At 65.3% G+C, this 112,300-nt stretch carries 112 protein-coding genes and 2 tRNA genes (1 of these 114 cut by a window edge); 47 read left to right on the top strand and 67 right to left on the bottom strand.

From position 1 onward, the window contains the following. On the top strand, positions 1 to 562 hold a 562-nt coding region (locus AC1DGP_RS21735), incomplete at its 5' end, for an integrase core domain-containing protein (protein ID WP_476832519.1). Here the strand turns inward: AC1DGP_RS21735 and AC1DGP_RS21740 are convergent. Together AC1DGP_RS21740 and AC1DGP_RS21745 are read right to left on the bottom strand one after the other, a co-directional pair. Continuing rightward, a complete protein-coding gene (locus tag AC1DGP_RS21740; RefSeq protein ID WP_441505604.1) occupies positions 559 to 1,626 on the bottom strand; it encodes an isocitrate/isopropylmalate dehydrogenase family protein in 1,068 nt (355 codons plus the stop codon). The genes AC1DGP_RS21735 and AC1DGP_RS21740 overlap by 4 nt on opposite strands. A 2-nt stretch (positions 1,627 to 1,628) precedes the next feature. Continuing rightward, the gene (locus tag AC1DGP_RS21745) at positions 1,629 to 3,047 is read right to left on the bottom strand and encodes an MmgE/PrpD family protein (RefSeq protein ID WP_441505605.1); all 1,419 of its coding nucleotides are present in this window, start codon (positions 3,045 to 3,047) and stop codon (positions 1,629 to 1,631) included. Positions 3,048 to 3,168: 121 nt separating this feature from the next. Here AC1DGP_RS21745 and AC1DGP_RS21750 point away from each other — a divergent pair, with 121 nt between their 5' ends. Beyond that, the gene (locus tag AC1DGP_RS21750) at positions 3,169 to 3,855 is read left to right on the top strand and encodes an FCD domain-containing protein (protein WP_441505606.1); all 687 of its coding nucleotides are present in this window, start codon (positions 3,169 to 3,171) and stop codon (positions 3,853 to 3,855) included. On the opposite strand, the gene AC1DGP_RS21755 is transcribed toward AC1DGP_RS21750, so the two are convergent. The 3 genes from AC1DGP_RS21755 to AC1DGP_RS21765 all read right to left on the bottom strand — a co-directional run bounded on the left by AC1DGP_RS21755 (position 3,856) and on the right by AC1DGP_RS21765 (position 7,908). Beyond that, positions 3,856 to 5,586, bottom strand: a complete 1,731-nt coding sequence (locus AC1DGP_RS21755; protein ID WP_476775277.1) for an ABC transporter permease — start codon at positions 5,584 to 5,586, stop codon at positions 3,856 to 3,858. Between the two features lie 111 nt (positions 5,587 to 5,697). Continuing rightward, on the bottom strand, positions 5,698 to 6,759 hold the full coding sequence (locus AC1DGP_RS21760; protein ID WP_441492157.1) for an ABC transporter substrate-binding protein: 1,062 nt from the start codon (positions 6,757 to 6,759) through the stop codon (positions 5,698 to 5,700). 54 nt (positions 6,760 to 6,813) lie between these two features. Then, entirely contained in the window at positions 6,814 to 7,908 is a 1,095-nt protein-coding gene (locus tag AC1DGP_RS21765; protein WP_441492158.1) for an ABC transporter ATP-binding protein, read from the bottom strand. A 351-nt stretch (positions 7,909 to 8,259) separates the two neighbouring features. Here AC1DGP_RS21765 and AC1DGP_RS21770 point away from each other — a divergent pair, with 351 nt between their 5' ends. The 9 genes from AC1DGP_RS21770 (at position 8,260) to AC1DGP_RS21810 (ending at position 17,335) form a co-directional block, all read left to right on the top strand. Next, positions 8,260 to 8,961 carry an FCD domain-containing protein gene (locus AC1DGP_RS21770; protein WP_441505608.1) on the top strand — a complete coding sequence of 234 codons (702 nt, stop codon included), beginning with the start codon at positions 8,260 to 8,262 and terminating at the stop codon, positions 8,959 to 8,961. Between the two features lie 32 nt (positions 8,962 to 8,993). Beyond that, entirely contained in the window at positions 8,994 to 10,436 is a 1,443-nt protein-coding gene (locus AC1DGP_RS21775) for an MmgE/PrpD family protein (RefSeq protein WP_441505609.1), read from the top strand. Positions 10,437 to 10,531: 95 nt separating this feature from the next. After that, positions 10,532 to 11,494 (top strand): tripartite tricarboxylate transporter substrate binding protein, encoded by a 963-nt coding sequence (locus AC1DGP_RS21780; protein WP_441505610.1) that lies wholly within the window; start codon positions 10,532 to 10,534, stop codon positions 11,492 to 11,494. A gap of 49 nt (positions 11,495 to 11,543) precedes the next feature. Then, positions 11,544 to 12,041: a tripartite tricarboxylate transporter TctB family protein gene (locus tag AC1DGP_RS21785; protein WP_441492161.1), complete on the top strand. Its 498-nt coding sequence runs from the start codon at positions 11,544 to 11,546 to the stop codon at positions 12,039 to 12,041. 10 nt (positions 12,042 to 12,051) lie between these two features. Further along, positions 12,052 to 13,548: a tripartite tricarboxylate transporter permease gene (locus AC1DGP_RS21790; protein WP_441492162.1), complete on the top strand. Its 1,497-nt coding sequence runs from the start codon at positions 12,052 to 12,054 to the stop codon at positions 13,546 to 13,548. After that, complete coding sequence (locus AC1DGP_RS21795; RefSeq protein WP_441505611.1) at positions 13,545 to 14,918, top strand: MmgE/PrpD family protein; 1,374 nt, start codon at positions 13,545 to 13,547, stop codon at positions 14,916 to 14,918. Before AC1DGP_RS21790 ends, AC1DGP_RS21795 begins: the two co-directional genes overlap by 4 nt. A 3-nt stretch (positions 14,919 to 14,921) precedes the next feature. Then, positions 14,922 to 15,671, top strand: a complete 750-nt coding sequence (locus AC1DGP_RS21800; RefSeq protein WP_441505612.1) for an SDR family NAD(P)-dependent oxidoreductase — start codon at positions 14,922 to 14,924, stop codon at positions 15,669 to 15,671. Beyond that, positions 15,668 to 16,441 (top strand): sulfite exporter TauE/SafE family protein, encoded by a 774-nt coding sequence (locus tag AC1DGP_RS21805; RefSeq protein ID WP_441505613.1) that lies wholly within the window; start codon positions 15,668 to 15,670, stop codon positions 16,439 to 16,441. Before AC1DGP_RS21800 ends, AC1DGP_RS21805 begins: the two co-directional genes overlap by 4 nt. Before the next feature lie 117 nt (positions 16,442 to 16,558). Then, a complete protein-coding gene (locus AC1DGP_RS21810) occupies positions 16,559 to 17,335 on the top strand; it encodes an enoyl-CoA hydratase/isomerase family protein (RefSeq protein ID WP_441505614.1) in 777 nt (258 codons plus the stop codon). 37 nt (positions 17,336 to 17,372) lie between these two features. On the opposite strand, the gene AC1DGP_RS21815 is transcribed toward AC1DGP_RS21810, so the two are convergent. Genes AC1DGP_RS21815 through cyoA form a run of 5 tightly spaced genes read right to left on the bottom strand, consistent with a single transcriptional unit; the run spans position 17,373 to position 22,333 of the window. Further along, positions 17,373 to 18,122 carry an SURF1 family protein gene (locus AC1DGP_RS21815; RefSeq protein WP_441505615.1) on the bottom strand — a complete coding sequence of 250 codons (750 nt, stop codon included), beginning with the start codon at positions 18,120 to 18,122 and terminating at the stop codon, positions 17,373 to 17,375. A 10-nt stretch (positions 18,123 to 18,132) separates the two neighbouring features. Next, on the bottom strand, positions 18,133 to 18,510 hold the full coding sequence (gene cyoD, locus AC1DGP_RS21820; protein ID WP_441477516.1) for a cytochrome o ubiquinol oxidase subunit IV: 378 nt from the start codon (positions 18,508 to 18,510) through the stop codon (positions 18,133 to 18,135). Further along, complete coding sequence (gene cyoC, locus AC1DGP_RS21825) at positions 18,507 to 19,142, bottom strand: cytochrome o ubiquinol oxidase subunit III (RefSeq protein WP_441505616.1); 636 nt, start codon at positions 19,140 to 19,142, stop codon at positions 18,507 to 18,509. The genes cyoD and cyoC overlap by 4 nt, the downstream gene beginning before the upstream one ends. Before the next feature lie 9 nt (positions 19,143 to 19,151). Next, positions 19,152 to 21,152, bottom strand: coding sequence for a cytochrome o ubiquinol oxidase subunit I (cyoB, locus tag AC1DGP_RS21830; protein WP_441505617.1), 2,001 nt, complete (start codon positions 21,150 to 21,152; stop codon positions 19,152 to 19,154). Between the two features lie 41 nt (positions 21,153 to 21,193). Next, the gene (gene cyoA / locus AC1DGP_RS21835) at positions 21,194 to 22,333 is read right to left on the bottom strand and encodes a ubiquinol oxidase subunit II (protein WP_476832520.1); all 1,140 of its coding nucleotides are present in this window, start codon (positions 22,331 to 22,333) and stop codon (positions 21,194 to 21,196) included. Between the two features lie 126 nt (positions 22,334 to 22,459). Between cyoA and AC1DGP_RS21840 the strand changes: the two genes are divergently transcribed. Then, entirely contained in the window at positions 22,460 to 23,785 is a 1,326-nt protein-coding gene (locus AC1DGP_RS21840; protein WP_476832521.1) for an MFS transporter, read from the top strand. Positions 23,786 to 23,886: 101 nt separating this feature from the next. On the opposite strand, the gene AC1DGP_RS21845 is transcribed toward AC1DGP_RS21840, so the two are convergent. From AC1DGP_RS21845 to proB, 12 genes are all read right to left on the bottom strand, one after another. Beyond that, on the bottom strand, positions 23,887 to 24,093 hold the full coding sequence (locus AC1DGP_RS21845; protein ID WP_441492172.1) for a hypothetical protein: 207 nt from the start codon (positions 24,091 to 24,093) through the stop codon (positions 23,887 to 23,889). 571 nt (positions 24,094 to 24,664) lie between these two features. After that, positions 24,665 to 24,741: transfer RNA gene (locus AC1DGP_RS21850), tRNA-Arg, on the bottom strand. A gap of 142 nt (positions 24,742 to 24,883) precedes the next feature. Next, a complete protein-coding gene (gene hisE, locus AC1DGP_RS21855; RefSeq protein ID WP_476770380.1) occupies positions 24,884 to 25,270 on the bottom strand; it encodes a phosphoribosyl-ATP diphosphatase in 387 nt (128 codons plus the stop codon). Between the two features lie 142 nt (positions 25,271 to 25,412). Then, positions 25,413 to 25,919, bottom strand: a complete 507-nt coding sequence (locus AC1DGP_RS21860; RefSeq protein WP_441492174.1) for an RNA pyrophosphohydrolase — start codon at positions 25,917 to 25,919, stop codon at positions 25,413 to 25,415. Continuing rightward, a complete protein-coding gene (locus AC1DGP_RS21865; protein WP_441505621.1) occupies positions 25,916 to 27,124 on the bottom strand; it encodes a divergent polysaccharide deacetylase family protein in 1,209 nt (402 codons plus the stop codon). Before AC1DGP_RS21865 ends, AC1DGP_RS21860 begins: the two co-directional genes overlap by 4 nt. A 125-nt stretch (positions 27,125 to 27,249) precedes the next feature. Further along, a complete protein-coding gene (locus AC1DGP_RS21870; protein ID WP_441492176.1) occupies positions 27,250 to 28,584 on the bottom strand; it encodes a S41 family peptidase in 1,335 nt (444 codons plus the stop codon). Then, on the bottom strand, positions 28,584 to 29,954 hold the full coding sequence (locus AC1DGP_RS21875) for a murein hydrolase activator EnvC family protein (RefSeq protein WP_476832522.1): 1,371 nt from the start codon (positions 29,952 to 29,954) through the stop codon (positions 28,584 to 28,586). Before AC1DGP_RS21875 ends, AC1DGP_RS21870 begins: the two co-directional genes overlap by 1 nt. After that, on the bottom strand, positions 29,951 to 30,430 hold the full coding sequence (rlmH, locus tag AC1DGP_RS21880) for a 23S rRNA (pseudouridine(1915)-N(3))-methyltransferase RlmH (protein WP_441505623.1): 480 nt from the start codon (positions 30,428 to 30,430) through the stop codon (positions 29,951 to 29,953). Before rlmH ends, AC1DGP_RS21875 begins: the two co-directional genes overlap by 4 nt. Before the next feature lie 12 nt (positions 30,431 to 30,442). After that, positions 30,443 to 30,772: a ribosome silencing factor gene (gene rsfS, locus AC1DGP_RS21885; RefSeq protein WP_441477524.1), complete on the bottom strand. Its 330-nt coding sequence runs from the start codon at positions 30,770 to 30,772 to the stop codon at positions 30,443 to 30,445. A gap of 150 nt (positions 30,773 to 30,922) precedes the next feature. Next, the gene (locus AC1DGP_RS21890; protein ID WP_441492179.1) at positions 30,923 to 31,534 is read right to left on the bottom strand and encodes a nicotinate-nucleotide adenylyltransferase; all 612 of its coding nucleotides are present in this window, start codon (positions 31,532 to 31,534) and stop codon (positions 30,923 to 30,925) included. Then, positions 31,531 to 32,772, bottom strand: a complete 1,242-nt coding sequence (locus tag AC1DGP_RS21895) for a glutamate-5-semialdehyde dehydrogenase (protein ID WP_441505809.1) — start codon at positions 32,770 to 32,772, stop codon at positions 31,531 to 31,533. The genes AC1DGP_RS21890 and AC1DGP_RS21895 overlap by 4 nt, the downstream gene beginning before the upstream one ends. Positions 32,773 to 32,872: 100 nt before the next feature. Then, on the bottom strand, positions 32,873 to 33,997 hold the full coding sequence (gene proB, locus AC1DGP_RS21900) for a glutamate 5-kinase (protein WP_441505624.1): 1,125 nt from the start codon (positions 33,995 to 33,997) through the stop codon (positions 32,873 to 32,875). A 353-nt stretch (positions 33,998 to 34,350) separates the two neighbouring features. Here proB and rpsU point away from each other — a divergent pair, with 353 nt between their 5' ends. From rpsU to AC1DGP_RS21930, 6 genes are all read left to right on the top strand, one after another. Beyond that, on the top strand, positions 34,351 to 34,614 hold the full coding sequence (rpsU, locus tag AC1DGP_RS21905) for a 30S ribosomal protein S21 (RefSeq protein WP_069882405.1): 264 nt from the start codon (positions 34,351 to 34,353) through the stop codon (positions 34,612 to 34,614). 83 nt (positions 34,615 to 34,697) lie between these two features. After that, on the top strand, positions 34,698 to 35,075 hold the full coding sequence (locus AC1DGP_RS21910) for a DUF6481 family protein (RefSeq protein WP_441477526.1): 378 nt from the start codon (positions 34,698 to 34,700) through the stop codon (positions 35,073 to 35,075). A gap of 483 nt (positions 35,076 to 35,558) precedes the next feature. Then, positions 35,559 to 36,674, top strand: a complete 1,116-nt coding sequence (locus AC1DGP_RS21915) for a TRAP transporter substrate-binding protein (RefSeq protein ID WP_441492180.1) — start codon at positions 35,559 to 35,561, stop codon at positions 36,672 to 36,674. A 90-nt stretch (positions 36,675 to 36,764) separates the two neighbouring features. Continuing rightward, complete coding sequence (locus tag AC1DGP_RS21920) at positions 36,765 to 37,340, top strand: TRAP transporter small permease subunit (protein ID WP_441492181.1); 576 nt, start codon at positions 36,765 to 36,767, stop codon at positions 37,338 to 37,340. Then, complete coding sequence (locus AC1DGP_RS21925; RefSeq protein ID WP_441492182.1) at positions 37,340 to 38,668, top strand: TRAP transporter large permease; 1,329 nt, start codon at positions 37,340 to 37,342, stop codon at positions 38,666 to 38,668. The genes AC1DGP_RS21920 and AC1DGP_RS21925 overlap by 1 nt, the downstream gene beginning before the upstream one ends. 147 nt (positions 38,669 to 38,815) lie before the next feature. Further along, positions 38,816 to 39,565, top strand: coding sequence for a GntR family transcriptional regulator (locus tag AC1DGP_RS21930; RefSeq protein WP_441492183.1), 750 nt, complete (start codon positions 38,816 to 38,818; stop codon positions 39,563 to 39,565). A 9-nt stretch (positions 39,566 to 39,574) separates the two neighbouring features. On the opposite strand, the gene AC1DGP_RS21935 is transcribed toward AC1DGP_RS21930, so the two are convergent. The 4 genes from AC1DGP_RS21935 to AC1DGP_RS21950 form a co-directional block, all read right to left on the bottom strand. Beyond that, positions 39,575 to 40,354: an enoyl-CoA hydratase/isomerase family protein gene (locus AC1DGP_RS21935; RefSeq protein WP_476832523.1), complete on the bottom strand. Its 780-nt coding sequence runs from the start codon at positions 40,352 to 40,354 to the stop codon at positions 39,575 to 39,577. Positions 40,355 to 40,369: 15 nt separating this feature from the next. After that, positions 40,370 to 41,563: a CaiB/BaiF CoA transferase family protein gene (locus tag AC1DGP_RS21940; protein WP_441505626.1), complete on the bottom strand. Its 1,194-nt coding sequence runs from the start codon at positions 41,561 to 41,563 to the stop codon at positions 40,370 to 40,372. 184 nt (positions 41,564 to 41,747) lie between these two features. Next, positions 41,748 to 41,939: a hypothetical protein gene (locus tag AC1DGP_RS21945; protein ID WP_441492216.1), complete on the bottom strand. Its 192-nt coding sequence runs from the start codon at positions 41,937 to 41,939 to the stop codon at positions 41,748 to 41,750. A gap of 93 nt (positions 41,940 to 42,032) precedes the next feature. After that, complete coding sequence (locus AC1DGP_RS21950; RefSeq protein WP_476832524.1) at positions 42,033 to 42,632, bottom strand: TetR/AcrR family transcriptional regulator; 600 nt, start codon at positions 42,630 to 42,632, stop codon at positions 42,033 to 42,035. A gap of 206 nt (positions 42,633 to 42,838) precedes the next feature. Here AC1DGP_RS21950 and AC1DGP_RS21955 point away from each other — a divergent pair, with 206 nt between their 5' ends. Next, positions 42,839 to 43,849 (top strand): LLM class flavin-dependent oxidoreductase, encoded by a 1,011-nt coding sequence (locus tag AC1DGP_RS21955; protein ID WP_441505628.1) that lies wholly within the window; start codon positions 42,839 to 42,841, stop codon positions 43,847 to 43,849. A 3-nt stretch (positions 43,850 to 43,852) separates the two neighbouring features. On the opposite strand, the gene AC1DGP_RS21960 is transcribed toward AC1DGP_RS21955, so the two are convergent. From AC1DGP_RS21960 to AC1DGP_RS21975, 4 genes are read right to left on the bottom strand one after another with little or no spacing between them, the layout of a single operon-like run. Beyond that, entirely contained in the window at positions 43,853 to 44,716 is an 864-nt protein-coding gene (locus AC1DGP_RS21960) for a metal ABC transporter permease (RefSeq protein WP_441505629.1), read from the bottom strand. After that, positions 44,713 to 45,573, bottom strand: a complete 861-nt coding sequence (locus AC1DGP_RS21965) for a metal ABC transporter permease (protein WP_441505630.1) — start codon at positions 45,571 to 45,573, stop codon at positions 44,713 to 44,715. The genes AC1DGP_RS21960 and AC1DGP_RS21965 overlap by 4 nt, the downstream gene beginning before the upstream one ends. After that, on the bottom strand, positions 45,570 to 46,478 hold the full coding sequence (locus tag AC1DGP_RS21970; protein ID WP_441505631.1) for a manganese/iron ABC transporter ATP-binding protein: 909 nt from the start codon (positions 46,476 to 46,478) through the stop codon (positions 45,570 to 45,572). Before AC1DGP_RS21970 ends, AC1DGP_RS21965 begins: the two co-directional genes overlap by 4 nt. Beyond that, positions 46,475 to 47,395: a metal ABC transporter substrate-binding protein gene (locus AC1DGP_RS21975; protein WP_476832525.1), complete on the bottom strand. Its 921-nt coding sequence runs from the start codon at positions 47,393 to 47,395 to the stop codon at positions 46,475 to 46,477. Before AC1DGP_RS21975 ends, AC1DGP_RS21970 begins: the two co-directional genes overlap by 4 nt. 129 nt (positions 47,396 to 47,524) lie before the next feature. On the opposite strand from AC1DGP_RS21975, the gene AC1DGP_RS21980 reads away from it, so the two are divergent. Then, positions 47,525 to 47,986 carry a Fur family transcriptional regulator gene (locus AC1DGP_RS21980; RefSeq protein WP_176733307.1) on the top strand — a complete coding sequence of 154 codons (462 nt, stop codon included), beginning with the start codon at positions 47,525 to 47,527 and terminating at the stop codon, positions 47,984 to 47,986. A 177-nt stretch (positions 47,987 to 48,163) separates the two neighbouring features. On the opposite strand, the gene acs is transcribed toward AC1DGP_RS21980, so the two are convergent. The 8 genes from acs to tsaD all read right to left on the bottom strand — a co-directional run bounded on the left by acs (position 48,164) and on the right by tsaD (position 55,487). Then, complete coding sequence (gene acs, locus AC1DGP_RS21985) at positions 48,164 to 50,110, bottom strand: acetate--CoA ligase (RefSeq protein WP_113516085.1); 1,947 nt, start codon at positions 50,108 to 50,110, stop codon at positions 48,164 to 48,166. A gap of 234 nt (positions 50,111 to 50,344) precedes the next feature. Beyond that, the gene (locus AC1DGP_RS21990; protein ID WP_441505633.1) at positions 50,345 to 51,508 is read right to left on the bottom strand and encodes a DUF418 domain-containing protein; all 1,164 of its coding nucleotides are present in this window, start codon (positions 51,506 to 51,508) and stop codon (positions 50,345 to 50,347) included. Then, entirely contained in the window at positions 51,505 to 52,032 is a 528-nt protein-coding gene (locus tag AC1DGP_RS21995; RefSeq protein ID WP_476832526.1) for a TetR/AcrR family transcriptional regulator, read from the bottom strand. Before AC1DGP_RS21995 ends, AC1DGP_RS21990 begins: the two co-directional genes overlap by 4 nt. Before the next feature lie 87 nt (positions 52,033 to 52,119). After that, positions 52,120 to 52,527, bottom strand: coding sequence for an EVE domain-containing protein (locus tag AC1DGP_RS22000; protein WP_069878907.1), 408 nt, complete (start codon positions 52,525 to 52,527; stop codon positions 52,120 to 52,122). Next, positions 52,527 to 52,856 (bottom strand): hypothetical protein, encoded by a 330-nt coding sequence (locus AC1DGP_RS22005; RefSeq protein ID WP_069878906.1) that lies wholly within the window; start codon positions 52,854 to 52,856, stop codon positions 52,527 to 52,529. The genes AC1DGP_RS22000 and AC1DGP_RS22005 overlap by 1 nt, the downstream gene beginning before the upstream one ends. Positions 52,857 to 52,880: 24 nt before the next feature. After that, complete coding sequence (locus tag AC1DGP_RS22010) at positions 52,881 to 53,423, bottom strand: L,D-transpeptidase family protein (RefSeq protein WP_476768846.1); 543 nt, start codon at positions 53,421 to 53,423, stop codon at positions 52,881 to 52,883. Position 53,424: 1 nt separating this feature from the next. Next, on the bottom strand, positions 53,425 to 54,417 hold the full coding sequence (locus tag AC1DGP_RS22015) for an NAD(P)H-dependent glycerol-3-phosphate dehydrogenase (protein ID WP_476832527.1): 993 nt from the start codon (positions 54,415 to 54,417) through the stop codon (positions 53,425 to 53,427). Positions 54,418 to 54,443: 26 nt separating this feature from the next. After that, on the bottom strand, positions 54,444 to 55,487 hold the full coding sequence (tsaD, locus tag AC1DGP_RS22020) for a tRNA (adenosine(37)-N6)-threonylcarbamoyltransferase complex transferase subunit TsaD (protein WP_441505637.1): 1,044 nt from the start codon (positions 55,485 to 55,487) through the stop codon (positions 54,444 to 54,446). Between the two features lie 174 nt (positions 55,488 to 55,661). Between tsaD and hemC the strand changes: the two genes are divergently transcribed. From hemC to rpoH, 5 genes are all read left to right on the top strand, one after another. Beyond that, positions 55,662 to 56,612 (top strand): hydroxymethylbilane synthase, encoded by a 951-nt coding sequence (gene hemC, locus AC1DGP_RS22025; protein ID WP_476768845.1) that lies wholly within the window; start codon positions 55,662 to 55,664, stop codon positions 56,610 to 56,612. A gap of 43 nt (positions 56,613 to 56,655) precedes the next feature. Continuing rightward, complete coding sequence (locus tag AC1DGP_RS22030; RefSeq protein WP_441505639.1) at positions 56,656 to 58,608, top strand: uroporphyrinogen-III synthase; 1,953 nt, start codon at positions 56,656 to 56,658, stop codon at positions 58,606 to 58,608. Positions 58,609 to 58,624: 16 nt separating this feature from the next. Beyond that, positions 58,625 to 60,310 (top strand): heme biosynthesis protein HemY, encoded by a 1,686-nt coding sequence (locus AC1DGP_RS22035; RefSeq protein ID WP_441505640.1) that lies wholly within the window; start codon positions 58,625 to 58,627, stop codon positions 60,308 to 60,310. A gap of 96 nt (positions 60,311 to 60,406) precedes the next feature. Next, a complete protein-coding gene (locus tag AC1DGP_RS22040; RefSeq protein WP_441505641.1) occupies positions 60,407 to 61,459 on the top strand; it encodes an RluA family pseudouridine synthase in 1,053 nt (350 codons plus the stop codon). Positions 61,460 to 61,673: 214 nt separating this feature from the next. Further along, on the top strand, positions 61,674 to 62,570 hold the full coding sequence (gene rpoH, locus AC1DGP_RS22045; RefSeq protein WP_043233872.1) for an RNA polymerase sigma factor RpoH: 897 nt from the start codon (positions 61,674 to 61,676) through the stop codon (positions 62,568 to 62,570). 58 nt (positions 62,571 to 62,628) lie between these two features. Here the strand turns inward: rpoH and AC1DGP_RS22050 are convergent, their stop codons facing one another. Beyond that, positions 62,629 to 63,669, bottom strand: coding sequence for a DUF2125 domain-containing protein (locus AC1DGP_RS22050; RefSeq protein WP_441505642.1), 1,041 nt, complete (start codon positions 63,667 to 63,669; stop codon positions 62,629 to 62,631). Between the two features lie 137 nt (positions 63,670 to 63,806). On the opposite strand from AC1DGP_RS22050, the gene AC1DGP_RS22055 reads away from it, so the two are divergent. After that, entirely contained in the window at positions 63,807 to 64,370 is a 564-nt protein-coding gene (locus AC1DGP_RS22055; protein WP_441505643.1) for a gamma-glutamylcyclotransferase, read from the top strand. Positions 64,371 to 64,373: 3 nt separating this feature from the next. Here the strand turns inward: AC1DGP_RS22055 and AC1DGP_RS22060 are convergent, their stop codons facing one another. From AC1DGP_RS22060 to ftsE, 5 genes are all read right to left on the bottom strand, one after another. Then, positions 64,374 to 64,760 carry a hypothetical protein gene (locus AC1DGP_RS22060; protein WP_441492202.1) on the bottom strand — a complete coding sequence of 129 codons (387 nt, stop codon included), beginning with the start codon at positions 64,758 to 64,760 and terminating at the stop codon, positions 64,374 to 64,376. Between the two features lie 94 nt (positions 64,761 to 64,854). Further along, positions 64,855 to 65,610 (bottom strand): lysophospholipid acyltransferase family protein, encoded by a 756-nt coding sequence (locus tag AC1DGP_RS22065; RefSeq protein WP_441505810.1) that lies wholly within the window; start codon positions 65,608 to 65,610, stop codon positions 64,855 to 64,857. A 31-nt stretch (positions 65,611 to 65,641) separates the two neighbouring features. Then, complete coding sequence (locus AC1DGP_RS22070) at positions 65,642 to 66,388, bottom strand: YdcF family protein (RefSeq protein ID WP_476832528.1); 747 nt, start codon at positions 66,386 to 66,388, stop codon at positions 65,642 to 65,644. A 135-nt stretch (positions 66,389 to 66,523) separates the two neighbouring features. Beyond that, positions 66,524 to 67,483 (bottom strand): cell division protein FtsX, encoded by a 960-nt coding sequence (locus AC1DGP_RS22075; RefSeq protein ID WP_441492204.1) that lies wholly within the window; start codon positions 67,481 to 67,483, stop codon positions 66,524 to 66,526. After that, positions 67,470 to 68,129: a cell division ATP-binding protein FtsE gene (ftsE, locus tag AC1DGP_RS22080; RefSeq protein ID WP_274533614.1), complete on the bottom strand. Its 660-nt coding sequence runs from the start codon at positions 68,127 to 68,129 to the stop codon at positions 67,470 to 67,472. Before ftsE ends, AC1DGP_RS22075 begins: the two co-directional genes overlap by 14 nt. 279 nt (positions 68,130 to 68,408) lie before the next feature. On the opposite strand from ftsE, the gene AC1DGP_RS22085 reads away from it, so the two are divergent. From AC1DGP_RS22085 to AC1DGP_RS22100, 4 genes are all read left to right on the top strand, one after another. Beyond that, positions 68,409 to 69,206 (top strand): zinc-ribbon domain-containing protein, encoded by a 798-nt coding sequence (locus tag AC1DGP_RS22085; protein WP_441492205.1) that lies wholly within the window; start codon positions 68,409 to 68,411, stop codon positions 69,204 to 69,206. A 153-nt stretch (positions 69,207 to 69,359) separates the two neighbouring features. Further along, positions 69,360 to 69,920 carry a hypoxanthine phosphoribosyltransferase gene (hpt, locus tag AC1DGP_RS22090; protein ID WP_069882402.1) on the top strand — a complete coding sequence of 187 codons (561 nt, stop codon included), beginning with the start codon at positions 69,360 to 69,362 and terminating at the stop codon, positions 69,918 to 69,920. A gap of 3 nt (positions 69,921 to 69,923) precedes the next feature. Beyond that, positions 69,924 to 70,298: a response regulator gene (locus tag AC1DGP_RS22095; RefSeq protein ID WP_476832529.1), complete on the top strand. Its 375-nt coding sequence runs from the start codon at positions 69,924 to 69,926 to the stop codon at positions 70,296 to 70,298. Positions 70,299 to 70,481: 183 nt separating this feature from the next. Further along, positions 70,482 to 71,849 carry an Nramp family divalent metal transporter gene (locus AC1DGP_RS22100; protein WP_441492207.1) on the top strand — a complete coding sequence of 456 codons (1,368 nt, stop codon included), beginning with the start codon at positions 70,482 to 70,484 and terminating at the stop codon, positions 71,847 to 71,849. A gap of 13 nt (positions 71,850 to 71,862) precedes the next feature. On the opposite strand, the gene AC1DGP_RS22105 is transcribed toward AC1DGP_RS22100, so the two are convergent. Continuing rightward, positions 71,863 to 72,372 carry a TspO/MBR family protein gene (locus AC1DGP_RS22105; RefSeq protein ID WP_441492208.1) on the bottom strand — a complete coding sequence of 170 codons (510 nt, stop codon included), beginning with the start codon at positions 72,370 to 72,372 and terminating at the stop codon, positions 71,863 to 71,865. A 115-nt stretch (positions 72,373 to 72,487) separates the two neighbouring features. Between AC1DGP_RS22105 and AC1DGP_RS22110 the strand changes: the two genes are divergently transcribed. Both AC1DGP_RS22110 and AC1DGP_RS22115 read left to right on the top strand, forming a co-directional pair. Beyond that, positions 72,488 to 73,642 carry a trans-sulfuration enzyme family protein gene (locus tag AC1DGP_RS22110; protein WP_441492209.1) on the top strand — a complete coding sequence of 385 codons (1,155 nt, stop codon included), beginning with the start codon at positions 72,488 to 72,490 and terminating at the stop codon, positions 73,640 to 73,642. Between the two features lie 407 nt (positions 73,643 to 74,049). After that, on the top strand, positions 74,050 to 75,354 hold the full coding sequence (locus AC1DGP_RS22115; protein WP_441505645.1) for an aminotransferase class V-fold PLP-dependent enzyme: 1,305 nt from the start codon (positions 74,050 to 74,052) through the stop codon (positions 75,352 to 75,354). A gap of 125 nt (positions 75,355 to 75,479) precedes the next feature. On the opposite strand, the gene AC1DGP_RS22120 is transcribed toward AC1DGP_RS22115, so the two are convergent. Then, positions 75,480 to 77,102 carry a peptide chain release factor 3 gene (locus AC1DGP_RS22120; RefSeq protein WP_441505646.1) on the bottom strand — a complete coding sequence of 541 codons (1,623 nt, stop codon included), beginning with the start codon at positions 77,100 to 77,102 and terminating at the stop codon, positions 75,480 to 75,482. 174 nt (positions 77,103 to 77,276) lie between these two features. On the opposite strand from AC1DGP_RS22120, the gene AC1DGP_RS22125 reads away from it, so the two are divergent. Next, the gene (locus tag AC1DGP_RS22125) at positions 77,277 to 78,278 is read left to right on the top strand and encodes a HAMP domain-containing protein (RefSeq protein ID WP_476832530.1); all 1,002 of its coding nucleotides are present in this window, start codon (positions 77,277 to 77,279) and stop codon (positions 78,276 to 78,278) included. Then, positions 78,226 to 78,957 (top strand): methyl-accepting chemotaxis protein, encoded by a 732-nt coding sequence (locus AC1DGP_RS22130; protein ID WP_476832531.1) that lies wholly within the window; start codon positions 78,226 to 78,228, stop codon positions 78,955 to 78,957. Before AC1DGP_RS22125 ends, AC1DGP_RS22130 begins: the two co-directional genes overlap by 53 nt. A 7-nt stretch (positions 78,958 to 78,964) precedes the next feature. Here AC1DGP_RS22130 and AC1DGP_RS22135 read toward each other — a convergent pair whose 3' ends face one another. The 3 genes from AC1DGP_RS22135 to AC1DGP_RS22145 all read right to left on the bottom strand — a co-directional run bounded on the left by AC1DGP_RS22135 (position 78,965) and on the right by AC1DGP_RS22145 (position 81,611). Further along, positions 78,965 to 79,726: an ABC transporter permease gene (locus tag AC1DGP_RS22135; protein ID WP_441493236.1), complete on the bottom strand. Its 762-nt coding sequence runs from the start codon at positions 79,724 to 79,726 to the stop codon at positions 78,965 to 78,967. 8 nt (positions 79,727 to 79,734) lie between these two features. Further along, complete coding sequence (locus tag AC1DGP_RS22140; RefSeq protein WP_441505811.1) at positions 79,735 to 80,658, bottom strand: ABC transporter ATP-binding protein; 924 nt, start codon at positions 80,656 to 80,658, stop codon at positions 79,735 to 79,737. A gap of 326 nt (positions 80,659 to 80,984) precedes the next feature. Beyond that, on the bottom strand, positions 80,985 to 81,611 hold the full coding sequence (locus AC1DGP_RS22145) for a hypothetical protein (RefSeq protein WP_441505648.1): 627 nt from the start codon (positions 81,609 to 81,611) through the stop codon (positions 80,985 to 80,987). A 166-nt stretch (positions 81,612 to 81,777) separates the two neighbouring features. Here AC1DGP_RS22145 and AC1DGP_RS22150 point away from each other — a divergent pair, with 166 nt between their 5' ends. From AC1DGP_RS22150 to AC1DGP_RS22180, 7 genes are all read left to right on the top strand, one after another. Next, entirely contained in the window at positions 81,778 to 83,067 is a 1,290-nt protein-coding gene (locus AC1DGP_RS22150; RefSeq protein WP_441505649.1) for a DUF3422 family protein, read from the top strand. 112 nt (positions 83,068 to 83,179) lie between these two features. Next, positions 83,180 to 83,797, top strand: a complete 618-nt coding sequence (locus AC1DGP_RS22155; RefSeq protein ID WP_441493225.1) for a glutathione S-transferase family protein — start codon at positions 83,180 to 83,182, stop codon at positions 83,795 to 83,797. Positions 83,798 to 84,014: 217 nt separating this feature from the next. Next, positions 84,015 to 84,383 carry a DMT family transporter gene (locus tag AC1DGP_RS22160; protein ID WP_441505650.1) on the top strand — a complete coding sequence of 123 codons (369 nt, stop codon included), beginning with the start codon at positions 84,015 to 84,017 and terminating at the stop codon, positions 84,381 to 84,383. 3 nt (positions 84,384 to 84,386) lie between these two features. After that, positions 84,387 to 84,527: a hypothetical protein gene (locus AC1DGP_RS22165; protein WP_441505651.1), complete on the top strand. Its 141-nt coding sequence runs from the start codon at positions 84,387 to 84,389 to the stop codon at positions 84,525 to 84,527. Between the two features lie 34 nt (positions 84,528 to 84,561). Beyond that, the gene (locus AC1DGP_RS22170) at positions 84,562 to 85,554 is read left to right on the top strand and encodes an NAD-dependent epimerase/dehydratase family protein (RefSeq protein ID WP_441505652.1); all 993 of its coding nucleotides are present in this window, start codon (positions 84,562 to 84,564) and stop codon (positions 85,552 to 85,554) included. Further along, a complete protein-coding gene (locus AC1DGP_RS22175; protein ID WP_441505653.1) occupies positions 85,551 to 86,990 on the top strand; it encodes an aspartate aminotransferase family protein in 1,440 nt (479 codons plus the stop codon). The genes AC1DGP_RS22170 and AC1DGP_RS22175 overlap by 4 nt, the downstream gene beginning before the upstream one ends. Positions 86,991 to 87,117: 127 nt before the next feature. Further along, positions 87,118 to 87,498: a VOC family protein gene (locus AC1DGP_RS22180; protein ID WP_441505654.1), complete on the top strand. Its 381-nt coding sequence runs from the start codon at positions 87,118 to 87,120 to the stop codon at positions 87,496 to 87,498. Between the two features lie 6 nt (positions 87,499 to 87,504). Here the strand turns inward: AC1DGP_RS22180 and AC1DGP_RS22185 are convergent, their stop codons facing one another. From AC1DGP_RS22185 to AC1DGP_RS22205, 5 genes are all read right to left on the bottom strand, one after another. Next, entirely contained in the window at positions 87,505 to 88,818 is a 1,314-nt protein-coding gene (locus AC1DGP_RS22185) for an FAD-binding oxidoreductase (RefSeq protein ID WP_441505655.1), read from the bottom strand. Beyond that, on the bottom strand, positions 88,815 to 89,705 hold the full coding sequence (locus AC1DGP_RS22190) for a UbiA family prenyltransferase (protein ID WP_441505656.1): 891 nt from the start codon (positions 89,703 to 89,705) through the stop codon (positions 88,815 to 88,817). Before AC1DGP_RS22190 ends, AC1DGP_RS22185 begins: the two co-directional genes overlap by 4 nt. Before the next feature lie 224 nt (positions 89,706 to 89,929). Further along, positions 89,930 to 90,289 carry a RidA family protein gene (locus AC1DGP_RS22195; protein WP_441505657.1) on the bottom strand — a complete coding sequence of 120 codons (360 nt, stop codon included), beginning with the start codon at positions 90,287 to 90,289 and terminating at the stop codon, positions 89,930 to 89,932. Between the two features lie 373 nt (positions 90,290 to 90,662). After that, entirely contained in the window at positions 90,663 to 91,052 is a 390-nt protein-coding gene (locus AC1DGP_RS22200; protein ID WP_441505658.1) for a RidA family protein, read from the bottom strand. A gap of 162 nt (positions 91,053 to 91,214) precedes the next feature. Beyond that, positions 91,215 to 91,291 (bottom strand) — tRNA-Arg (locus AC1DGP_RS22205). 28 nt (positions 91,292 to 91,319) lie between these two features. Between AC1DGP_RS22205 and AC1DGP_RS22210 the strand changes: the two genes are divergently transcribed. Beyond that, positions 91,320 to 92,102, top strand: coding sequence for a hypothetical protein (locus tag AC1DGP_RS22210; RefSeq protein WP_441505674.1), 783 nt, complete (start codon positions 91,320 to 91,322; stop codon positions 92,100 to 92,102). Positions 92,103 to 92,142: 40 nt separating this feature from the next. Further along, the gene (locus AC1DGP_RS22215; RefSeq protein WP_476832532.1) at positions 92,143 to 93,585 is read left to right on the top strand and encodes a M48 family metalloprotease; all 1,443 of its coding nucleotides are present in this window, start codon (positions 92,143 to 92,145) and stop codon (positions 93,583 to 93,585) included. Between the two features lie 402 nt (positions 93,586 to 93,987). On the opposite strand, the gene AC1DGP_RS22220 is transcribed toward AC1DGP_RS22215, so the two are convergent. From AC1DGP_RS22220 to AC1DGP_RS22235, 4 genes are all read right to left on the bottom strand, one after another. Beyond that, positions 93,988 to 94,590, bottom strand: a complete 603-nt coding sequence (locus AC1DGP_RS22220) for a CarD family transcriptional regulator (RefSeq protein WP_069878873.1) — start codon at positions 94,588 to 94,590, stop codon at positions 93,988 to 93,990. 389 nt (positions 94,591 to 94,979) lie between these two features. Then, the gene (fdxA, locus tag AC1DGP_RS22225) at positions 94,980 to 95,318 is read right to left on the bottom strand and encodes a ferredoxin FdxA (RefSeq protein ID WP_069878872.1); all 339 of its coding nucleotides are present in this window, start codon (positions 95,316 to 95,318) and stop codon (positions 94,980 to 94,982) included. Positions 95,319 to 95,495: 177 nt separating this feature from the next. Continuing rightward, the gene (locus AC1DGP_RS22230) at positions 95,496 to 95,807 is read right to left on the bottom strand and encodes an RNA-binding S4 domain-containing protein (protein ID WP_476832533.1); all 312 of its coding nucleotides are present in this window, start codon (positions 95,805 to 95,807) and stop codon (positions 95,496 to 95,498) included. A 42-nt stretch (positions 95,808 to 95,849) separates the two neighbouring features. Beyond that, a complete protein-coding gene (locus AC1DGP_RS22235; RefSeq protein ID WP_441505813.1) occupies positions 95,850 to 99,179 on the bottom strand; it encodes a helicase-related protein in 3,330 nt (1,109 codons plus the stop codon). A 466-nt stretch (positions 99,180 to 99,645) separates the two neighbouring features. On the opposite strand from AC1DGP_RS22235, the gene AC1DGP_RS22240 reads away from it, so the two are divergent. After that, positions 99,646 to 100,242 carry a TetR/AcrR family transcriptional regulator gene (locus AC1DGP_RS22240; RefSeq protein WP_441505676.1) on the top strand — a complete coding sequence of 199 codons (597 nt, stop codon included), beginning with the start codon at positions 99,646 to 99,648 and terminating at the stop codon, positions 100,240 to 100,242. Next, positions 100,239 to 101,162, top strand: coding sequence for a haloalkane dehalogenase (locus AC1DGP_RS22245; protein ID WP_441505677.1), 924 nt, complete (start codon positions 100,239 to 100,241; stop codon positions 101,160 to 101,162). Before AC1DGP_RS22240 ends, AC1DGP_RS22245 begins: the two co-directional genes overlap by 4 nt. On the opposite strand, the gene AC1DGP_RS22250 is transcribed toward AC1DGP_RS22245, so the two are convergent. After that, positions 101,159 to 101,992, bottom strand: coding sequence for a DUF3108 domain-containing protein (locus tag AC1DGP_RS22250; RefSeq protein WP_441505678.1), 834 nt, complete (start codon positions 101,990 to 101,992; stop codon positions 101,159 to 101,161). The two genes, AC1DGP_RS22245 and AC1DGP_RS22250, sit on opposite strands and share 4 nt — an antisense overlap. 264 nt (positions 101,993 to 102,256) lie before the next feature. Between AC1DGP_RS22250 and rpmB the strand changes: the two genes are divergently transcribed. Then, positions 102,257 to 102,544, top strand: a complete 288-nt coding sequence (gene rpmB, locus AC1DGP_RS22255) for a 50S ribosomal protein L28 (RefSeq protein WP_113516050.1) — start codon at positions 102,257 to 102,259, stop codon at positions 102,542 to 102,544. Positions 102,545 to 102,710: 166 nt separating this feature from the next. Here rpmB and AC1DGP_RS22260 read toward each other — a convergent pair whose 3' ends face one another. The 7 genes from AC1DGP_RS22260 to AC1DGP_RS22290 form a co-directional block, all read right to left on the bottom strand. Then, positions 102,711 to 103,718 carry an esterase-like activity of phytase family protein gene (locus AC1DGP_RS22260; RefSeq protein ID WP_476832534.1) on the bottom strand — a complete coding sequence of 336 codons (1,008 nt, stop codon included), beginning with the start codon at positions 103,716 to 103,718 and terminating at the stop codon, positions 102,711 to 102,713. Further along, entirely contained in the window at positions 103,715 to 105,610 is a 1,896-nt protein-coding gene (gene cobT, locus AC1DGP_RS22265) for a cobaltochelatase subunit CobT (protein ID WP_441493210.1), read from the bottom strand. Before cobT ends, AC1DGP_RS22260 begins: the two co-directional genes overlap by 4 nt. Before the next feature lie 25 nt (positions 105,611 to 105,635). After that, positions 105,636 to 105,992, bottom strand: a complete 357-nt coding sequence (locus AC1DGP_RS22270) for a GFA family protein (RefSeq protein ID WP_441505680.1) — start codon at positions 105,990 to 105,992, stop codon at positions 105,636 to 105,638. A gap of 13 nt (positions 105,993 to 106,005) precedes the next feature. Continuing rightward, complete coding sequence (cobS, locus tag AC1DGP_RS22275) at positions 106,006 to 106,989, bottom strand: cobaltochelatase subunit CobS (RefSeq protein ID WP_069878864.1); 984 nt, start codon at positions 106,987 to 106,989, stop codon at positions 106,006 to 106,008. 171 nt (positions 106,990 to 107,160) lie between these two features. After that, a complete protein-coding gene (locus AC1DGP_RS22280; protein WP_441505681.1) occupies positions 107,161 to 108,309 on the bottom strand; it encodes a glycosyltransferase family protein in 1,149 nt (382 codons plus the stop codon). Beyond that, positions 108,306 to 109,562 (bottom strand): glycosyltransferase, encoded by a 1,257-nt coding sequence (locus AC1DGP_RS22285; protein WP_441505682.1) that lies wholly within the window; start codon positions 109,560 to 109,562, stop codon positions 108,306 to 108,308. The genes AC1DGP_RS22280 and AC1DGP_RS22285 overlap by 4 nt, the downstream gene beginning before the upstream one ends. After that, complete coding sequence (locus tag AC1DGP_RS22290; protein ID WP_441493206.1) at positions 109,559 to 110,221, bottom strand: class I SAM-dependent methyltransferase; 663 nt, start codon at positions 110,219 to 110,221, stop codon at positions 109,559 to 109,561. The genes AC1DGP_RS22285 and AC1DGP_RS22290 overlap by 4 nt, the downstream gene beginning before the upstream one ends. Positions 110,222 to 110,305: 84 nt before the next feature. Here AC1DGP_RS22290 and AC1DGP_RS22295 point away from each other — a divergent pair, with 84 nt between their 5' ends. Beyond that, on the top strand, positions 110,306 to 110,851 hold the full coding sequence (locus AC1DGP_RS22295; RefSeq protein WP_441505683.1) for a hypothetical protein: 546 nt from the start codon (positions 110,306 to 110,308) through the stop codon (positions 110,849 to 110,851). Positions 110,852 to 110,854: 3 nt separating this feature from the next. Here AC1DGP_RS22295 and AC1DGP_RS22300 read toward each other — a convergent pair whose 3' ends face one another. Then, positions 110,855 to 112,300 carry the 3' portion of an adenylate/guanylate cyclase domain-containing protein gene (locus AC1DGP_RS22300; RefSeq protein ID WP_441505684.1) on the bottom strand. Its footprint extends 408 nt past the window's final position, so only the last 1,446 of its 1,854 coding nucleotides appear in the window; its start codon lies off the right edge, out of view — the gene reads right to left on this strand; its stop codon occupies positions 110,855 to 110,857.

Genomic DNA, 112,300 nt, shown 5'->3' on the forward strand with positions numbered 1-112,300 from the left:
CCCCGGCGAACTGATCCATCTCGACATCAAGAAGCTCAACCGGTTCAGGGAGCCGGGGCATCGCGTCACCGGGGATCGCAGCGCCGGCCGCAGCGTCGGGGCGGGCTGGGAGTTCGCCCATGTCTGCATCGACGATGCCTCCCGGCTCGCCTTCGTCGAGATCAAGCCGGACGAGACGGCGCTCAGCGCGGTCGCCTTCCTCAGGGCCGCCGTCGCCTATTACAAAGGCCTCGGCGTCTCCGTCGCGCGCGTCATGACCGACAACGGCCCCTGCTACAAAGCCCATGCCTTCCGCCACGCCTGCCGCGAGCTCGGCCTGCGCCAGATCAGGACMAGGCCCTACACSCCCAGGACCAACGGCAAGGCCGAACGCTTCATCCAGACGGCGCTMCGCGAATGGGCCTATGCCAGACCCTATCCCCACTCAGAKCGCAGAGCCGAAGAGCTGCCGCGCTGGCTCCATCATTACAAYTGGCATCGCCCCCACGGCGGRATCCAGGCCAAKACMCCCATCAGCAGACTCGCTCGCGACGAGGACAACCTGTTGACGCTCCACATCTAACCGATCGCCCTGGTGATCGCCTCGGTCATGCCACGGGTGCCGGTGGTGCCGCGGATGTCGCGCGTGCGCGTCTCGGGCCCCGAGAGCGCGGAGCGGATCGCCGCTTCCATCGTGCGTGCGGCCTCCACCGCCTGCGGCAGGGATCGGACCCGGCCGAGATGCTCGATCAGCATCCGAGTCGACTCGATCATTGCATAGGGATTGGCTACGCCCTTGCCGGCAATGTCGGGCGCCGAACCATGCGTCGCCTGCGCCATGGCGAGGCCGCCCTCGCCGATGCACAGGCCGGGCGCCATGCCGAGCCCGCCGACCAGCCCCGCGGCTTCATCGGTCAGGATGTCGCCGAACATGTTCGTCGTCACCACAGTGTCGAAGCTCTGCGGATCGCGCACCAGGCGCATTGCGAAGGTATCGACGATCACCTCGTCGATCGTGACATCGGGATAATCCTTCGCCGCCTCGTAGCAGCTCTCCACGAACATGCCGCAGCCGAGCTTGAACACCGTGTTCTTGTGCACGAGCGTCAGGCGCTTGCGCCGCGACCGGGCGATGTCGAGCGCGGCACGGGCGACCTTGCGGCTGCCCCTGCGCGAGATGACGCGCACCGAGATTGTCAGGTCGTCATTGGGCCGGAACTCGCCCGAGCCCATCACGACATTGCGGTCCGGCTGGAAGCCCTCGTTGTTCTCGCGCACGATGACGAGGTCGACATCGTCATAGATGCAGCCGATGTCGGGGTAGGATCGCGTCGGGCGGACATTGGCGAACAGGTCGAAATGTTTGCGCAGGATCGGATGCGGATTGATCGCGCCCGGCCCCTTCGGATAGGCCTGATGACCGATCGGCCCGAGGATGAAGCCGTCGAAGGTGGCGAGCGTCTCCAGCGTGCCATCCGGCAGCGTCGTGCCGTGGCTATCGAGCGCGGCGCGGCCGATAGGCATGGGCCGCCAGTCGATGGCGAGTCCGTGCCGGGCGGCCGCTGCGCGCGTCACCTCGACCGCAGCCGGGACGATCTCGTGGCCGATATCGTCCCCGTTGAGGACGCCGATGGTGAGCTTCGCCATGGTCAGAGCCGCAAAGACGCCATCAGGCGCTCGATCGAGGGCAGAGCGTCCAGGTCGCGCACCATGGCGATCACGTCCTCGATCCGTTCCCGGCCGAGACTGGCGAAGCCCGCGGTCTCGCGGAACTTGTCCGAGACCTCCTCGTAGCTCATCGGGTTGGCCGGACTTCCCTTGCCGAAATCGGCTCGGCCCGAGATGGTCCGGCCATCTTTCAGCGTAATGGCGATGAGGGTCGTCATCTTGTCGTAACCGGCGGCCTCAGCCTCATCGTCCACCACGAAATCGACCCGCTCGATCATCGCCTTGACGTCGGCGCGGTTCACCACCGCGTCGGTGAATTCCGCAAGGCCGGCCTTACCCTCGATCAGGAGGATCGCCATGCAGAACTCCATCGAGAACTTGGCCTGGAGCTCGTTGGTCGGCCGATGGTGGATCAGCGCGTTGGGCATGTTGTGGTTGGTGCCGACGCGGACCCGCTCCACCGCGTCCGCGGTGATCCGGTTCTCGCGGATGAGACGCAGCATCTCGGTCATACCCGGATGGGTCAGCGAGCCTGAAGGATGCGGCTTGATCGAGATGCCGGGCGCCGCAAAGGTCCAGGGCGCCCCGAGCTGGTTCAGGATGGCGCCCTCGTCATAGCCGCCGCCGGCAGCCCGGAAGAAGCCGCGCGGCGCCTCCAGGATCTTGTCCGTGGCGCTCCAGCCATATTCGGCGAACTGAGCCGCCGCGACGCCGCTCTCCGACGAGCGCCCGGCATGGAAGGGCTTGGTCATCGTGCCGAAATTCTCGCGCAGTCCGGCCGACTGACTGCCGGCGATCGACAGCGCGCGCAGGGTCTGGTCGAGGTCGAGCCCCATCAGCCTGGCGCTGGCCGCCGCAGCCGCGAAGGTGCCGCAGGTGGCCGTGGCGTGGAAACCGGTCTGGTAATGTCGCGGGTTGATCGCCTCGGCGATCTTGCACTCCACCTCGACGCCAAGATGGTAGGCGAGCATCACATCGCGCCCGCTGGCACCCTTCGCCTCGCCCATGGCAAGCGCCGCCGGCAGCGCAGGTGCGGTCGGATGGGTGAGGAGCCCGTAGACCCGGTCCTTGGCCACGGCAAGCTGGGTATCGTCATAGTCGTCGGCGTGAATGCCGACGCCGTTGGCGAAGGCCGCGAAGCGCGGCGCGACCTTCAGCCGCGAGCCGATGACCGTGGCCGGTCCGCTCGCCAGGTTCAGATCGGCGAGATGGCGGCGCACATAGTTGCCGCTATGGGCGACCGAGCCCGACAACGCCAGCCCGAGCCCGTCGAGGATCGATTTCTTGCCGAGTGCGACGACATCGCCGGGCAGATCCGCCGGCGACGCATCGCAGATGAAGGACGCCACATAGCGCGTCAGACCGTTATCCGCGGGCGAAAGGTTATCGGGCGTCTTCATGGCGTCCTCCAGGCTAGCCATCAGCCTCTAATTGTCTTTTGCCGATTGTCAACAGTTTAAGATCCAATGGCGTTGCCCGGCTCCGACTGATAGATTGGGCCAATCACACGGAACCCAGTGCATGAGCCTCGATATCGATTCCGCCCTGCAGCTTCGCCGCAACCAGTCCCTGACCTCGATCATCCGCCACGAGTTGGAGCAGATGATCGAACGGGGCGAACTGAGTGCCGGCGAGCGCCTCAACGAGAACGCGCTCGCCGCCAGGCTGGGTGTCAGCCGGGGGCCGATCCGCGAGGCATGCCGGGGACTCGAGCAGAGCGGGCTGGTGAACGTCGTGGTCAACCGTGGCGTGTTCATCCGCGCGCTCGACGGGCGCGAGGCGGCCGAGCTCTACGAAATACGGGCGGCGCTCTACGGTTTGGCAGGCAGGTTGCTGGCGCCCATCGTCACGGACGAGCAGGTGGCCATCCTCTCCGGCTATGTCGCGGAGATGGACGCCGCGATGGCAGCCGGCGACCTCAACAGCTTCTATCCCGGCAATCTGCGCTTCCACGAAGCCATCGTCGAATTCGGCGGCAATGGCCGCCTCGCAGCCGAATGCGCCGCCATCCACCGCGAGATGCACCTCCTGCGCCGCCGCACCCTCGATATGCCCGGCCGGATGACGACCTCGAATGACGAGCACCGCGCGATCCTCGAACGGATCGCGGCACGCGACCCCGCCGGTGCCGAGGCTGCACTGGAGGAGCATGTCCTGATCAGTCGCACCGCCTTGTTCGGCCCGCTCGGCCATTACCCGGACGCCTGATCAGCCGCGGACCGGCGCGACCTTCGCGCCGCCCAGGAGCGGCAGGCGGTTGGCGAGGAACACGACCGCGAACGAGACGATCAGCAGCATGATCCCGAGCACCGAGATCGCGCCGAGATCGCCGGATTCGTTGAGGTCGTAGATGATGACCGATACGAGCTTGGTGTCGGCGGTGGTCAGCAGGATCGTCGCCGAAAGCTCGCGGATCGTGCCGATGAACACGAAGCACCATGCCGCCACGACGTTTGAGCGCAACAACGGCGCGGTGATGGTGCGCAGGGTCGTCATCCGCGTCGCGCCGAGGATGCGCCCCGCCTCCTCGAGCTCGACATGCACGCTCTTGAAGGCGGACGAGAGTTGCTGGTAGCCCGCAGGCATCTCGATGGTCAGGAAAGCGATCAGCAGGATCCAGAGCGTGCCGTAGAGCGGCAATATCGGGCTGGAATAGCTGAGGAAGAGGCCGACGCCGAGGACGATGCCGGGGATCGCGACCGGCGCGGTAGCGAGATAGCCGAGCAGCGGAGCCCCGCGCGAACTGCCGCGCGTGACGAGATAGGCCACGACGAGCGCGATCGCCGTGCCGATGGTCGCGGTGAGGAAGCCGAGCAGGAACGTGTTGCGCAGCGCAAGTTGTGTCGCCGAGAACTCGAAGAACACGAACCAGATATGGTGGAGCGTGAAGCTCTCGAAGGTCAGCGGCTCCGCCACCGTGCGGGTGAGCGCGGTCTTCACCAGCGCGGCATAGGGCATCAGCACCGTCAGCGACAGGATAAGGAAGGTGAAGCCGAGCGCCAGCCATTTCCAGCGCCCGAGCACCGTGATGCGCGCGCTGCCGCTCTTGCCGCCGACCGTGGTGTATCCGCGCCGGCCAAGGATGCGCCGCTGCGTCCAGAGCAGCAGGATGGTGACGAGGAGCAGCGGCAACGCCGCCGCCGCAGCGAGCCCGGGCTTGGGCGGGTACTGGAACAGGCTCCAGATCTTGGTGGTGATGACGTGGAAATTCGCCGGTAGGGCGAGGATGGCAGGCGAGCCGAACATGGTCAGCGCCTGCAGCACCGCGATCAGCGAGCCTGCGAGCATGGCCGGCAGGACGAGGGGCACCGTCACCTTGCGCAAGGTCGTCCACAGGCCACCGCCGAGGATGGCGGATGCCTCCTCGAGTTCGGTCGGAACGCGTTCGAGCGCGTTCGTCACCAAGGTGAAGACATAGGGAAACGTGTAGCACGCGATCGCGAAGACGAGGCCGGACAGGGTGTAGATGTCGACGAGGTACTCGTATGGATCGAGGTCGAACAGCCAGCGATAGACGGCATTGATGATGCCGCTATTGGGCGCGGCCAGGATCTCCCAGGCGATGGCGCCGAGGAAGGGCGGGGTCACGAAGGAGGCCATGACGAGCCCGCGCACGAGCGTGCGTCCCGGCATGTCGGTGCGGGCCACGATCCAGGCGAGTGGCGTCGCGATGGCGCAGGACAGCACACCGACGCTGAGCGCCATGGTGATCGCCACGATGAACGGCCGGCGCAGCGTCGCATCGCTGACCAGAGCCCTGAAATTCGCCAGGCTGAGGCTGCCGGACTGATCGGTCACGGCGTAGTAGCCGAGCCATGCGAGCGGCAGCACGACCAGCACCGAAAGGATAACCGTGAGCAGCACGAAGATCGGCCGCGACCAGTCGATGGTGACGTGGCGTATGGGAACTCCGGACACGATCCCGGTTATCGCTGTCATGAGGATCTCCGTGCGCCGCCAGCGCGCGACGCGCCGGCGCCGGGTGCAGCTCTCGTCAAAGGGCGATGCACGGCGCGGAAGATCCGCGCCGTGGGGTCCGCGCGGAACGGATCAGGTGCCGAAATACTCTTCGTATTTCTTCTTGATCATCTCGATATTCGGCTCGAGCTTCAGCGGGTCGGAATAGAGCAGCTTGATCTTGGAAAGCGGCGTACGCGTCTCCTTCTCCTTGACGCGCGGGTGGAACGAGCGAAGCCCGCCGGAATCGCTGTTGAGCTGTTGTGTCTCCTGGTCGAAGAGGAAGGAGTAGAACAGCTTCGCGGCATTGGGGTGCGGCGCGTTCTTCAGTATCCCGCCATGACCGATGGCGATCGGCGTGCCCTCGGTCGCATAGACGATCTCGACGGGAACGCCGGACTCCTTGAGCATGAACATGTTGTATTCGTTGCCGTCGGCTTCGATCGAACGTTCGCCCTGGGCGAGTTTCTTCGGCGGCTCTGTCGATGACTGGACCTGCATGATGCGCTGCTTGCCGAGCTTCTCGAAGAACTCCCAGCCGAGCGCCTGACTGAGGACGTCCGTGCCGGTCATCACCGTGCCGGAATAGCCGGGATGGGCCTTGACGATGCGGCCGCGCCATTTCGGATCGAGCAGGTCGGCATGGCTCTTGGGCGCATCCTCCGCCTTCACCTGCTTGCTGTTGTAACCGATGACCGAGAGATGCGCGCGATAGGCCGCATAATAGCCGTCGGCATCCTTGGCCTCCTTCGGCCAGTCCTTCGCGACCTCGGCCGGCACGGCCTGGGCCAGCCAGCCATTGCGCTTGAACAGGACGAAATGCACCGCGTCGGAGGTTTCGACGACGTCGGCATTATGGATGGAGCTGCCATATTCCTGGCTGAGGCGCTGGAACACCCGCTCGGAACCGGAACGCTCGACCTTCACCTTGATGCCGGGATATTTCGCCTCAAACGCATTGCCGACCTTTTCCGAGACCGCCACGTCGGTCGCGGTGTAGAAGGTGACCGTGCCTTCTTTCTTCGCCGCCTCGATAAGCTCCGGCGTGACCTGATAGGGGGCCGGAGCCTGCGCCAAAGCGGGCATGCTTCCGAGAGCGGTCGAGAGCAGAAGGCCGGCCACCACGGATCGTCTGTCGAACATTGGGCGTGTCATTCTCGTTCCTCCTCATTGTTATGATGTTGGCGAGATTGCTTTCGCGCCCCCGGTTCAGCGGGCGAGAGCGCGGCAGTGCTCCTGTGGAAAGTGCAGCCAGACGGGTTGGCCGCGGTCGATGGCGAGGTGCGGTTCGGCAACCGTGCGGATCTGCGCGCCGCCGGGAAGTTCGATCAGGTAGTCGCGATGCGAGCCGAGATAGACCTGGCGCAGGACCGTGCCCTGCGCCCGGTTCGGCCCGTCGCCCTGCGGCTTGGCGTCCAGCACGATGTCATGATGGCGCACCGAGACGACGCCATCGCCGCCGGCCGAGAAATCGCCGGTGCCGCAGCGAAGCTTCAGCGGGCCGCACTCGACCGTATCGGCATCGAGCCACCGGCCCTTCAGGATGTTGGTGCCGCCGAGGAAGCGCGCCACGAATTCCGATTGCGGCCGCTCATAGATCTCTTCCGGGCTGCCCGCCTGCTCGATCCGGCCCTGGTTCATCACCACGATGAGATCGGCCGTGGTCATCGCCTCGGCCTGGTCGTGCGTCACATAGACGGTGGTGTAGCGATAGGCGTCGTGGAGCCGGCGGATCTCGAAGCGCATCTCCTCGCGCAGGTTGGCGTCGAGATTGGAGAGCGGCTCGTCGAGCAGCAGGATCTCGGGCTCGACGACGAGCGCGCGTGCCAGCGAAACGCGTTGCTGCTGCCCTCCGGACAGCTCTCCCGGATAGCGCTCGGCCAGCGGCTTCAACCGCGTGACGTCGAGGATCTTGTCGACGAGCCGCGCGATCTCGGCCGCCTGCATCTTCCGGAGGGACAGCCCATAGCCGATATTCTCGCGAACGGTCATGTGCGGCCAGAGCGCGTAGCTCTGGAAGATCATCGACATGCCCCGCCGCTCCGGCGGTTCGCTCCAGCCGGCCGACGAGATCGTGCGCCCGCCGACATGGATCTCGCCACCCTTGGGCGTGATGAAGCCGGCGATGAGGCGCAAGGTGGTCGTCTTGCCGCAACCCGACGGCCCGAGCAGGCAGACGAGATTGCCCTTCTCGACATTCAGATCGACGCGATCGACGACCGTCATCGCGCCGTACCGCATCGTCAGATCGGCAAGTTCCAGAAACGCCAATGCATCCTCCCAGACGCGATATCGCCTGGACATCCGGGGTCCGGGCTTCGTTTTTCTGGATCGGCGGCGAGCGGGTACGCCTGCTCCGCTATCCCAATTTTGATACGAGCTAAGGGCCAATCCTCAGGATTGTCAACAATAAGCATTCTACGATCAACCCTGAGCTGCACTTGAACGGTTGTGCAGTGGGCCGACCGGATCTCCGCGCCTAGGCGGCAGGCGGCAGATCCAAGCCTTAAGCCCAAGTCCCGATATCGGTCTCGGGAGGCGTGGATCTGCGCCGATCTGTTCCCTCCCCGGGACGCGCGACCACCTCATGAGAGCATGGTAACTCGAGAATTGCAAACTGTTGACAGTTTTCTGTAGACGCTGATATCAGAACCTATGACCATTCCAGACGATGCCCTGACCATTCTGAGGACCCGCTCGCTTTCGGGCGTGCTCGAACGCGAAATCGAGAGGGCGATCCTTGCCGGCGAGATTCCGCCGGGGAAGCGGGTCAACGAAAACCATCTGGCTATCCGCTTCGGCACCAGCCGCGGCCCGGTGCGTGAGGCGCTGCGGGCCCTTGAAGGGCTCGGCCTGGTCGAGCTGATCCCCAATCGCGGCGTCTTCATCCGCCAGCCGGCGGTCGAGGAGGCCATCGAGATCTACGACGTGCGCACGGTGCTGTTCGGTCTTGCCGGCAAGCTCCTGGCCGAGCGGGTCAGCGAGGCGGAGGTGGCGCGGTTGAGGGATTATCTCGAGCAGATGGAAGCAGCCGCGCGCCACCGCGACTTCGACCGCTACTACCCGCTCAACCTCGCCTTCCACGAATTCATCATCGATGCCTGCGGCAATGGCACGCTCGCCGCACAATATCGCGGGCTGGTCAAGAAGCTGCACCTGTTTCGTGCCCGCAGCCTGGTGCAGGGCGGCGGCCTGGAGGTTTCCAACTCGGAGCATCGCGAGATGGTCGAGGCGATCGCCGCCCGCGATCCCGAGCGTGCCCAGCGCGCCCATTCCGACCATGTCGCCCGCGCCAAGGCGCGCCTGCTCGCCGCCTACCGGAAGACCGAGGCGCAGCCCACGCGTCTGACCAGCTGACGATCTTCGTTCAAGAGAAAGCCGGATACGCCATGACCGAGCTCAACCACGTTACTGCCTCCGCTGTCGCGTTCATCGAGAGGGCGAGCTACGACGGCCTGCCAGCTGAGGCGCTGCGGATCGGCCGGCGCTGCATCATCGATACGCTTGGCCTCTACCTGGCCGGTGGACTTGAGGACTCGGTGCGCATGCTGGCGGCCGATGCGGCGGAAACCGGCGGCAAGGCCGAGGCGCTGCTGATCGGCCATGGCCATACCCGCGTTCCCGCGGCGCTGGCGGCGCGCGTGCTCGGCACTGCCGGCCATGCTCACGACTGGGACGACACCCAGGTTTCGAACGACCCGCGCCATGTCTACGGCCTGCTGACCCACCCCTCGGTGCCGCCGCTGACCGCCGCGCTTGTGCTGGCGCAACGCCTTGGCGGCGTTGACGGCAAGCGCCTCATGCTCGCCTTCCAGACGGGGTTCGAGGTCGAATGCAAGATCTCGGAATGGATGACGCCGCGCCATTATCGTCGTGGCCATCACAGCAGCGGCACGGTCGGCACCTTCGGCGCCGCCGCCGCCGCCGCGAAGCTGCTCGGTCTCAAGGGCGCTGAGGTGGCGCATGCCCTCGGCATCGCAGCGAGTTTCGCTGCCGGCATCCGCTGCAATTTCGGCACGATGACCAAGCCGCTTCATGTCGGTCGCGCTTCGGAAAACGGCGTCACCGCGGCCCTTCTCGCGGCACGCGGCTTCACCGCCGACCCGGCGGCCCTCGACGGCACCTGGGGCTTCTTCCAGGTGATGGGCGAGGGACTTTCGGAAGAGAAGCTGCCGCAGGGCTTCGGCGAGACGCTGACGATCGCTGAGCCCGGCATCAGCATCAAGCCCTACCCGTCCGGCATCCTGACCCACCAATCGATGGACGCGATGCTGGCGTTGGTGCTCGCGCATGACCTCAAACCCGAGCAGGTCGAGCGCATCCGCTTCTTTGCCGGCAGGAACATCCTCGAGCCGATCCGCTATCCGCTGGCGCAGAACCACCTCCAGGCCAAGTTCTCGATGCCCGCGCTGCTCTCGATGATCGCGCTCTGTCGCCGCGCCAGCCATCACGAGTTCAACGACGCGTTCGTGGCCTCGCCGGCGATGCAGGACATGCAGAAGCGCACCGAAATCCTCAACGACCCCGAAATCGATGCGCGCGGCTATGACAAGATCCGCTCGCGCATCGAGGTCGAGACCAAGGACGGCCGGACCCTCGTGCAATGGGCCGACGAGCGCTATCGCGGCGGCCCGGACAACCCGATCAGCGACGCCGATCTCGAAGCCAAGTTCCGGATGTGTGCCGAGGGCGCGATCACCGACGCCGCCCAGGACAGGCTGCTCGATCTGGCCTGGGGCGTCGACGCCCTGCCGCGGATCGAGATGCTCGTCGAGCAGCTCGTCTTCGACACCACGCCGGCAGTCCGGCCGCTGCGCAACGCCGCGCAGTAAGACGGCCTGGCGCGGAGAAGCCGCGCCGCCGCGCCAATCGAACGAGGCCTCTCCGAAGCAGGGAGGCCCATTCATCGATCTCAGGGAGAGAAACCATGCGACATCTGGCCATCGCCACAGCCGTCGCCACCAGCCTCTCGGCCTGGTCGGCAGGCGGCGCCGCCGCGCAAGCGCCGGTCGATTACCCGCATAAGGTGGTCACGCTCGTCACCCATTCGAGTCCGGGGGGCGGCAGCGACGTCTTCTTGCGCGAGATGGCCAAGCACCTGCCGAAATACATCAAGGCGACCTTCATCATCGAGAACGTGCAGGGTGGCAGCGGAGCCCGCGCCGTCTCGCGGCTGGCGACGGCGCCCGCCGATGGCAGCGTCTTCTACGCGACGACGCCGACCTACATCTACACCTCGCTGCTCTCGAAGACACAGCACGGCTACAAGGACGTCGAGCCGCTGGCGAACTTCTTCACCGACTCGGAGGTGATCTACACCCGCGCCGACGGCCCCTACAAAACCCTCAAGGACGTGATCGACAAGGCGCAGAGCTCGCGTGGGCGTTGGGGCGCGGCCAATCCGGCCTCGCTGGAGCGCCAGGCGGCCGAGCAGCTCAAGAAGGCGGCAGGCGTGTCCCCCGCCGTGGTCTCGCATGAGGGTGGCGGCGACCTGATGATCAACGTGCTCAACGGCACGCTCGATATCGGCATCGGCGAGATCCCGGAGATTCGTCCGCAACTCGAGGCCGGCAAGATCCGGCTGCTCGCGACCTTCGATGCCAGGCGTATGGAAGCCTTCCCCAACGTCCCGACGGTGAAGGAATCCGGCTACGCGATCGCGCTCGACAAATTCCGTGGCCTTGCCGGCCCCAAAGGGCTGCCGCCGGCGATCACCAAGATCTGGGACGAGGCCGTGCCGAAGATCCTGGCCGATCCCGAGTATCAGAAGGTCTACAGAACCGAGAGCCTGGTCGCGAACTTCATACCCCACGACCAGTACCAGGGCTTCGTCCAGAACTTCGGCACCGTCACCGAAGCCTTCCTGAGGGAGAACGGCGTCCTGAAGTGACGCCGCGCTCCAGCGACCATGTGCGCAACCCGTCGGGAAAGACCGTAGCATGAGCGGGCGAACAGCTCAGAAGGATCTGGCAGGCGGGCTCATCGTGCTCGCCATCGCGATCCTGTACTACCTCGGCATCAGCGACATCGCGGAGAGTTCGCTCGCCGACGATGTCGGCGCGGGCGGATTGCCGCGTATCCTCGCCTTCGCCCTGGCCGGGTTCGGCGCGGTCCTGGTGGCCCGCGCCATCATCGAGGGCGCGCTGGCGCGGGCGCCGAAGCCAGCCGCGATCGTCACTCAACCCGGTGATGACGACCCGATCGCGCCGCTGCCGCGCGCGCTCGGTTTCCTCGGCTTCGGTGCGGCCTATGTCGTGCTCGTGCCGATCATCGGCTACCTGCCCGCCATTGCCCTCCTGATCGGCGCGATCGCTCTCTTCGAGGGCGCGGCGGCGAACTGGAAAACCGCGCTGATCGCGATGGGCGGGGCCGTCGGCTACTGGGCGATCTTCGTCAAGCTGCTCGGCGTGCATCAGCCCTCCGGCTGGTTCTTCTAAGGGGACGATGATGCATTCGCTCGGAATCGCATTCGACCTCCTGTTCGGCTCGCCGATCATCCTGTTCTCGATCGTCGGCCTCATCTGGGGCATCATCGGCGGATCGCTGCCCGGTATCTCGGCCTCGATCACCATGGCCCTGCTGCTGCCCTTCACCTACGGCATGGCGCCGGTGCAGGCGATCGTGATGCTGGCCTGCACCTATATCGGCGCCGAATATGGCGGCTCGATCCCGGCCATCCTGATCCGCACACCCGGCACCAACTCGGCCGCCGCGACCGTGATCGACGGCTACGAGATGAAGAAGCAGGGCCGGGCCGGCGAGGCGCTGGGCATCTCGCTCTGGTCGGGCGTCATCGGCAGCCTGTTCGGCCTGGTCATGCTGATCATGCTGACCGAGCCGCTCTCCTGGGTCGCACTCGCCTTCAGGCCAACCTCCTATTTCGCGCTCGGCATTCTCGGCCTCAGCGTCATCGCCTCCATGACCAACGGCTCGCTGCTCAAGGGTCTCGCCGCGGCAGTCGTCGGGCTGATGATCTCGACCATCGGCACCGACCCGATCTCGGGCGTGACGCGCTTCACCTTCGGTAGCCCGGAGCTGCTCGGAGGCGTCGAACCCGTCCTGATCATGATCGGCATCTTCGCGGTCAGCGAGTTGATGATGCAGTCCGGCTCGCGCGACATTGGCGGCCTGCGTGAACAGGTCAAGGTCCGCCTGCCCAGCTTGAGCATGATGAACAGGCTCAAGCGCTCGCAGTTCATCGGCTGCCTGCTCGGCACATTCGAGGGGCTGACCCCGGGTGGCGGCGGTTCGATTGCGGCCTTCCTGTCCTATAACGAGGCCAGGCGCTGGTCGAAGGAGCCGGAGAAATTCGGCAAGGGATCGGAGGAGGGCGTCGCTGCGCCCGAGACCGCCAACAACACGGTGGCCAGCACCGCGTTGATCCCGCTTCTCTCTTTCGGCATTCCGAGCTCGAACTCGACTGCGGTGCTGCTCGGCGGCCTGCTGATCCACGGGCTGCTGCCCGGGCCACGCCTGTTCGAGCAGAATGCCGATGTCGTGGTCGGGCTCTATCTCGGTTCGTTCATCGCGACCCTGGCACAGATCGTCGTCGGCATCCTGCTGCTGCCCGTCTGCGTCTGGCTGGTGAACCGGCCCCGCGCCTATCTCGCCGGCTTCATCCTCGCCTTGATCCTGTCGGGCATCTACACGCTCAACACCTCGCTTGCCGATCTCGGCATCGCGCTCGGCATGGGCCTCGTCGGCTACCTGATGCGCCGCGCCGGGTATCCGTTCCTGCCGCTGATCCTCGGCGTCGTGCTCGGTCACATGGTCGAGTCGAGCTATCGCCGCTCGCTGCTGCTCTCCGGCGGTGACCATTCGATCTTCCTCGAAGACCCGATCGCGGTCGGCCTGCTGCTGGCATCGACCGTCTTCGTCACCCTCTCGCTCGTCCGCGAATTCCGTGACGCGCGCAATGCCAAGCTCAAGGATGCGCACGCGTGAACCACCAGACTTCGATCGCCGATGAGCCGGTCGCGCTGCGGCTCGCCAGCTTCGCCGCCCATGCGAGGGTGAGCCCCAAGGCGCGGGAGACCGTCCGCCTGCTGCTGCTCGACGTCGCCGGGCTTTGCGTCGCGGCGCGTGGCACCGACTATGTCCGCGCCGCCCTGGCCTCGACCGCGTCGTCGGGCAAGGCAACCGCGATCGGCCATGCATCGGGCCTGGGCCCCTATGACGCCGCGCTGGTCAACGGCACCGCGGCGCATGGCGAGGATTTTGACGATACATTCGAGGGCGGGCCGATCCACGCCGGCGCCGTGATCGTGCCGGCCGTGCTGGCGGCGGCGGAGCATCGCGGGTTGTCGGGCGAAGCCGTGCTGCGCGGTGTTGCAGTCGGCACCGAGCTGATGTGCCGAATGAGCCTGGTGACGCCGCAAGCGATTCACAAGGCCTGTTTTCACCCGACCGCGGTGATCGGCGCTCCCGCAGCTGCCGCCGCGGTGGCGAGCGCCCTCGGCCTGCCCCCGAAGCTGATCGCGCATGCCATCGGCGTCGCCGGCAGCCTGGCCTCCGGCATCATCGAATATCTCGCCGACGGCAGCTGGACCAAGCGGCTCCATGCCGGTGCGGCAGCGCAGGCCGGCATCCGGGCCGCCCTGCTGGCCGAGGCCGGCTTCCTCGGACCCGCAACCGTGATCGAGGGCCATCACGGTTTCTACCGCGCCTTCGCTCCGTCGAAGGCACCGGATTTCACGCCGCTCCTCGACGGGTTGGGCGAGAGCTGGGTGCTCGAGACACTCGCCTTCAAGCCCTATGCCTGCGGAACGATGACCCAGCCCTTCGTCGACTGCGCCATCGCACTGGCGCAGCAGGGTATCAAGGCGCAGGACATCGTCAGCCTCGAATGCGAGGTCGGCGAAGGCACGGTGCACCGGCTCTGGGAACCACTGGCGCTGAAACAGGCGCCGCCCAACGCCTATGCGGCAAAATTCTCGACGCCCTATTGCGTCGCCGTCGGTTTCATCGATGGCGGCGCCGGGCTTGGGCAATTCACCGAGGAGCGCGTGGCGGAGGCGAGCGTGCGGGCGCTGGCCGCCAAGGTGTCCTATGTCGTCAATCCAGAAGACGCGTATCCGCGCAATTTCAGCGGCCATATCAGGGCCACCCTCACGGATGGCTCGCTACGCGAGCTGCGTCAGCCGCACATGCGCGGCGGGGCGCATGAACCTCTTTCCGCAGGCGATATCCTGCAGAAATTCCACGACAACGCCGCCTTCGGGAGCTGGGCGCGCGAGCGCTCTGAGCAGATGGCCGCCGCGCTCGACACGCTCGTCGCCGGCGGCAGCGTCGACCTCTCGGCGGCACGGGGCTGAGCGATGACTGAACTCGACGGCAAGGTTGCGCTGGTCACGGGAGCAGCCCGCAATATCGGGCGCGCCATCGCGCTCGAACTCGCCGCCGGTGGGGCAGCGGTGATGGGCGTGGCGCTCTCGGACGAGACAGGGCTTGGCGAAATGGTCGCCGCAGTCGAGGCCGAGGGTGGTCGTGCCGCCTGGCAGTTGGCCGATGTCACCAACCCTGGCTCGGTCCGCGCCGCCGTCGAGGCCACGCTCAAGCGCTTCGGCCGGATCGACATCCTCGTCAACAATGCCGCGATCCGTGGCGAAGTGGCCTTCGATGCGATGACCTTGGCGCAATGGCATCAGGTGCTGGGCGTCACGCTCGACGGCCCGTTCCTGTGCTCGCAGGCGGCGCTGGACGCGCTGACCGCGAGCGGCGCAGGCGCCGTCATCAACATCGGCGGACTGACAGCCTATACCGGCGCGAAGCAACGCGCCCATGTCGTCACCGCCAAGGCCGGACTCGACGGTCTCACCAAAGCGCTGGCGCAGGAGCTGGCCGAGCGCGGGATCACCGTCAACCTCGTCTCCCCCGGCCTGATCGATACGGTGCGCGGCGGCCACTCCGCCGCCGAGCCGGACCATCACAAACACCGCACCACCTTGGTCGGACGCCGCGGCCGGCCGCAGGAGGTCGCGGCGATGGTGCGCTATCTTGCCGGGCCGAACGGGCGCTATCTCACCGGCCAGACCATGCATGTGAATGGCGGGGCCTATCTGCCATGAGCCTCGTGGCCGACCCGGCCTTGCTCGGATCGGCCGTGCAGGTTGTGACGGCGCTCGCCGTCGGCACAGCCGCCCTGGTCGGATCGCTGCTGAGTGCGCTCACCGGCTCGGGCGGCGCGATCGTGCTGTCGCTGGTGCTGGCCCCGATCATCGGCGTCGCCTCCGTGGTGCAGACGATCAGCGTTGCGATGCTGCTCAGTCATGTCGCGCGCGTCGGCGCCTTCCGGACACTGATCGACTGGCCCGTCACGAGGCGCATCCTGTCGGCGGCGATCCCCGGCTGCCTTGCCGGAGCGGTGCTCTATACCCGACTCGACGAGGCGGCGATCGGGCTGGTGCTCGGGATCTTCCTGATCGCGATCGTGGTGCTCAAGCGCCTGTTCGCCGGCCGGCGCTTCGAGATCGGGCCGACCGGCGTTCTCGTCGCGTCAGCATTCTTCGGCTTTCTCTCGGGCACGACGATCGGCGGCGGATTGCTGATGATCCCGATCCTGCTCGGCGCCGGGCTTGGCGGTGCAGCGCTGGTCGCGACCGATGCGATCGTCGGTCTCACCATGCATCTCACCAAGACACTGGTCTTCGGGCAGGCAGCAGTCCTGACCAGCGCGCAGGTCTGGCTCGGTGCGGTGATCGGGCTTTGCATGTTTCCGGGCGCTTGGCTCGCCAGAGCACTGCTCGCCCGCATACCGCTCAAGGTCCACACGCTGCTGCTCGACGGCGTCGTTGCGCTCGGCGGCTTCTCCTTCGTGGTCCAGGCCCTGAGGGACTGAGCTTGAAACGATGTCCGACACAGGTTCCGGCGCACGCCGGTCCGACGCCGCGCTCCAGCCGGGCGCCGGCGACAGCGGTTCCCCTGATGCCGGCTGCAGGAAGGAGAGCAGGAATCGATGAGTGACGAGATCTGCTATGAGGTCGACAGCGGGATCGGCTGGATTACGCTCAACCGGCCGCAGGCGCGCAACGCGCTGACATTTGCGATGTATGACCGTGTCGCCGAGATCTGCTCCGATCTCAAGGGCCATGGCTCACCCAAGGTTCTGGTTCTGACCGGGGCGGGAGAGAAAGCCTTCGCCGCCGGAACGGACATCTCGCAGTTCCGCGCCTTCGACAAGCCGGAGGATGCGCTGACCTATGAGGCACGCATCGACGGTGCATTGCAGAAGATCGAAAGTTGCCAGGTTCCGACCATCGCGGCGATCTCGGGAGCGGCAACGGGCGGAGGCGCCGGCATCGCTTGCGCCTGCGATCTCCGGATTGCGACGCGCAACGCCCGCTTCGGCTTCCCGGTTGCGCGCACGCTCGGCAATTGCCTGTCCATGAACAATTATGCGCGGCTCGCCACCCTGCTCGGACCGGCGCGGGTCAAGGACATCGTCTTTACCGCGCGGCTGATGGATGCCGACGAGGGCCACCGGATCGGTCTCTACACTGAACTCGTCTCCGACCATGCCGCGCTGATGGAGCGGGCAAAGGAATTGGCCACGACCATTGCTGGCCATGCACCGCTGACCCTGCGCGCGACCAAGGAAGCGATGCGACGGATCACCAGATCCGACCGCACAAGGGAAAGCGACCTCATCCTGATGTGCTATATGAGCGCCGATTTCCGAGAGGGTATCGAGGCCTTCCTCACCAAGCGCGCGCCGACCTGGCAAGGACGATGAGGCTTGGTGAACCTCGGAAGCCGCGGGTTCGCTGCATTTATGCTGACGGCGGCTCGTCGGCCTTGCCCCGGATCACATAGGCCGCCGCCCCCGCGCTCATCAATGCAAGGCAGAACCAGGTCAGCGCGTAGACAAGATGCGTGTTGCGGAAGCTGACCTGTGTCATCCCGCCCTGCGGCAGCGGGCCAGGCTCGGAGACAGCGTCGGCATCGACGAAATAGGGTGCGACCTCTCCGACGCCCTGTGCCTGCGCGATCTGCACGACATCGCGGGAATACCAGCGCCCGGCGGCGGGATCATTCGCACGCAGGAAGCCGCCACCCGGCTCGCTCAGCCGCAGCAACCCGATGGGACTCGCCGCTTCGCCGGCAACCTTGCGCCGTTCGTCCGGCCCACGCCGCCCCTCCGGCAGGAAGCCGCGATTGACGAGAACGGTAAAGCCGGCATCCGTTCGAAACGCCGCCAGCACCCAGAAGCCGGGGCCGCGCTCCGTCACCGCCATCGTCAGCGTTTCCGGCCCGGGGAGATAGCGCCCCTGCAATGCAACGCGGCGATATTCGTCGGTGGCGGCGTTGATCCTGCCCCATTCCGCCGGCCCGGGCGCGGCCGCTGGCGGCGCGTGGATGCGTGCCTCGACACGGACGATGAGGTCGAGCTTCCAGGCCCGCCGCTGCATCTGCCAGATGCCGAGCCCTGCGAAGATGAGCGCAAGCACGCAGGCTGCGGCGACAAAAACGACATGGGCCGTGCGCGGTCGGCGCCCCTGCCCCGCGTCCGGGAACGTCACGACGCCAGCCTCACATCCTGTGCATGTCGCTCGGCATCATGTTGGCGTTGAGGTGGTACATGACCCACAGCGAGCCCGAGAGCACGATCACCACGATGATGATGGTGAAGATCAGCGCCATCATCGACCAGCCGCCTTCGGAGCGGCCGTTCATGTGAAGAAAATAGACCATGTGGACGACGATCTGCACCGCCGCGAAACCCATGATCACGAGCGCGGTCAAAGTCGCGTGACCGAGCACGTCATTCATGACGAGCCAGAACGGGATCGCGGTCAGGATGACCGAAAGCACGAAGCCGGTGATGTAGCCGCGCAGGCTGCCATGGGGAGCGCCATGGGCGTCCCCGTGCTCGCCATGCGGCTCGGCGTGATTCTGGCTTCCGCTCATTTCAGCACGCCCATCAGGTAGACGAAGGTGAAGACGCCGATCCAGACGATGTCGAGGAAGTGCCAGAACATGCTCAGGCACATCAGCCGGCGGCAATTGGCCTCGATCAGTCCGTGTCTTGCGACCTGCCTCATCAGCACGACCAGCCAGATCAGGCCGAAAGTGACATGCAGCCCGTGCGTACCGACCAGCGTGAAGAAGGAAGAGAGGAACGCGCTGCGCATCGGCGTCGCGCCCTCGTGGATCAGGTGGGCGAACTCGTAAAGCTCGACCGCGAGGAAGCCGAGGCCAAACAGGCCGGTCACGACGAGCCAGCTCTGCATTGCGGCCTGCCGGCCCTTTTCCATCGCCAGCATGGCGAAGCCATAGGTGATCGAGGAGACCAGCAGCAGGCCGGTATTGACCGCCACCAGCCTGAGATCGAACAGGTCGGCGCCGGACGGCCCCGCCGCGTAGTTGCGCCCCAGCACCCCGAACGTCGCGAACAGCACCGCGAAGACGAGGCAATCGCTCATCAGGTAGATCCAGAAGCCGAGCATGGTCGAGCCGCCGGAGTGCTCGTGCTCCTCTTCCGTGACGTAGAACGTCGGGGCGCCGTTTCGGACCGGGACCTGTGCTGCCGCCTTCGCCATCATCATTCCTCAGGCCCGGGCCAGCAGCTTGCTGCGCGAATCCTCTTCGCGCAGTACGGTCTCTGCCGGGATGTGGAAGTCGCGGTCGTAATTGAAGCTGTGCGTGATCACACTCGCCACGGCGCCCACGAAAGTCAGCGCTGCCAGCCACCAGACGTGCCAGATCAGCGCGAAGCCGCAGAGCGTCGCGAAGCCCGCGATGATGACACCGGCCCCGGTATTCCTCGGCATATGAATCGGCCGGAAGCCAGCGAGCGGGCGCTGATAGCCGCGCTTCTTCATGTCGGACCACGAGTCATGGTCGTGGATCACAGGGGTGAAGGCGAAATTGTAATCCGGCGGAGGCGAGGACGTCGACCATTCCAGCGTGCGCCCGTCCCAGGGGTCGCCGGTCGTGTCGCGCAAGGCATCGCGACGGATGATGCTGACCGCGATCTGGATGAGGAAGCAAAGGATGCCGAACAGGATCAGCACCGCGCCGATTGCCGCGATCACGAACCAGATCTGCAACGAGGGGTCCTCGAAGCGATTCAAGCGGCGGGTCACGCCCATCAGGCCGAGCACATAGAGCGGCATGAAGGCGACGTAGAAGCCGACGACCCAGAACCAGAAGGAGAGCTTGCCCCAGAACGGATCGAGCTTGAAGCCGAAGGCCTTCGGAAACCAGTAGGCGATGCCGGCGAAGATGCCGAAGACGACGCCGCCGATGATGACGTTATGGAAATGCGCAACCAGGAACAGGCTGTTGTGCAGCACGAAATCGGCCGGCGGCACCGCCAGCATGACGCCGGTCATGCCGCCGATGACAAAGGTCAGCATGAAGGCGATGAGCCACATCATCGGCAGCTCGAAGCGGATGCGGCCGCGATACATCGTGAACAGCCAGTTGAAGATCTTCGCGCCCGTCGGGATCGAGATGATCATCGTCGTGATGCCGAAGAAGGAATTGACGCTGGCGCCCGAGCCCATCGTGAAGAAATGGTGCAGCCAGACGAGGTAGGACAGGATGGTGATCACCACCGTCGCATAGACCATCGAGGCATAGCCGAAGAGCCGCTTGCCGCAGAAGGTCGAGGCGACCTCCGAGAAGATGCCGAAGGCCGGCAGGATCAGGATGTAGACCTCGGGGTGCCCCCAGATCCAGATCAGGTTCACGTACATCATCGGGTTGCCGCCGAGATCGTTCGTGAAGAAGTTGGTGCCGACATAGCGATCGAGCGTCAGCAGCGCGAGCGTCGCCGCCAGGATCGGGAAGGTCGCGACGATCAGGACATTGGTGCACAGCGACGTCCAGGTGAAGACGGGCATCTTCATCATGTCCATGCCGGGCGCGCGCATCTTGATGATGGTCGCCACCAGGTTGACGCCGGAGAGCGTTGTGCCCACGCCCGCGATCTGCAGCGCCCAGAGATAGTAGTCCACGCCCACCCCGGGTGAGTAGGCGGCACCTGAGAGGGGCGGGTAGGCAAGCCAGCCCGTCTTGGCGAATTCGCCGATGAAGAGCGAGGCCATCACCAGCACGGCGCCGCCCACCGTCATCCAGAAGCTGAAATTGTTGAGGAATGGGAAGGCGACATCCCGCGCGCCGATCTGCAACGGCACGACGAAGTTCATCAGCCCCGTGACGAAGGGCATCGCCACGAAGAAGATCATGATGACGCCATGGGCGGTGAAGATCTGGTCGTAATGGTGCGGCGGCAGGTAGCCCTCGCTGCCGGCAAAAGCGATCGCCTGCTGGCCCCGCATCATCAGCGCGTCGGCGAAGCCGCGCAGCAGCATGATGACCCCCAGGATCATGTACATGATCCCGATCTTCTTGTGGTCGACGCTGGTGAACCACTCGTTCCAGAGATAGCCCCAGGCCTTCATCCGCGTGATCAGCACGAGGAGCGCAAGGCCGCCGAGCACCACGACAGCAAAGGTCGCCACCAGGATCGGCTCGTGCAGCGGCAGCGCTTCGAAGGTGAAACGGCCGAACACCAGCTTCCACCATTCGGGATAGGAGGTCATGGATCCCTCGTCTCGCTAGCGGCGACCATCTCGGACGCGGTTCAGTTGGCAACGCGGGCGGTGACGCCCGCGGTACCGTAGACGTCGGCGGGTGTGCAGATCGCCGTGACGAAGGGGCGCGGCGGCATCGGCTGCCCGCCCCGGCGCACGCTCTTGTCGTATTCGAGCGCCATCACGGTCGAGATCCCCTCCCTGCCGCCGCCGCCCTTGGCATCCATCGCCATCATGTCGCGCGTGCACATCTTGGCGCGATCGACGCACATGTTGAGGACCGCCTGGAACAGGTCCGGTGCGACATCGCGGAACTGCCGCGTCGACTCGCGCGCGCTTGGGCGTTCCAGCACCAGATATTCCTCGCGTCCGAGTGGCCCGCCCTTTTCGCGCGCGGCTCGGGTCCAGGCCTCGAAGCCCTGGCGGTCGACGCCGCGGAAACGGAAGCGCATGTCGGAGAAGCCGGCGCCGCTGTAATTGGCCGAGAAGCCCTCGAAATCGCCGGGATGATTGATCACGGCGTTGAGTTTCGTCTGCATGCCCGGCATGGCGTAGATCTGCCCCGCCAGCGCCGGAATGAAGAGGGAATTCATGACGGTGGAGGACGTGATCCGGAATTCGATCGGCTGGTCGACCGGCGCCACGACCTCATTGAGCGAGGCGATGCCCTGCTCCGGGTAGAGGAACAGCCACTTCCAGTCGAGCGCCACCACCTGGATGACCAACGGCCCTTGCGGTGGCGCGTTCTCGCTCATCCTCGCAGCGGCAGCCGGCTTCGCCGCGCTGATGCGCCCGAGCGGCCGGTAGGGGTCGAGCAGATGCGTGGCCATCCAGGTGATCGCACCGATGACGATAATGATCAGCAACGGAACCGCCCAGATCACCACCTCGAGCGGCAGCGAATGGTGCCAGTCGGGGTCATAGGTCGCGTTGGCCGAAGCGCGGTAGCGCCAGGCGAAGAACACCGTCAGCGCCATCACCGGCACGATGATCAGGAGCATCAGCGCCGTGGAGGTCAGCAGCAGGTTTCGCTGCTGCACGGCAACATCGCCGGACGGTGCCAAGAGCACCATCTGGCAGCCGCCGAGCATCGCGAAAACAGGCAGAACCGTTAGAAATCGAAGGATCCGCAAGAGACTCGAGACCTCCCTGCCGCCGGAACAACCTTCTCTATGCCCATTCCTTCGCATCACCCATCAGACAATCTGTCCCATTGCGAAGGTTTGACGGGTATCTGCGATCCACCGTATCCATTTGCATGAGGTGCGGGCAAGCCCGTACGATCCGACCCGCCCGATAACGAGGGGTTCCCGGTCATGAGCGCTGAGGCAGCGAACCATACATCGGGCCACCTGACGGACGAGCACGGGCGCGACCATGTCTCGCCCGGCGAGATCGCGATCGGCGTGATCATCGGCCGGACTTCCGAATATTTCGACTTCTTCGTCTTCGGTCTCGGCTGCGTTCTGGTCTTTCCCGAGCTGGTGTTCCCCTTCGCCGACCGGCTGACCGCGACGCTCTATGCCTTCGCGATCTTCGCGCTGGCTTTCATAACCCGCCCGATCGGCACAGTGCTGTTCATGGCGATCGACCGTCGCCACGGCCGCGCGGCCAAGCTTACCGTTGCGCTCTTCCTCCTCGGTGGCGCGACGGCCGCCATCGCCTTCCTGCCCGGCTATGCCACGATCGGCATCTGGTCCGGCATCATTCTCGCGATCTTCCGGCTCCTGCAGGGCATCGCGCTCGGCGGAGCCTGGGATGGGCTCTCCTCCCTGCTCGCCCTCAACGCGCCCGCCGGCCGCCGCGGCTGGTACGCCATGCTGCCACAGCTCGGTGCTCCGCTTGGCTTCATCCTTGCCGCCGGGCTGTTCGCCTATTTCGAAGGCTCGCTGTCGCGGGAAGATTTCCTCGACTGGGGTTGGCGCTACCCCTTCTTCGTCGCGCTGACGATCAATGTCGTGGCGTTGTTCGCGCGGCTGCGGATGGTCGCAACCCACGAGTTCGCCCAGCTCATGGAAACCCGCGAGCTCATGCCCATGCCGGTCCTTGAACTGGTCAGGGCGCGCGGCAGCACCCTCATCCTCGGCGCCTTCGTGCCACTGGCGAGCTTCGCGCTGTTCCACCTCGTCACCATCTTCCCGGTGAGCTGGATCAACCTCTTCACCGAACGTTCGGTTTCGGAATTCCTGATGGTGCAGGCGGCCGGCGCCGTGGTTGGCTTCGGCGCGATCGTCACCTCCGGTTTGATCGCCGACCAGATCGGCCGCCGCAACACGCTCCTTGTCTCTGGCGGAATGATCGCGCTCTTCAGCCTGTCGAGCATCATCGCCCCCCTGCTCTTCGGCGACAGCCTGGCCGGGCAGACGATCTACGTGATCATCGGCTTTGGCCTGCTTGGGCTCTCCTACGGCCAGACTGCCGGCGCCGTGGCCTCGAGCTTMGGCACCCAGTACCGCTATACCGGCGCAGCGCTGACCTCGGATCTTGCCTGGCTGCTCGGCGCGGGCTTCGCGCCACTCGTGGCGCTGACCGTGTCCAGCCAATTCGGGCTCGCCTGGGTTGGCGTCTATCTGCTCTCGGGCGCGCTCTGCACGCTCGCGGCACTAGGGATCGATCGGCGGCTCGAGGGGCGTTACGGCTGAACCACCCGCAACCCGCAAGCGATGATATGCGTCCGCGCCGAGCCTGAGGCGGTGGAAGAGGCTGAAATGGTCCGAAGTCAGCGGCCGCTCAGCGCCTACGGCTAACGCGTCGCACGCCGTGTTGCGCGCACCACGGTGGGAGCCGTGACCGCCCCCGCAGCGCCCCCAACGACCGCACCGACCGGACCACCGACAAGTGCGCCCGTTCCCGCTCCGGCAGCGGCACCGCCGATCCTCTGCTGGGTCGTGTTGCAGGCGCTCGCCGCCAATGCGGTGAGTAGCAATAGCGTCATCACTGAAGCCTTCATCGCGCGTCCTCCTGGTTGCGCAACGTCCTTGAACGGCAGCTGTTCCCCTGCCGTGGACCGATCGGGTGGCAATCTCTTCGGCTTCGCCCCCAAAACGGATCGCAGCATCTGAGCAGTGACGGTGCCGCATCATGCTCAGTCCATTGCGCCCGGTCGTTCGTCGGATCTCACGCTGAGCCACGCCGCTTCGAATTGGCGCGCAGTCGCCAGCGCTTGGCAGCGGCGCTGCCTTGCGGTCGACAAGGAGCGGCAACAACCACCCTGCTCATGGGGAATGCTCAGCAGGCGATCGAGAGACTGGATGCACGACGATTCGGCCCAGCAGGCCCCGCGATAGGCGCGTGGGGTAAAATGGGCCATGATCGCGCGAACCGCGCCGAAATCATGGGACGACCGGGCACATGACCGACACGCGGCCGGATCGATCGCTGGCAGAACGACACGCGTTGGCGAAGATCGACCACCCCATGGCCTTCGGCCGAGTGCAGAGCGCTGAATCGTGCTTGAATGAAAGCTTACAAATGGCCCTGAAAACGAACCGTAAGCAGTGCTCCTGAGAAGGAGCCAAAAATGGCGCGCCCGAAAGGATTCGAACCTCTGACCCTCAGATTCGTAGTCTGATGCTCTATCCAGCTGAGCTACGGGCGCGTATCAGGTGGCTCGGCCGTGGCCGCGTCGATCTGATGTGGCGGGAATAACCGCAACGCTTCGGCTTGGCAACCCCCGTCTTCCCGGAAATCTGACATTCCCGGGGATGAGGGGGCAAGCGCGCCAAAAACGCGCGGGATGCTCAGTCTTCGCGCAAGCCACCCCCGCCAATTGCGGCAACCTCGGCGCTTTCCTGTCGCGCTTGCTTCGCGGCGCGATTCTTCGGCAATTTCTCGGCAATGCCATAGAGCTGTTCGCGCCGGTCCATCTCGCGCCAGACATCCGCGGGCGCGATACCGATCTCGCTCCAGAGCACGACGAGATTGTAGATCAGGTCGGCGCTCTCGAGGATCACCCGCTCGCGGTCGGCCTGGACCGCTTCCAGCCCGACCTCCACCGCCTCCTCGGCCAGCTTCTTGGCCATCTTCGGCAGCCCCTCGCCGATGAGCTTGGCGGTGCGCGAAAAGGCCGGGTCGCGCGTGCGCGCGGCAAGGACCGCAGTGTGAAGCTTGAAAACCGAATCAACCATATCGCGAGCCTCACCCCCTCATGTGAGCATTTCGTGACAGGGAGCATCAGGCAGCACGCAGCGCGAATCACTCCCCAGGAAATGGTAGAGCAAATCGCAGGGCGCGAAATGTTTGTTTCACGCCGAGACGAACTTGGAATGATCAGTCCGCAGCGAAGGGAGCGAAGGACCGGACCACGTCGCGATAGACGGCCTGCTTGAACGGAATGATCAGATCGGGCGTCTCTTCCAGCCGTGCCCAGCGCCAGGCCTCGAACTCTGCCTTGTGACCTCCTGCCGGGTGCAGGATATCGATCTCGCTGTCGGGACCGTCGAGGCGGAAGGCGAACCATTTCTGGGCCTGGCCGCGCCAGCGACCCTTCCAGGCCTGTTGGCCGATATCCACGGGAAGATCATAGCTCAGCCAGACGGGCACCTCCGCCAGCAGCGAGACGGAGGTGACATTGGTTTCCTCCTGCAGCTCACGCAGCGCCGCCTGATAGGGCGTCTCGCCGGGATCGATGCCACCTTGCGGCATCTGCCAGGCGAAGCCCGGCGCAACATGCTCGCGCTTGGTCTTGTCCGCCCGGCGCCCGACGAAGACGAGCCCGTCGCGGTTGAACAAGGCCAGCCCGACGCAGGGGCGATAGCCGGGAGGCGGCTCGGTCATTTCAGGGACCCTGTTGTGGAGGGATTGCGCAGTCCGCGGGCTGCGCTGACCGGCACGATGACGAGGCCCTTGGCCTCCAGAGATTTGGCCCAGCGGGCAATGCGCTCGATCGAGACCGGCAGCGCGCTCGCCGCGCCGATCGCCACACCCTGTTCGCGCGCCTGAGTCTCAAGCCGCTGCAGCTGCTGGTCGATCGCATCGGCGCGGGTGACCGTATCGATCACCCTGTCGACCTTGAGTGCCGGAATCTGCGCCCGCGCTGCCGCGCTCGCGAGCTGGCTGCGCGAGGACGAGCCGTCGTCGACGACCATCAGCCCGCGACCGGCGATCTCGCGCAGGACCGGCGACAGGGCGTTCTCATCCGCCGTCAGCCGGCCACCGAGGAAATTGACGATGCCGACATAGCCGGTGAAGCGACCCAGCACCCAATGCAGCCGATCGAGATTCTCCGCGGCCTTGGGGCCCGAGAGCAGGGTATGCGGCCCGGGATCGTTGTCGGGATAGTCGAACGGTTCCATCGGCACCTGCAGGAAGACCTCATGGCCGTCGCCACGAGCCCGCTGCACGACGCGCTCCAGCTCGACTCCATAAGGCGCGAAGGCCAGCGAAACCGCGCCAGGCAGCTGCGTGATCGCATCTGCCGTACCATTCTGGCTGATGCCCAGCCCGCCGACGAGAAGCGCAATGCGGCCCGCCGGCTTGGTCTCAGGCGCCGGACCTAACGGGCGGGCATAGACCTGCATCGGTGTCGCGCCGTCCGGCGCCACCTTCGGCAGAAGGCCGAACCGGCTGCGTTCGACCAGCCGGCTGTCGGGAGCCGGCGCGAGCTTGACCTCGCCGCTATCGGGAATCGTGATGACGATCGCACCGGGGGCCTCTGCCCCGGGGCGCACGACGGTCACCCCTGATTCGATTTCAAGCTGGCGCGCTGTGGATTGGGAGCGCGGATCTGTGACATTCGGTTCGGCGGCAGGTGCGGCCGCGATTTCCCTTGAAGGCTGCCTGATCTCGATCGCGGCAGTCGCCATCGGCTCGCCACCGTCGGGATCGCGCCGGAACAGCAGGATGGCAATCACCGCAAGTGCCGCGCAGCCCATCGCCCCGCTCAGGGCAAGCGACAGCCAGCGCGCCCACGGTTTGCCGTGGCGCACCGGGCGACCCTGCCCCAAGGGCCGATCGAGCTCGGTAAGCGGCGTTCCGGCCAAGGGCAGCCGTCCTCAGCTGTTCGAATCGGACCCGAATCAGCGGCCCGCACGCCTAGTCTTGGCGCGTGCGGGGCCAGCAGTCGAGAGCGCCGGAGAACGGCGCTCTCCTCCCAGTCGGATGGAGATCAGTTCGGCTTGGCGGGCTCTGGGGTCGGAACCGGGCCGGCGACGTCCTTCTTGACACCCCGCAACAGATTCAGCGCGGCAAGAAGCTGCGTATCCTTGGCCGGGTCATTCGGCACATAGGAAGCCGAACCCGACTGCTCATCCTTGCCGTCGCCCGACTTGAGATGGCCCTTCAGGGATGCCTCGCCCTTGTTGTCCGTCAGCTTGTCCTTGAGCTCTGGCGGAATTTCCTGGACGACCTCGATATCCGGCGTGATGCCCTTGGCCTGGATCGAATTGCCCGATGGCGTGTAGTAGCGCGCCGTGGTCAGGCGCAGGCCGCCATTCGAGCCGAGCGGGATCACGGTCTGCACCGAGCCCTTGCCGAACGAGCGCGTGCCCATCACGGTTGCGCGCTTGTGATCCTGCAGGGCGCCGGCAACGATCTCGGCCGCCGAGGCCGAAGAGCCGTTGATCAGAACCACGACCGGCTTGCCCTTGGTCAGGTCGCCCGACTTGGCGTTGAAGACCTGGGTCTCCTCGGCATTGCGACCGCGCGTCGAGACGATCTTGCCGCGCTCCAGGAACGCGTCCGACACCAGCACCGACTGGTCGAGCCTGCCACCGCGATTATTGCGCAGATCGATCACATAGCCCTTGATCTTGTCGACACCGATCTCGGCATTGACCTTGTCGAGCGCCTTGCGCAGGCCCTCATAGGTCTGCTCGCTGAAAGTGCCGATGCGGATATAGCCGACATCGCCCTCAACCCGCTCCTCGACCGCCGGGACGACGATGGTGGAACGCGTCAGGGTGAACTCCAGCGGATCCGGCTTGCCCGGGCGCTCGATCTTGAGCTTGACCTGCGTGTTGATGATGCCGCGCATCTTCTCCACGGCCTGGGTCAGGCTCAGGCCTTTCACCTGGTCACCATCGATCTCCCTGATGATGTCGTTGGCGAGGATGCCGGCCTTGGAGGCGGGCGTGTCGCGAATCGGCTTGGCGACCTTGAGGACGCCGTCCTCCATCGTGACCTCTATGCCGAGGCCGCCGAACTGGCCGCGCATGTCCGTGTCCATGTCACGGAAGCTCTTGGCGTCGAGATAGGCCGAATGCGGATCGAGCGAGGAGACCATGCCGTTGATCGCGGCCTCGATCAGCTTCTGCTCGTCGGGCTTCTCGACATAGTCGGTGCGAATCTTCTCGAAGATGTCACCGAACAGGTTGAGGCTACGATAGACCTCGGCCGAGGCCGCGACCGCGCTGGTCGAGGACAGCAGGTGGGTCTGCGTCGCCAGACTGGTAAGGCCCGCGCCAACGATTGCGCCGGCGAGAACGAGGGAGACCTTGCGCATCATCCGCGAACCTTTTCGCTTTGCGATTTCGTCCACCACGGTGCCGGGTCGATCGAAACGCCGTCTTTTCTGAACTCAATATAGAGAACCGGTTCCCCAGTCCCCGAACCTACGATCGTCGCGGCAGCTTCCGACGTTTGACCCATCATCGCAACCGGTTCCCCGGCAAGGACGAATTGGTTCAGCGACACGTCGATCCGCTGCATGCCGGCCAAGAGCAAATAGTACCCCCCACCCGCGTTCAGGATCAAGAGTTGCCCGAAGGAGCGGAACGGCCCAGCGTAAACAACCCAAGCGTCGGAAGGCGCCGAAACTAGGGCATTAGGGCGGGTTGTCAGTGAAATTCCGCGCGTCGTGCCGCCAACGCCGTCATTGTCACCAAAACCACGCAATTGTGATCCGGCAGCGGGCAGCGGCAGCATGCCGCGAGCTTCCGCGAAAGCGATCTTCGGCGCAAGCCGGGCGGGGTCCTTGAAAGCGAGCGCCGCCATGCGTTGCCGCTGCTCGCGGGTCTCGGCCTCCAGAGCCTGGCGCGCCGCTTCCGCGGCGMGATTCGCGACGGAGATTTCCTTCTCGATGCGCTCGACGAAATCGCGCAGACCCTTCGCCTGCGCCGCAAGCTCTCCGCTCATCCCGCGCTGCGCCTCGATATCCTTGGCGGCGCTGGCCTCGCGCTCGCGCCTGGCGTCGATCAGCGAAGCAAGGCGCTGGCGCTCGCCCGCGAGCGTTTCCAGCTCACCGGTCATCGCCTTGCGCTCTTCCGCGATCCCGCCGCGCAACCGCACCAACTCGCCGAGATCTGTGCTGAGGATCTCGATCTCCTGGCGCAGATCGGGCACCACAGCGCCGAGCAGCATCGAGGCGCGCACCGCCTCCAGGATATCCTCCGGCCGCACCAGAACGGCCGGCGGCGGCCGGCGGCCGATCCGCTGGAGCGCGGCCAGGACTTCGCCGATCAAGCCGCGGCGGCCCTCGAGGGAACGCCGGATCGCGGTTTCGCTGGTCTGCAGAAGCGCCAGCCGCTCCTCGATCGCGCCAATACGACGTTCGACCCCCTGGGTACGGGTCGTCGTCTCGAGCAGCGCCTTGTTGAGACCGGCCCGATCGGCCCGGATCGTGGCGATCTCAGCCTCCAGCTTGGCTCGCGCCTCGGCATTGCCGGCCAGCCGTTCCTCGATCGCCTTCAACTCGGCTTCGCGGGCCTGTTTCTCCACCTGTTTCTGCGCGATTTCGGGCGCCACGCGATCCGGATCGGGCCCCGGCTCCTGAGCGTTGACCGCCAGATGACCGAGACCGAGCGCGAGCCATAGCAAAGCGGCGCTGCCGAGGCGGCGCGAACTGGCTCGAATCACTGATGCGGCGGACGTCATGCGCGATGATAGGGATGTCCGGCGATAATCGTCATGGCCCTGTAGAGCTGCTCCAACGCAAGCACGCGCACGAGCTGATGCGGCAATGTCAGGGCCCCGAAGGCCAGCGTCAGATCAGCACGATCCCGAATGGTCTCATCCAGCCCGTCCGCACCGCCGATCACGAGGCTCGCGGTGCCCGTACCGGCGTCTCGCGAGGCCGCGATCCTGCCGGCGAAGGCATCGCTCGTCAGGCTCCTGCCACGCTCGTCAAGTGCAATCAGCAGCCCCGGCGAGAGCTTTGAAAGGATCGCGGCAGCCTCATCGCGCTTGCGCTCTTCAGGCCGCCGCGCCCGGCTTTCAGGCAGCTCCGTGACATCGGGCCCAGTCAGACCAAGGCTGCGCCCGAGACCATGGCTACGTTCGCGGTAGCGCTCGCAGAGGTCCCGTTCCGGCCCGTCCTTGAGCCGGCCGACGGTGATGATGGCGAGCCGCACCGGAAATCAGGATCAGCCGACGAGCCGCTCATTCGGGCGGTCGGCGCCCCACATCTTTTCCAGATTGTAGAACTGGCGCACTTCCGGCCGGAAGACATGGACGATGAGATCGCCCGTATCGATCAGCACCCAGTCGCAGGCAGGCATGCCCTCGACCTTCGGCGTCGGCAGTCCCGTCTTCTTGAAGGCCTCGACGAGGCTGTCGGCAATCGAGGCGACATGGCGGTTCACGCGCCCTGACGCGATGATCATCGCGTCAGCCAGCGAAGTCTTGCCAACCAGATCGATAACGGTGATGTCCTCGGCCTTCATATCTTCGAGAACATGGATTGCGAGGGCCACGCTGTCGGCGGACGGGTTTCCGGGGACAGCAGCCTGGGGAAGCGGCTTCGGCTCGGCTTCACCAAGGGTTTGACGGTTCAGTTCCGTATCCTCACATGACGACGCGCTCTCAGCGCGACGATCCTAAATTAAGCGATATGAGGTCGAAATTCAATCGCGACCAGCCAACTGGCGCAAATAGGTCGAGGACAGCTCGGAGCGCCGGCCATGCAGGAACACCCAGGCGGGGGGCTCCAGCAGCGGCAGGGCGGCAGCGGCATTCTCGGAAACCCGCCAGCGCGACAGCCAGTTGGCGGCCGGCGAAGCCACCGCGCGATGCGTCGATCCCGGGCGGTCGATCACGGCGATGGGCATCATCCGGGCAATGGCTCGCCACTCGTTCCAGCGGTGGAAACCCGCAAGATTGTCGGACCCCATGATCCAGACGAAGCGGACGCCAGGGCAGCGCAATTTGAGGGCGCGCAGGGTATCGGCGGTATAGCGGGTGCGCAGGCTCGCCTCGACCCCGGTGACATGGATGCGGGCGTGATCGGCAAGCTCTTGCGCCGTCGCAATGCGTTCGCCGAGCGATGGCAGGGCCGCATTGTCCTTGAGCGGATTGCCCGGGGTGACCAGCCACCAGACGCGGTCGAGCTGCAGCCGACGCAGCGCCGTCAGGCTCGCCATGCGGTGACCGTCATGTGCCGGGTTGAAGCTCCCGCCGAACAAGCCGATCCGAAGGCCCGGTGCATGGGGCGGCAGGCGCAGATCCTCTGCCCTCACGGCCGGATCTGGCCGCTGCCATGAACCCGGTATTTGAAGGAGCAGAGCTGCTCGACACCGACCGGCCCGCGCGCATGCATACGCCCCGTCGCGATGCCGATCTCGGCGCCGAAGCCGAACTCGCCGCCATCGGCAAACTGGGTCGAGGCATTATGGACGACGATGGCTGAATCGACCTCGGCCAGGAAGCGCTGCGCCGCCGCCTCGTCGGCAGTCACGATTGCATCTGTATGGTGCGAACCGTAGCGCTCGATATGCGCGATCGCCGCATCAAGCCCGTCGACCACCTTCACCGCAATGATCCGGTCCAGATATTCGGTTGCCCAGTCCGCCTCGGTTGCAGGCGTCACCTGCGGATTGGCCGCCTGTGCGGCGACATCGCCACGAACCGCGCAACCGGCCTCGACCAGCATCCTGAGGAGCGGCTGCAAATGGGTTGCAGCACAGGCGGCATCGACCAGTAGGCTCTCGGCCGCGCCGCAGACGCCGGTACGGCGCAGCTTTGCGTTCAGCACGATCGCCTTGGCCATGTCGAGATCGGCGGCTCCATGGATATAGACATGACAGTTGCCGTCGAGATGCGCGAAGACCGGCACACGCGCATCGCTCTGGACACGGGCGACCAGGCTCTTGCCGCCGCGCGGCACGACGACATCGACGGCACCGCCGAGCCCCGCCAGAATCTCGCCAACCGCTGCGCGGTCACGTGTCGGCACCAGCTGGATCGCGTCGCCCGGCAACCCTGCAGTTTCCAGTCCCTGGCGGAGCGCTGCAGCAATCTCGGTCGAGGTGCGGAAACTATCCGAGCCGGCGCGCAGGATCGCGGCATTGCCGCTCTTCAGGCAAAGCGCGCCGGCATCGGCGGTGACATTCGGGCGGCTTTCGAAGATCACCGCGATCACGCCAAGCGGTGTCGCCACGCGCTCGAAGGCAAGGCCATTGGGCTGGGTCCATTTGGCGAGCACGCGACCGACGGGGTCGGGCAACAGGGCGATGCCCGCCACCGCTTCGGCAACCGCCGCCAACCGGGCCTCGTCCAGCATCAGACGGTCGATGAAGGCGGCGTTCTGGCCGGCGCCGCGCGCCTCATCGAGGTCTCGCGCATTGGCGGCGAGGATCGCCGGCGCACGCTCGCGCAGGGCCTCGGCCATCGCCATCAGCGCCGCGTTGCGCTGCTCAGCCGACGCAAGCGCGACCAGCCGCGCAGCAGCGCGGGCCTGCCGGCCTAGCCCATGCATGACCGTGCCGATTTCCTCTTGGCCATCGCTTGCAGAAACCACGCGCAGCGCGCCTTCGCCAGTCATCGTCAACTCACCCGTTTCCTTGAGCCCGGCGACCTTAGCCGACACCGAGCGCCATGTCGTCACGGTGGATCATCTCGGCGCGCCCGGGATAGCCGAGGATCGCCTCGATATCGCGCGAGGCCTTGCCGAGCACGAGCCCCGCCTCCCCCGCATCATAGGCCACCAGCCCCCGTCCGAGCACCCGCCCATCCGGATCACGGATGAGCACGGCATCGCCACGCGCGAATTCACCCTCGATCCGGCTGACGCCGACAGGCAGCAGGCTCGCTCCACCGCGCAAGGCACGAGCGGCCCCTGCATCGACATACAGGGTGCCGCGCGGCTCGAGCGAGCCAGCAATCCAGGTCTTGCGCGCCGTCGCAGGCGTCGAAGCCGAGAGAAACCAGGTGCAGCGCCCGCCAGCCACGATCGCACTGAGCGGGTTCTTCGTCCGCCCATCGGCGATCAGCATATGAGTGCCGCCCGCCGCCGCGATCTTGCCCGCCTCGATCTTGGTGCGCATCCCGCCGCGGGAGAGTTCGGACGCTGCTCCGCCCGCCATGGCCTCGATCTCCGGCGTGATCAGCTCGACCAGCGGGATATGGCGCGCAGCCGGGTCCCGCGCCGGCGGCGCCGTGTAGAGCCCATCGATATCGGAGAACAGCACCAGCAGGTCGGCGCCCGCCATGGTCGCGACACGCGCGGCGAGGCGGTCATTGTCGCCATAGCGGATTTCGGTCGTCGCGACCGTATCATTCTCGTTGATCACCGGAATCGCGCGCAGATCGAGCAGGCGGCCAAGCGTGGCGCGCGCATTGAGATAGCGGCGGCGCTCTTCGGTATCCGCCAGCGTCAGCAGGATCTGTCCGGCGGTCAGCCCGTGATGTCCCAGCGCCTCGGACCATGTCCGCGCCAGCGCGATCTGCCCGACGGCCGCAGCCGCCTGGCTTTCTTCCAGTCGCAGCGGACCGCTCGGAAGTCTGAGCACGGTCCGGCCGAGCGCAATTGCCCCCGACGAGACGACAAGCACATCGGCGCCGCGCAAGTGCAGTTCGGCGAGATCCTCAGCGAGCGCGGCGAGCCAGGCCTGGCGCAGCCGGCCGCGCTCGCGGTCGACCAGCAGGGCCGAACCGACCTTGACCACGATGCGGCGGAACTGACTCAGCGACGGCGTGTTCACGGAGAAGACCAGGATCGAGTAACGGAAGCGAGGATTGCCTGTTGGCGAAAACCCGACACTTGTAAAGCGCGCCGCCGCCCGTTCGGCTATGCATGCCCATGCAAAAGCATGCCTGAACCCCGGCAATTGCATTGACATTCACTGTTCGAGAGGCCATATGGCGGCCGTCGATATTCGGCCGAACGCCGCGGTCCTGCGCATGTCAATGTGCCCGCCGACGACCTTCCCCGCTCAGATCGAACAACCGGCGCGCGGCCTTCTGGTGCGCTTCAACATGACGCTGCGAAGATTTCGCTGGATCTCGGGCCCGGGTTCAGCGCGATGTTTTCGCATTTCGAATGAAGGAAACCAGGATGCAGGTTCTCGTCCGCGACAATAACGTCGACCAGGCGCTGCGAGTGCTTAAGAAGAAATTGCAGCGCGAAGGCGTTTTTCGTGAGATGAAGCGCCGCTCAGCTTATGAGAAGCCATCCGAGCAGCGCGCCCGCGAAAAGGCCGATGCCGTTCGCCGTGCCCGCAAGGCCGCTCGCAAGCAGGCTCAGCGCGAAGGTCTCATCGCCGCGCCGAAGCCCAAGGCGAAGCCGACCCGCGCCGCAGGCGCAGCGCCTGCGCGCTGATTACAATACACATCCGGCCAGTTCTGGATTATTGCCCCCGCGGGCTCGCGAGTTAGAGCCCGTTCAACCCAAGAAGGTAGACCTTGAAGAACCCGAACGACCGCAGCTTCACTGATCGTCAGTCCAACTCCGCCAATGCCAAGAAGGCGCTGCTAGAGCGTTTCCAGGCACGGCCGAAGGCCGATGACCCGATCATGCAGCAGCGCCGCGCGGAGCGCCAGGCCATTGCCGATGCACGCGCTGTCCGCGACGCCGAAAAGGCCGCTGCCCGCGTCGAGGCTGAGCGCCTCGCGGCGATCGAACGCGCCGCCCAGGAGGAAGCCGAGCGTCAGGCCGAACTGGTGCGTGAGGCCGCCCGCAAGGCCGAACAGGCCAAGCGCGATGCCGAGCGCCCCCGCAAGGTTCTGCTCGAGGCCGTCCAGTACATGCAGATGCGCGCTGCCGGCAAAGGCCGCCGCTGAGCGACGCTCCGCCTTCCGGGGTCGAAAGACCTCGATCCCAAGACGACGATACGGGAATGAGCCGCGTGTAACGCGCGCCTCATTCTTTCTGTTTTCGCAATGCTCCTCCTTCGCAGCGACGAGCAATTGCACTTTGCCTCAAGGGCGCAAGCGCCCTCTTCCCGTCGCGCCCAGGCTCTTTCCTGGCCCTGCGCCACGGAGGAAAACTCCGGAAATCCGGCGTTTATCGCCGATTTTCGGCCTTGCTCAGTCGACCTGACATCAGGCTCCGCTAACGCAACGGCACTCCCTTGCCTCTGAAGCGGCATAACCTCTCCCGTTCTTGTGCAGTCGCGAAGGCAATCACGATCGAACTTCTAAGACTTTAGTATTACGCCTATCGCTTGCCACGGCAACTGAATACAGCAACTCTGGGATATCGCGGCCAGCAGGCCGCAATAACGACACGCCAGATACATGGCGGCACACCCAGGGAGGGAATCCATGACTACGGAGACCGCTAAACCTCGTTCGAATCGTCGCAACTTCCTCAAGGTCGCAACACTTGCGGGCGCTGGCGCCATTGCCATGCCCCAGGTCAGCCGCGCCCAAACGGTGACGTGGAAGTTCCAGTCCACCTGGCCGACCAAGGACATCTTCCATGAATTCGCCGGCGACTTCGCCAAGCGGGTCAATGACATGTCCGGCGGCCGGCTGAAGCTGGACGTGCTCGCCGCGGGCGCAGTCGTCCCGGCCTTCCAGATGCAGGATGCGGTCGCGGCCGGCATTCTCGATGGCGGGCATGGCGTCTGCGCCTATTGGTACGGCAAGAACAAAGCCTTCTCGCTCTTTGGCACACCTCCGTCACTCGGCTGGGACGCAACCAGCTTCCTGGGATGGATGAATCATGGCGGCGGCTATGAGCTCTATAACGAGCTGGTCGGCCAGACCCTGAAGCTCAATCTCGTAGGCTTCCTCAGCGGGCCGATGCCCTGCCAGCCGCTTGGCTGGTTCAAGAAGGAGCTCAAGACCCCCGACGACTTCAAGGGCCTGAAATACCGCACAGTCGGCCTCGCGGCCGATTTGATGAAGGAGATGGGAGCCGCAGTCACGATTCTGGCCGGTGGCGAGATCGTGCCGGCGCTCGAACGCGGCGTCATCGACGGCGCCGAGTTCAACAATCCCTCCTCCGACTCGATCCTTGGTTTCCAGGACGTCGCCAAGGTCTACATGCTGCAAAGTTACCATCAGGCAGCCGAGAGCTTCGAGCTCATCTTCAACAAGACGAAATTCGATGCGCTCGCCCCCGAGCAGAAGGCGATCATCAAATATGCGGCGGAAGCAGCCTCCTCCGACATGATCTGGAAGGCGCTCGACCGCTATTCCAAGGATCTCGACATGTTGCGCTCCAAGGGCGTCAACGTCGTCCCGACCCCGGAGGTGATCCTCAAGGCCCAGCTCGTCGCCTGGGACAAGGTGCTCGACAAGCTTTCTGCCGAAAACGCCTTCTTCAAGAGGGTGGTCGAGTCGCAGAAGGCCTGGGTCAAGCGCACCGTCGCCTATGAACGCGTCAACACGCCTTCGCGCGAACTGGCCTTCACCCACTTCTTCAAGGCCTGAGCCTCTGCCCGCATCCGGACGCCCGCCACCCGCAACCGGCCTGGCGGGCGTTTGCGCCGACGAGCTCTGCAACGTGCCGTGGAGACCCTGATGGGCATCGTGCTCGCGATCGACAAGTTCAATACCGCCATCGGGAAACTCGCCGGCTGGACGATTCTGATCCTGACCCTGGCGATCAGCTACGAGGTCTTCTCGCGATACGTCCTGCGTGCACCCACCGAATGGGCTTTCGACGTCAGCTACATTCTCTATGGCACTCTGTTCATGCTGGCCGGCCCTTACGCGCTCGCACGCAATGCCCATGTGCGCGGCGATTTCCTCTATCGCCAATGGGCCCCGCGCACGCAGGCCGGGCTCGATCTGGCGCTGTATTTTCTGTTCTTCTTCCCCGGAGTCATCGCGCTGGCCTGGGCCGGATACAAGTTCGCCGCCTTCTCCTGGATGATCGGGGAGCATTCCTCGAACTCTCCCAACGGGCCGCCGCTCTATCACTTCAAGTCGCTGATCCCGATCGTCGGGGTCCTGATGTTCGTCCAGGGGCTCGCCGAGGTGGCGCGTTGCGTCATCTGCCTGCGCACGGGCGAATGGCCCCCTCGCCTGCATGATGTCGAGGAGACCGAGAAGCTCATCCTCGAGGAAGCCGCAACCCGCGAGGGATCGATTTGATGTTCGGACTGGGCAATCCCGAACTGGGCGTGGTCATGCTCGTCCTGTTCATCCTCTTCATCATGCTCGGCTTCCCCATCGCCTTCACGCTGATGGCACTCGGCGTCGGCTTCGGTTACTGGGCGATGGGCGACAATGTATTCGCGCTGGTCGTGCAGCGAGCCTATTCGGTCATGGCCAGCGACGTGCTGGTCTCGATCCCGCTCTTCATCTTCATGGGCTACATCATCGAGCGGGCGAACATCCTCGACAGGCTGTTCCACTCGATCCAGATCGCGCTCGGCAATGTTCCCGGCTCGCTGGCCATCGCGACGCTCGCGACCTGCGCGATCTTCGCGACCGCAACCGGCATCGTCGGGGCGGTGGTGACGCTGATGGGGCTGCTCGCCTTTCCCGCCATGCTGCGTGCCGGCTACGACGTGAAGCTCTCGGCCGGCGTCGTCTGCGCCGGCGGCTGCCTCGGCATCCTGATCCCGCCGAGCGTCATGCTGATCCTCTATGGCGCGACCGCGGGTGTCTCGGTCCCCAAGCTCTATGCGGGCGCGCTCTTCCCCGGGCTGCTGCTGGCCGGCCTCTACATGGTCTATGTCATCGTTCGCTGCACCCTTAACCCGGCGCTGGCGCCGAAACTGCCGAAGGAACAGACGGACGTTCCCTGGAGCAAGGTCCTCTGGGCGCTGATGACCAGCTTCTTCCCGCTGACCATCCTGATCATGTCCGTGCTCGGTGCGATCTTCTTCGGGCTCGCGACGCCGACCGAAGCGGCCGCGATCGGCTCGCTCGGCAGCCTGATTCTGGCCGCAGCCTATCGCTCGCTCTCGTTCGGCAAGGTCAGGGAATCGGTCATCCTGACGGCGCGCACCTCGGCGATGGTTTGCTGGCTCTTCGTCGGCTCCTATATCTTCTCGTCGATCTTCGCGATTCTCGGCGGGCACGAACCGATCAAGGATCTGGTCACGGCGTTGAACCTGTCGCCGACCATGTTCCTGATCGTCGCGCAGCTGATCATCTTCGTGCTCGGCTGGCCGCTGGAATGGACCGAGATCATCGTGATCTTCGTGCCGATCTTCCTGCCTCTGCTGCAGTTCTTCAATATCGACCCACTGTTCTTCGGCATCCTGATCGCGCTGAATATCCAGACCTCGTTCCTCTCCCCGCCTGTTGCCATGGCACCCTTCTATCTGAAGGGCATCGCGCCACCGCATGTGACCATCAACCAGATCTTCTCCGGCGTGATGCCCTATCTGCTGATCGTGCTGTTCGCGATGGTGCTGGTCTATGTCTTCCCCGGCATCGCGCTCTGGCTGCCGAAATATCTTTACGGCTGAACGCCGCCGAGCATCCTGCGAGCAGGACAGGAACCTGCCCGCCCTTGCGGCCCCGCTTGTTCGGGGCCGCTGCCTTGCCTACAGATCAGGGGCCCTGCGAGACGTGCTGGGACGGAGGGCGAGGTTCCGCCCGTGACCCGAGGCCTCATGACCACGACGCCGACGCCTGTTCCCGAGACCGGCAGCCCTCAGCCTGGTCGCAAGGGGCGACTGCATGGCGCGACGGTCGCGACGCTGCGCCGGATGATCATCACCGGCGAATTGCCGGCGGGACAGAAGCTGCGGGAGCAGGAGATCTGCGAACAGCTCGGCGTCTCGCGCACGCCCCTGCGGGAGGCCCTGCGCACATTGGCAGCACAGGGATTGGTGAGACTGACGCAGAATCGCGGCGCCGAAGTCGCTTCGCTGACCCTCGACGATATCCTGGGCCTCTACGAAGTCGTCAGCACCCTGGAAGCCCTGGCGGCGCGGCTCGCCTGCAAGAACATCTCGGACGAGACCGTCGCCGAGATCGGCATGCTGCATTACCGGATGATGCGGCACCAGGCGCGCGCCGAGCAGCTGGAGTATTTCGCGCTCAACCAGCAGATTCATCGGGCACTTGTCGAGGCGGCGCGCAACGCGGCCCTGCTCGAAGCCTGGGAGGGATTGTCCGCACGCATCGAGCGCGCGAAATACCTTCCGAACCTTCAGCCCACGCGCTGGAAGGCGGCGATGCAGGAGCACGATGCCATGCTCGCCGCCCTTGTCGCCCGCGATGGCGAGGGCCTGGCGCGGCTCATCCAGATCCATTTTGCCAATAGCCTCGCCGCCATCCTCGCCGCCGCCAACCCGGGCGGGGAGCATGCGGCCGAGACGCCAACGCGGCAGGGCGATGACGAGCATGAGACGCCCTGACGGGCAGCTCTATCGCCCCTGCCAGTTGGGCGCGCGCTTGGTCAGGAAGGCTTCCATGCCCTCGCGGAAGTCAGCGCTCATGTAGCACATCAGGACGAGGTCCTCGTCGTCGGCATGGCCGCGTGCAGCGGCGATCCGGCGCAAGCCTTCCTTGGTGGCGCGCATCGTCAGCGGCGCATGACCCGCGATGGTCTGCGCCAACTCTCCGACCCGCGCGAGCAGAGCCGCATGATCGGCCACCAGCTCGCCGTAGAGGCCGGCGCGGTGGCCTTCCTCCGCCTCGATCAACCGAGCCGTGAAGACCATGTCCTTGACCCGCGCGGGCCCAAGCAGCGAGGCGAGCCGGGCGAGGTTGTTCATCGACAGGCAGTTGCCGAGCGTGCGCGCGATCGGGAAGCCGAAGCGGGCCGACTGCGTCGCGACCCTGAGATCGCAGGCACAGGCGATGGCGGCTCCACCGCCGGTCACGGCGCCCGAGATCGCCGCGATTGTCGGAATCGGACAGCTCTCGATCGTGGTGATGATCTCCTCGATCCGCGTCTCGTAGTTGAGGGCGTCCTCTGGCTTGTTGAACGCACGAAACTGCGAGATGTCGGTGCCTGCAGCGAAGGCTTTGTCACCTGCCCCGGTCAGGACCAGCACCTTGGGTGAACCATGGCCCTCGATGTCGCCGCAGATCGCGGCGATGCGGTCATACATCCCGAAGGTCAGCGCGTTGCGGGCCTGCGGACGGTTGAGGGTGATGGTGCCGACCCCGTCCTTCAAATCGTAAAGAATCTCGTCGTTCATCAGCCCGCTGCTCCTTCAGATCGCCCCGGCCTCGCGCAACCGCGCGACCGCTCCTGAGCCATAGCCGAGTTCGGCCAGGATCTCGGCATTGTGCTCCCCTGCCTCCGGCGTCGGCGAGACGACGCCGGCGGGTGTCCGCGACAGGCCGACCGGCTCGCCCACCACCCTGAAATCCCCAAGGATCGGATGGCTGACCGGCTGTGCGATGCCGAGATGCTGCACCTGCGGGTCGTCGAACATCTCGTCGACGGCATAGATCGGTCCGGCCGGAACGGCATGGTCCTCGAAGGCCGCAAGCCAATGCGCCGAATCCCTCTGGGTCAGGATGCTCTCGATGATGACCCGCAGTTCCGGGCGCTTGTCGTAACGCTTTTCCATGCTGTCATAGACCGGGTTGTCGCCGAGTTGGGGATGACCGATCGCCTTGCAGAAGCAGCGCCAATGGCCCTCGGCGCCGACGCCGATATTGATATGGCCGTTCTTCGTCGCGTAGACGCCCATCGGCGTCGAATAGGGGTGATCGTTCCCGGCCTGCGGCGGCACCGTTCCCTCGACCAGGAAGCGCGCAGCCTGAAAATCCATCATCGCGATCTGGGCTTCGAGCAGGGAGGTCTGGACCCATTGGCCGAGCCCCGACGTCTCGCGCTCGGTGATCGCCACCAGCGCCCCAAGCGCGCCATAGAGGCCCGCAGCCGAGTCTGCGACGGCAATTCCGGCGCGCACCGGCCCCTGCCCCGGCAGGCCGGTGACCGACATCATTCCACCCATCCCCTGGGCGATCTGGTCAAAGCCGGCACGGGTCCGGTAGGGACCGCTCTGGCCGAATCCGGAGACCGAGACCAGGATCAGGCGCGGATTGAGCTTGTGCAGCGTTTCGAAATCGAGCCCGAGCCTGTCCTTCACGTCCGGGCGGAAATTCTCGATCAGCAGATCGGCACTCTCGATCAGCTTGAGCAGGATCGCTTTGCCCTCGGCAGTCTTCAGATTCAGCGTCAGCGAGCGCTTGTTGCGGTGCAGGTTCTGCATGTCATAGCCATGCCGCGCGCCGCTCATGTTCTCGTTCGGATCGAGCCCCGGCGGGCTTTCGACCTTGATCACGTCGGCACCGAAATCCGCAAAGACGCGTGCGCAGGTCGGCCCGGCCCGCACACGTGACAGATCGAGAACACGCAGTTTCGCAAGGGCGGAGGAAGGCGTCGGGCGGGGCATGGCTCGGCAGGCGTTGGCGACAAGGGCGCCGACTATGGGTGCACCCCGGCGGGGCGTCAACGCCCCTCGCATCTTGCATGCAAAATCATGCGGATGCAGGCCCCTTCAGCTAAGGCATTCGAAGACAGCCCCAAATAACCAGGAAATATGTATGCAAACGATAGTCGAAGCTTGAGCCACCGGATCACGTCCGCTTCGCCGCTCCTGTTCTCGTCGGGCTTTCCAAGGCAACAGGATCGCTGGCCGGAAAGGTCGCCCGAAGAGCATCGTTCAGTTCGGCGTCCTTGCCCTTCCCGCGTTGCGCCTTCCTTTGCTCCGCCTGCTCCTTGCGCAGGCTTTGCGTGGCCGGATTGGCCTTCTTGACCGCGCTCGCCATGACATCCCCCGCTTCGGATCACTGATTGTCGCGATACACGTCGCGACATGAAACGAAACGCGAATCCCGCCTCAGCGTTCCCTGAGCCGGGCGCTAGGCCCGCCTGTGACCATAGGCATGGTGCACGATACGGCTGAATGAGCGATAGAGTTGCTCGAGCCGATCGAAATTCCCGCCATCCTGCGTGATCGGCCCGGCGCTATTGGCGATGGCGACCAGTTGCAGCGCGATATCGCCGCGCGGGATGTCGTTGGAAAGCTCGCCCCGTGCCACGGCCTGATCAATTGCGGCGACCACGAGATTCTCGAGCGTCGCACCGAACTGAGCCAGCGCCTCGCGCGCTTTTGGGCCGATCACATCCTGCTCCAGCCGCATCCGGCCGATCAGGCTCCAGGGATTGGCGGTCGTGGCCGTTGGATTGTAGCGGAGATAGCGCTGACGGTTCGACTCCATCATGCCATGGATCTTCTCTTCAAAGCTCTTGTCGCTGCGCCAGTTCGCCTCCCAGTTGGCCAGCGTCTGCTCGACGTAGTCGACAATCACCTCCTCGGCGAGGTTGAGCTTGTTGCCGTAGTAGTAGTGGATGTTCGCGCGCGTCGTGTTGAGGACGTCTGCGACATCCCGGAAGCGGAAGCCCTGGTAGCCATTGCGGATCAGGAGCTCTGCCGAGATTTTCTTGATCTCCTGCTTCATATCTCACTCCGCCGCATCGATTGCGCCCTTCTGGAGCCGTTTCGAGCCGCCGTCCAGTGTGCCGCGTCGCGGATGGATCGTCTCGCCAGAACGCTTCTGCATTGGCGCCATGCCAGATCGCGAAGGGGCTGGACGCAAGCCGGCAGCACTCCCATCTGCCACGGGCGCGGCATGATGAGCCGGGCGTCGATACGCAGGAGCGCTGCATGGTTGATTTCTCGGTCCTCGACCTCTCCCCGGTGATCGAGGGGCAGGAGCCCGGCGACGCTCTGCGCAATTCGCTCGACCTTGCTCGCCACGCCGAGGCGCTCGGCTATCGCCGCTACTGGGTCGCCGAGCATCACAACATGGTCGGCATCGCCAGCGCCGCAACGGCGGTGGTGATCGGCTATCTTGCGGCTGGAACCAAGACCATCCGCCTTGGTGCCGGCGGCATCATGCTGCCCAACCACGCGCCTCTCGTCATTGCCGAGCAGTTCGGAACGCTGGAATCGCTCTATCCGGGCCGAATCGATCTCGGCCTCGGCCGCGCTCCGGGCACCGACCAGCGCACGGTCCGGGCCCTGCGACGCGACCCGATGGCCTCGGACAGCTTTCCTCAGGATGTGCTCGAGGTGCAGGCTTTCCTCGCGCCCGTGCAGCCCGGGCAGGTGGTGCAGGCCGTGCCAGGGGGAGGCACCGAGGTGCCGCTCTGGATCCTGGGTTCCAGCCTGTTTGGCGCGCAGCTCGCTGCAGAACTCGGCCTGCCCTACGCCTTCGCCTCGCATTTCGCACCGGACGCACTGATTCAGGCGCTTGCGATCTACCGCGAGCGCTTCAAGCCGTCAGAGCAGTTGGATCGGCCCTATGCGATGCCGGGCATCAACGTCATTGCCGCCGATACGGATGAGGAGGCTCGCTATCTCTTCACCTCAGTCCAGCAGCGCTTCATCGACATGATTCGCGGCACGCGCGGCAAGCTGCAGCCACCGATCGACGATATCGAAAGCTACTGGTCCCCGGCCGAGAAAGCGCATGTCTCGCAGATGCTGCGCTACGCCTTCGTCGGCTCGCCGGAAAGCCTGAAGCGCCAGCTCGATGCGTTCCTCGACGCGACAGGGGCCGACGAGGTGATGGTCACCGCACCGATCCACGATCACAGCGCTCGCAAGCGCTCCTACGAGATCCTCTCCGGCATCGTTCCGGGCCTGGCGAGAAACCAGACCAGGGCCGCGTGAGCGTCATTGCACCCATGACGCGCTGACGCTGAGACTGGCGCGTCGCGAGGCGCGCCAGAGATTGAGGGCAAGCGCCGCGAGGAAGAAGCCGGCCTGGACCACGACAATGCATGGGCCGGTCGCGGCATCGAGATGAAAGCTCAGGATCGTGCCGAGCACGCTTGAGACGGTCGCGACGCCGGCCGCCACGATGAGCATTCGGTCGAACTGGCGCGTCATCAGATAGCCGATGGCCCCCGGCGCGATCAGCATCGCAACGACCAGGATGATACCGACTGCCTTGAGTGCCGCGACGATCGTCAGCGCCAGCAGTATCAGCAAGCCGAAATGCAGCGCTGCGACCGGCAGGCCAATGGCACGCGCATGAGCCGGATCGAAGGAGACAAGCAGAAAATCGCGCCGCTTCGCCAGCATGATCGCGATGGTCGGCACCGCGATCAGCGCCGTCTCCCCGATATCGGCCCAACGCACGCCGAGCATGTTGCCGAACAGGATGTGCATCAGGTGCTGGTCGCTATCGACCTTGACGAAGAGCACCAGCCCCAGCGCAAACATGCCGGAGAAGACGATGCCCATCACCGTGTCCTCCTTCACCCGGCTGTTTTGCTTGAGGTAGCCGATACCGACGGAGCAGCCGAGCCCGGCAGCGAAGGCGCCAATCGCCAGCGGCAAGCTCAGGATATGGGCGAGCACGATACCGGGCAGCACCGCATGCGAGACCGCATCACCCATCAGCGACCAGCCCTTGAGCACGAGGAAGCAGGAAAGCACCGCGCAGACGAGGCCGACCAGCACCGCGACGATCAGCCCCCGCTGCATGAACTCATGCGCGAACGGCGAAAGGAACCAGGTTTCGATCAGGCTCATGCGGCTTGCTCCGGAAGGGCCCGGGCCGCCCGGCGCGCCGCAAGACGGCCGTGCTTAGGCGCGAAGATGAAGGCGAGCAGGAACAATACGGTCTGGAAGACCACGATCAGCCCGCCGGTCGAACCGTCGAGAAAGTAGCTGGCATAGGCGCCGATCGCGCTGGTCGTGACACCCATCGCAACCGCGATGATGATCAGGCGACCGAAACGGTCGGTAAGCAGGTAGGCGGTTGCGCCCGGCGTCACCACCATGGCGATCACGAGGCAGGCTCCGACCGTCTGCAGGGCTGCGACCGTGCAGGCGCTGAGGAGCACGAAGAAGAGAATCTTCAGGCGCGTCGGCGAGAGCCCGACGCTGCGTGCCTGGTTCTCGTCGAAGAAGACCAGCATCAGGTCCTTCCAGCGCACTATCAGGATCACCAGAGAGACGAAGGCGATGATCGCGACCTGGACGACGTCCTCGTCGGAGATACCCAGGATGTTGCCGAGCACGATCGATTGGACGTTCACCGAAGTCGGGTTGATCGAGACGATCAGCAGCCCGACAGCAAAGAACGTGGTGAAGACGATGCCGATCACCGCATCTTCCCGCAATTGCGTGCGCACCCGGACCAGGGACATGGCGAGCGCTGCCAGCAGGCCGGAGAGGAAGGCACCGGCGGCATAGGGCAGCTTCAGCAGATAGGCGAGCGCGACGCCCGGCACGATCGCATGCGCCAGCGCGTCGCCCATCAGCGACCAGCCCTTGAGCATCAGATAGCAGGACAGGAAGGCGCAGACGCCGCCAACCAGCGCCGAGACCCAGATGGCCTTGACCATGTACTGGTAGGCGAAGGGTTCGAGCAGGAGGTCGATCACCGGACCGCATCCCTGCTGGCGTCGACGACCACCTCGTGATCGCGCTCGCCATAGAGTACGAGCGGACGTTCGTCGTCGGTCAGGACGGTGACGCGCCGGTCGTCGGCATCGTCGTGGAGTTGCGCGCCCCCGAGCCGGAAATGCCGGAGTACGCCGCCGAAGGCCCGTTGCAGATTGGCTTCCGTGAAGGTGGTCGCGGTCGGGCCGGCCGCCAGCACGGTCTTGTTGAAGATCACGACCTGGTCGCAGAAATCCGGGATCGAGCCGAGATTATGGGTCGAAACCAGCATCAGCCGCCCTTCGGACCGCAATTCCCGCATCAGGCCGACGATCGCATCCTCGGTCTTGACGTCGACACCGGTGAAGGGCTCGTCCAGCAGGATGACCTGCCCGCCCTGCGCCAACGCCCGCGCGAGAAAGACGCGCTTGCGCTGGCCACCGCTGAGTTCCCCGATCTGGCGGCGTCGGAAATCCAGCATATTGACGCGCGCGAGCGCCTCCTCGACGGCCTCCTTGTCGGCGCGCCGGGCCATGCGCATCAGGCCCATATAGCCGTAGCGTCCCATCATCACGACATCGTCGACGAGAACCGGAAAGCTCCAGTCGACCTCCTCGGACTGCGGCACATAGGCGACGAGCCCGCGCTTCAACGCCTGCCGCACCTCCAATCCCGCGATCGCGACGCGGCCCTGAGCCGGCTTAAGAAAGCCCATGAGCGTCTTGAACAGGGTCGACTTGCCCGAGCCATTGATGCCGACCAGCGCGCAGATCGTGCCCGCGCCGAGGGCAAAGGAGGCATCGTTCACCGCTGTCACGCCATTGCTGTAGCGCACCGTCACGCCCTCGACCGTGATCGAGGGTGTCAGGCCAAGCGCGCCCGGTCGGCCAGTCACATGAATGTTCACTGCCCGAACCCCTTCGCGATCGTGTCGACGGTCACCTCCAGCAGCTTCAGATAGGTCGGTACCGGCCCGTTCTCGGCGGAAAGCGAGTCGACATAGAGGACGCCGCCATAGGCCGCTCCGGTTTCGCGGGCGACCTGCCTGGCAGCCTTGTCGGAGATCGTGCTCTCGCTGAAGACGGCGGGAATCGTGTTCTTGCGCACGAGATCGATCAGGCGACGCACCTGCTGCGGTGTGCCCTGTTCATCGGCATTGATCGGCCAGAGATAGGCCTCCCGCCAGCCGAAATCGCGCGTGAGATAGCTGAAGGCGCCTTCGCTGGAAACGAGCCAGCGGCGGCCTTCCGGCACCTTGTCGAGCCGGGCACGCAACGGCGCGTCGATCGCCCTGATCTGCTCGGAATAGGACTTCGCGTTCCTGGAATACGTCTCGGCATTCGCAGGGTCCGCAGCCGCCAGCGCCTTTCGAATGTTCTCGACATAGATCAGCGCGCTCGCCGTCGACATCCAGGCATGCGGATTGGGCTTGCCCTCATAGGGGCCCTCCTTGATGCCCATCGGCACGATGCCTTCGGTCACGACCRCGCTCTTCACATCCTTGACGTTCTCGAAGAAGCGCTCGAACCAGCGCTCGAGATTCAAGCCGTTCCAGAGCACGAGATCGGCCGATTGCGCCTTCACCACATCGAGCGGCGTCGGCTGGTAGTCATGGATCTCGGCACCGGGCTTGGTGATCGATTCCACGATCGCTGCAGTGCCAGCGACGTTCTGCGCGATGTCCTGGATCACCGTGAAGGTCGTGACGACGCGCAACGGCTTGGCCTGCCCCGCCTGAGCCAACACTCCCTGGCTCGTTGCTGCAAAACCGGCCGCGAAGGCGATGGCGGCGGCCAGAATCGTGAAGCGTCGACGCGAAGGCATGATCTCTCCTGCTACAGGCTCGATCCATTTACGCTAATGCAAATCACTTGCATCTGTCAACGCAATTGCAAATGATTTGCGATAAGCCTCGATTTTTGCGAATGCGTCTCAACATGCTATCCCGGTGGCATGAAGGGAATCGACAAACGGGTAGCCCTCTTCGAGGAGGAACTCAGGCGGGCGGGACTGCGGATGACGCAGCAGCGCCGGCTGATTCTGCGCGTGCTGGCCGAGGCCGACGACCACCCCGACGCCAAGGGCATCTTCACGCGCGCCTTCGCGCACGACCCGACCCTGTCGCTGTCGACGGTCTATCGGACGATGAAGCTGCTGGAGACTCAAGGCGCGATCGAACGCCACGCGTTCGAGGACGGCGTCTCGCGCTACGAGCACGCAGACCAGCATCACCATGATCATCTGATCGATGTCGAGACCGGTCAAGTCGTCGAATTCTCGTCGCCGGAGATCGAGGCGCTACAGGCCAAGATCGCTGCCGAACTCGGCTATGAGATCGTCCGTCACAGGCTCGAATTGTACGGACGGAAGATGCCCGGCACCAGCAAGCGCAAGAGTGCAGGGAAGACTGACTGAGCCGCCATGGTCGGGCAAAATCCCGACCATCACCGTCTCCCCGCAAATGCATCCTGAGACATCATGCGCGCCACAAGGTCGGGCACGATGTCGGAGCGATCAGATCATCTGACCTTCTTGTGTTTGCATCGGTGCGATAACCACTTTCCGCTCTTCGCACCGATGCTGTGGCCGGCCTCAGCCCGCCTTGCGCTTGTTCTGACGGTTTGAAATCAGATCGTCGACCACGGCGGGATCGGCCAGCGTCGACGTATCGCCGAGCGCGCCGAATTCGTCCTCGGCGATCTTGCGCAGGATACGGCGCATGATCTTGCCCGACCGCGTCTTCGGCAGGCCGGGCGCGAACTGGATCAGATCCGGCGAGGCGATCGGGCCGATCTCCTTGCGCACATGGGCGACCAGTTCCTTGCGCAGCGCCTCGCTCGACGCCTCTCCCTGCATCAGCGTGACATAGGCGTAGATGCCCTGCCCCTTGATGTCATGGGGATAGCCGACCACCGCGGCCTCCGAGACCTTCGGATGCGCCACCAGTGCCGACTCGACCTCCGCCGTGCCCATGCGGTGGCCGGACACGTTGATCACGTCGTCGACGCGGCCGGTGATCCAGTAATAGCCGTCTGCGTCGCGCCGGCAGCCGTCACCGGTAAAGTACTTGTTTGGGTAGGTGGCGAAATAGGTTTCCTCGAAGCGCTTGTGGTCGCCATAGACCGTGCGCATCTGGCCGGGCCAGCTCTCGGCAATCACCAGATTGCCTTCGGTCGCCCCCTCCAGCACCTTGCCTTCGGCATCGACGATCTCCGGCTTGACGCCGAAGAAGGGCCTTGTTGCCGAGCCGGGCTTGAGCTTGGTCGCACCGGGCAGCGGCGTGATCAGGATTCCGCCCGTCTCGGTCTGCCACCAGGTATCGACGATCGGGCAGCGATCATCCCCGACGACGCGGTGATACCACTCCCAGGCCTCCGGATTGATCGGCTCGCCGACCGAGCCGAGCAGGCGCAGCGACTTACGCTTGGTCTTCTTCACAGGCTCCTCGCCGGCGCCCATCAGCGAACGGATGGCAGTCGGCGCGGTGTAGAAGATGTTGACCTTGTGCTTGTCGACGACCTCCCAGAAGCGCGAGATCGTCGGATAGGTTGGAATGCCCTCGAACATCAGGGTCGTCGCGCCGTTCGCCAGCGGGCCGTACACGATATAGCTGTGCCCGGTGACCCAGCCGACATCGGCCGTGCACCAGTAGATGTCGCCGTCATGGTAGTCGAAGACGTATTGATGCGTCATCGAGGCATAGACGAGATAGCCGGCGGTGGTGTGCAGGACGCCCTTGGGCTTACCAGTCGAACCCGAGGTGTAGAGAATGAAGAGCGGGTCCTCCGCCTTCATCTCGACCGGCGGACAATGCCCGGAGACCTTCGCCGCCTCCTCGTGATACCAGACGTCACGGCCCTCCTGCATCGCGACATCGCCGCCGGTCCGCTTGACCACGATCACGGTCTTGACCGGGGCCTTTTCGGCCGCCGCGTCGACATTGACCTTGAGCGGCACCTTGCGCCCGCCGCGCAGGCCTTCATCGGCCGTGATCACCACGTCCGAGGTCGCATCGGCGATGCGCCCGGCCAGCGAATCCGGAGAGAAGCCGCCGAAGACGATCGAGTGCACCGCACCGAGCCGCGCGCAGGCGAGCATCGCATAGGTCGCCTCGGGGATCATCGGCATGTAGATCGTGACGCGGTCGCCCTTCTTGACGCCCTGCGCCTTCAGCACATTCGCGAACTTGCAGACCTCGGTATAGAGCTGGCCGTAGCTGATCTTCTTGGATTCCGACGGATCGTCGCCTTCCCAGATGATGGCCGTCTGCTTGGCGCGCGTCGCCAGATGCCGGTCGACGCAGTTGTAGGAAACGTTCGTGGTGCCGTCTTCATACCATTTGATCGAGACCTTGCCCGGCTTGTAGCTGACGTTCCGCACCTTGCTGAAGGGCTTGAACCAGTCGATCCGCTTTCCGTGCTCGGCCCAGAACTTGTCGGGGTCCTTGATCGAGGCCGCATACATCTTCTTGTATTTGGCGTCGTTCAGATACGCCTTTTTGGCCCATGCGGCCGGCACGTCATAGATCTTGTCGGACATAGAAGACTTCTCCCCGGACTTGGACCGCAATCAGCCCATCTTCGTCGCGGCTCATGGCATGAGTGCCGGATTCCTCGGCAAATAACGACCGCTTCTTTCGAATTGCGCGCATCATAAAGCGCGAAAGAGCGGCGGCAAGCCACGCGCCCTCGCACTTTGGTTTCAAAGACTTTTGGCGAGGGTCGGATCGGTTCGCCACGCGCCGGATTGCCCGTTATCGCGCAAAATTGGCCGTCATTGCCGCAACCGACGCGGCCCTGCCATGCGCTCGACGAACCACTCGAACGGCCCCTTGCTGAAACTCCGCGACCATAGTGACGCCAGCACCAGCAGGTACGCGTAGATGACGGCTGCCGCGAGCATGCAGGCGGCGGGCCCGAGGCGCCCGTAAAGGCCAAGGCCATAACCGAGAAAGATCAGCACGCAGACGATCGACTCGGACATGTAGAGCGAAAGGGACAGGCGGCCATCCGCCTGAAAGATCCGGCCAATGCGCATGCCGAGCGGCCGGTTGAAGAAACTCAGGCCGGCGCCGATCATCACGAGGCTCATCAGCGGCGGGAAGACGCCGCGCAGGATGAGTTCCGCTGCAGCAAAGGCCGGTTTCGCCGGGCCGGGAGGCGCCATCGCCGCCGCGGCATAGGCGAAATTGCCGACGAGGGCGGGCAGCCAGAGAAAGCGCGCCAACGCCGCGCCCGGTGCGGCGAGGCTGCTCAGCGAGGCGGTGCCGAGATGGCGGAAGGCGGCCATGCCGAGGAAGAACATGCCCGCGACATGCGGCAAGGTGATCAAGGGCGCCAGCCCATAGAAGATCGCCCATTCCATCAGCCGATAGCGCGCGATCGCCAGGAAATCGCCGGAACGATGCACCGCAACGACGGCTGCATCCGCACCGGTGGCCGGATCGGGCTCGATGATGCCGATGATTGCAAGCAGGGCATGGGTCAGGATCGCCAGCAGCCACATCAGGGCAGCCGCCTTGAGCAGGCGTCCCAGCGACCAGCGGGCCGCGAGCGGCAGGATCATTCCGAGAAGCGCGTAAGCCAGTAGGATATCGCCTGCGAAGAGCAGCAGGCCATGGGCAACGCCGAGCAATCCGAGCGCGAGCAGGCGACGCCGATAGCGCCCTTCGCCGTTGGTTGCGATCTGCCGCGCCGCGCCATAGCCGAACAGAAACGAGAAGATCAGAACGAATTTCGCTTCGAACAGGGCCTGGATCAGGAACACTGCAAGATGATCCAGAGCGCCGGGAAAGGCGGAGCGCCACCAATCGCCGCCAAAGCCGAACGGCATGGCGAAGAAGGGCAGGTTGACGACGAGGATGCCGAACAGGGCGATGCCCCTGATCGCATCGACGGCCGGGTCGCGCCCCGGCACCGCACCACGTGCAGGCGTCATTGCGCGGCCTTGGTCAGCTTAAGGAGCGCCTCGCGCGCAGCCGCCGTATCGGCGGGGTCGAGCTTGGTGACGAAGGCGCCGTCGACGGCAAGGCGGATGGCAATCGCCAGCCCGCGCGGCAGGCCATCCGAACAGGCGGCCTCGAGCCAGCGACGGTCGKCGCTGAGCAAGGGCACCAGCGCCGGCGACTCCGGAGGCAATCCCGCCAGCAGGATCCCGAGCAGCCGGTCGACATCGCCTCCGTCGGTGAAGGCCATGCGGATATAGGCGCGCAGCCAGCGGCCCGGCCCATCGGGCTCGGCAGCGCTCGCGCGTTCTTCGGCGATCGCAAGATCGACAAGGCTGATGATGCCCTCGACCAGAGCGATCAGCAGGCGCTCCTTGTCGGGGAAATGGTAGAGAATGCCGCCCTTGCTCACGCCGGTTTCGGCTGCGAGCCTGTCGAAAGTCAGGGCGTCGATACCGCCCCCGACGATGATCGCGCCCGCTGCCTCGAGCAACGCCGCCTTCTTGCTGCTACGCACGTCCATTCTCCATAACTATACCGTCTGGACGGTATAGTTATGGCTTGACCCCTGCGACCGCAAGAGGTCGCAGAGCTCGTCAATCCTTCAGAGCCCGCCCATCTTGCAGACCAGTGCCCATTCATCGTCGGTCACCGGCTGCACGGACAGGCGGAAGGACGTGACCAGCGCCATCTTGGCGAGTTCCGGCGTTGCCTTCACCTGAGCAAGGGTCACAGGCTTCGGCAGCGGCTTCACCGCCTTGAAGTCGACATAGACCCAGGGCTCGCCTGGGTTCGCGATATAGTGCTCCTTGATGACCTCGACGATGCCCACGACCTCGAGCCCCTCGTTCGAGTGGTAGAAGAAGACCTGGTCGCCGAGCTTCATCGCCATCAGGTTGAGCTTGGCCGTATGATTCTTCACGCCATCCCAATGCGTGCCCTTGGCGCCCGCCTTGACCTGGTCATCCCAGGACCAGACCGATGGTTCGGATTTGACCAGCCAGTGAGCCATCAGACGTCATCCTCTTTCGTCGGAGCAGGCGGACGCAGCGCGGCCTCGCCCTGTTCGTTCCAGAATCGCACCATCTCGCGTGTCAGCGCGGCATAATCCTGCGGGCCGAGTTCGACCCTGACCTCGCCCTCGCCGAAGGGCAGAATCAGCACGAAGCGGTGGGTGTCGTCGCCGCGCCGCCGTCGATGCTGGATCACCGGTCCGGCCGGCACACGCCCGGCCAACGCCACCGGCATGCTCTCGGCAACCAGCTCCGAGCCGGTGGTCTTCCGTACCTCAGCGACGCCGCGCGCCACCCGCTTGCTCAGATCCGACCAGTCGCCTGCCATTGCTGCCTCTGCTACGTCACTGCGTTACGGCCGGATCTCGACCCGGGTCCCTTGCGCAACGCGAGCCCAGATCCCGCGAATCTCGGCATTGGTGACCGCAATGCAGCCATCCGTCCAGTCGCGGCTGAGGTGCAGCCGGCCCAGCCAGCCAAGCCCGTTGCGAATGCCGTGGATCATGATGTCGCCACCCGGGGCAAAACCTGCGCGCTCGGCGTCCTCACGATCCAGGCGATCAGGATAGGAGATGCGAAGCGCGAGGTGATAGCGGCTGCGCGGGTGCTTGAAATCAATGTCGTAGACGCCTTCCGGAGTCCGGCCGTCGCCCTCCTTCACCTTATCACCGACCGGACTCGAACCCAGCGCCACCGAATAGCGGGCCAGGACGCGGCCATCCCGTTCCAAGGTCAGCTGACGTGCGGCCTTCTCGATGAGGACGCGGGTCGCCTGTTCGTCGGGAGCCGCGAGTTCAGGAACCGTTCGGGCGATCTGCAGGAACTCCAGCCCCAGGGCAAGCACGAGACCTGCACTCACCGCCATGGCCGCGCGTCGCAGAGGCTTTCGCGCCAACTCAGTTCTCCGCCCGGACCGGTCGCGCCAGCAATCCCGTGACCGCTTCGCGAACGCCGATGCGTTCGGCGATAATGGCCGCAACGGCCTCGGCGATGGGCGTCTCGATGCCGCGTGCCTGCGCCATCTCTGCCAGGACCGACGTCGTGAAGGCGCCCTCGGCCAGTTTGCCTCCAGCGGCCTCGGCCGGTGTCTTGCCCTGGCCGAGCGCCAACCCATAGGCGAAATTGCGTGACTGTGCGGACGCGCAGGAGAGCACGACATCGCCCAACCCCGAAAGCCCCATCAACGTTTCCGGCTGCGCACCAAAAGCCTCGCCGAAGCGCCTGAGTTCGGCAAAGCCACGCGCCACCAGCGCGGCACGGGCGCTCTCGCCATAGCCGAGCCCGATCGCGATCCCCGCTGCGATCGCCAGCACGTTCTTCGCGGCTCCGCCGATCTCGACGCCACGGATGTCGACGCCGTGATAGATGCGAAAGGAGGCAGAACTCAGCGCCTCGGCCAGATCCTGCGCCAGATCCGCCTCGCGCGCTGCCAGTGTCAGAGCCGTCGGTAACCCGCGTGCGATATCGACGGCAAAGCTCGGACCGGACAGGATGGCCGGGACCGCACCGGGCCAAAGCTCGGCGATGATTTGCGTCGTGAACAAGCCGCTCTTCTGCTCGATGCCCTTGGCCGCCGAGATCGTCGGCACGCCATCCGGCAAGGCTTGCGCGAGCGCGGTGCAGACCTGTCGCAGCGCCTGGGTCGGAACCGCGAGGATCAGCGCCTGTGCATCGGCAAGCGCGGCAAGCTCGGCAACCGGCGATACGGCGGCAGGCAACGTCGCGCCGGGCAGGCGCGGCACCTCTCGACGCTCCCGCATGGCCGCGATGGCCTCGGGATCACGGGCCCAGAGCAGCACGTTTCGCCCGGCCCGCGCCGCGGCCAGAGCCAGTGCGGCACCGAAGGAGCCGCCGCCTACGACGCCGATTGTCTCGAAGGCCTTGCTCATCTCGGCGCGCTCACGTCGCTCACGGATCACGCTTTGGCCTTGAACTCGTCCAGCGGCCAGCGTGGCCGGGCAACCGCGCTCATGTCGTCGACAAGCCCGAGCCTCAGCCTCTCAAGCCCAGCCCAAGCGATCATCGCGCCATTGTCGCCGCAAAGCGCGACCGGCGGCGCGACCATCGGCAGGCCGGCCTCGGTCGCAAAGCGGGTCAGTCCGCGCCGGATCGGCTGGTTGGCGGCAACGCCACCGGCGACCACCAAGGCCGTGGGCATGATCCCGGCCCCACGGCAGGCGCGCAGGCCCGCTCGCGTGCGGTCGACCAGCACGTCGACGACCGCTGCCTGGAAGGAGGCGCAGAGATCGGCGACGTCGCGGTCGGAGAGCGGCGCAATGCGTTCGGCCACCAGCCTGACCGCGGTCTTGAGGCCGGAAAGCGAGAAATCGGGATTGGGGCGCCCAGCCATCGGCCGCGGAAACTCGAAGCGTTCGGGATCGCCCTTCTCGGCTTCCCGCTCGACCGAGGGGCCGCCCGGATAGGCCAGACCGAGCATCTTTGCGATCTTGTCAAAAGCCTCGCCGACCGCGTCGTCGATGGTTCCGCCCAGGCGCAGATAATCGCCGACGCCGCGCACCGCCAGGAGCTGCGTATGCCCGCCCGAGACCAGCAGCAGCAGATAGGGAAAGGCAACGTCGTCGGTCAGCCGCGCCGTCAGCGCATGCGCTTCGAGATGGTTCACCGCAATGAAGGGGCGGCCGGTTACCAGCGCGATCGCCTTCGCCGTGGTCAGCCCGACCATGACGCCGCCAACCAGACCCGGCCCGGCAGCAGCAGCGACCGCGTCGATCTCGGAGGGCTTGAGTCCGGCATTCGCGAAGGCGCGAGCGACGATGCGGTCGATGGCCTCGACATGCGCGCGCGCCGCGATCTCCGGCACCACGCCACCATAAGCCGCATGTGCGGCGATCTGACTCAGGATCTCGTTGGACAGGATTTTGGCCTCGCCGGCGCGATCGACGCCAACGATTGCAGCCGCGGTCTCGTCACAAGTCGTCTCTATCCCCAGAACGCGCATGATCGATCGACAAATCTCGGACAGGTTTCGGCCGGAACAGGCCACAAGGAGAGGCGGGCGGAGCTCCGACGGTTTCGCGCCGGGGATTCCCTCGTATAGTGCGCCACGGAGCATAAGGCCAAGAGGCCGTGGAGTTCGCCGGCCAGCGGCCGGCATCAGGAAGACGCAAAGAGAATGAATGAGATCGCAGCTTCGGTTCGCGGACGCCAGGTCGGCCGCTTTGTCATCGGCACGCGCGGCAGCCCCCTGGCGTTGGCGCAGGCCAATGAGTTCGCGCGCCGCCTCGCCGAGGCTCATGGCTGGGCAAAGGACGAGCTGCCGCTCGAAATCATCGTCACGACGGGTGACTCCATTCGCGATCGCCCCCTCTCGGAGGCCGGCGGAAAGGGTCTGTTCACCAAGGAGATCGACCAGGCTCAGATCGAGGGCCGGATCGACTACGCTGTCCACTCCGCCAAGGATCTTCCCACCAAATTGCCCGACGGCCTCACCATCGCTGGCTATCTCCCCCGCGAGGATGTGCGCGACGCGTTGATCGCACGCGGCATTTCCCGCGTTGCGGACCTGCCGCAGGGCGCGGTCGTTGGTTCGGCCTCGCTGCGCCGCCAGGCCATGCTGAGGCGCGCCCGGCCCGATCTCGAGATCGTCCTGCTGCGCGGCAATGTCGCAAGGCGGCTGGAGAAGGTGGCGAGTGGAGAGATCGACGCGACCCTGCTCGCCATCGCCGGGCTGAAGCGGCTCGGGCTCGCCGACAAGGCAAGCGGCATCCTTTCCATCGAGGAATCGCTTCCGGCCGTCGGCCAGGGTGCGATCGCTGTTGCGGTTCGCATCGGTGACACCGCAAGCACGGAAGCTGTCCAGCCGATCCTTTGCCGTGACACCGGCATCGCACTCGCCGCCGAACGTGCCTTCCTGACCGAGCTCGACGGTTCCTGCCGGACACCGATCGCCGGTCATGCCACCGTCGAGGGCGACCGCTTCCATTTGCGCGGGCTGCTGCTCTCGCCCGACGGCAGGGCGATGGCCGAAGATAGCTGCAGCGGTCCCGTCAGCGAGGCCGCGGAACGTGGCGCCGAACTCGGACGCGCCTTGCGCGCCAGGGCTCCGGCGGGGATCTACTCATGAGGCCGGGTGTTCCATGAACGCCAACGACGCGACAGGAGGGCGCATGCGCGTATTCGTGTTCAGACCGCAGGCGGATGCCGAACGCAGCGCTCGCGCGCTTGCCGCCCATGGACATGAGCCGATCGTGGCGCCGCTTTTCGATGTGGTCCGCCTCGCCGAACCGGTACCCAAGGGCACATTCGCGGCGTTGATCCTGACCAGCGGCAATGCTGTGACGGCCCTCGCCGATGCCCCATCCGCCTGGCGGGACCTGCCGGTCTTCACCGTCGGGGCGCGGACGGCCGCGAAGATGCGCGACGCCGGTTTCGAGGATGCCCGCAGTGCCGATGGCGACCGCAACGACCTGATCGCTCTGGTCCAGCGCAACATCCCCACGCCGGCACGCCTGCTTCTGGTCGCTGGCCGGGACCGCCATGACGATATCGCGGAGCGCCTGGGCAAGGCTGGCTACGAGATCGCGAACTGGACGGCCTATGCGGCCGAGGCCAAGCCCAGCCTGCCCGAAGTGGCGGCCGCCAGCCTGCGGGATGGGCGCGCCGAAGCCGCACTTCACTATTCACCACGAGGCGCCCAGACCTTCCTCGCCCTGACACGCGCCTCCGCTCTCAGTGAACAGGCGCTGGAACTGACGCATGTCACGCTTTCGGCGGAGGTTGCGGCCCCCTTGATCGCAGCAGGCGCCAGCACGGTTCTGGTTGCGGAATACCCCGAAGAGGCGGCCCTGCTGGCCGCGCTGGATCAAGTGACCGCTCGCAATCGTCGCGCAGGGGATGTTAGACAGGCCGTGGCCGCGCCGGCCGGCGTCGAGACGGACAAGGATGCGATGAGCGAGCCGCAGACAGCCACGCCGCGCGGACGCCAGCGGCGAACTCCCCCGACCATCGACGGTAGGGTAGAGGCGGCAGTGACCACGACACCAGAAGCTGCTTCGGCAGAGACGGACCAGCCTCCCCCCGCAGCCACGCAACCCAGTGAATTCACACCCGGAATCACATCTCCGGCGCCTGAGCCCGTTGGCTTGGCTCCATCTGAGCCTGCGCCGCCCGTTTCAGGCGAGCCGTCTCCCCCTCCGCGGCTGCCATGGGCTGCTCTGGCCGCCACCGGCCTGATCGGCGGCATCCTTGGGGCGGGTCTCATGACACTGGTCGGTTCCCGCTCGACGCCCGATACCAGCGAACAGCAGATCGCCGAACTGAAGGGGCGCATAGAGACCCTGCAGCGCACGACGACCAATCTGCAAAGTGCTGTCACAAGCCTGCCCCAGCGCGCAGCGCTGGAGGCGCTCGATCGCCGGGTCAGCGCGACATCGGAAGCTGCCGCCACTGCCGCCGCGGAAGCAAAGACCGCCGCAGCACGGCTGGCGGAACTCGCAAACGCTCCCGCCCCGGCCACGGCCGAGAACAGCTCCGCCATCGCCGGGCTGACGCAACGCCTCGGCACCGTCGAGACGCTGGCCAAGTCCGCGGCCTCGCCGAGCCCGCAGGCATTTGCCGCCGCGCGCATCGTGCTCGCCGAACGCATCCAGGGCGCGCTTTCTGCCGGCAGGCCCTTCGCGGCCGATATCGCGGCTCTCGGCAAGGGCGGCGGCTCGGCCGAACAACTGGCCGCGCTCTCCGCCGTCGCCACAACCGGCGCACCGACGCAGGATGCGCTGCTGGCGCAATTCCGGGTTCATCGCGCCATGTTCGATCGCGAAATGACGCCGGCCGCCAAGGATTGGCAGGATCGCCTGCTTGGGCTCGCCAGCAAGGTCGTCACCATTCGCCCGGTCGGAGATACCGGCGCAAACGACCCTGCAACGCTGGTGATCCGCCTGGAGAATGCGCTTGCGCATAACGAATTCGGCAAGGCCGCCGGCCTCTGGGCTCAATTGCCCGAGCCGGCGCGGCGGGACAGTGCCGAGTTCGGCACCAGTTTGCAGAGGCGCGCTGCCGCTGACGCCGCGATCGGCAGGATTGCACAGGATGCGGTTGCCGCGCTCGGCGCGGGTGGCTGACGGAGGATAGCGTTCAATGGTTCGCGTGCTGCTCTATCTCTTTGTCATTGCCTGCCTCGCGGCTGGTGCCGTCTGGCTGGCCGACCGCCCCGGCGAGGTCTCGGTCCTCTGGCAGGGCTACCGCATCGAGACGAGCGTCGCGATCGCGGCAATCGGCGTCATCATCCTGGCCTTCCTCGCCATGCTCGGATGGGCCGCGGTGCGCTTCGTTCTGGGCCTGCCCTCGGCCTTCAGCTTCGCCTCGCGAGCGCGACGTCGGGCCCGCGGCTTCGAGGCCGTCTCCCGTGGCATGGTCGCAATCGGTGCGGGTGATCCAGTGGCTGCCGGCCGCTACGCCGTCGACGCCCGCAAGTTTTCCGGCAACGAGCCGCTGACCCTGCTGCTCGAAGCACAGACGGCCCAGCTCTCGGGTGACAGGGGCCGGGCGGAAGCCGCCTTCAAGGCCATGCTCGACAAGCCGGAAACTCGCGTGCTCGGCCTGCGCGGTCTCTTCGTCGAGGCCCGTCGCCGTGGCGACATGACGGCTGCGCGCGCCTTCGCGGACGACGCCGTGCGGCGCTCCCCCTCGCTTGCCTGGGCCAATGACGCCCTGCTCGATTTCCACACCAGCGCCGGAGACTGGCAAGCAGCGCGCACAGCCGTCGAACGCCGCGCCGCCCTGCGTCTCGCCGAAAAGGCGGATGCCAAGCGCCAGCGCGCTGTGCTGCTGGCGGCGGAAGCCCTCGACGCGAAGGGCAGCGAACCGGAGAAGGCCTTGGCCGCCGCCCTGGAAGCGACAAAACTCGCCCCAGGCCTCACGCCGGCAGCTGCCCTTGCAGGGCGCATGCTCGCCGAGCGCGGCGATATCCGAAAGGCCGCCAAGCTGCTCGAAGCCGCCTGGCGCGAGGTCCCGCATCCCGACATCGCCGCCGCTTATCTCGATGTGCGCCCCGGTGACAGCGCGCAGGACCGGCTCGCACGGGCCGAAACGCTCGTAAGGCTGCGTCCGGCCGATCCGGAAGGCGTGCTGGCTCTGGCCGGCGCGGCGATCCATGCCCGTGATTTCGCCAAGGCCCGCCAGGCGCTGAAGCCGCTGCTGGCCGGCGGTGCGTCCGTCCGCGTCTGCCTGCTCATGGCCGAACTCGAAGAGGCCGAACATGGTTCGGCCGGCCGGGTTCGCGAATGGCTCTCGCGCGCCACGCGCGCGCCGCGTGACGCAGCCTGGGTCGCGGACGGGCTGGTCTCTGACCATTGGCTGCCCGTCTCGCCGATTTCCGGGCGCCTCGATGCCTTCGTCTGGACGGTTCCTCCGGCGACACTCGTCAGCCAGGCGCCGGCGATCGACGATGTGCTGGCCGATCTCGACGATTCCGCACCGCTGCTGGAAGGGCGTGCCGAGACGATGGCACCCGTCGAGACCGCCAAACCGGTGATCGAGCAGGCAACGCTCGTCGCACCCGAGCCGGCGAAAATCGAGCCCGCGAAGCCTGCAGGGGACGAGAAGCCTGCGACCGAGCCTGTCGCCAAGGGTGAACCGGCCGTCGCGGCCAAGCTCCCAACTCCGGTCGCCGAGGCGACAGTGGCTCCTGCGACCTCAGCCTCGGTCCGCGATCATCGCCCCTCCCCGGTGATCTTCCCGGTATCGCACGCACCGGACGACCCGGGCCCCGAAGACGTTCAACCGGCCACGGCCGCCAAGGCAAAGTTCCGCCTCTTCGGCTGACCGGCGAGCGCGCCGGCCAGCGCGCTCGCCTCGTCTGCACGGGCGATCGCGCGAAAAGGGGTGCGGGTCTCCCTCCCGCCCCTTATAGCGGTCTGCATGAACACCGAACCTACTGCCCCACTATCGACCTCCCCGGACAACGCAGAGGGCGTCAGCCTGCATGTCGCTCCGGAGCAGGCAGGAATGCGCCTCGACAAGGCGCTCGCCATGCTTGCCGGCGAAATCTCACGCGCCCGCCTGCAGCAGGTCATCCGGGAGGGTGGTGTGAGCCTCAACGGCGCGATCGCAGGCGATCCGAGCCGGAAGGTCGCCGCCGGCGACGTCCTGACCCTGGTCATGCCTGCGGCCAGGCCGCCCGCGCCCCTGGGCCAATCGATCCCGCTCGAGGTCGTCTATGAGGACGATGCTCTGATCGTGATCAACAAGCCGGCCGGCCTCGTCGTTCATCCCGCGGGGGGACATGAGGACGGTACTTTGGTCAATGCGCTGATCGCTCATTGCGGAGACAGCCTCTCCGGCATTGGTGGCGTCAGGCGACCCGGCATCGTGCATCGGCTCGACAAGGATACCAGCGGGCTTCTCGTCGTGGCCAAGACCGACAAGGCCCATCAGGGGCTTGCCAAGCAGTTTGCCGACCATGGCCGCACCGGGCCGCTGGAGCGCGCCTATCTCGCGCTGGTCTGGGGTACGCCGCGCCGGCCGCATGGCACGATCGAGGCCGCCCTCGAGCGTTCACACCGCAATCGCGAGAAGATGGCGGTCGTTGCCGAAGGCCGCGGCCGCGAGGCAATCACCCACTTCACCGTTCTGGAGCGCTATCCGCCGCTGCTTCGCGGGCAGGAGGAAACCGAAGCCCTGGCCAGCCTGATCGAGTGCAGGCTGGAAACTGGTCGCACGCATCAGATCCGCGTCCATATGAGCCATCTCGGTCATCCCTTGCTGGGCGACCAGCTCTATGGCTCCGGCTACATAACCAAGGCAAGCCGCCTTCCTGACGGCGCACGCGATGCACTGGCCGCCCTCGGCCGGCAGGCACTGCATGCAACGGTACTCGGCTTTGCCCATCCGGTGACGGAGGCGGAAATGTATTTCGAAGCGCCTCCGCCTGCCGATTTTGCAAATCTGCAAGCGGAACTCGCGGCCCTGTGAGCTAATCTGGCCACTTCGCCCACTTTCCGCCAAGCTCCATTGGCATATAATGAGGCTTGGATGCGGATGGCTTAAGGGGCGCCGCATGGGGCCGGGCTCGACGAACCCTCACAGGGTTCGCGCGTTGGTTCAGGCACATCATCCAAAACCTGCGCGAGGGTCGTTCGCGCGGTTGGCTTGCCGCGAAGCGGGAGCCAGGAAAGGAGAAACGAGCATGGCGATTGCATCGCTGCCCGTCATGTCCGCGGAGGGCGGACTTTCACGTTATCTCGAAGAAATTCGCAAGTTCCCGATGCTGGAGCCGAGCGAGGAATACATGCTCGCCAAGAGCTGGCGCGAGCATGGCGACCGCGATGCGGCGCATAAGCTCGTCACCTCGCATCTGCGGCTGGTGGCCAAGATCGCCATGGGCTATCGCGGCTACGGCCTGCCAATCGGCGAAGTCGTGTCCGAAGGCAATGTCGGCCTGATGCAGGCGGTCAAGCGCTTCGAGCCCGACAAGGGCTTCCGTCTTGCAACCTATGCGATGTGGTGGATCAAGGCCTCGATCCAGGAATATATCCTGCGCTCCTGGTCGCTGGTGAAGATGGGCACCACCGCCAACCAGAAGAAGCTGTTCTTCAACCTGCGCAAGGCGAAGAGCAAGATTTCGGCACTTGGCGAGGGCGATCTCAAGCCGGATCAGGTCAAGACGATCGCGACCAAGCTCGGCGTCAACGAGCAGGACGTCATCGACATGAACCGCCGCCTCGGCGGCGATGCGTCGCTGAACACGCCGTTGCGCGAGGATGGCGAGGGCGAATGGCAGGACTGGCTCGTCGACGACAGCGAAAGCCAGGAACGTCGCCTGGCCGACTCCGAGGAAAGCGACAACCGCCACCAGGCGCTGCGCGAAGCACTGACGGTGCTCAATCCGCGCGAACGCCGGATCTTCGAGGCTCGGCGCCTGGCCGATGACCCGATCACGCTAGAGCAACTCTCCGAGGAATTCGGGGTCTCGCGCGAACGCGTCCGGCAGATCGAGGTTCGCGCGTTTGAGAAGGTGCAGGAAGCGGTCAAGAAGGCCTTGACCAGGATCGAAGCACCGCGCGCCGCCCTGCCCGCGAACTGAGACCTGAATTCATCGGCAGCACGATACGAAAAGGGGGCGGTGACGCCCCCTTTTCTGTTCAGTAGAGCGGCGCCAGGGGCTGCAGGGGCAGCCGGAACGGCCCGAGATAGACCCGACCCTCGCGCAGGACGACCGGCGGCAGAGGCGTAAGCCCAGGTGTGCCGCCGCTCGGCTTGCCACCAAGCAGTCCGCCAAGACCAGCGGCAAGACCACCGAGCTTTATGCCGCCAATCCGGTCGATGCCGGCGACACCGGCATCGATCTGACCGGACAGGCGATGCGTCTGGTCGAGCAGCAGACGCCCGCTCGCCTCGAGCCGGGCAGCCCCCTTTGTCATCAGCAGTCGCATCAGTTCGATCTGCCCGCCGGTGGTACGCCAGGCTTCGAGCGCATCGGGATTGAACCCGGCCTTGAACGCCAGCGATTGCGTCAGACTCGCCTGCATCTCGACATCACCAGGTTCAGTGGTTCCGAGCAGCGCATCGAGCGCGGGCAGCACCGAGCCTTTCGCTGTCAGCGCAAGATCCGCCACCTGCTCGGTCGCAAAACGCGCCGGGTTTCGGCGCAGATGCACGTCCAGCTGATTGGCGCGCCAGGTTTCGTCGCTCGCGCCGGGCGCGGTCAATGTCGCATTCGGCTCGACCAGCACCATGGAGAAACGCTCGGGCTCGCGCTCTTTCAACGCCAGGCTGGCCTCGAGCTGACTCCAGCCGAGATCAAGTTTGCGGCCTTCAGGCAGGGCAGCCTGCAGCGGCCCCTTCACCTCCAGGATGACGAGGCCGGGCGTATAGATCTGTCCGACCGCCACACTCGGGCCAGTCTCGACCTTGACCGTATCGCCCCAGCGCGACGAGGTCAGCGTCAACCCCGCGCAGCGGACCTCGATCCGAAAGGGAAAGCCTGCGACGGAGCGATCGCTGCATGTCCACGTTCGGCCCATCTGCGCCTCGCGGGCAACAACGCGGTCAAGCCCCTCGACCACCCGCCCTTTGACGACGAACCAGAAGCCGGACCAGGCCAAGGCCAGCAGCACGAGCAGAGCGAAGGGCGCATAAAGCCAGAAGCGGCCTCGGCGGCGCTCGGAAGGGAGGTCGGTCATGCAGCAGCGATCCATTGCGCGAAAGCGGCCGGATTGTTAGCTCCCGGTCGCAGGAAGCGCCAGACCCGCCATTCTCTCGGCCGATTCGAACGCTTCCTTCGTCAAGCAGCTTCTGACGGCGAAACTGTGGGATAACGATGACAGCGAATGCAGCTTCTGACGATCTGTGGGTCTTCGGCTACGGTTCGTTGATCTGGCGCCCCGGCTTCGCCTTCGAGGAAAGCGTGGCGGCCCGACTCAACGGCTATCATCGCTCGCTCTGCGTCTTCTCGCATGTCCATCGCGGCACCCCGGAACGGCCGGGCCTCGTGCTTGGGCTCGATCGTGGCGGCATTTGCCGAGGGCTCGCCTTCAGGGTGGCGCCCCCCCATGCCGCCGGGACCATCGCGTATCTGCGCGAGCGCGAGCAGGCGACCTCCGTCTATCTCGAACGCCAACTGCCCGTCAGGCTCGAGGACGGCCGCCGTATCCGGGCGCTGGTCTATGTGGCCGACCGCAAACACCTGCAATATGCTGGCCGCCTGCCGGCCGAGGAATTACTCAAACTGGTGCGCCAGGGCCGCGGAAGCTCCGGAGAGAACCCCGACTATGTCCTGCGCACGCATGATCACCTGCGCAAGATGGGCATCTTCGACCCGGTCCTGAGCCATCTGGCTCATGTGCTGGCACCCGGTCTGCCCGAGCCACGCCCGCCGCTCTAAGCCTCACACCTGCGGCATCAGGTCGAGCAATGCAGCCCGGCGACTCAAGCCGTCCTCGGCGAGCAGATGGATATGGATCTCGCTCGCCCCGGCAAGCACGACGGACCGGCGCCAGCGCGTCAGCGCAGCTTCAATCCCGAAGGGACCGCTCTCGCGCGCCGCGATAATCTGCCGGTCCTCGGATACCGCGAGCAGCACGGCATCGCTGAAGCCGAGAGCATGATCGTCCGTGACCGAAAAGACCGAGGCGACATAGCGGCGCCCTGATCGACCACGCCAGGCGGTGAAGCGACGCTCGCCCAACCCTGCGGTGCTGCGCAGCGGCATTTCGCGCGCATCCGCACCGGGTTCGATGCTCCATTCGTCTAGCTTAAGGGCGAGAACAGGCATTTGTTCCTCCTTTGTTCCGAACAAAAAGAGAACAAATTTGAACGCCTGTCAAGCATGGCCCGCCTTGCGGGCGGAATGCGCCACCGGGGCTCGTCTAAGCGAGGGGGTCCTGCCCGATCCTGGCGAGTTCGCCGCGCCCCGTGGCGAGCAGCTTGTCGCTGGCAGTCTCGATGCGATCCTGCAACTGCGCCTGGAAAGCTTCCTTCGACATGCCGGGCAGGATCGGCGGCAGGATCTCGACGCGAATCGTTCCAGGGCGGCGCAGGAATTTGCGGCGCGGCCAGTAGAGCCCCGAGTTGAGCGCGACCGGCACGCAGGGCACGCCGAGCTCGGCATAGAGATGTGCGACGCCGAACTTGTAGGCCGGCGGCGCCCCGGCCGGACGGCGCGTTCCTTCCGGGAAGATCAGGAGCTGGCGGCCGTTCTGGCCAAGCTCGACCTTGGCGCGGCGGGTCACATGCGAGAGAGCCCGTGCCCGCGCGCCACGATTGACCGGAATCATGCGCATCTTCCACAGGCACCAGCCGAAGAACGGGATCCAGGTCAGTTCACGCTTCAGGATGAAGACCGGGTCCTGGAAGATAGTGACGAGCGCAAAGGTCTCCCAGAACGACTGGTGTTTCGCGGCCACCATCATGCCGCCCTGCGGAATATTCTCGAGACCGCTAATCTCATAGCGGGTTCCAGCCGTCACCCGCATGAGCCACAACGCACTGCGCGCCCAGGTCAGGGCGACCCACAGCATATAGCGCCGCGGCAGGACAAGCGCGGGCAACGCCGCGAAAATCAGCCACAGGATCAGGTTCAGATAGAACAGGACGTTGAAAAGGAGCGAGCGCAGCACGAGCATGGCGCGCAAAGAGCGCGCCGGCTCGCCGACGTCAAGCGCCGCGCTCCTCCGCCCCCAGGCGCGTGCGCTTTTCGTTCTCGGGGCCGAGCACGCTGGCAGGCTTGGAGGAGACCGGCTTTCGCCCGCCGATGATCACCGACAGGCGCGATGTTTCCGGATCGTCCTCCAGCATGCTGCGTAGCCGCGCCACCAAGTATTTCACATATTCCGGGACGAGCACCTTGGCGACGCGCCATTCGTTCCACCAGCTCGATGCATCGATATGCTCGGTCACCACCGGGTGCGGCACGACGCGAACGCCTGGCATGGCGTGGCTGAACTCGGCCAGCGCCCGCGGCATATGATAATTGGAGGTCACCAGCAGCAGTGACTTGAAGTCGTGCCTGCGGACCCAGCGGCGTGCCTCGATGGCATTGCCGATGGTGTTGCGGGCGCGATAGTCGAGATCGACGCAACAGCCGAGCAGCTCGCGCGCGGAGGGATTGAGCTTTGCAAGCTCCTCACGGCCGGTGCGCTCGTTGACACCGCTGATCAGCAAGCGCGACCCACGTTCGGCCCCGAGCAGGCCGATGGCATCGCCGACGCGCTGGGCCCCGCCGGTCACGACGACGATCGCATCCGTACGCGGCGCGACCGTCGGCTCGCGCTGTTCGATCCTGGCAATGAAACCGGCATAACCACCGGCGAGCGCGAGCGCGAGCAGGGCAGCAACGGCAAGGGTCAGGCGCCATGCCCAGACTCCTGCAGAGCTCCTCCTGCTCGTCGCGGTCGGCGACATCGCGTTGTCCCCCCCCCTCACCGGCAGCTGTCCGTGTCTGATTCCCATCATCACCATGTCTTGCCAGGCTAAACCGGCAATCGGGCATAAGGGCGACGTGAAAAGTCGTCCTCCGCCCCAGAGATTAAGACTTCACTACCCCAGCACCCGCAAATAATGGCGCACGGTAAACCGCGAAACGAGACCGGATATCGCCGCCACCACCATCGCCACCAGAAGCACAGCGGCATAACCCGACCAGCCGATCTCGAAAGCACCAAACATGGCCTGAATCTGCTCTGACCCCGGCGACGAACTCCAGCTGGAAGCGAGCCAGCCCAGAATGGCGATGGCCACGATTGCAGCAAGCCCTCCAGCCGCGCCCCCCTTGAGCCCGAGCCTGACGAACCGCGCCTGGAATTCCCGCGCGATGAAGTCATCATCAGCTCCGACAAGATGCAAGACCTCGACGCTGTCGCGGCTGCCGGCCATTGCTCCGCGCGTCGCAAAGGCCACGGCCAGCGCCGCGGCGGTCAGGACCAGCAGAACGACGACGACACCGGCAAGGATGATGGTGTTGGCCATGGTCGAGAGGCGGCGCAGCCAGAGGCGGTGATCGTCCAGGCTCGCGGTCGGGACGTCGCGCCGCAGCGTTTCCTTGAAAGCCGCGATTTCCGCCGAATTGCCGCTGCGCAGCTTCAACACGATCAGCCGCGGCACGGGCAGTTCGACGAGATCGAGCCCCGCGCCCAGCCAGGGCTCGAGCAGCTTGTCCGACTCCGCCTTCGGTACGGCGCGCACCTCGTCGACGCCGGCAACGGCACGTGCCATCTCGACCGCGCGCGCAACGTCGCTCTCGATATTGCGGCGTGTGTCCGGCCGAATCTGGATCGTCATCTCATTGGCGACGGCACCGCGCCACTGCTCGGAGGCGTGTGCGGCGAGCAGCGCCGCGCCGGCACTGAGGGCCGCGAGAAAGGTCAGGATCGCGATCACCGCGACCAGCGCCCGGCCGGCAGCCGAATCGACCGGAACCAGCGGCTGGTCCCGTCGGAGATTGAGTGGGAGCGCGCGTTCACGCGGTTCCCCATCCTGCTCGAAGTCAGCTGTCGACATGAAGATGGCCGTCGGCAATGACAAGGCGCGGAGCATCATAGAGCTCCATCAGCGCGAGATCGTGGGTTGCGATCACGACGGCGGTCCCGAGCGACTGCAATTCCATGAACAGGCGCAGCAATCGCCGGCCGAGCGCCGGGTCGACATTCCCGGTGGGCTCGTCCGCCAGCAACAACTCCGGCCGCCCGATCAAGGCGCGCGCGATCGCGGCGCGCTGCTTCTCGCCGCCCGAGAGAATGGTCGGTACGGCATGCATGCGCTCGCCGAGACCGACCCAGCGCAGCAGTTCGACGACCTCCGCGCGGTAGCTCGTCTCTTCCTTGCCGAGCACGCGCAGCGGCAACGCGACATTCTCGTAGACCGTGAGGTGATCGAGCAGGCGAAAATCCTGGAACACCACCCCCATGCGGCGACGGAAGGCCGTGAGCGTCGTCGCATCCAGCCGCGACACATCCTGGCCGAACAGGTTCACCAGCCCGCGCGTCGGCTTCAGAGCCATTAGCACGAGCCGGATCAGGGTCGTCTTGCCGGCGCCGGACGGGCCGGTCAGATACTGGAACGAGCGCGGCGCGATGCTGAAGTTGATGTCCTTCAGCACCTCGGGGCCCATGCCGTAACGCAGACCGACATTCTCGAACCGAACCAAGCCCTCGTCCCTTCGGAGCAAKCCCGGCAGTCGCGGGCATCCCTTGCGAATCTCGACCGCGATCCTACACCGCAAGCCGGTGCCGGCGGAAAGCCGGCCGATCTTCAAACCATGCAGTACAGGTTCTTCACGGGGCGTTAACCATAAATCCCTCCAATGGGTCGAGACCTCCACGAGCCGCACGCGAGAGCTTGAATCGCGCTGCGCCAGGGAAGAAATCTGCAGCGGCACCTGAGCCGCGCGTACCGGTGCCATTGCGAAAGAGTCATTCGCCAAACCATGCTGATCGTCTGCCCGTCCTGCTCCAGCCAATATGAACTCGATGCGGCCAAACTTGGCCCGTCCGGGCGCAAGGTGCGTTGCGCCAAATGCGAGACGCGCTGGCATGTCGAGGCGGAGCCCCAGCCGGTCACATTTCCCGATGCGCCGAGCAGCGAGGAAACGACCGCGCTGCTCGACGAAGAGCTGCGCCGCGCTGCCGAGATCGAGGAACAGGTGTCCGCACTCACAGCCGAGCGCGCGGCCCTGGCCGAAGGCGATGAACCAAGCCGCCCTGGAGCCAGGCCGCGCGGTCGCCGTTCTGCGCGCACAGGTCGAAAGGCCGCCCCCGTGCCGCTGGGCACCCGGATGCGAGCCATGGCTGCGCCGGCGCTCGCGATCGGCGGTCTCGCCGTGCTCGGGCTGCTTGTCTGGAAACGGGACGTGGCGGTCCGTGGCGCTCCCCAGCTCGCTGTCGTCTTCGAGAAGATCGGCCTGCCGGTGAACGTGCGCGGCCTCAGCCTGACGGGCATCGAGAGCGGGGTCGTGCAGGACGCGCAAGGCCGCTTCCTGGTGGTCGAGGGCGATGTCACCAACATCACCAAGACCGTCGCCAAAGTGCCGCAAATCGAGGTCGCCGTGCGCGATTCGGCTGGCCAGACCCTCTATACCTGGGCAACGGAGCCGCCGCGCCCGACCCTGGAACCCTCCGAGCTCATCCGTTTCCGAGCCCGGCTCGCGGCCCCGCCGGAGGCCGGGCAATCCGTGCTGGTGCGCTTTACCGCCGCCAAGTCGGCCGGGATCGCCAGCGCACGCTGATCAGACAACGGTCGAGGTTGCCCGCGCCTTCACCTCGCCGCACTATCCCGCTGCAAGCGATCGTATAAACCTGCGATTGGAACCAGACTGCGCAGCGTGCTGCGCCAAACGGGCGGCCGGCATCCGGCGAGACCCGAAAGGACACTGACGACGATGACTCAGCCCCTACGCATCCGGGTGCTCTACGAAGAGGCCGCGATCGCCAAGCGGAACGAGGAAATGGCACGCGAGATCGCTGCCGCCTACCCGCCCGACCTGCTGGTCGTCGCAGTGCTCAAAGGCAGTTTCATGTTCGTCGCCGACCTCATCCGGGCCATGCATCGCGCCGGCATGACGCCGCAGGTCGAATTCGTCCATCTCTCGAGCTATCGCGCTGCGACCATTTCCTCCGGGCAGGTCGAAATCCTGCGCGACGTGCAGAGCGACGTTCGTGGCCGTCAGGTGCTGCTGGTCGACGACATCCTCGAATCCGGCCGAACCCTCGCCTTCGCCAAGGACCTGCTGGCCGCCCGTGGCGCATCGCGCGTTTCCACAGCGGTGCTCCTGGAAAAGCCGGCCAAGCGCGCCGTCAACATCCAGGCCGATTATGTCGGCTTCGACTGTCCCGATTACTTCGTTGTCGGCTACGGCATGGATGTCGCACATTCCTATCGACAGCTGCCCTATGTCGGCGTCATCGAGACTGCCGATCAGGCCGGCCTTCCAGGTATCTGAACGATGTCACGTATTCTGGTCGTCGACGATGAGGAAAGCCTGCGCGCCCTGGTGGCGCGCGGTCTCACGCTTGACGGACATGTCTGCATGATGGCGGGCGACGGCGCCGAAGCGCTGGAGATTCTCATCGCCGAGAAGGGGCGTTTCGACCTCCTGCTCACCGATATCCGCATGCCGCTGATGGACGGGATCGCGCTCGCGCTCGCCGCCAAACAGGAGTTTCCGGACCTGCCCATCATGCTGATGACGGGCTATGCCGAGCAGCGTGAGCGCGCCAAGAGCCTGGAGGCAATCGTCTCGGAAGTGATGACGAAGCCCTTCACCATCGCCGAATTGCGCACCACGGTCATGCGCGTGATCGAACGCTCGATCGGCTGAACATCGCGCTTATACCGGTATCACGCGCTCCAGGCGATTCATCGGGCCGGAGAATGCCGACCTTTGGCGACAGCCGCAGACTTTCGTCGCGGCATTTATTGCAACCGAGTTGCAGCTGCATTGACGGGTTTTGCTCGACCTGTCATCCTGCTCTTGCAAATGAATTGCAGGTCGGGGTCGAGCATGACGATCGATGTCGTGAGCACGTCGAAGGATGTCGCGGACGCGGCACACCCCGCCGGGTGGCAACGGCCGCGGGGTGATCCGTCGCTGCTGGACGTCTTTCGATCGATCCCGGTTTCGGCCAAGGCCACTCCCTGGCGCAAGTTCCTCACATTTCTCGGGCCGGGCTATCTGGTGGCCGTCGGCTACATGGACCCTGGCAACTGGGCGACCTCGCTCGCGGGCGGCGCGCAGTTCGGCTACGCGCTGCTGGTCGTCGCACTCGTCTCCAATATCATGGCGATCATCCTGCAGTCGCTTTGCGCGCGGCTGGCGGTCGCGACAGGCAGGGACCTTGCGCAGGCCTGCCGTGATGCCTATCCGCGCTGGGTTTCGTGGCCGCTCTGGATCTTTGCGGAACTGGCGATCTGCGCGACCGACCTCGCCGAGGTCATCGGCACGGCAATCGGCCTCAATCTGCTCTTCGGAATTCCGCTCGAAATCGGCGTATTGATCACCGCGCTCGATGTCTTCGTCATCCTCTGGCTGCAGACCAAGGGTTTTCGCTGGATCGAAGCCTTCATCATCACGCTGCTGGGCGTCATCGCCGTCTGTTTCGCCGTCCAGATCGCACTCGCCGATCCGGACTGGGGCCAGGTCATTCGCGGCTTTGCCCCGACGACCGACATCGTCACCAATCCCAACATGCTCTACCTCGCGCTCGGCATCATTGGCGCGACGGTGATGCCGCATAACCTCTATCTGCATTCCGGCATCGTGCAGACCCGCGCCTATGGCGGCAGCCTGCCGGAGAAGCGCGAGGCGCTGAAATACGCGACACTGGATTCGACCGTCGCCTTGATGTTCGCACTGACTATCAACGCAGCGATCCTGATCCTCGCCGCCGCGACCTTCTACAAGACCGGTCAGAACACCGTCTCCGAACTCGGGCGCGCGCATGAACTGCTCGCCCCGCTGCTCGGCGCCTCGATCGCGCCATCGCTTTTCGCCATCGCGCTGCTCTGCTGCGGCCTGAACTCGACGGTGACCGCGACCATGGCGGGACAGATCGTCATGGAAGGCTTCATCGACATCAAGCTGCCGGCATGGCTGCGCCGCCTGGTCACGCGCCTGGTCGCCATCATCCCTGCCATCGTCGTGACGATCGTCTATGGCGAAGCGCAGACCGGCAAGCTGCTCATCCTCTCGCAGGTGATCCTGAGCTTCCAGCTGCCCTTCGCCATCGTGCCGCTCGTCATGTTCACGGCGTCGCGCAAGAAGATGGGCGAACTGGTCTCGCCGCGCTGGCTGACGGCGAGCGCCTTCGTCATCGCAGCGATCATCATCGCCCTGAACGTCAAGCTGATCTTCGACGTCGCCTTCGGCTGAACCGAGCGGACATCTACCGGTTCAGCCACCAGATCGAGATTGTCAGCACGGTCGCGAAGGACACCCAGGCGGCATAGGGCCAGAACAGGTTCGCCGCGAGACGATCGAGCGGAGCGAAGCGCTTGATCGTGATCAGGATCATCGCCAGCAGCGGCAGGATCACCAGGATCCCGGCGAGCGGACTCTGCATTCCGAAGAATCCGAATGACCACAGCACGTTCAGCAGAAGCTGGACATGATAGGCGATCAGCGCCCCGGACTTGCCGGGCGTCTCTGCCGGCAGTCGGAGGATGCGGTAGACGCTCAACGCCATGATCGCAAACAGCGCCGTCCAGACCGGCGCGAACAGCCAGTTCGGCGGGTTGAATGGCGGCTTGGCAAGCGTCGCATACCAGCCTGGGATTTGCGGAACGGTGGCCGCGCTGCCCAGCAGCGAGGCGGCGACCACCGGGACGATCGCAATCAGCAGATCGACCCAGATCGGCCTCGGCGAAGATCCGGCCTTGCTCGACAAAGTGCTCATGCCCCCAGCATGGGGTGCGTCTGCGGCATCGGCAAGCCGAGACCCTTGCGCCAACCCCCATGCCTGCGCCAGATGGACATTCCCGTTCCTCATGGAACCTTTCCGGAATCGCTCCATGACCAAGCGCCCGCTTCATCCCCGTTCGCTGGCCGCCCAGGCCATGGGCAAGATCGATCAGCTCACCAAGGGCGTCGTGACGCCGATCCATATCGCCACGACCTATATCCGCGACGAGGACAACGGCTACTCCTCCGGCTTCGTCTATGGACGCCCGGACAACGAGACGGTGCGCGAGGCGGAAACCGTGCTCGCGATGCTGGAAGAGGCGAAGGCGGGGGCATTGCTCTTCAGCTCGGGCATGGCGGCCGCCACGGCTGTCTTCCAGGCGCTCTCGCCGGGGGATCATGTCGTCGCCTCGAAGGTGATGTACTGGGCGCTTCGCTCCTGGCTGCTGACCGAGGCCACGCGCTGGGGCCTGAAGATCGAATTCGTCGAGACAGATGATCTCAACGCGCTGAAGGCCGCCGTAAAGCCAGGCGTCACCAAGCTGGTCTGGGCCGAGACGCCCTCGAACCCGCTCTGGACCATCACCGACATCGCCGGCGCCGCCGAGATCGCCCATGCGGCCGGTGCGAAGCTTGCGGTCGATTCGACCTGCGCGTCCCCGGTCCATACCCGGCCGCTTACGCTCGGTGCCGACATCGTCATGCACGCTGCCACCAAGGTGCTGAACGGCCATTCCGACGTCGTCGCCGGCGCCCTCTGCGCCCGCGAGGATGACGCCTTCTGGAACCGCGTGAAAACAGTCCGCAAGATGCAGGGCGGCGTTCTCGGCCCCTTCGAGGCCTATCTGCTGATGCGCGGCATGCGCACCCTTCACGTCCGCCAGGAACGCCAGACGGCCTCCGCCATGACGCTCGCCCAGAAGCTCTCCGCCCACCCGCTGGTGGCCCGCGTGCTCTATCCCGGCCTGCCACAGCATCCGGGCCATGACATCGCGGCGCGCCAGATGCAGAACGGCTTCGGCTATATGCTGTCGATCCAGGTCACCGGCGGCGAGAGGGCGGCGATCAAGGCGGCGGCGCATGTCGAGCTCTACAAGCGCGCCACCTCGCTGGGCGGCGTCGAGAGCCTGATCGAGCATCGCGCCTCGATCGAGGGCGCAGGCTCGCCCTGCCCGGTCGATCTACTGCGCCTCTCGACCGGCATCGAAGATGTCGAGGACCTCTACAACGACCTCGACCAGGCGCTGAAGGCCGGGCACGCCTAGCGCAGGGTCGCCCGTGCCATAGCCAGCAGGCGCACGTGCCCCCCTTTTCCACCGCCTTTGACCGGCAGCGGAAAGGGTCCCGAATTGCCGGTCGTTCCAGCAGCTTCAGGGCTGGAACAGGCCGCAGCCGTGGGAACGCATGCCGTCGCCCTGAATGGTGTCGTGGCTGCGCGCGCTTGCAGCGCACGAAGGGCATGGCCCGCCTCTTCCTCGGGCGTCCTGAAGCCATGGGAGCCAATCTCTGGGCCGTGTTCGGGTGCGGCCGCGAAACCTGAGCGCGCTGGTAGCCCGACCCGGTGCTTCCGAGCCCGCTGGGGGACAAGGCCCACGATCAATCCGGTGGATCGTCACAGGTCTGCAACAGCCCATCGTTAGCTCTGCGCGGCATCAGCGAGGAGATGACGCTCATGACCGGCCAAGCCTTCGAAACGAATCGCCGCACGCTTCTGCTCGGCCTTGGCGCCGCAGCGCTGATACCGCAGCCGATGCCTGCCGCCGCGCGCAGCCTGCCGGCATTTCCGACCGTCAATCCCGGCACGGACACGAGCTACTGGAACATCGTGCGCGGCCTCTACAGCGTCACGCCCGACATGGTGAATCTCGAGAACGGCTATTGGGGCATCATGGCCGAGCCGGTGAAGGCCGAGTACAAGCGCCTGACCGACTTCGTGAACTTCGAGAACACGGTCTATGCCCGCAGCAGGATCGGCGCCGATCTCGACAATGTCCGCACCCCACTCGCCGCATTCCTCGGCGTTGCGCGCGAGGAGATCGCGCTGACGCGGGGCGCAACCGAGGCGCTGCAGGCGCTGATCTCCGGCTACAACAAGCTCAAGCCCGGCGACACCGTGCTCTATGCCGATCTCGACTACGATTCGATGCAGTATGCGATGAACTGGCTGAAGGCTCGGCGCGGTGTCGATGTCGTCAGGTTCGACATCCCGGAGCCCGCCACGCGCCAGGCCGTGCTCGACGCCTATGACGCAGCGCTCAAGGCCAATCCCAGGACGAAGCTTCTCCTGCTGACCCATATCAGCCATCGCACCGGGCTGATGATGCCGGTCAAGGAACTGGCCGCGATGGCCAAGGCGCGCGGTGCCGATGTCATCCTCGACGCGGCCCATAGCTGGGGCCAGGTTGCCTTTCAGGCCCGGGATCTCGGCGTCGATTTCATCGGCTTCAACCTGCACAAATGGATCGGCGCGCCGCTCGGTGTCGGCCTGCTCTACATTGCTAAGGACCGGCTCGACGATATCGACCCCTATATGGCCGACGAGGATTTCAAGGCCGACGATGTCCGCTCGCGGATCCATACCGGCACGCCGAACTTCGCAGCGCAGCTCGCGGTCCCTGCCGCACTCGCCCTGCATCAGGAGATCGGCCCGGAGGCCAAGGAGGCGCGCTACCGCCACCTGCGCAATCACTGGGTCGCCAAGGCACGCGAACTCAAGGGCGTCGAGATCCAGACCCCGGACGATCCCGGCATGGTGGCCGGCATCACCTCGTTCGCCCTGGCCGGCAAGCGCAGCCCTGCGGAGACCAATGCGATCGTTGCGGAGCTGCGCGACAAGCACAAGGTGATGACCGTTCGCCGCGGCGGCGTCGCCAAGGGCAACACGATCCGGATCTCGCCGGCCCCCTACATCATGGAGGCGGATCTCGATCGCTTCGTCGAGGCCCTGGCGATCGTCTCCGGCAATCGCGCGGGATAAGCCAGCTCGTCGGCCCGCGCKAGCGCAGAGCTCGGCCGCGCCACATCCTCAAGAGGCAACAACGGGGATGAGGCGCGTCGCCGATCCCCGTCCTGTCTTCTCCCTCTCCTCGGAGAGGGAGAATCTCAGGCCTTCGCGACCTTCTGATAGTCCTTGACGTCGGAGAAGGTGATCTCCGGGACGCGCTCCGCATCGTATTTCAGCGTGAACTGGGACGAGGCCATGAAGACCGGGTCGCCGTCGAGATCGTCCGCCATCGAAGACGGCTTCAGCGCGACGAATTTTGCGAGCGCCGCCTGATCGGCCGAGGAGACCCAGCGCGCGATCGCGAACTGGCACGGCTCGAAATCGACGGGCAGCGAATACTCGACATCCATGCGCTCCTTCAGCACGTCGAGCTGCAATGCGCCGACCACGCCGACGATCGCCGGCGCGCCGTCATGCGGCAGGAAGAGCTGGACGACCCCCTCCTCCGCCATTTGCTGCAGGGCCTCGCGCAGCTTCTTCGCCTTCATCGCGTCCTTGAGCTTGACGCGGCGCAGGATTTCCGGCGCGAAGCTCGGCACGCCCTTGAAGACGATGTCCTCGCCCTCGGTGAGCGTATCGCCGATGCGCAAGGTACCGTGGTTCGGCAAGCCGACGATGTCGCCGGCAAAGGCCTCTTCGGCAATCGAGCGGTCTCGCGCAAAGAAGAACTGCGGCGCGTTCAGCGGCATCGGCTTGCCGGTGCGAACCAGCTTCGCCTTCATGCCGCGCGAAAGCTTGCCCGAGCAGACGCGCATGAAGGCGATGCGGTCGCGATGGTTCGGATCCATGTTCGCCTGGATCTTGAAGACGAAGCCGGTCATCTTCGGCTCTTCCGCCTCGACCGCGCGTTTGTCCGCGACCTGGGCGCGTGGGCTCGGAGCGTGCCGGCCGAGCGCGTCGATCAGGTCGCGCACACCATAGTCACGCAGCGCCGCGCCGAAATAGACCGGCGTCAGATGGCCCTCGCGAAAGGACTCCAGGTCGAACGGCTTCAGGCCCTCGCGCGCCAGGAAAACCTCCTCCCGCCAGGTCTCGGCAAGGCCGTTCGGCAGGAGCTCGTCGAAGAGCGGATCGTCCTCGCCCGCAACGGGGGTTCCCGCGTCGCTCTCGTCGCCCTTCTGGTTGCGACGGAAGGTATTCGAGGCGAAATCGAGTGTCCCGACGAAGTCGCGCCCGCGCCCGACCGGCCAGGTCATCGGCGCGACGTCGAGCGCCAGCGTCGTCTCGATCTCGTTGATCAGGTCGAAAGGATCGCGCGTCTCGCGATCGACCTTGTTGATGAAGGTCACGATCGGGATGTCGCGCAACCGGCAGACCTCGAACAGCTTCTTGGTCCGCGCCTCGATACCCTTGGCGGCGTCGATCACCATCACCGCGGAGTCGACCGCCGTCAGCGTGCGATAGGTGTCTTCCGAGAAGTCCTCGTGGCCCGGCGTGTCGAGCAGATTGAAGACGTGCCCGCCATACTCGAAGGTCATCACCGAGGTGACGACCGAGATGCCGCGCTGACGCTCGATCTTCATCCAGTCGGATGATGTCTGGCGGCGGCCCGCCTTGGCGCGCACTTCGCCCGCGAGCTGAATCGCGCCGCCGAAATAGAGCAGCTTCTCGGTCAGCGTCGTCTTGCCGGCGTCCGGGTGCGAGATGATGGCGAAGGTACGCCGGCGCGCATGCGGCGCGACGGCGGTCGCCGGGGCATCAAGGATGGAAATATCGGTCATGCCGGTGTGAAGACAGGAAGGGCGCCCGCTGTCAATGATCCGCAACGCGACTTCGACGTCAGCCGCGCCACCTGATGGGCCCGCAGATCACCATGGATTAACCATTCGCAGCCATCATCCGGCGCCGCGATCACATCTGCGCCAGCTGCGGCCGGCGCTTCAACCCACGAGCGGATGGCGTCCCTGCGCAAGATTTCCAGCCAGATCTTCGGAGCCGTCCTGCTTCTCGCCGTCACTGCCGCCCTGGCAACCATCCTCGGGGTCCAGGCGCTTGGCCGCTACGCGGCGATGACGGACGAGATGCAGCTCGCATCGCGCCGCGTGTTGATGGCCGAACGGATCAACGGGTTGGTCAACGCCGTCGTGATGGAAACGCGCGGGCTCTATATGAGCCGCGATTCCGCCGATGCCGAGCGCTTCGCCCAGCCACTCCTGGATGATCTTGCCCAGATCCATGAGGTCATGGACGATTGGCGCCCTCTCGTTCAGGCAGAGGACGGCGCAGCCTTTGCCGCTGTCTCCGACCAGATCGAGCAATTCATCCGCTTCCGGCGGGAGACGGTTCGGCTCGCACGCATCGAGGGCCCCTCCGCAGCAAACAGGCACGGCAACAACGAGGTCAACCGGGCGAACCGCAAGGCACTGAACGAAGCGTTGAAACACATCGCGGTTCTCAACGACGTCAACAGCCGCATCATCGATTCCCGCCTCGACGCGCTGCAGGACAGCAGCGCGAGGCGGCAGACGCTGATCGGCGCTCTGATGATCGCGGCCGGTCTCGCTCTCGCGCTCTGGATCGTGCATCGGCGCGTTTCACAGCCGCTCAGGCGGTTGGCGGCAACGATGCGCCGCTTGGCACAGTCGGAACCGGTCGCCGAAATTCCTCTGTCGGCACGCCCGGACGAGATCGGCGATATGGCCCGCTCGGTCGTCGTCTTTCGCGACAACGCCATGGCGCGCGCCGAGCTCGAAGGCACCGCCCGGGTGACCGAGACCGCCCGTGCCGAGCGTCAGATCAGGATTGACACGCTCATCCGCAGCTTCGATGCCAGGATCGACGCCGTGCTGAAGACGGTGAGATCCGGTTCGAGCCAGATGGAGAGCACGGCCCGGACGTTGAACGATGCAGCGACAGCGGCAACCTCAGGCCGAAGACGCTCGCGCTGCCTGCCTTGATGCCGCCGACAGCGTTCGGAATGTTGCCGCGGCTTCGGAACAGCTCTCCGGCTCGATCGCCGAGATCACGGGGCGGGTCGCCAAGGCCAATGGCGTCGTCGGCAATGCCGCGCGCGATGCCACCAGCGCGAGCGCGAATGTCGCCAACCTGACCTATGCCGCCGAAGAGATCGGCAAGATCGTCTCGATGATCCGCGACATCGCTGCCCAGACCAATCTCCTCGCCCTCAACGCCTCGATCGAGGCTGCACGTGCCGGCGAGGCCGGGCGCGGCTTCAGCATCGTCGCTGGCGAGGTGAAGACCCTGGCGAGCCGAACGTCCCAAGCGACGGATGAGATCGCCGCCCAGATCGCGGCCTTCGAAACCGAGACACGCGGCGCAGTCGCCGCAATCGAAGCGATCGCGGCGGTGATGGCCGAAGTGGCCCAGCACACCGTGGCGATTGCAGGGGCGACTGAGCAGCAGATGCAGGCAACGGCGCAGATCGCCCGCAATGCGCAGGCAACGTCGGATGGCACCGTCCGCGTCTCGCGCAAGATGGAGGGGGTCACCGCCGCATCCGAGGAGACCATGCTTTCGGCAAGTCAGGTTCTGAAGACAGCCGAAAGCCTGAGTCGTGAGGCGGAGACTCTGCGGGGTGCCGTCGAGACCTTCTTCTCTGACGTCAAGGCGGCCTGAGGCCGGCTCAGGTCTTCAGGCGATATCCGGTCCGGAAGATCCAGCCGACAGTCGCAATGCAGGCGGCGAGGAAGACCAGCGTCATTCCCAGGCTGACGACGATGCCGACCTCGGAAACGCCGAAGAAGCTCCAGCGGAAACCGCTGATCAGGTAGACGACCGGGTTGAACAGCGCCACCGTCCGCCAGAATCCCGGCAGCATGTCGATCGAGTAGAACGACCCGCCGAGGAAGGTCAGTGGCGTCACCACGAGCAGCGGGATCACCTGCAGTTTCTCGAAACCGTCGGCCCAGATGCCGATGATGAAACCGAACAGGCTGAAGGTCATCGCGGTCAGGAACAGGAAAAGCAGCATCCAGACCGGATGCTCGACCCTGAGCGGCACGAAGGCCGTCGCCGTCAGCAGGATGATCAGGCCGAGAAAGATCGATTTCGTGGCCGCCGCGCCGACATAGGCGATGACCGCCTCCCACCATGCCACGGGCGCCGAGAGCAGTTCGTAGATCGTGCCGGTGAATTTCGGAAAATAGATCGCGAAGGAGGCGTTGGCGATGCTCTGCGTCAGCAGCGAGAGCATGATCAGGCCAGGCACGATGAAGGAGCCATAAGCGACGCCGTCGATCGCCTGCATGCGCGAACCGATCGCGGCACCGAAGACGATGAAATAGAGCGAGGTCGAGATCACCGGCGAGACGATGCTCTGCAGTGGCGTACGCCAGGTGCGCGCCATCTCGAAGCGATAGATCGCGCGCATCGCGTGGAGATTGATAGCCATGATCAGTGCCGCTCCCTCACCAGGCTCACGAAGATGTCTTCCAGCGAGCTCTGGCTGGTGCGCAGATCCCTGAAGCGGATGCCTGCGGTCGCGAGATCCTGCAGGAGCGCGGTGATGCCGGTCCGCTCCGCCTTGGTGTCATAGGTATAGACCAGTTCCTCCCCCTCGGCCGCGAGCGCCAGATCATAGGCTGCAAGCCCCACCGGCAACGCGGCAAGCGGCTCCTGCAGGGAGAGCGAAAGCTGCTTCTTGCCGAGCTTGCGCATCAGCTCGGCCTTGTCCTCGACCAGGATGATCTCGCCCTTGCTGATCACGCCGATCCGGTCGGCCATCTCCTCGGCCTCCTCGATGTAATGCGTGGTCAGGATGATGGTGACGCCGTCGTCCCTGAGGCGCCGGACGAGCTTCCACATGTCCTGGCGGAGCTCGACATCGACGCCGGCCGTCGGCTCGTCGAGGAACAGGATCTGGGGTTCATGCGCCAGCGCCTTGGCGATCAGCACACGCCGCTTCATACCGCCCGAGAGCGTCATGATCCGGTTGTCGCGCTTGTCCCAGAGCGAGAGATCCTTGAGCACGCGCTCGACATGGGCCGGGTTCCGCGGCAGGCCGAACAGCCCCCGGCTGAAGCTGACCGTCGCCGAGACGGTCTCAAAGGCGTCCGTGGTCAGCTCCTGCGGCACCAGCCCGATGCGCGCGCGCGCGGCCCGATAGTCCTTGATGATGTCATGACCATCGGCGAGCACGCTGCCGGAGGTCGGGTTCACCAGTCCGCAGATGATGCTGATCAACGTCGTCTTGCCGGCACCGTTGGGTCCGAGCAGGGCGAAGATCTCGCCGCGGCGGATTTCCAGATCGACCGATTTCAGTGCGCTGAAGCCGGACGCGTAGGTCTTGGACAGGTTGGAAACGCGGATGATGGACATGGCCACGATATAGGGGAAGCGACGGAGGGATGCGACCGCGCCGCCATGCGCCGCGAGCACGTCAGCAGATCATATGACGACTGACTGATTTCGTCAGCAGTAAAATGCCAATGGCCGGGACAAGCCCGGCCATCCCCAATCCTCGCTGGCCCTTCGTCTCAGCGCATGAAGAACCAGAGCAGGATGATGACGGGAATCGGCACGCCAAGCAGCCAAAGTGCAATCGAACGCATTGGGACAGCCCCTTATGAATGATCGTGCTGGAGCAACGTCCTGAGGCTGCCCAAGGTTCCGGCCGCTCCCTCCTMGCTTCCTCGGGCGCAGCCTCACGAAAACAGCGTCGCGCTTCCATGCCAGAGCGGACGATAGCCATGCGCGAGGGCCGCGATGGTCGCAGGCGGCGTCAGTACCAGGACGGTCCCGGGCGCCCGCCGCCGTCGCTCGATATATCCGTTGGGAGACCAGAGCAGCGCGGCCTCACCGCGCAAGGCCAGCCACTCGCCGGCCCCAGCCTCGATCATGGTTCCGTCCGGCAATCGATCGGCCTGAAGCCGGTGCTTCTGCTTGGCTCGTCCGATCCGGCGCTCGCCATCCAGAATCCGGTCGATCTCGGGAAAGAGCGGCTCGGACATGAGGCCGAGGCCTCGGACCAGCGCCGCACGGTAGCCGAGCGCATCCGCCCGCCGGCACTCCATGCAGGGCCGGTGCCCGGCCGCAAGCGCCGTCACCTCGTCGCAAAAGAACAGCTCGGTGTAACCCTTGCCCCAGACCTGTCGCCGTCGCCCCTTGAAGGAGAGCACGCAACAGATCCACTGCCGCGTGGCGTGCGACCGGATCGGCGCGGCCTGCGTGTGCGGATCGTGAAACCGGCCGCCGCGATTGCCGAACACCAGGCCACGCGCAGGGTCGCGGGCGAGCGAGCCGTCGGGCCTTACACGGTTGGGCAGGGGCATGGCTGGCTCCTGGGTTCTCTCTTCAGAACTTGGCACATCATGCTGCCGGATCCTGTCGGCAGCATTCTTCCCTCCCTGCTTGCGGCACCATGCCCATCTGGCCGGGCACGCGACTTTGCGGCAGTCTTGCCTCTATCGGGAGCGGTCGAACGGGCGTCGGGGCGACATGATCGAGCACCAGAAGGGCGGCCTCGTACCGCACCCCGACCGCGAGGTCATTCTCGCCGAGGTCCACGCCCGCCCCTTCGCGCCGATCGAGACCCCGCGCCGCCTGCTGCATTTCGCCTTCCTGACCGATGCGGCTCAAGCGGCGGCAGACCGCGACGCCTTGGCTCGATTTTGTTCCGAGCGCGGTGTGACGCCCCTGGCCGAAGGCGCCAAGCATCACCGCGCCCGCCTCGCGGAGATTGGCCTGCGCTGGGAACAGCATAGCGAGTTCACGACCTATAGCTGGGAATTGCCATCGCCCGAACGCTCCGCCTTCGTTCCGACGGCAATCGATCTGCAGCATCCCATGCACGAGTTGCCGCAGCCCGGCCCGCACCTCGTCTCGATCGACCTCCATCTCCTGCCCGCGATCGGGGCTGGGGAGCTGGATGCGATCTTCGATCCTGCGAGCCTCGCCGCATCGCTCGTCGATAATGCAAGCGCCGTTGCGGCAACCGATTTCCGGGTCAGTGCCGGCGGGTTCGTCCGCATCCTCCTGCTTGACCGCGAACTGACATCGTCCCGTTCGGGGGCCCTGACCCAGAGGCTTCTGGAGATCGAAACCTATCGGACATTGGCTCTGCTCGGCCTGCCGGAGGCGCAGCGCATCGGCCCATCGGTGCGTGCCACGGAGGAAACGCTGGTGCGCATTGCCTCGACGATGACGGCGACGGAGGGCCTTGTCTCCGACAATGCGCTGCTCGACGAGATGACCGCGCTCGCCGCGCGTCTCGAATCCGAGGCGGCGTCCACGAACTATCGCTTCGGTGCGAGTCGCGCCTATGACAACATCGTCCAGCAGCGCCTGATCGCGATCGGCGAAACGCCGCATGCCGGCTGGCCGACGCTCGCAGCCTTCCTGTCCCGGCGGATGGCGCCGGCGATGCGCACCTGCCAGATGCTGCAGGAGCGCCAGACCGACCTGTCGCGCAAACTCGCGCGCGCCGCCAATCTGCTACGCACCCGCGTCGATGTCGCACTCGAGCAGCAGAACCGCGACCTGCTGGCGGCCATGAACGAGCGCACCCGCCTCCAGCTGCGGCTGCAGCAGACGGTCGAGGGCCTCTCGGTCGCGGCGATCGGCTATTACGTCGTCAGCCTCTTCGGTTACCTCGCCAAGGGCGCGAAGGATGCCGGCTTCCTGCCCATCGACGTCGGCATGGCGACAGCGCTCTTCGTACCCATCGCCCTCATCGGGGTCTGGGCGGCGGTCCGACGCATCCGGCGCGGGCATAGCGAAGAGAGCTGAGCACGGGCCGTGCCGGTCCTGACATCTACTGACATCAAGTACCGTCACAACTCCCGCCATCGCCGCGACGACGCACCCTATCGGGAGCGCCGTCCTCATGATGGAGAGAGCCATGCTGACCTTCTACCACGCCCCGCAATCGCGTTCCTTCGGCGTGCTCTGGCTCCTGGAAGAACTCGGGCAGCCCTACCGGATGGAGATGATCGATATTCGCGCCAAGAGCGGTGCCCCCGAGGACTACCGCGCCATCCAGCCGCACAAGAAGGTACCCGCCGTCATCCATGACGGTATCATCGTCACCGAGCGTGCCGCGATCTGCATCTACCTCGCCGACGCCTTCCCCCAGGCGGGTCTCGCGCCTGCGCTGAGTGATCCCGCGCGAGCCCCCTATCTGACGGCCCTCGTCTATACCGACGCAGTACTCGACCCGATCATCGCGACCAGGGCGACCAATATCGATTACGTCCCGCAGCATTTCTCCTTCGGGTCGCACGAGGACACCGTTGCCTATCTGGAGAAGCGCCTCGGCAATCAAGATTTCGCGGCCGGCGACCGCTTCACCGCCGCCGACACCCAGCTCGGCAGCGGCATCCATTTCGGCATGAACATTATCGGCGCGCTGCCGCGCCTGCCTGTCTTCGAGGCCTATCTCGCTCGCGTATTCTCGCGGCCGGCGTTGCAGCGCACCCTCGACAAGGATGGTGTCCTTGAAGAAGGGCAGGTCGCCTGAGCGCAGGTCTCGAGGATCGGTCGATCTTGCATGCCCCGGCGACCGCCATGCCCGCCAGAACCGGCGGGGAACAGGGCATGCGAGATCCGCGAGACTTGTCCCCAAGGCCTCAGCATCTTCTTAAGGTTACGGTTAGGTAAGGTCGCTGACGTAAGGCATTTGAAGTATTTTCAGCCGCATTCAGGGCCCGTCAAGAACGCGGACAAATGCTGCCCCGATGAATTCCTACATACCCCTGATTCTGTTTACCGTGCTGACCAACGCAGCCGCGCAACTGATGCTGAAACGGGGCATGACCGGCATCGGTAACCTCGATATCGCGAATGACGGACTGATCTGGACCGTATTTCGGGTCGTCTTCAACCCCTTCGTCTTCGCCGGCCTCTGCACCTTCGTGGTCAGCATGGCCTCGCATCTGATCGTATTGTCCAAGGTACAGATCAGTTACGCCTACCCGTTCCTGAGCCTCGCTTACGTCGTGGTCGCGGTCTACGCCTACTTCGTCTTCCAGGAAGACCTGAGCCCTGCCCGCATCGCCGGCATTGGCTTCATCGTCGTTGGCACCATCTTCATCGCACAGAGCTGAGTCATGATGGACCTGATCGCACGCTTCATTCTCCGCCTCGGCATCCTGTTCGAACCGCCCGAGAACAGACCCGCCTTGCGCCCGGTGCCCGTGCCCGTGCCGGTCCGTGACCGGCGCCCTCGCCTTCCCGACACGTCGCGCTGACGCATCTCATCATCGAACCAGCGGCAAACTCAGCATGAAACACATCATTATCGGCGGAGACGGCTTCGTCGGCTCGCATCTCGCGGCGGACCTCGCCGCCATGGGCGAGGAGGTGCTGGTCGCGGATATCCAGAAGAGCGCTCACGCCCATTACGCGGCGGTCCCCTTCCAGACGATCGACGTAACCAGAGCCGAGAGCGTGGAGAGCATCCCGCTCGGCCAGGATGATCTCGTCTACAATCTCTCGGCCAAGATGCTCTCGCCGATCGTGACCCGTCGGGAACGCCACGATTTCTTCTGGCCGGTGAACTATCACGGCACCGCCAACATCCTGAACTGGATGGAGAAGCGCGGCGCCAACAAGCTCGTCCACTTCACCACGGACATGATCTACGGCCACTCCATCACCGTGCCGCAGGACGAGACCCATCCGGCAAGACCCCTCGGCGAATATGGCGAGAGCAAGCTCGCCACCGAGACCCTGGCGCAGACCTATCGCGACAAGGGTTTTCGGATCCCGATCTTCCGGCCGCGCCTGATCATCGGCCCGGGCCGCCTCGGCATCCTCGTCAAGCTCTTCCGCCTGATCGACATGAACCTGCCGGTGCCGATGATCGGCGGCGGCGGCAATCCCTACCAGTTCATCTCGGTGTTCGACTGCGCCAGCGCCTGCACCGCAGCCTGGAAGGCCGACTTCCCCAACAGCGCCTATAATCTCGGCTCGGACGATCCGCCGCCGGTGAAGAAGCTGCTGGGCGACCTGATCAGGCATGCCGGCTCGAAATCGATCCTGCTGCCGACGCCTGCACCATTGGTCAAGTTCGCCTTGAACACGCTTGACGCGATCAATCTGCCGATCATGGACCCGGAACAGTACATGATCGCCGACGAGATCTGCATTCTCGACACCAGCAAGGCCAAGCGCGAGCTCGGCTGGACCCCGAAATACCGCGACGAGGACATGCTGCTCGCCGCCTATACCGAATATCGCAAGAGCAAGGGCGAGCAGAGGAGCAAGGCCGCATGAGCATGCCAGCTTTCAGGAACGACGATTCCCCAGCCCGCCCGAAGCTGATCAGCGTCGAGGAGGCCAAACAGCTCGACGCCGCACAGGTGAAGGAGCTCTTTGCCAACCACATCAACCCCGGACAGCTGCATTTCCTCAAGCTGCTCGGCTTCGACAAGATCATCGTCGATCGTGCCGAGGGCATGCATTACATCACCCGGGACGGACGCAAGATCCTCGATTTCTTCGGCGGGTTCTGCTCGGTCGCCTTCGGCCATAACCACCCGCGCATCATCGCCGCCCGGCAGAAGTTCCAGGACGAGAACCGCCACGAGATCTGCATGGCGTTCATGTCGCAATATGCGGCCGCCCTGGCCCGGAATCTCGCCACGATCTCGCCCGGCGATCTCGACATGGTCTTTCTCGGCTCGACCGGCTCGGAAGCCATGGAAGCTGCGCTGAAGGTCGCCGAGCAGGTTCAGGGCCCGGGCAAGTCGAAGATCCTGCATGCCGCGAATTCGTTCCACGGCAAGACCAAGGGCGTGCTCTCGGTCACGGATTCGACGCTCTACCAGTCCCAGTTCAAGCTCGTCGAAAACCGGGTCAAGGTGCCGTTCGGCAATATCGAGGCCGTGCGCCTAGCGCTCGAATCCGATCCGGCGATCGGCATCGTCGTGATGGAGACGATCCAGGGTGGCGGCGGCATCGTCGAAGCCCCCGAAGGCTTCTGGCGCGACTTGCGCGCGCTCTGCGACAAGCACGGCGTCCTCTGGATTGCCGACGAAGTGCAGTGCGGGCTCGGCCGCACCGGCCAGTTCTTCGCCTTCGAGCGTGACGGCGTCGTGCCCGACGTCACCGCACTCGCCAAGGCTCTCGGCGGCTCCAAGGCTGCGATGGGTGCGATGATCGCCCGGCGCGAACTCTACATGAAGGCCTATGGCAAGCCGAAAACCGCATTGATCCATGCCCAGGCCACCTTTGGGGGCATGGGCGAGGCCTGCGTCAGCGCGATCGAGGCCCTCAACGTGCTCTATGAGGAAGACCTCATGGGCAACGCCAAGCGCCAGGGCGACTACCTGATCGAGAGGCTGAACACCCTTCGCGCCAAGCACCCGACGCTGCTCAAGGAGATCCGCGGCCGTGGCCTGATGATCGGCGTCGAGTTCCAGGACATCAGCGAGGCCATGCCTTTCGGCGTCAAGCACATGGTCGCGCTGCTCGACGACAAGCTGAAGGGTTCGCTCTGCGGCTTTGTCGGCGCGCTGCTCCTGAAGGATTACGACGTGCTCGTCGCCTTCACCGAATACAACCGCAACGTCATCCGCCTCGAACCGCCGCTGATCGTGACGCGCGAGCAATGCGACCAGTTCATCGAGGCACTCGACGACCTGCTCTCGCGCGGCATCACGCGGATCGTCACCGATTATCTGCGCAAGGTTGCGACCGCGAAGAACTGAGCTCCCTGCCCAGGCAGCTTCCCCAGGGTCGGCATGCGCCGGCCCTTTTGCGTCGCAGCGCCTGCTGACAGAAATCCGTGGCCGCTCGTGCAGAACTCTCCCTTCCGCAGCATCAATCCGGTGAGCCATGTTGAGCCATCTCTCCTTCGGCGTGTCCGATCTCCCACGGGCGATTGCCTTCTATGATGCTGCACTGGCGCCGCTCGGCCTCGTGCGGGTCTGGACGGTTGCCGATGGAGCAGGCTACGGGCCGCCGAATGGCGGCGATCTCCTGGCGCTGAAGCTGCAGGCTGGCCCGGTCACTCCGCCGGGGCCGGGGTTCCACCTCGCTTTCGCGGCGGGGACGCGTCAGGCTGCCGACGATTTCCATCGGGCCGCGCTTGCGGCAGGCGGACGGGACAACGGCGCCCCCGGGTTGCGACCGCGCTATGCACCTGACTATTACGCCGCCTTCGTCATCGATCCGGAAGGCTATCGGCTTGAAGCCGTCACCCGGGCAACCGCCTGAACGACGTTAGCCCGCAGTCACGCGGCGCCAGAAGCCGGATGAGAAGCCCGGATCGACATGCCGGGCAAAATCCCGCCACTGCGGGAAGGATGCCTCGAAGGTCGCAGGCGACATGCGGGCATCCTTGTAAGGGTTCACCCGGCCGCCCGCCGCGATTGCCACGCGATCAAGCTCGTCCAGCAGCTTGAGCGTCCGCTCGCCGCGATGCGGGAAATCGAGCGTCAGCGTCGCGCCCACAACCGGAAACGACATGATGCCTGGCGACGGCACGTCCCCAAACAGCTTCAGCACCGTCAGAAAGGATGCCTCGCCAGCCGCGAGCGTGCGCCTCAGCATCTCCTCGACCGCCCTATGCGCCTGCGCCATCGGCACCGCGCATTGGAACTGGCGCAAGCCCCGCGGGCCATAGGCGCGGTTCCAGTTACTCACCCGGTCGAGCGGGTAGAAGAACGGCCGATAGGGAATGCGCCTCGGCTCCGGCGAACGCGGCTGCGCGGCCCGGTAGAGCATGTTGAAGGCACGCAGCGTCAGGCGGTTGATCAGCGGAAAGGGAGGATTGATCGGGAATGGCAGCGGGCGCGCTGCGCGCGACTGCGGCAATTCCGACGCCGGAGCATGATTGGCACGGAAAAAAACGCCGCGTCCGAAGCTAGTCCCGCCAGCAAGCGAGTCGATCCAGGCCACGGTGTAGTCATGGGTTGCATCGGATTCCGCCGCGACCTCGAAGAAGCGCCCGAGGCTCGGGAAATGGATCGCCTCCTGACGCATCTCGGCGGATGGGATCGGCATCAGCTGCAATGTCACCTGGGTGATCAACCCGGTCAGCCCATAGCCGCCGATCGTGGCGGCGAAGAGCTCTCTGTTCATGTCAGGCGCGCAGGTGAGCCGGGCCCCGTCCGAACGCGCCAGCTCGAAGGCACGCACATGCCGCCCGAACGTGCCGGCGCGATGGTGGTTCTTGCCGTGCACGTCGTTGGCGAGCGCCCCGCCAACGGTGACGAAGGCGGTGCCCGGCGTGACCGGCAGAAACCAGCCCAGCGCAACCACATGCTCCAGGATGGTGTCCAGCAACACTCCGGCTTCGCAGGTGATCAGTCCGCTTTCGCGATCGAAGGCCAGGATCTGATCGAGGCGACGCGCCGCGATCAGCCCGCCGCCATCATTGAGGCAGGAATCGCCGTAGGAACGGCCATTGCCATAGGCGAGCACGGTCGAAGGGTAGCGCGCAGGCTCGGCACTCCAGGCGTCCGGCATGATGATCTGCGTATTCCGGGCGATGAGGCCGCCCCAGGACCGATATTCGGGCGCTCGTCCGTTCACGGCAGGACCGTCGCGGCGACCATGATCAGCAGCACCAACCCACCCGTCACCTGGCTGCGCCAGTCGCGGATCATGAAGACCAGCGGATCATCCGGCATCTGACCACGACGGGCGAGAAACCAGATCCGCGCCATCTGATAGAGGATGACGGGGCAAACCAGCCAGATGATCTCGGGGTGACGATAAAGCTGCTTCACGGCCGCACTATCGACATAGAGCGCCATGATCAGCGCGCAGGTGCAGCCCGAGGCCATGCCGAGCTGCGACAGGGCCTCGATATCCTCGGCCTGATAGCCGCGGCCGGCCTTCTTCAGCCCGGACTGGTCCTGCGTGATTCGCAGCTCCGCATAGCGCTTGACCAGCGCAAGGCTGAAGAACAGGAACATCGAGAAGGCGAGCAGCCAGGACGAGACCGGAATCGCCGCCGCGGCGTTGCCGGCCAGGATGCGCAGGGTATGCAGAGCTGCAAGCCCGAGCACGTCGACCAGCAGCTTGCGCTTGAGAACGAACAGATAGAGCAGCGCCAGGACGAGATAGGCGGTCAGCGCCAGCAGGAACGTACCCGGCTCAGGCACGAACACTGACGAAGCGAAGGCCGCGATCATCAGCAGTGGCACCGCAGCATAAGCCTGCTTCGCGGTGATCTCGCCGGCAGCCAGAGGGCGCTTGCACTTGGTCGGGTGCCGCCGATCGGCCTCGACATCGACAATATCGTTGAGGAGATAGATCGCCGAGGCGAGCAGGCTGAACGCGACGAACGCAATCGCCCCGTGGCCGAGCGCAGCGAGATCGAACACGTCATGGTTCAGCAGGATGGGGACGAAGACGAGCCCGTTCTTGAGCCAATGATGCGGTCGCATCGCTCGGATCATCGCGCGAACAGACATGTCAAAGCCCTTGTCCACCTTTCAGGGCCGCCAGGCGATCGAACAAAGATCGTCATGGCTTCCCGTGCGAGGCGAACAGGAACGGCCTCGGCGCGTCCTGCTATGGCGGTCAAATCCCTAAACCGCGGTGGAAATCACGTCCGCCTCGTCGAGATTCAACCGCCATGCTTAATGACAGGCTGACGATAGGTCAGATTGCCGATGTGCCGCGCGGCCCCCGGAATTCAGGGGGCCTTCTTCGCGGCCACAGCGGTGATCTCGATCGCATATCCCGGCGAAGCGAGCTTCGCTTCCACCGTTGCGCGCGCCGGCGCGCTGCCGCGGGCGACCCATTTGTCCCAGACGGCGTTCATCTCGGCGATCCCAGCAATATCGGTCAGGAAGATCTGAACGCTCAGAATCCGGTCCTTCGCACTACCGGCGGCTTCGAGCGTTTCCTCGAGCAAGGCCAACACCTCCTCGGTCTGCCGCGTCAGCGTCTCCCCTTCGGTCTTCTCCGCGACATGGCCGGCGAGGAAGACAATGCCGTTGAAAATGGCGGCGTCGCACCACCGTTCCGTCAGGCCTATACGTTCGATCGACATGGCTCTGTATCTTCCTGGTTGTTTGAACTGTGACGGCATAGAGCGTCGCGCATGCCAAGCCCCGCCTCGGAGCGCAACTCCACGGCAGACTGGTCCGCATTCTGCGTTGCGCTCCGCATCTTATGGGCGAGCCGGCGCAAGACTCGTCACGGACTGCAAAGGGGTAAGCAACGCCCGACGCACAATCCATGCGCGCGGGCCAATCACGTGCAAGGCACTCTCGCGACCCCGCACGTCCAGGCCTCGACTGGGCAAGAGCTGATCCTATGCAGGCAACGGCGCGAGCTGCGATCAGGCCGAGCGGTCAGACCGGTCCAGTATCCGGCCTCAGGATGTGCGCAGCGCGCGACCGCCCGCTGCGCGATCGCGAGGTCTACTTCATTTCACCGAGATAGGCGGTCGCGTCGATCTCGACGAGACAGTCGGGCGAGCCGAGGCCATTGACGATGCAGGACACGCGATGCGGCGAATCCTCGGCGAAATTGGCGAAATAGACCTCGTTCATCGGCTCCCAATAGGCACGGTCGGTGACATAGACTGTGCACTTGACGACATCCTTCAGGCTGCCGCCCGCCTCCCCCAGGAGAGCGCGGATGTTGTCGATGCATTGCTGCGTCTGACGCCGTGCGTCGCCGACGGCATACTTGCCCTCCCTGTCCATCCCGACGCAGCAGACGAACATGAAGTCCCCGGCGACCGTCGCCTGGGCGAAAGGGAGCCTTCCCTTGAAGACACGGTCGGAAGAGATCGTACGTTTGGGCATCGTGAACCTGTGGGGTGGGAGTTGCGCGGCGGCCGGCCGCTATCGGGCAACAGTCGCGAGGGCTGCACAAGCCAGCAACGGCGCCTGAGCCAAGGCTAACCTATGGTCAGAAGCCCAGCCAGACGGGTCACCCCGTCCAGTCTCAGATTGCTGTGGGAGAACTGGCGTCCCGGAAGGGATTCGAACCCCTGACCTACGGTTTAGGAAACCGTTGCTCTATCCTGCTGAGCTACCGGGACGCACGTGAATGCGTTTAGCATAAAGCGCATGCGGGTGAAGCCTCTTGTTGCAGTCATGCTGAGTCTCATTGCCGCGTCGGGCAAGGCGCTGGCGAACGATTCCTGTCCGGCCGCGGCCGCCGAGACGCCGACGGTTCGTTTGGCTGGCACCGACACCAGCGGCGATCTGCTGCTCGACGATGGCCGGCGGATACGCCTCGTCGGACTGGCCCCTCGGCAGGACGACGCGGAGATCGCGCGTTTCGTCGCGGCCCTGGCAGCGTGGCAAGGCCGCGATCTCCGGATCGTCATCCTGGCCGAGCCCGATCGCTGGGGCCGCATCGCGGCGCGCCTGCTGGCCGATCCGGATACCCAGGCCACCGCACCGCTGGACCTGTCGGTCGCCCTCATCCGAAGCGGCGCAGCCTGGCATCTACCCGATTCCGTCAGCAGCCCCTGCGACGCGCTCTTGCGGGCATCTGCCCCGAATGCCACCCCATCCGCGCGACAAACTGGCCCAAAACCAGCCAATCTCGTCGATGGTCACGATATTGCCGCGTTGAAGGTGCACGCCGGTCGCGTCATCGTGCTGGAGGGGCGGATCGCATCGATCGGCGAGCGACCGCAGCGTTCCTATCTGAATTTTTCGCGCCGGCGGGGAGCCGGTGCGTCGGTCGTCGTGTCGAGGAGGCTCTGGCGGGAGATGCGGGAGGTCGGCTGGACCGCCAGGACACTGACGGGTAAACGCGTGTGGGCGCGCGGCGTACTGAGCGGGCCGGATGGATTGTCGCTTGAACTCCCCTCCCGCGCAGCCCTGGAACTGATCGATTAGAACCATGCTGGCCTTTCGCCGACAGACTGTGTCACGCCCCATGGCGCGACTAGGCGCCCTGCTCCTTCCCGCCCTGCTGCTTTCCGGCTGCTTCGGCGACCAGAGCGTCCTGCCCCCCCAACCGGCCGATGGCGAGCTTGCCCCGCGGCTGAGCACGTTCCAGCGCGCGTCGGACCGCGAGCATTTGCGGCTGCTGGCCGCTTTCGGCGGCGAGTACCGCGCGCCAAACGCTCGGGCCCAGCTCAACGAAGTCGTGGCGCGGCTGGTCAAGGCTGGCGAAGGGCAGATCGGCAGCTACGAGATCACCATCCTGAACTCGCCGGCGGTGAACGCGTTTGCCCTGCCGAATGGCCGGCTCTACGTCACGCGCGGGCTGCTGGCGCTCGCCAACGACACCAGCGAGATCGCTTCGGTGCTCGCCCACGAGATCGCTCACGTAACCGCCCATCACGCCGTCGAGCGGGCTGAGGCCGAAGCTGAGTCTGCGCTTGTCACGCAAGTCGTCACACAGGTGCTCAACGATCCGGCTGCTGGCGCCTCCGTTCAGGCCGGCTCCAAGATCTCGCTCGCCCGCTTCTCGCGACAGCAGGAGCTGATTGCCGACCAGATCAGCGTCCGCAACATCGCGCGCGCCGGCTACGACCCCTATGGAGCGGGCCGCTTCCTGGGCGCGCTCGGCCGCAATACCAGCTTCCGCAACAGCGGCCAGGGCCAGAGCGGCAGCGAGAAGCGGCTCGATATTCTCTCCAGCCATCCCTCGACCCCGGAGCGCGTCGCCGCCGTCACGGCGTCCGCCCGCCAGATCGGTGCACCCGGGCTTGGCGAGCGCGATGCGGCCCGCTGGCTCGCTGCGATCGACGGCATCGCCTATGGCGACGACCCGAGCGATGGCGTGGTACGAGGCCGGCGCTATCTCAACAGCACCTTGCGCATCACCTTCGATGCCCCCGACGGGTTCGACCTCGAGGCGGCGCGCGACATGGTCATCGGTGTCAGCGGCAACGGTGCCCAGGCGCTGCGTTTTGATTCGGTCACGCTCAAGCCCGGCCAGACCCTCGAATCCTATGTCGCCTCCGGCTGGATCGACGGGGTCGAGACCGGCCCCGTCGAAAAGCTCGACCTTGAGGGCCAGTCCGCCGTCCTGGCCAGCGGCAAGGGGACCGACTGGACCTTCAGGCTCGCCGCCATCCAGGCAGGCAATCGCGTCTATCGCTTCATCCTGGCGGCCCGCGGCAGCAGCGATCCGGAGCGCCCGATGCGCGCCGTGCTCAGCAGCTTCCGGGTCCTGACTGCAGCGGAAGCACAGGCCACGAAGCCTCTGCAATTGCGGATCGTCAGCGCCTCCGAAGGCGACACGCCTGCAACGCTGGCCGCCCGCATGGCGACACATGAGCGCGCGTTCGACCTCTTCCTGCTGCTGAACGGGCTCGATCGTAACAGCAAGCTGACGCCCGGCCAGCGCTACAAGATCATCGCCGAATAGGGGCTGCCCGCGCGGGCAGCCCTGGCTTTCCTTGCTACAGCATCAGGCGCCACCGACGGAACCGGCGTGATCGGCTTCTGCAGGCGCCCCCTGCACCGGCAACAACCTTGCCGGCGCCGCTTCCGAACTGACTGGCCGCAAGGTTCTCCATGGGCGCTCGCCCGATCTGGCCCAGGTCCCGTGGGGTCACGCAGATCAAGGTCCGCCTGCTGATCCACCGGACCGCGCGCGATGGGCGGCCCGTCCAGCAGCTGCCGGATCACGAGAAGACGCTCAGGGCCGCCAAGCCAGCCTGGGAGCGCTTAGTCGCCCTTCTCCCGCGCAAAAACCGGAGCCGTCTGGCCAAGAAAAAACCCGGCGGTTGCCCGCCGGGTTGATTGGCATCATGCCGGAGGAATCGCCTCAGGCGGCTTCTTCCTGCAGATCGTCATTGTCGCTTTCGAGATCGGCATCAGCCGGGTCGACCTCGGTGCCCTTGGCCGCACGACGCGGCGACTTGGCGAGCTGGCCCTCGATCTTCTTCAGCGCTTCGGTCTCGGTCACGTCGTCGACGACCGCGATCTCACGGGTCATGCGGTCAACCGCAGCCTCGTAGAGCTGACGCTCGGAATAGGACTGCTCGGGCTGCGCCTCGGAGCGGTAGAGATCGCGGACGACCTCCGCGATGGCGACAAGATCGCCCGAATTGATCTTCGCTTCATATTCCTGGGCGCGGCGCGACCACATGGTGCGCTTGATCCGGGCCCGGCCGGTCAACGTCGTCAGCGCCTTGCTGACGATATCGGTATCGGCAAGCTTGCGCAGGCCGACGCTCACAGCCTTGGCGGTGGGAACACGCAGCGTCATCTTGTCCTTGGCAAAGCTGACGACGAAGAGTTCAAGCTTGAAGCCGGCAACCTCCTGCTCTTCGATCGCCGTGATCTGGCCGACGCCATGGGACGGGTAGACGACGAACTCGCCCGTCTTGAAACCCTGGCGCACAACAGCTTTCTTCGCAGTGGACATGCCGTTACGACTCCTGACGGGACCGCTTGACACGGCCCACGATGACACGTCCCCGGCCGGAATGACCGGAGACACTCTGCCTGATGCGTTGCAATCCCGACCGAGCGGTCACGGACCCGCAGCCTCACGCTCCCTCAGCCGATTGCTACTTGACCACCGAACACGAAAATCACCACGCTCCGGCCTTCTGCCGGAAGCCCTGGTCATCCCGTATCTATGGGGGTGCCCCGTTTATGAATCCTCGCAGGGGCAGGCGGAACCAATTCGACTGCACGAACAGGTGTATCACAAAAAACACGCCGAATCAAAGGTAAACGCCGATTAACACCGGAACTGCATGTCGCAGCGCCGGTGTGCTCATCGCTCAGCCTCTTCCCCTTGGGTGAAATTCAGTCGCCTTCGCCGGGGTTCGGCGAGAAATGTTCTTCGAGCTTTCCAGCCACGCCATCAAAGTCCTTGGCGTCGGCCGGCGGGTCCTTCTTCTGGGTCAGGTTCGGCCAGCTCGACGCATATTTCGAGTTGAGCTGCAACCAGCTCTCAAGGCCGGGTTCGGTATCGGGCTTGATCGCCTCGGCCGGGCATTCGGGCTCGCAGACACCGCAATCGATGCACTCGTCGGGATGGATGACGAGCATGTTCTCGCCTTCGTAGAAACAGTCGACGGGACAGACCTCGACGCAGTCCATGTACTTGCACTTGATGCAGTTTTCGGTGACCACATAGGTCATGTCGCCAGTCCTTCCCGGTCCATCCTGCCGGATCATAAAGACCCGGAAGGCGGGTATTTCAAGGTCGATATCCGGGCTGCGGCAGAAAGAAAAATCTCTTCCGGCCAGCTCCGGAAGGAAACTCCTCCTGAAGCACCCAAGCCTGCCCAGGCAGGCCTATCGAACCGCTCCCGCGCTCTATCCGCTCGGATCGTCCTCCGCAAGCGGCGCATCGCCGMGCGTGCTCTCCCCCAAGCGCTCATAGAGCAGTTGCGCCTCCTCATAGGGACCGCGCCTGCTGCCCAGGGCGAGCAGGCGCACCACTATGGTCTCATGCACCAGCGCCAGTGTCAGCACGTCGCCGAGCTTGAGCCCAAGCGCTGCATTCCCTGCACGCCGACCATTCACGCGGACATGGCCGTCATCCACCAGACGCACAGCGACCGAGCGCGTCTTGGCGAAACGCGCGAACCAGAGCCACTTGTCGAGACGCTGGCGATCTTCCCGCAAGGACAGCCTTTCCGCTCAGCCCCAGGTCAGTTGAGCCCCATGTCAGGTCTTGCGCCCGCCGCCCTCGAGCTGGGCCTTGAGAGCCGCAAGCTTCGCAAAGGGCGAATCCGGATCAGGCTCGCGCTCGGCCGGACGCGGCTTTGACGCCTGCTGGAAACGCTCGTTGCCGCGCTCCTCGCGGCGTGGGCCACCTGGGCGTCCATCGCGCTTGAAGTCCGGCCGCGGGCCACGCCCCTGCTCGGGGCGGCCATTGCGCTGCGGCCGGCCGCTGCGCTTCTGATCACCCTCGCGCGGCTGCGCATCCTGTCGGGGAGCATCACCTTGAGACGCATTGGCGGCAGCCGGACGGCCACGATCGCCCTGGCGGCGACGCTCGTCGGGCCGGCCGTCACGGTTCGGACGTTCACCACGCCCTGCGCCAGGCTGACGCTCGCCCTGAGCGCCGTCGCGGCGACCGCGCCCGGCATGCTCCGGCCTGCGCCCACCCTGGTGACGATGCGGCCGCCAGACCTCGATTTCCTGCACCTCGGTCGCAGCAACGACATCAACTGCTGCCTCAGGGGCAAGAGCTCCCGCGGCAAGCGTCTCGGAGACAGCTGTCTCGTCGGCAGGCGCCGGCAGAGCAGACATGGCATCGGCTGGCACCGGATGTGCGGCTTGCTCGAGCTCAGTCTCCGCCGCGGTCGGGGCGTCGGCCGTTTCAGGCGCGGCAGCCTCCGAAGAGGCAGCCTCGGCGGTCTCGATGTCAGTAGCGGCCAGAGGCTCGTCGACAATACCGGCGCCGGCCTCATCGGCCACCACCGCCGGATCGGCCTCGTGCCCAGCCGGGACGTCCGTAGTTTCCGCGGTCGGCGCGTCGGCAACCGGAGCGGTAGCCGCGACCGGTGGCTGCGCCAGCGGCACGGTAATCGCCGGTCCCGGACGCTTGGCCGAGACATAGCCGAGGGAGCGCAGGATCGAGGCGAAATCCTCGCCCGCACAACCGACCAGCGAGGTCATGGCACCGGTGACGACAAAACCGTCCTGATCGGCCGCGCCGGTGGGCGGCTGGCCCTGGGTCAGGCCCGGGCGATAGGCGATAGCCGGCCGGATCAGGTCAGCAAGCCGCTCGAGGATATCGACACGCACGGCGCGCTCGCCGCAGACGCGATAGCCGGCAGCACGGTAAAGACCCTTCGGCACCGCCTTGTCGACGGCAAAGGATGTCCGACCCGAGGCTGCTAGATGGGCAATATCGTCGAGGCCCGACGTATCGGGCCCGCCATGCTTCAGCGCCCAGAGCTGGGCAGCCAGCGCACGTGGTGCCGGCTTCAGCAGGGCCGGGACGTAAAGATGAAAGGCTCCGAAGCGGATGCCGAGCTGACGGAGTGCTGCGCGGCCCTCCTGATCCAGCGTCTTCATCTCCTCGCCGACCTTGGCGCGCTCCAGCACGCCCAGCGACTCCCCGGCCTGATAGGCGATGCCGCGCGCGATACCGGTGACATTCTCGGCATTCTCGAGCAGCTGCAACGCACCAAGCAGACGGGCGATGTGATTCTTGAGCCAGAGAGTGAGGCGCGCGTCGACCTGCTCGCGCGCCGGTCCGGTCAGGTGCTCCTCGACCAGCAGGCGCAGGCGCGGCTCCAGAACCTTGTCGCCGGCGACAAGCCGCGCGACCGGCTCACCGATCCAGCGCACCAGCCCGTCATGCGAAAGCACGAAGGCATCATCAGCCGCGAGCACGACACGCGCGGCGCGCGCTTCGATCTCGCTGGCAAGCGCCTTCATCGCGGCCATGTTCAAGGCTTTCGCCTCGGGCCCGCCAGCCTTGGGATCCGCCGTGAAGCGAAATCCCTGAAGCATCCCGACATGCTGTCCCTCGACGAGCACATCGCCCGTCGTGGTGACCTCAGCCTCCAACATTGCATTCTCCCGCAAACGACGCATCAGCACGCTCGTGCGCCGATCGACGAAACGGCTGGCTAGCCGCTCGTGCAAAGCGTCCGACAGCTTGTCCTCTACAAGACGCGCCACCCCCTGCCAATGCTCTGGATCAGGTAACCAGTCAGGACGGTTTGCGACATAGGTCCAAGTTCGGACCTGCGCAATGCGGGCAGACAGCGTGTCGATCTCGCCATCGGTCCGGTCAAGCGCATCGAGTTGGGCGCGATACCAGTCCGGATCGAGCCGTCCGTGGCGCATCAGGCGCAGATACAGCGTGGTGGCGAGATCAGCGTGCTGCATCGGCGCGATCTTGCGATAATCAGGCAGGCCACACACCTCCCAGAGCCGCTCGACTGCTGCACGGCCCTGCGCCAGCGGCCTGACATCGGCATCGCGGGCCAGAACCTCCAGCGTCGTCATGTCCTCTGCGATCAGCGCACGGGTCAGCCCCTGCTCGGTTGGCTGGACGTTCAGGCTGGCGATCAGCCCGTCGACGGAGCGCAGATCGAGATCGGAATTGCGCCATTGCAGCTGCCGCACCGATTCAAAACGATGATTCTCGATCGCCTCGACCAATTCGGCGTCGAAGGGCGGGCAACGCCCGCTCGTGCCAAAGGTGCCGTCGCGCAGATGGCGGCCGGCGCGCCCGGCGACCTGGCCGAACTCCGCGGGGTTCAGCTTGCGGAAATGATGGCCGTCGAATTTCCGGTCCGACGCGAAGGCGATGTGATCGACATCGAGATTGAGCCCCATGCCGATGGCGTCCGTCGCGACGAGATAGTCGACATCGCCCGACTGGTAGATCTCGACCTGGGCGTTGCGCGTGCGCGGCGAGAGCGCGCCGAGCACGACGGCGGCTCCCCCCTTCTGCCGACGGATCAGTTCAGCGATCGCATAAACCTCCTCGACGGAGAAGGCGACGATCGCGCTGCGTCGTGGCAGGCGGGTGATCTTCTTGTCGCCGGCAAATGTGAGCTGCGACAGGCGTGGACGCGTGACGACGTTCACCCCGGGAATGAGCTGCTCGATCAGCGGCTTCATGGTGCCCGCGCCGATCAGCATCGTCTCGGCCCGACCGCGCCGGTTCAGCAGGCGGTCGGTGAAGACGTGACCGCGGTCGAGGTCGGCGGCGAGCTGAATCTCGTCAATCGCGACGAAATCGACGGCGAGATCGCGCGGCATGGCCTCGACGGTGCAGACCCAGAAGCGGGGCCGCTGCGGCTTGATCTTTTCCTCGCCGGTGACCAGCGCCACCGCCTCGGGGCCGACCTTCTCGACCACGCGGCCATAGACCTCGCGCGCCAGCAGGCGCAGCGGCAGGCCGATCATTCCGGTCGGGTGCGCCACCATCCGCTCGATCGCCAGATGCGTCTTGCCGGTATTGGTGGGCCCGAGAACTGCTGTGACACCCTGCGCACGAACCGAGGGCGGAAGAGAGCGTGCTGAAATCAAGACGCGACCGATCGTTTCCTTTGGGCCCTTGCCGGCAGCAGACGCTGGGGAAAGCGTCCTACCTTGGCACAAGCTGGAGCGCCGAAATTAAGCTGCGGAACGAGTCCTGAACGAAGCAAGCCCGAATCGCTGACTCCGGCAGAATCGGGATTCGTTCACGGCCAGATATCGCGGAGACGGCCGCAAGTACCACTATATCTGGAATCGTGACACGAGCTTGATCCACTCATTTTCGCGACCAGCGTAAACGGCCGGGCGCCGACAGTCCTCCGCGCTATTTATGTCGTGCTCACGGCGAAACGAGGGGCCGCCGTGTGATTTCTGCGTGCGCAACGGCGTGGAACCAGCCTGAGCCATCGCCTCAGCGGGCCGTTCGGACGAGACCCGCCTCCCGTCCGACACCTTGGCGATCGGGCGTTTCCCGGAGTGTTGACAATAATACGTACGTACGTATTCTACCTTCATGAGCAAGCCATCCCTTCGTGAAAATCTCCTCGCCGCTGGCCGCGATCTCCTCTGGAAGAGCGGCTATTCCGCCACCGGCATACGCGAGATCGTCGCTGCAGCCGGAGCGAGCCCTGGCTCATTCACCAATCATTTCGGATCGAAGGAGGAATTCGCCGAGGAAGTGCTCGATCGCTATTTCGCCTATGTCGGCGGCCTCGTCGATGAAGCCCTGGCCGACCGCTCCCTGCCCGCAGCCGCGCGGTTGCGGCGCTATCTGGACGCGATCACGACCAAGCTCGAAACCGCCGATTGGTCGCGCGGATGCATGATCGGCAATTTCAGCGTCGAGACCTCTCCCAATAGCGAACGGTTGCGGCAGCGACTCTCGGAGATCTTCGTCCTTTGGCGAGAGCCCTTTGCGGCATGCATCGCCGAAGGCCAGGCCACTGGCGAGATCGCGACGGATTTCAGCGCCGACGACCTCGCTGATTTCCTGCTCACCGCCTGGCAGGGCGCGATCCTGCGCATGAAGGTCGATCGCAGCCCGGTTCCGCTCGAACGCTTCAAGGCCATCCTTTTCGCAACGCTGTTTGGAAGAAGGGCATCGCCATGACCCAGTCACCTGGATTCGCATCCGAATGGCTGCGCCGGGAGATTCCCGTCCTCGGCTCGACCATGTCCTATGTCGAGGCCGGCTCTGCGGGGCCGACCGTACTCTTCCTGCACGGCAACCCGACCTCCTCCTATATCTGGCGCCATATCATTCCGCACGTCGCGCCGCTGGCGCACTGCATTGCCCCCGACCTGATCGGCTACGGTCAGTCCGGCAAGCCGGACATCGCCTATCGCTTCACCGACCAGGTCCGCTATCTCGACGCCTTCATCGCTGAACTGGGCCTCGGACGGATGGTCATCGTCGCCCAGGACTGGGGCACGGCACTCGCCTTCCACCATGCCTCCTGTAACCCCAGCGACATGATCGGCCTGGCCTTCATGGAATTCATCCAGCCCTTTGCAAGCTGGGATGCATTCCATCAGCGGCCGCAGGCGCGTGAGCTGTTCAGGGCGTTCCGGACGCCGGGACAGGGCGAGAAGCTGATTCTCGAGGACAATGTCTTTATCGAGAGGGTCCTGCCCGCTGCCGTCCTGCGGGCCTTGAGCGATGAAGAGCTGGATGCCTATCGAGCGCCGTTTCCAACGCCCGAATCGCGCAGGCCGATCCTCCGACTGCCCAACGAGCTCCCCATTGCGGGCGCCCCGGCCGATGTCCATGCCATCAGCGAGCGCGACCACGCAGCATTACGTGCGTCCACCTATCCGAAGCTGTTGTTCTGCGGCGATCCCGGGGCGCTGATCTCTCCGGCCGAGGCGGATAGGTTCGCGGCGGGACTGCATGATTGCCGCCTGATCAATCTCGGCCCCGGCGCGCATTACCTGCAGGAGGATCACCCCGGTGCAATCGGGACGGCGCTCCGTGACTGGCTGGGTGAGATTACTGCAACGACGAAAGCGAGTGAACGCGCTGCGGCTTAGTTCTGCCGCGCGGCCGTGGTGGTGGTCGGATCGACCCTGAAGCTCGAGGCCTCGATGACCGCCGTCCCGATCATGGTCTTCACCGAGATGCGGATCGGCACCATCACATTGGTGCCGTTGACGGGGGCGAGCCAGGTGTTGATCTCGCGATTCTCGGTCATGAACTTGGTGCTCGGCCGCAGGGCGCGATGCCCTGCGATCGGCACATACCGCGCCTGGCAGATCGTGACCGGGCCGCTATAGCCTTCGAGCTTCACCTGCCGCGAACCGGAATAGCTCAGCTTGATGTCATAGCGCGCAGCGCCGTCGAAGATTGGCAGCGTCCGGTTGCAGGCGGCACCATTCCCGCCCTTGCCCTCCACGGGCATCAGGAAGGCGCTGATCGGATCGACCACATTGCGCTTGTGGCTCTCGTTGAGCGGCACGCGATCGGGCTTGTCGTCGATCGGCGGCGCAATATCCACGGCCTGCACCGTGCCGCCGTCGAGCGCCATGCGCACAGTGCGGCTCTCGCTTGAGTTCGCCGACGAAACCGCGAAGGTCGCAGGCGACAGGCGCCCGCCATGAAGATTGCCGGTTGCGGCACCTGAGCCGCGTCCGCCCGTGAAGCTGCCGACCAGGCCCGTCATCTTGGCGACGATATCGAGCTTGTAGCTGCTGCCGTCGATGCCGCCGCTGAGATGGGCGGTGCCGAGCGTCAGGCCGAGCAGGGAGACATCATATTTGGCCTCCAACGAGGTCGCCGCGGCCGACGACGCTCCAAAGCCGGAGGCCAGGGCCAGCGCAGCGAGACCAAGTCCGGCCAGGGACGACGCGATGGCGGGCTTCATCCAACTCCTCCGGACGGCATGCTTCGCACCGGCATGCACTGCGAATCGGTCCGAATCGTGACCCCTTTTACCGAATTTGGCGAGTGGCAATGCCGCCACGCTGCGGCCGCCCCGATCGTGCTATGGAATCAGTCGCGGTCCTTGACGCAGCAGCCGGCCTTGGCTATAGACCCGCGACTTCAATTTGACTTCCGGTGCTCGTGGGCCGGCACGTCGCGTGTCGGCATTTTTGTTTGAGACAACCGGTTCCAAGGGAACGATATCATGGCTCGCCGTTGCGAACTGACCGGGAAAGCCACCCTCACCGGGCACCTCGTCAGCCACTCGAACCGCAAGACGAAGACCGTCTTCCGGCCGAATCTCGTCAATGTTACGCTCCGTTCGGACGCGCTCGGTCGCTCCGTGCGCCTGCGTGTCTCGGCGAACGCCCTGCGTACGGTCGATCACCGTGGCGGACTTGACGCCTTCCTGGTCAAGGAGCCGGCAGGCAACCTCTCGACCGGCGCACTCACGCTGAAGCGTGACATCGAGAAGAAGCTCGCGACCAACTGAGCGCGCGGCTCCTTCACGGAATGAATGAAGCGGCCGCAAGGCCGCTTTTTTCGTTTGCATAGGACGCAGTGGCCAGCCCCGTATCATCCGTTCTCGGTGCTTGATCGCCGGCACATTCAGGACTTGTGCTCGCCGCAAGAGCGAGCTTGAAGTCACGCTCGTCCCCTTATCCCAACTCGAATTCCAGCAGCACGGTGCGCTGCAGGAAAGAGAAGTTGTCGTCCGAGATCAGGGTCAGAATCGTCCTGCCATGATCCTGATGGACGCAAAGCCCTTCCATATTGTCGATCTCCTGGCCGAGATCGGCCTCGATCAGGGAGGGGCCGTCAAGCATCGCACCCGGCCGGAGGCTTGCGCCGGGAACGCGGCGAATCCGCATGCCGACACCACGCAGAGGCTTGTACCAGCGCTCCAGCAGAAGCATGTCTCCGCCGGGCAGGAAGGCCAGATCGGTGATATCGAAGCCGCYATGGCGCCGCACCTGAAACAGGCCGGGCTGCCGCCCCCCGATGATCACGCCGAGTGTCGGTTCGTCTTCCCCGCCCGAGCGCTCGGCAATGGCGACGAGCGCGCCCGCAAGCGGCTGCCCGGCGGGAACGACACCAATCGCCTCCAGCCCGCGATTGCTCGGCAGGCGCTTCACCTCGCGCGGTACCGGGACGATGCGGGCACGCGCTTCGACTCCATACCGCGCCCATTCGAAACGCAGGACGTCATGCGTCCGCTCGACGCCGATATAGGCGACGCCATCGGCGATCGTCAGGCTCTCCGTGTCGAAATAGCGCGAACGATGCAGCGGCCGCCCGGAGGCGCCGAGGATCGGTGCGAGTTCGGCCTGCTCGAAGCGAACGATCCGCCCCTTCTCGGAGACAGTCTTCGCCGTCAACCAGAAGCCGTTATCGGTGATCGCAACCAGATCGACGCCGTTGCGCGAGCGCCAGAGGCCGGAAAACCCGCCGAAGCGCGGATGGTCGCCGCGCAACACCAGCCCGCCCCGGAAGCTGAGCTGGCCGAAGTGTGTCTTGCCGGGATTGCGCGGCTCGAAGGCATCGAAGCCGCGCACGCTGATGGTGAGCTTTATGCGGCCCGGCTCGATGCTCTGAGCCTGAGCGGCAGGCAAGCCCAAGCTGGCGGCGCCCAGCCCCTGGAGGACGCCGCGTCTGGTCAGCCTCATTGCATGCGACGAGAAACCGGAGCCTTGCCGGTGGGGCCATCCTCCTCGAAGAGCTCGGCCAGCTTCTCCGTCATCACCCCGCCGAGTTCCTCCGCATCGACGATGGTGACGGCGCGGCGATAGTAGCGCGTCACGTCATGGCCGATGCCGATGGCGATCAGTTCGACCGGCGAGCGCGTCTCGATCTCGGCGATGATATGGCGCAGATGCCGCTCGAGGTAGTTGCCGGCATTGACCGACAGCGTCGAATCGTCGACCGGCGCGCCATCGGAGATCACCATGAGGATCTTGCGCTGCTCGGGCCGCGCGAGCAGCCGCTTATGGGCCCAGTCGAGCGCCTCGCCGTCAATATTCTCCTTGAGCAGGCCTTCGCGCATCATCAACCCGAGATTCTTGCGAGCCCGGCGCCAAGGAGCGTCCGCCGCCTTGTAGATGATGTGCCTGAGATCGTTCAGCCGGCCCGGATTGGCCGGCTTGCCGGATTGCAGCCAAGCCTCGCGCGACAGCCCGCCCTTCCAGGCACGCGTGGTGAAGCCGAGCAGCTCGACCTTGACGCCGCAGCGCTCCAGCGTCCGCGCCAGGATGTCCGCGCAGGTCGCGGCAACCGTGATCGGCCGGCCGCGCATCGAGCCGGAATTGTCGATCAGCAGCGTCACGACCGTATCGCGGAAATTCGTGTCCGATTCCTGCCGGAAGGAGAGCGGCTGGAACGGGTCGATGATGATCCGCGGCAGGCGCGAAGGGTCGAGCGAACCCTCTTCGAGATCGAACTGCCAGGACCGGTTCTGCTGCGCCATCAGGCGGCGCTGCAACCGGTTGGCAAGCCGTGCCACCACGCCCTGGAGATGGGCGAGCTGCTTGTCGAGATAGGCCCGCAGCCGGGTCAACTCCTCGGCGTCGCAGAGCTCCTCGGCCGTGACCGTCTCGTCGAACTTGACGGTGTAGGGCTTGTAGTCCGTTTGCGGCCGGTCGTTCTGGCGCCCCTCGCGGGGGCGCGGCGCCTCGCCCGCCTCCTCGGATTCAGAGGAATCGTCCTCCTCGTCCCAGTCGCCGGCCGGAGCGTCGGTCGCTTCCGACGCGCCCTCCTGCAACTCGTCGGTCGCATCCTCGCTGACCTCGACCTCCGAGCGCTCGCCGCCGCTTTCCTGCTCGGCCTCGCCATCCTGCTGCTGCTGATCCTCGGAGGACTGGTCCTGGTTGTCCTCGTCCTCTTCCTCGTCCTGGCCCTGCGAACTCTGCTCGGCCATGTCGAGTGAAGCCAGCATATCGCGAACCGTCCGCGAAAAGGCGCGCTGATCCTCGACCGACTGCGACAGCCGGTCGAGATCGGCACCGGCCTTCGCCTCGATCACGTCGCGCCAGAGATCGACGATCTTGGTCGCGGCCTGCGGCGGCTTCAGCCCCGTCAGGCGCTCACGCACCATCAACGCCAGTGCGTCTTCCAGTGGGGCGTCGGCGCGATCGGAGATTTCCTCGTAGCGGCCACCGCGATGATAGCGGTCTTCCAGCATGGCGGTGATGTTGCCGGCCATGCCGCTCATCCGGCGCGAGCCGACGCATTCGACCCGGGCCTGCTCGACGGCGTCGAAGACAGCGCGCGCCGCATCGCCCTCCGGCGCGGCGCGKCGGTGGATCGAGGCGTCATGGCAGGCGAGCCTGAGTGCCATCGAATCCGAGTGGCCGCGCAGGATCGCGACATCCTGGACCGTCAGCTTGCGCGGCGGTTCGGGCAGACGGGCTCGTTCGCCAACGAGCGATGGCTTGTCCGCCGCGAAGACGATTTCCATCTCGGGCTTGCGCGCGATCGCCTTCATCGCACCGGAAATGGCGCGCTTCAGCGGCTCGGCTGGTGCTTCCTTGGGCTGACCCGGCTTACGATTGGAGATGGACAAGGCGGAGCCGTCCTTTGACTTGATGCTAGCGCGAGCGCCCGTCGAACATCGTCGAATCGAGTTCGGCGGGCTCGACACCCTCGAGGCAGCGTACATTCACCGCGACCATCGGCGTGCCGTCCGGCATCGAGCCGCGAGCGAAGGATTCGATGCCGCAGGTTTCGCAGAACAGGTGCTGGATCTTCTGCGTGTGGAAACGGTATTCGGTCAGCGCATCCTCCCCCTTTTCAAGGGTGAAGGCCGTCGCCGGCGAAAAGGTCAGGATCGAGCCGCGACGCTGGCAATAGGAACAGTTGCAGGTGATCGTCCGCTCGAGGCTTGCCTCGACCGTGAACCCGACCCGCCCGCAATGGCAGCTCCCTTGATAGCGCGCGCTCGCCATGACCCGTTTCCCCTCAGCTCAGAACGACGTTGACCGCGCTCTCCGGCAATTCCTTGCCGAAGGAGCGCTGGAAGAACTCCGCCACGAGCGTGCGCTCCATCTCGTCGCACTTGTTCAGGAACGTCACCCGGAAAGCGAAGCCGATATCGCCGAAGATCGCGGCATTCTCGGCCCAGGTGATGACCGTGCGCGGGCTCATGACGGTCGAGAGATCGCCGTTCATGAAGGCGTTGCGTGTCAGGTCGGCGACGCGGACCATCTTGTTGACGATGTCCTTGCCCTCGGGCGAGGCCTGATAATGCTTCGACTTGGCGAGCACGATCGCGACTTCGTTGTCGTGCGGCAGGTAGTTCAGCGTCGTCACGATCGACCAGCGGTCCATCTGGCCCTGGTTGATCTGCTGGGTGCCGTGATAGAGGCCCGACGTGTCGCCGAGGCCGACCGTGTTCGCCGTGGCGAACATGCGGAAGGCAGGGTGAGGACGGATGACGCGCTTCTGATCGAGCAGCGTCAGCTTGCCGGACTGCTCGAGCACGCGCTGGATCACGAACATAACGTCCGGGCGACCGGCGTCGTACTCGTCGAAGACGAGCGCGATGTTGTTCTGCAGCGCCCAGGGCAGGATGCCGTCCTGGAACTCGGTGATCTGCTTGCCTTCCTTCAGCACGATCGCGTCCTTGCCGACGAGATCGAGGCGCGAGACGTGGCTGTCGAGGTTGACGCGCACGCAAGGCCAGTTCAGGCGGGCCGCGACCTGTTCGATATGGGTCGATTTGCCTGTGCCGTGATAGCCCGAGATCATGACGCGTCGATTATGCGCGAAGCCCGCGAGAATCGCGATCGTGGTGTCACGGTCAAATCGGTAGTCGACGTCGAGATCGGGCACATGGGCGTCGGCCTGCGAGTAGGCCGGCACTTCGAGATCGGAGTCGATCCCAAAAGTCTGGCGCACCGACAGCTTCATATCGGGAAGGCCCTGGGCAATCGTCGTCGTCATTGTCTTGTCTCCGGGCGCAGAACAGTGCCGGGCGAACCACCGGTTGTCCCACTGCCGACCGAAAGGGGAGGCGTACGAAACCTAATTAGTGCGAAAGCGTCGGAGCGGCAATTCGCAAACCGCCGCAACGGCAATACGCAGGAGGCATGTCGCAAAAGACATGCCGAGCGTTCAGGCGCGTTCGGCCAGCAGCTTCGCAATGATCGCGACGGAGGTTTCGGCCCCTGCCCTGTCGATCGTGAGCGGTGGGGGCGCATCTGCCCCCAGCATCTCCGTCACCGCTTTCTCCAACCTGTTCGGTGTCAGCGAATCAGGTCCGGTCAGGCGCAGACAACGTGCGAGGCCTGCATTCTCCATCGCCTCGGCGCGGATCGCCTGCTCGGTCTCGTTTCCGGCATCGAAGGGCACCACGATCGCCGGCCGCCCGGCGCGGACCAGGTCTAGCACCGTGTTGTAGCCGGCCTGGCTGATCGAAAGCGCACAGCCTGCAAGCAGCCCGGGGAAATCCGGTCTCGCACGTTCGACGCGGACATGCGCCGGCGCCTTGCCCTCCAGGTCGGCGAATTCCTCTGCGCCGATGCCCTGACCGCCAAGGATACGCCAGCGCCTGCGATTGCCCATCAAGGTCGCGGTCGCGATGGCGAGCTCGAACAGAGGCAAGCCAGCAGCCGAACCGCCTCCGGACACCACGATCTCGCCAGGCTCCAAGGGAGCGGCGCACTCCTCGGGGCCGGTCAGGTAACCGGTATAGCGCAGCTTTCGCGCCAGCTCTGGTGCAACCGGCCAGGACCGCTCCAGCGGCAGGAAGGCTCTGTCGCCATGGACGAGGACCGCGTCGAAATGTGCCGCGATGCGCGCTTCGGCCTCACGGATGCGATCGGCGCGCGGCGTCACCAGGACATCGCGCACCGAGGACAGGACCAGCGCCCGTGGATTGGCCGCCGCCGCCACGCCGATGAGGCCCAGAAACTCATCGCCCAATTGTCGGCGTCCGAACGGAAAATGCTCGGTAATGACGACATCGGGCCGGTGCTGCGCCGTGAGATCGCAGAGCGTCTTCCGGCGCAAGGCGCGATAGTCCTGCGAAACCGGTCTCCCTTCCGGGTCGAGCAGGTTCCGGAAGTCAACACCCTCGACCTTGACCGGCGGCAACTGGGCAAAGGTGAACGAACCGTCCGGGACGGATCGCGGCGCGGCCCCGCCACTGACCAGCACGGTTTCGAATCCGGCGGCCCCAAGGGCACGCGCAAGATGAGCGGCCCTGACAAGATGGCCGCTGCCGAGGAGGTGCGTGACGGCGATCAGGACGCGGGGCGTCATGATCGCCGCCGGTTCGCTGCGTCCAACAGCATCGCCTGGACCCGGTCGAGTCCCGCCGCTGCCGAAAACTCCTGCGCCAATCTCTGGAAGGCGGCCTCCCCAAGGGCGACGCGCCGTGTCGGGGACGACGCGAGATCGGCCAATTGCCGCGCCAGTGCCTCCCGATCGCCCGGCGCCACGAGCACACCTTCGACGCCTTCGCGTACGAATTCGGGAATGCCCGCGAAATCGGTCGCAACGATCGGCAGGGCTTGGCTTGCGGCCTCCATCACGACATTGGGCAGGCCATCGCGATCGCCATCGCCCGCCTGCTTCGAGGGCAATACGAAGAGATCCGCATCGCGCAGGGCCGCAATCACGTCCTGCTGAGCCTTAGGCCCCGACCAGATGACCCGCTCCGCCAGTCCGAGATTCGCGGACAACGCCTTCAGCGCAGCGAGCCTTTCGCCGCCGCCGATATGGGTCAGCCGCCAGTGAAGCTCTGCCGGCAGCGCCGCCAGAGCTGCGAGCAGATCGTCGAAGCCCTTCTTCTCCACCGCCCGACCAATGGTGATGAAACGAACCGGATCGGCAGGGTCGCGACCATCGCGCATGATCCGCGCGACCGGAGGCGCGGGAAACCGCGCCAGGTCGAGCCCATGATAGAGCAGAGCGACCTTGTCGGTGCGATCCGCAAGCCGCGTCAGCTCCGCATGTCCATCACGAGTGCAGGTGACGCCCCAGGCTGCGTCGGCGATCTTTTCGCGCTTCTCCCAGTCCGGTGTCGTCCAGATATCCTTGGCATGGGCCGAAAATGACCAGCTCAAGCCACGCAGCAGCGCCGCGTATCGGATCACCGAGGCCGGCGTATGCAGATAGTGAACGTGCAGATGGTCGATACTCCCCGGGAGTTCCCGCGCCATCACGCAGGCCTGGCCGAAGCGGCGCACCCTGTTACGCGTCGGATCGCGGGCAAGATCGCGCAGGAAAACCGGCAGGAGCCGAAGGAATCCTGGCCGGAACAGAGCCCGCCCGATGCCGCGCAGCACACGCCCCGGCTCCTCGTGCAGATACTCCGGCAGGTATGTCACGGGCGCCGTGATCTGCTTGTGCATGAGGTGGCGTGCGCCATCCGTCGGCTGACGCAGCGACCAGATCGAAAAAGGCAGTGCGCGCTGCTGCAGGCCCAGCAATTCCTGTGCGATGAACGTCTCCGACAGGCGCGGATAGCCCTTCATCGCAATCGCGATCCGCGGCTCCTTCACCTCGCTCATCGCCGGCCGATCAGCATGAAGCGCGTATAGTTCCTGCCCGGCAGCGCGCCGGAAAAATGGATCTCGGACAGTCCGACCTGCTCCTTGAACGCTTCAAGACTGGCGACGCAGCTTTTGTGGTCCGGCTCGCGATAATAATCGTTCGACTGCAACAGCACCGGCAGACCGGGCGGCAGCGATGCGACCCAGCCGGGCACATCGGCCAGATGCTCGCAGCTCGTGTTGATCACCAGGCCGGGCCGCTCGGGCTCCCTCGTGAAATCAAGCTGCATCATATCGGCAGTGACAGCGCCGAAGCGCTCTTCCGCGACATGGCGGCGATTCAGGCGTTCGGCGATCTCCGCACACGCGGGATCGCGGTCGAGGCTGACCACCCTGCCGAGGTCGAGCCGCGGATCATCCAGCAACAAAGCGCCGAGCACGCCATACCACGCCCCGAGCACCCAGACCGGCCCCTCCGGTCGCGGCAAAGTCTCGGCCAGCGCATCGACCAGCCAGCGCTTGGACGCGATCTGCTTGTGGTTGAAGGCGATCCAGAGTTCCGGCGGCATCCCCTGGCCGATCAGCCGCGCGAGATCGGCCACGACCCTGTTTCCGGTCAGGGCTGCGACACCGCGCAGAATGTCGTAGAAGGCGTCCGAAGGCGTGTCCGTGGTCATGCCATATCGCGAAGGGATGGGATGAATTCGGCCGGACCATATGCAAGCCCGGATATAAAGGCCAGTCACGAGAATGACGGCGCAATGGCCCCTTCGGGAACCTTGTTGCCCCATCTCGCCGGCCCCGGCGCCTGCTTGAGACAGGTGCTCGCCGCGCACGCGGTGCGGCACTGCCCGCATATCGTGGAGATCGGGGGCGCCGGGCTGCCGATCACCGGCTTTCTCACCCATTCCCCGCAATCGGTGACGGTGATCGACCCGAAAATACCGGCTTTCAAAGCAGATATACTGAACGGAAAGCCCTGCACGGTCCTGCATCGGGCCGCCAAGCTTCAGGCCATCGCGCTTGCCCCGCCGAAGCCCTATGCATTGGTGCTGCTCGGCCTGTCGCTCAAGCCCTTCGGGGGAACCGCGGCGACCCCGCCCGAACTGCTCGCCCTTGCGGAAGCAGCCGAGACCCTTGTGATCGACTACGCGCTCGATCTGGAACGCGCCTGCGGCCAGATCGGCGCGATCACGGCGACGCGGCCGGCTCCGCCGCTTATCGATCTCGCCATGACGATCGACGATCCGGCATTGCGCAGCGCCGGATACGACCGCCGCCGCTTCCTGGTCTATGGCCCGCCCTGAGCCTCAGACGTCCTGATTTTCGGGCTTCTGGTCAGCCTGCGTCTTGGGGCGCCGCCCAGCCGGATTCGCGGGGGTGGGCGTCTCGGTGGGAGCCCGCTGCTCCCCATTGCCAGCATCCTGCGTCGCGCCTTGCGTCGCCACTGCGCTGGCGTCCACCGCGTCAGCCTCATCCGCAGCGTCGATGCGTGGCGTCCTGGCGAAGCCATAGGCCGCCATCGGCGCATCCCGGCCCTTGATCATCACCTTCAGCGGAACGGCTTCGGCAAAGCTCCGGCCGGTCACTGCAACAGTCGTCTCCGAAACCACGATATCGGCGAGAACACGCCGTGTCGCGGCCTCGAACTGGCTCGCGATCGCCACCGTCTCGCCGACCGTGATCTCATGCCGGCCGAGGCTGTCATTCTCGACCGCGCCGACGACAGCCTGGCCGGTATGGATGCCGATGCCGATCCGCAGCGGCAGCGGCAGGGCCGCGCTGAACTCACGATTCAGGGCGTCGACCGCCCGCACGATGTCGCCAGCAGCCGCGATCGAAGCCAGTGCCGCCTTGGCCGGGCTGGCTTCCAGGCCGAACACCGCCATGAAGCCATCGCCATAGAGAGCATCGATGCGCCCGCCATGAGCGATGATCGCCTGCGCCATCTCGTCGAAGAAGCGATTGAGCAATCCGATCAGCTCATGCGGCAGTTGACGCTCCGACAGCGCCGAGAAAGCGCGCAGATCGGCCACCATCACGGTCAGGCCGCGCCGGGCAATGGAACTATCCAGTTCGACGGCTCGTATGGCCGATCCGAGTTTGGATGCGAGCAACAACTGCACCTGCAGGTCGTCGCGCGGTCGGATCTGGCAGGCGAGGCGGACACGCGGCGGCGCCGAAATCCGACGCAGCAGCTTCGCCTCGTTCGGCCCTGGCGCCGGAAGCCCATCCGCACCATCGAGGACCAGCACGCGGCAGGTGGCACAGCGCGCCCGCCCACCGCAAAGCGCCGCATGCGGAATATTGAAGCGCCGGAACAGCTCAAGCACGGTCGGGCCGGGCACGACCTTGCGCACGCCATGGCCGACGAAGCGCACCGTGATCGCACGGGTCGTCCGCACCCGGAACTCGCGAAACGCAACGAAGATCGCGAAGGAGCCTACGAGCCCGAAGAAGCCACTCTTCACCCACATCTCATGCCAGTTGGACATCGCCGACCGGGCGTCGTTGCGTGCCTCCGGCGGCAGGGCCATTTGCACGGCCTCGCGCGCGGCGACGGAGAAGCCGATCAGGGCAAGAACCGGAATGAGGATCGCGACCAGAAGAAAGGGATCGCGCCACCGCGCATAGCTATCCCGGCTGCGCAGGATGAAGTGCAGGCCGATCATGCCATGCGTCCAGACCAGGAGCAGGAGCAGCGACTGCGCCAAGGCGTGCCCGGGCCAGAGCCGTCGCAGCACCGCGTGGTAGCT

This window comes from Allobosea sp. 05T433 (assembly GCF_056396065.1).

Coding starts and splice junctions, on each gene's coding strand:
- AC1DGP_RS21740 (WP_441505604.1), bottom strand. CDS start 1,626: ATGGCGAAGCTCACCATCGGCGTCCTCAACGGGGACGATATCGGCCAC.
- AC1DGP_RS21745 (WP_441505605.1), bottom strand. CDS start 3,047: ATGAAGACGCCCGATAACCTTTCGCCCGCGGATAACGGTCTGACGCGC.
- AC1DGP_RS21750 (WP_441505606.1), top strand. CDS start 3,169: ATGAGCCTCGATATCGATTCCGCCCTGCAGCTTCGCCGCAACCAGTCC.
- AC1DGP_RS21755 (WP_476775277.1), bottom strand. CDS start 5,586: ATGACAGCGATAACCGGGATCGTGTCCGGAGTTCCCATACGCCACGTC.
- AC1DGP_RS21760 (WP_441492157.1), bottom strand. CDS start 6,759: ATGACACGCCCAATGTTCGACAGACGATCCGTGGTGGCCGGCCTTCTG.
- AC1DGP_RS21765 (WP_441492158.1), bottom strand. CDS start 7,908: ATGTCCAGGCGATATCGCGTCTGGGAGGATGCATTGGCGTTTCTGGAA.
- AC1DGP_RS21770 (WP_441505608.1), top strand. CDS start 8,260: ATGACCATTCCAGACGATGCCCTGACCATTCTGAGGACCCGCTCGCTT.
- AC1DGP_RS21775 (WP_441505609.1), top strand. CDS start 8,994: ATGACCGAGCTCAACCACGTTACTGCCTCCGCTGTCGCGTTCATCGAG.
- AC1DGP_RS21780 (WP_441505610.1), top strand. CDS start 10,532: ATGCGACATCTGGCCATCGCCACAGCCGTCGCCACCAGCCTCTCGGCC.
- AC1DGP_RS21785 (WP_441492161.1), top strand. CDS start 11,544: ATGAGCGGGCGAACAGCTCAGAAGGATCTGGCAGGCGGGCTCATCGTG.
- AC1DGP_RS21790 (WP_441492162.1), top strand. CDS start 12,052: ATGCATTCGCTCGGAATCGCATTCGACCTCCTGTTCGGCTCGCCGATC.
- AC1DGP_RS21800 (WP_441505612.1), top strand. CDS start 14,922: ATGACTGAACTCGACGGCAAGGTTGCGCTGGTCACGGGAGCAGCCCGC.
- AC1DGP_RS21805 (WP_441505613.1), top strand. CDS start 15,668: ATGAGCCTCGTGGCCGACCCGGCCTTGCTCGGATCGGCCGTGCAGGTT.
- AC1DGP_RS21810 (WP_441505614.1), top strand. CDS start 16,559: ATGAGTGACGAGATCTGCTATGAGGTCGACAGCGGGATCGGCTGGATT.
- cyoD (WP_441477516.1), bottom strand. CDS start 18,510: ATGAGCGGAAGCCAGAATCACGCCGAGCCGCATGGCGAGCACGGGGAC.
- cyoC (WP_441505616.1), bottom strand. CDS start 19,142: ATGGCGAAGGCGGCAGCACAGGTCCCGGTCCGAAACGGCGCCCCGACG.
- cyoB (WP_441505617.1), bottom strand. CDS start 21,152: ATGACCTCCTATCCCGAATGGTGGAAGCTGGTGTTCGGCCGTTTCACC.
- cyoA (WP_476832520.1), bottom strand. CDS start 22,333: ATGCGAAGGAATGGGCATAGAGAAGGTTGTTCCGGCGGCAGGGAGGTC.
- AC1DGP_RS21845 (WP_441492172.1), bottom strand. CDS start 24,093: ATGAAGGCTTCAGTGATGACGCTATTGCTACTCACCGCATTGGCGGCG.
- hisE (WP_476770380.1), bottom strand. CDS start 25,270: ATGGTTGATTCGGTTTTCAAGCTTCACACTGCGGTCCTTGCCGCGCGC.
- AC1DGP_RS21860 (WP_441492174.1), bottom strand. CDS start 25,919: ATGACCGAGCCGCCTCCCGGCTATCGCCCCTGCGTCGGGCTGGCCTTG.
- AC1DGP_RS21870 (WP_441492176.1), bottom strand. CDS start 28,584: ATGCGCAAGGTCTCCCTCGTTCTCGCCGGCGCAATCGTTGGCGCGGGC.
- AC1DGP_RS21895 (WP_441505809.1), bottom strand. CDS start 32,772: ATGCATGGGCTAGGCCGGCAGGCCCGCGCTGCTGCGCGGCTGGTCGCG.
- rpsU (WP_069882405.1), top strand. CDS start 34,351: ATGCAGGTTCTCGTCCGCGACAATAACGTCGACCAGGCGCTGCGAGTG.
- AC1DGP_RS21915 (WP_441492180.1), top strand. CDS start 35,559: ATGACTACGGAGACCGCTAAACCTCGTTCGAATCGTCGCAACTTCCTC.
- AC1DGP_RS21920 (WP_441492181.1), top strand. CDS start 36,765: ATGGGCATCGTGCTCGCGATCGACAAGTTCAATACCGCCATCGGGAAA.
- AC1DGP_RS21925 (WP_441492182.1), top strand. CDS start 37,340: ATGTTCGGACTGGGCAATCCCGAACTGGGCGTGGTCATGCTCGTCCTG.
- AC1DGP_RS21930 (WP_441492183.1), top strand. CDS start 38,816: ATGACCACGACGCCGACGCCTGTTCCCGAGACCGGCAGCCCTCAGCCT.
- AC1DGP_RS21935 (WP_476832523.1), bottom strand. CDS start 40,354: ATGAACGACGAGATTCTTTACGATTTGAAGGACGGGGTCGGCACCATC.
- AC1DGP_RS21940 (WP_441505626.1), bottom strand. CDS start 41,563: ATGCCCCGCCCGACGCCTTCCTCCGCCCTTGCGAAACTGCGTGTTCTC.
- AC1DGP_RS21945 (WP_441492216.1), bottom strand. CDS start 41,939: ATGGCGAGCGCGGTCAAGAAGGCCAATCCGGCCACGCAAAGCCTGCGC.
- AC1DGP_RS21950 (WP_476832524.1), bottom strand. CDS start 42,632: ATGAAGCAGGAGATCAAGAAAATCTCGGCAGAGCTCCTGATCCGCAAT.
- AC1DGP_RS21955 (WP_441505628.1), top strand. CDS start 42,839: ATGGTTGATTTCTCGGTCCTCGACCTCTCCCCGGTGATCGAGGGGCAG.
- AC1DGP_RS21960 (WP_441505629.1), bottom strand. CDS start 44,716: ATGAGCCTGATCGAAACCTGGTTCCTTTCGCCGTTCGCGCATGAGTTC.
- AC1DGP_RS21980 (WP_176733307.1), top strand. CDS start 47,525: ATGAAGGGAATCGACAAACGGGTAGCCCTCTTCGAGGAGGAACTCAGG.
- acs (WP_113516085.1), bottom strand. CDS start 50,110: ATGTCCGACAAGATCTATGACGTGCCGGCCGCATGGGCCAAAAAGGCG.
- AC1DGP_RS21990 (WP_441505633.1), bottom strand. CDS start 51,508: ATGACGCCTGCACGTGGTGCGGTGCCGGGGCGCGACCCGGCCGTCGAT.
- AC1DGP_RS22000 (WP_069878907.1), bottom strand. CDS start 52,527: ATGGCTCACTGGCTGGTCAAATCCGAACCATCGGTCTGGTCCTGGGAT.
- AC1DGP_RS22005 (WP_069878906.1), bottom strand. CDS start 52,856: ATGGCAGGCGACTGGTCGGATCTGAGCAAGCGGGTGGCGCGCGGCGTC.
- AC1DGP_RS22015 (WP_476832527.1), bottom strand. CDS start 54,417: ATGAGCAAGGCCTTCGAGACAATCGGCGTCGTAGGCGGCGGCTCCTTC.
- tsaD (WP_441505637.1), bottom strand. CDS start 55,487: ATGCGCGTTCTGGGGATAGAGACGACTTGTGACGAGACCGCGGCTGCA.
- hemC (WP_476768845.1), top strand. CDS start 55,662: ATGAATGAGATCGCAGCTTCGGTTCGCGGACGCCAGGTCGGCCGCTTT.
- AC1DGP_RS22030 (WP_441505639.1), top strand. CDS start 56,656: ATGCGCGTATTCGTGTTCAGACCGCAGGCGGATGCCGAACGCAGCGCT.
- AC1DGP_RS22035 (WP_441505640.1), top strand. CDS start 58,625: ATGGTTCGCGTGCTGCTCTATCTCTTTGTCATTGCCTGCCTCGCGGCT.
- AC1DGP_RS22040 (WP_441505641.1), top strand. CDS start 60,407: ATGAACACCGAACCTACTGCCCCACTATCGACCTCCCCGGACAACGCA.
- rpoH (WP_043233872.1), top strand. CDS start 61,674: ATGGCGATTGCATCGCTGCCCGTCATGTCCGCGGAGGGCGGACTTTCA.
- AC1DGP_RS22050 (WP_441505642.1), bottom strand. CDS start 63,669: ATGACCGACCTCCCTTCCGAGCGCCGCCGAGGCCGCTTCTGGCTTTAT.
- AC1DGP_RS22055 (WP_441505643.1), top strand. CDS start 63,807: ATGACAGCGAATGCAGCTTCTGACGATCTGTGGGTCTTCGGCTACGGT.
- AC1DGP_RS22060 (WP_441492202.1), bottom strand. CDS start 64,760: ATGCCTGTTCTCGCCCTTAAGCTAGACGAATGGAGCATCGAACCCGGT.
- AC1DGP_RS22065 (WP_441505810.1), bottom strand. CDS start 65,610: ATGCTCGTGCTGCGCTCGCTCCTTTTCAACGTCCTGTTCTATCTGAAC.
- AC1DGP_RS22070 (WP_476832528.1), bottom strand. CDS start 66,388: ATGTCGCCGACCGCGACGAGCAGGAGGAGCTCTGCAGGAGTCTGGGCA.
- AC1DGP_RS22075 (WP_441492204.1), bottom strand. CDS start 67,483: ATGTCGACAGCTGACTTCGAGCAGGATGGGGAACCGCGTGAACGCGCG.
- AC1DGP_RS22085 (WP_441492205.1), top strand. CDS start 68,409: ATGCTGATCGTCTGCCCGTCCTGCTCCAGCCAATATGAACTCGATGCG.
- hpt (WP_069882402.1), top strand. CDS start 69,360: ATGACTCAGCCCCTACGCATCCGGGTGCTCTACGAAGAGGCCGCGATC.
- AC1DGP_RS22095 (WP_476832529.1), top strand. CDS start 69,924: ATGTCACGTATTCTGGTCGTCGACGATGAGGAAAGCCTGCGCGCCCTG.
- AC1DGP_RS22100 (WP_441492207.1), top strand. CDS start 70,482: ATGACGATCGATGTCGTGAGCACGTCGAAGGATGTCGCGGACGCGGCA.
- AC1DGP_RS22105 (WP_441492208.1), bottom strand. CDS start 72,372: ATGAGCACTTTGTCGAGCAAGGCCGGATCTTCGCCGAGGCCGATCTGG.
- AC1DGP_RS22110 (WP_441492209.1), top strand. CDS start 72,488: ATGACCAAGCGCCCGCTTCATCCCCGTTCGCTGGCCGCCCAGGCCATG.
- AC1DGP_RS22115 (WP_441505645.1), top strand. CDS start 74,050: ATGACCGGCCAAGCCTTCGAAACGAATCGCCGCACGCTTCTGCTCGGC.
- AC1DGP_RS22120 (WP_441505646.1), bottom strand. CDS start 77,102: ATGACCGATATTTCCATCCTTGATGCCCCGGCGACCGCCGTCGCGCCG.
- AC1DGP_RS22125 (WP_476832530.1), top strand. CDS start 77,277: ATGGCGTCCCTGCGCAAGATTTCCAGCCAGATCTTCGGAGCCGTCCTG.
- AC1DGP_RS22130 (WP_476832531.1), top strand. CDS start 78,226: ATGCAGCGACAGCGGCAACCTCAGGCCGAAGACGCTCGCGCTGCCTGC.
- AC1DGP_RS22140 (WP_441505811.1), bottom strand. CDS start 80,658: ATGTCCATCATCCGCGTTTCCAACCTGTCCAAGACCTACGCGTCCGGC.
- AC1DGP_RS22145 (WP_441505648.1), bottom strand. CDS start 81,611: ATGCCCCTGCCCAACCGTGTAAGGCCCGACGGCTCGCTCGCCCGCGAC.
- AC1DGP_RS22150 (WP_441505649.1), top strand. CDS start 81,778: ATGATCGAGCACCAGAAGGGCGGCCTCGTACCGCACCCCGACCGCGAG.
- AC1DGP_RS22155 (WP_441493225.1), top strand. CDS start 83,180: ATGCTGACCTTCTACCACGCCCCGCAATCGCGTTCCTTCGGCGTGCTC.
- AC1DGP_RS22160 (WP_441505650.1), top strand. CDS start 84,015: ATGAATTCCTACATACCCCTGATTCTGTTTACCGTGCTGACCAACGCA.
- AC1DGP_RS22165 (WP_441505651.1), top strand. CDS start 84,387: ATGATGGACCTGATCGCACGCTTCATTCTCCGCCTCGGCATCCTGTTC.
- AC1DGP_RS22170 (WP_441505652.1), top strand. CDS start 84,562: ATGAAACACATCATTATCGGCGGAGACGGCTTCGTCGGCTCGCATCTC.
- AC1DGP_RS22175 (WP_441505653.1), top strand. CDS start 85,551: ATGAGCATGCCAGCTTTCAGGAACGACGATTCCCCAGCCCGCCCGAAG.
- AC1DGP_RS22180 (WP_441505654.1), top strand. CDS start 87,118: ATGTTGAGCCATCTCTCCTTCGGCGTGTCCGATCTCCCACGGGCGATT.
- AC1DGP_RS22190 (WP_441505656.1), bottom strand. CDS start 89,705: ATGTCTGTTCGCGCGATGATCCGAGCGATGCGACCGCATCATTGGCTC.
- AC1DGP_RS22195 (WP_441505657.1), bottom strand. CDS start 90,289: ATGTCGATCGAACGTATAGGCCTGACGGAACGGTGGTGCGACGCCGCC.
- AC1DGP_RS22200 (WP_441505658.1), bottom strand. CDS start 91,052: ATGCCCAAACGTACGATCTCTTCCGACCGTGTCTTCAAGGGAAGGCTC.
- AC1DGP_RS22210 (WP_441505674.1), top strand. CDS start 91,320: ATGCGGGTGAAGCCTCTTGTTGCAGTCATGCTGAGTCTCATTGCCGCG.
- AC1DGP_RS22215 (WP_476832532.1), top strand. CDS start 92,143: ATGGCGCGACTAGGCGCCCTGCTCCTTCCCGCCCTGCTGCTTTCCGGC.
- AC1DGP_RS22220 (WP_069878873.1), bottom strand. CDS start 94,590: ATGTCCACTGCGAAGAAAGCTGTTGTGCGCCAGGGTTTCAAGACGGGC.
- fdxA (WP_069878872.1), bottom strand. CDS start 95,318: ATGACCTATGTGGTCACCGAAAACTGCATCAAGTGCAAGTACATGGAC.
- AC1DGP_RS22240 (WP_441505676.1), top strand. CDS start 99,646: ATGAGCAAGCCATCCCTTCGTGAAAATCTCCTCGCCGCTGGCCGCGAT.
- AC1DGP_RS22245 (WP_441505677.1), top strand. CDS start 100,239: ATGACCCAGTCACCTGGATTCGCATCCGAATGGCTGCGCCGGGAGATT.
- AC1DGP_RS22250 (WP_441505678.1), bottom strand. CDS start 101,992: ATGAAGCCCGCCATCGCGTCGTCCCTGGCCGGACTTGGTCTCGCTGCG.
- rpmB (WP_113516050.1), top strand. CDS start 102,257: ATGGCTCGCCGTTGCGAACTGACCGGGAAAGCCACCCTCACCGGGCAC.
- AC1DGP_RS22270 (WP_441505680.1), bottom strand. CDS start 105,992: ATGGCGAGCGCGCGCTATCAAGGGAGCTGCCATTGCGGGCGGGTCGGG.
- cobS (WP_069878864.1), bottom strand. CDS start 106,989: ATGACGACGACGATTGCCCAGGGCCTTCCCGATATGAAGCTGTCGGTG.
- AC1DGP_RS22280 (WP_441505681.1), bottom strand. CDS start 108,309: ATGACGCCCCGCGTCCTGATCGCCGTCACGCACCTCCTCGGCAGCGGC.
- AC1DGP_RS22285 (WP_441505682.1), bottom strand. CDS start 109,562: ATGAGCGAGGTGAAGGAGCCGCGGATCGCGATTGCGATGAAGGGCTAT.
- AC1DGP_RS22290 (WP_441493206.1), bottom strand. CDS start 110,221: ATGACCACGGACACGCCTTCGGACGCCTTCTACGACATTCTGCGCGGT.
- AC1DGP_RS22295 (WP_441505683.1), top strand. CDS start 110,306: ATGGCCCCTTCGGGAACCTTGTTGCCCCATCTCGCCGGCCCCGGCGCC.